At 63.4% G+C, this 85,117-nt stretch carries 81 protein-coding genes (1 of these 81 running past the window's edge); 48 read left to right on the forward strand and 33 right to left on the reverse strand.

The window, feature by feature from the left end; translation table 11 throughout:
• The 5 genes from FJ527_RS03135 to FJ527_RS03155 form a co-directional block, all read left to right on the forward strand.
• Positions 1-334, forward strand: partial view of an ABC transporter ATP-binding protein gene (locus FJ527_RS03135; protein ID WP_015314265.1) — the 3' portion only. Its footprint begins 482 nt before the window's first position; the window shows 334 of its 816 coding nt (coding positions 483-816); its start codon lies off the left edge, out of view; its stop codon occupies positions 332-334.
• Between the two features lie 55 nt (positions 335-389).
• Complete coding sequence (locus FJ527_RS03140; RefSeq protein ID WP_140614991.1) at positions 390-1,187, forward strand: transporter substrate-binding domain-containing protein; 798 nt, start codon at positions 390-392, stop codon at positions 1,185-1,187.
• A gap of 204 nt (positions 1,188-1,391) precedes the next feature.
• Entirely contained in the window at positions 1,392-2,057 is a 666-nt protein-coding gene (locus tag FJ527_RS03145) for an ABC transporter permease (protein WP_041163582.1), read from the forward strand.
• Positions 2,057-2,866: an ABC transporter permease gene (locus FJ527_RS03150; protein ID WP_015314268.1), complete on the forward strand. Its 810-nt coding sequence runs from the start codon at positions 2,057-2,059 to the stop codon at positions 2,864-2,866. Before FJ527_RS03145 ends, FJ527_RS03150 begins: the two co-directional genes overlap by 1 nt.
• A gap of 107 nt (positions 2,867-2,973) precedes the next feature.
• The gene (locus tag FJ527_RS03155; RefSeq protein WP_140821639.1) at positions 2,974-3,975 is read left to right on the forward strand and encodes an Ldh family oxidoreductase; all 1,002 of its coding nucleotides are present in this window, start codon (positions 2,974-2,976) and stop codon (positions 3,973-3,975) included.
• 25 nt (positions 3,976-4,000) lie between these two features.
• Here FJ527_RS03155 and FJ527_RS03160 read toward each other — a convergent pair whose 3' ends face one another.
• Positions 4,001-4,222 (reverse strand): hypothetical protein, encoded by a 222-nt coding sequence (locus tag FJ527_RS03160; RefSeq protein ID WP_140821641.1) that lies wholly within the window; start codon positions 4,220-4,222, stop codon positions 4,001-4,003.
• On the opposite strand from FJ527_RS03160, the gene FJ527_RS03165 reads away from it, so the two are divergent.
• Positions 4,221-4,502 (forward strand): hypothetical protein, encoded by a 282-nt coding sequence (locus tag FJ527_RS03165; RefSeq protein WP_140821643.1) that lies wholly within the window; start codon positions 4,221-4,223, stop codon positions 4,500-4,502. The two genes, FJ527_RS03160 and FJ527_RS03165, sit on opposite strands and share 2 nt — an antisense overlap.
• Before the next feature lie 268 nt (positions 4,503-4,770).
• Positions 4,771-5,748, forward strand: coding sequence for a complex I NDUFA9 subunit family protein (locus tag FJ527_RS03170; RefSeq protein WP_140791552.1), 978 nt, complete (start codon positions 4,771-4,773; stop codon positions 5,746-5,748).
• A gap of 13 nt (positions 5,749-5,761) precedes the next feature.
• On the opposite strand, the gene FJ527_RS03175 is transcribed toward FJ527_RS03170, so the two are convergent.
• Entirely contained in the window at positions 5,762-7,135 is a 1,374-nt protein-coding gene (locus FJ527_RS03175) for a cytochrome P450 (RefSeq protein ID WP_140660055.1), read from the reverse strand.
• A gap of 211 nt (positions 7,136-7,346) precedes the next feature.
• Between FJ527_RS03175 and FJ527_RS03180 the strand changes: the two genes are divergently transcribed.
• From FJ527_RS03180 to FJ527_RS03190, 4 genes are all read left to right on the forward strand, one after another.
• Positions 7,347-7,916, forward strand: a complete 570-nt coding sequence (locus FJ527_RS03180; protein WP_140821645.1) for an NADPH-dependent FMN reductase — start codon at positions 7,347-7,349, stop codon at positions 7,914-7,916.
• A gap of 158 nt (positions 7,917-8,074) precedes the next feature.
• Positions 8,075-8,266, forward strand: a complete 192-nt coding sequence (locus FJ527_RS29240; RefSeq protein ID WP_181166271.1) for a hypothetical protein — start codon at positions 8,075-8,077, stop codon at positions 8,264-8,266.
• 145 nt (positions 8,267-8,411) lie between these two features.
• Complete coding sequence (gyrB, locus tag FJ527_RS03185) at positions 8,412-10,883, forward strand: DNA topoisomerase (ATP-hydrolyzing) subunit B (protein ID WP_140615003.1); 2,472 nt, start codon at positions 8,412-8,414, stop codon at positions 10,881-10,883.
• Positions 10,884-11,099: 216 nt separating this feature from the next.
• Positions 11,100-12,017: a membrane protein gene (locus tag FJ527_RS03190; protein WP_015314275.1), complete on the forward strand. Its 918-nt coding sequence runs from the start codon at positions 11,100-11,102 to the stop codon at positions 12,015-12,017.
• 74 nt (positions 12,018-12,091) lie between these two features.
• Here the strand turns inward: FJ527_RS03190 and FJ527_RS03195 are convergent, their stop codons facing one another.
• The 10 genes from FJ527_RS03195 to FJ527_RS03240 all read right to left on the reverse strand — a co-directional run bounded on the left by FJ527_RS03195 (position 12,092) and on the right by FJ527_RS03240 (position 24,406).
• Complete coding sequence (locus FJ527_RS03195; protein ID WP_015314276.1) at positions 12,092-13,489, reverse strand: NAD(P)(+) transhydrogenase (Re/Si-specific) subunit beta; 1,398 nt, start codon at positions 13,487-13,489, stop codon at positions 12,092-12,094.
• A 1-nt stretch (position 13,490) separates the two neighbouring features.
• Positions 13,491-13,919 carry a proton-translocating transhydrogenase family protein gene (locus FJ527_RS03200; protein WP_172220550.1) on the reverse strand — a complete coding sequence of 143 codons (429 nt, stop codon included), beginning with the start codon at positions 13,917-13,919 and terminating at the stop codon, positions 13,491-13,493.
• Positions 13,916-15,190 (reverse strand): Re/Si-specific NAD(P)(+) transhydrogenase subunit alpha, encoded by a 1,275-nt coding sequence (locus FJ527_RS03205; RefSeq protein WP_140660058.1) that lies wholly within the window; start codon positions 15,188-15,190, stop codon positions 13,916-13,918. Before FJ527_RS03205 ends, FJ527_RS03200 begins: the two co-directional genes overlap by 4 nt.
• 87 nt (positions 15,191-15,277) lie before the next feature.
• Positions 15,278-15,502 (reverse strand): aa3-type cytochrome c oxidase subunit IV, encoded by a 225-nt coding sequence (locus FJ527_RS03210; RefSeq protein WP_015314279.1) that lies wholly within the window; start codon positions 15,500-15,502, stop codon positions 15,278-15,280.
• A 161-nt stretch (positions 15,503-15,663) separates the two neighbouring features.
• Positions 15,664-15,813 (reverse strand): DUF3096 domain-containing protein, encoded by a 150-nt coding sequence (locus FJ527_RS03215; protein WP_015314280.1) that lies wholly within the window; start codon positions 15,811-15,813, stop codon positions 15,664-15,666.
• Positions 15,814-15,956: 143 nt separating this feature from the next.
• The gene (locus FJ527_RS03220) at positions 15,957-16,718 is read right to left on the reverse strand and encodes an acyl-homoserine-lactone synthase (RefSeq protein ID WP_140660059.1); all 762 of its coding nucleotides are present in this window, start codon (positions 16,716-16,718) and stop codon (positions 15,957-15,959) included.
• Between the two features lie 396 nt (positions 16,719-17,114).
• On the reverse strand, positions 17,115-19,430 hold the full coding sequence (locus FJ527_RS03225) for an EAL domain-containing protein (protein ID WP_015314282.1): 2,316 nt from the start codon (positions 19,428-19,430) through the stop codon (positions 17,115-17,117).
• Between the two features lie 138 nt (positions 19,431-19,568).
• The gene (locus FJ527_RS03230) at positions 19,569-23,054 is read right to left on the reverse strand and encodes an indolepyruvate ferredoxin oxidoreductase family protein (protein WP_140821646.1); all 3,486 of its coding nucleotides are present in this window, start codon (positions 23,052-23,054) and stop codon (positions 19,569-19,571) included.
• A gap of 217 nt (positions 23,055-23,271) precedes the next feature.
• Entirely contained in the window at positions 23,272-23,805 is a 534-nt protein-coding gene (locus FJ527_RS03235; protein WP_224682979.1) for a hypothetical protein, read from the reverse strand.
• Positions 23,798-24,406, reverse strand: a complete 609-nt coding sequence (locus tag FJ527_RS03240; RefSeq protein ID WP_140821648.1) for a CGNR zinc finger domain-containing protein — start codon at positions 24,404-24,406, stop codon at positions 23,798-23,800. The genes FJ527_RS03235 and FJ527_RS03240 overlap by 8 nt, the downstream gene beginning before the upstream one ends.
• A gap of 138 nt (positions 24,407-24,544) precedes the next feature.
• Between FJ527_RS03240 and FJ527_RS03245 the strand changes: the two genes are divergently transcribed.
• From FJ527_RS03245 to FJ527_RS03260, 4 genes are all read left to right on the forward strand, one after another.
• On the forward strand, positions 24,545-25,450 hold the full coding sequence (locus FJ527_RS03245; RefSeq protein WP_140821744.1) for a branched-chain amino acid ABC transporter permease: 906 nt from the start codon (positions 24,545-24,547) through the stop codon (positions 25,448-25,450).
• Between the two features lie 180 nt (positions 25,451-25,630).
• On the forward strand, positions 25,631-26,215 hold the full coding sequence (locus FJ527_RS03250) for a TRAP transporter small permease subunit (RefSeq protein WP_140821650.1): 585 nt from the start codon (positions 25,631-25,633) through the stop codon (positions 26,213-26,215).
• Positions 26,215-28,002, forward strand: a complete 1,788-nt coding sequence (locus FJ527_RS03255; RefSeq protein ID WP_140821746.1) for a TRAP transporter large permease subunit — start codon at positions 26,215-26,217, stop codon at positions 28,000-28,002. Before FJ527_RS03250 ends, FJ527_RS03255 begins: the two co-directional genes overlap by 1 nt.
• 13 nt (positions 28,003-28,015) lie before the next feature.
• A complete protein-coding gene (locus tag FJ527_RS03260) occupies positions 28,016-29,044 on the forward strand; it encodes a zinc-dependent alcohol dehydrogenase family protein (protein WP_140660063.1) in 1,029 nt (342 codons plus the stop codon).
• 104 nt (positions 29,045-29,148) lie between these two features.
• Here FJ527_RS03260 and FJ527_RS03265 read toward each other — a convergent pair whose 3' ends face one another.
• Positions 29,149-30,258, reverse strand: coding sequence for a TRAP transporter substrate-binding protein (locus FJ527_RS03265; RefSeq protein WP_027142806.1), 1,110 nt, complete (start codon positions 30,256-30,258; stop codon positions 29,149-29,151).
• 262 nt (positions 30,259-30,520) lie between these two features.
• On the opposite strand from FJ527_RS03265, the gene FJ527_RS03270 reads away from it, so the two are divergent.
• Positions 30,521-31,294 (forward strand): gamma-glutamyl-gamma-aminobutyrate hydrolase family protein, encoded by a 774-nt coding sequence (locus FJ527_RS03270; RefSeq protein ID WP_041163249.1) that lies wholly within the window; start codon positions 30,521-30,523, stop codon positions 31,292-31,294.
• Here the strand turns inward: FJ527_RS03270 and FJ527_RS03275 are convergent, their stop codons facing one another.
• The 5 genes from FJ527_RS03275 to FJ527_RS03295 form a co-directional block, all read right to left on the reverse strand.
• Positions 31,295-31,681, reverse strand: coding sequence for a hypothetical protein (locus tag FJ527_RS03275; protein ID WP_140821652.1), 387 nt, complete (start codon positions 31,679-31,681; stop codon positions 31,295-31,297).
• 91 nt (positions 31,682-31,772) lie between these two features.
• Positions 31,773-32,756 carry a 2-hydroxyacid dehydrogenase gene (locus FJ527_RS03280; RefSeq protein ID WP_140821654.1) on the reverse strand — a complete coding sequence of 328 codons (984 nt, stop codon included), beginning with the start codon at positions 32,754-32,756 and terminating at the stop codon, positions 31,773-31,775.
• On the reverse strand, positions 32,753-33,775 hold the full coding sequence (locus FJ527_RS03285) for a LacI family DNA-binding transcriptional regulator (RefSeq protein ID WP_140788605.1): 1,023 nt from the start codon (positions 33,773-33,775) through the stop codon (positions 32,753-32,755). The genes FJ527_RS03280 and FJ527_RS03285 overlap by 4 nt, the downstream gene beginning before the upstream one ends.
• 65 nt (positions 33,776-33,840) lie before the next feature.
• Complete coding sequence (locus FJ527_RS03290) at positions 33,841-34,725, reverse strand: DMT family transporter (protein ID WP_041163585.1); 885 nt, start codon at positions 34,723-34,725, stop codon at positions 33,841-33,843.
• A gap of 194 nt (positions 34,726-34,919) precedes the next feature.
• Positions 34,920-35,327 carry a DUF2000 family protein gene (locus tag FJ527_RS03295; protein WP_140821656.1) on the reverse strand — a complete coding sequence of 136 codons (408 nt, stop codon included), beginning with the start codon at positions 35,325-35,327 and terminating at the stop codon, positions 34,920-34,922.
• A 53-nt stretch (positions 35,328-35,380) separates the two neighbouring features.
• Here FJ527_RS03295 and FJ527_RS03300 point away from each other — a divergent pair, with 53 nt between their 5' ends.
• A complete protein-coding gene (locus FJ527_RS03300) occupies positions 35,381-36,250 on the forward strand; it encodes an AraC family transcriptional regulator (RefSeq protein WP_140821658.1) in 870 nt (289 codons plus the stop codon).
• Positions 36,251-36,262: 12 nt separating this feature from the next.
• Here FJ527_RS03300 and FJ527_RS03305 read toward each other — a convergent pair whose 3' ends face one another.
• Both FJ527_RS03305 and FJ527_RS03310 read right to left on the reverse strand, forming a co-directional pair.
• Complete coding sequence (locus tag FJ527_RS03305) at positions 36,263-36,733, reverse strand: MarR family transcriptional regulator (protein WP_015314298.1); 471 nt, start codon at positions 36,731-36,733, stop codon at positions 36,263-36,265.
• Between the two features lie 2 nt (positions 36,734-36,735).
• On the reverse strand, positions 36,736-37,020 hold the full coding sequence (locus FJ527_RS03310) for a hypothetical protein (RefSeq protein ID WP_140615028.1): 285 nt from the start codon (positions 37,018-37,020) through the stop codon (positions 36,736-36,738).
• Between the two features lie 135 nt (positions 37,021-37,155).
• Between FJ527_RS03310 and FJ527_RS03315 the strand changes: the two genes are divergently transcribed.
• The 4 genes from FJ527_RS03315 (at position 37,156) to FJ527_RS03330 (ending at position 40,150) form a co-directional block, all read left to right on the forward strand.
• On the forward strand, positions 37,156-38,193 hold the full coding sequence (locus FJ527_RS03315; protein WP_140615030.1) for a GTP-binding protein: 1,038 nt from the start codon (positions 37,156-37,158) through the stop codon (positions 38,191-38,193).
• Between the two features lie 78 nt (positions 38,194-38,271).
• Positions 38,272-38,550 carry a DUF1778 domain-containing protein gene (locus FJ527_RS03320; protein ID WP_023772395.1) on the forward strand — a complete coding sequence of 93 codons (279 nt, stop codon included), beginning with the start codon at positions 38,272-38,274 and terminating at the stop codon, positions 38,548-38,550.
• Entirely contained in the window at positions 38,547-39,074 is a 528-nt protein-coding gene (locus FJ527_RS03325; RefSeq protein ID WP_140821660.1) for a GNAT family N-acetyltransferase, read from the forward strand. Before FJ527_RS03320 ends, FJ527_RS03325 begins: the two co-directional genes overlap by 4 nt.
• Positions 39,075-39,175: 101 nt before the next feature.
• Positions 39,176-40,150, forward strand: a complete 975-nt coding sequence (locus tag FJ527_RS03330; protein WP_015314302.1) for a WD40 repeat domain-containing protein — start codon at positions 39,176-39,178, stop codon at positions 40,148-40,150.
• 13 nt (positions 40,151-40,163) lie between these two features.
• Here FJ527_RS03330 and FJ527_RS03335 read toward each other — a convergent pair whose 3' ends face one another.
• A complete protein-coding gene (locus tag FJ527_RS03335; RefSeq protein WP_140821662.1) occupies positions 40,164-40,616 on the reverse strand; it encodes a hypothetical protein in 453 nt (150 codons plus the stop codon).
• A 156-nt stretch (positions 40,617-40,772) separates the two neighbouring features.
• Between FJ527_RS03335 and FJ527_RS03340 the strand changes: the two genes are divergently transcribed.
• The 4 genes from FJ527_RS03340 to FJ527_RS03355 all read left to right on the forward strand — a co-directional run bounded on the left by FJ527_RS03340 (position 40,773) and on the right by FJ527_RS03355 (position 46,362).
• On the forward strand, positions 40,773-42,152 hold the full coding sequence (locus tag FJ527_RS03340) for an aspartate aminotransferase family protein (protein ID WP_140821664.1): 1,380 nt from the start codon (positions 40,773-40,775) through the stop codon (positions 42,150-42,152).
• 32 nt (positions 42,153-42,184) lie between these two features.
• Positions 42,185-43,570, forward strand: coding sequence for a glutamine synthetase family protein (locus FJ527_RS03345; RefSeq protein WP_140821666.1), 1,386 nt, complete (start codon positions 42,185-42,187; stop codon positions 43,568-43,570).
• 84 nt (positions 43,571-43,654) lie between these two features.
• Positions 43,655-44,890, forward strand: coding sequence for a putative DNA modification/repair radical SAM protein (locus tag FJ527_RS03350; protein ID WP_140821668.1), 1,236 nt, complete (start codon positions 43,655-43,657; stop codon positions 44,888-44,890).
• Between the two features lie 2 nt (positions 44,891-44,892).
• The gene (locus tag FJ527_RS03355) at positions 44,893-46,362 is read left to right on the forward strand and encodes a UdgX family uracil-DNA binding protein (protein WP_140821748.1); all 1,470 of its coding nucleotides are present in this window, start codon (positions 44,893-44,895) and stop codon (positions 46,360-46,362) included.
• Positions 46,363-46,371: 9 nt separating this feature from the next.
• Here the strand turns inward: FJ527_RS03355 and FJ527_RS03360 are convergent, their stop codons facing one another.
• From FJ527_RS03360 to FJ527_RS03380, 4 genes are all read right to left on the reverse strand, one after another.
• Positions 46,372-47,637 (reverse strand): glycerate kinase, encoded by a 1,266-nt coding sequence (locus FJ527_RS03360; protein WP_140821670.1) that lies wholly within the window; start codon positions 47,635-47,637, stop codon positions 46,372-46,374.
• Positions 47,638-47,812: 175 nt separating this feature from the next.
• Complete coding sequence (locus tag FJ527_RS03370; protein WP_140821674.1) at positions 47,813-48,319, reverse strand: heme-degrading domain-containing protein; 507 nt, start codon at positions 48,317-48,319, stop codon at positions 47,813-47,815.
• Positions 48,320-48,395: 76 nt separating this feature from the next.
• Positions 48,396-49,709: a guanine deaminase gene (guaD, locus tag FJ527_RS03375; protein ID WP_140821676.1), complete on the reverse strand. Its 1,314-nt coding sequence runs from the start codon at positions 49,707-49,709 to the stop codon at positions 48,396-48,398.
• A 2-nt stretch (positions 49,710-49,711) separates the two neighbouring features.
• Entirely contained in the window at positions 49,712-50,929 is a 1,218-nt protein-coding gene (locus FJ527_RS03380) for a urate hydroxylase PuuD (protein ID WP_140821678.1), read from the reverse strand.
• Between the two features lie 132 nt (positions 50,930-51,061).
• On the opposite strand from FJ527_RS03380, the gene FJ527_RS03385 reads away from it, so the two are divergent.
• The gene (locus FJ527_RS03385; RefSeq protein WP_140615052.1) at positions 51,062-51,982 is read left to right on the forward strand and encodes a LysR family transcriptional regulator; all 921 of its coding nucleotides are present in this window, start codon (positions 51,062-51,064) and stop codon (positions 51,980-51,982) included.
• A 448-nt stretch (positions 51,983-52,430) separates the two neighbouring features.
• Here FJ527_RS03385 and xdhC read toward each other — a convergent pair whose 3' ends face one another.
• The 4 genes from xdhC to uraH all read right to left on the reverse strand — a co-directional run bounded on the left by xdhC (position 52,431) and on the right by uraH (position 57,721).
• Entirely contained in the window at positions 52,431-53,435 is a 1,005-nt protein-coding gene (gene xdhC / locus FJ527_RS03395; protein WP_140660077.1) for a xanthine dehydrogenase accessory protein XdhC, read from the reverse strand.
• Positions 53,436-53,498: 63 nt separating this feature from the next.
• Positions 53,499-55,862 carry a xanthine dehydrogenase molybdopterin binding subunit gene (gene xdhB / locus FJ527_RS03400; protein ID WP_015314316.1) on the reverse strand — a complete coding sequence of 788 codons (2,364 nt, stop codon included), beginning with the start codon at positions 55,860-55,862 and terminating at the stop codon, positions 53,499-53,501.
• A complete protein-coding gene (gene xdhA, locus FJ527_RS03405; protein ID WP_140821680.1) occupies positions 55,862-57,343 on the reverse strand; it encodes a xanthine dehydrogenase small subunit in 1,482 nt (493 codons plus the stop codon). Before xdhA ends, xdhB begins: the two co-directional genes overlap by 1 nt.
• A gap of 3 nt (positions 57,344-57,346) precedes the next feature.
• A complete protein-coding gene (gene uraH, locus FJ527_RS03410; RefSeq protein ID WP_140821682.1) occupies positions 57,347-57,721 on the reverse strand; it encodes a hydroxyisourate hydrolase in 375 nt (124 codons plus the stop codon).
• Positions 57,722-57,925: 204 nt separating this feature from the next.
• Between uraH and puuE the strand changes: the two genes are divergently transcribed.
• The 16 genes from puuE to FJ527_RS03490 all read left to right on the forward strand — a co-directional run bounded on the left by puuE (position 57,926) and on the right by FJ527_RS03490 (position 74,940).
• Positions 57,926-59,344, forward strand: a complete 1,419-nt coding sequence (gene puuE / locus FJ527_RS03415; RefSeq protein ID WP_140821684.1) for an allantoinase PuuE — start codon at positions 57,926-57,928, stop codon at positions 59,342-59,344.
• A gap of 10 nt (positions 59,345-59,354) precedes the next feature.
• Positions 59,355-60,218, forward strand: coding sequence for a bifunctional allantoicase/(S)-ureidoglycine aminohydrolase (locus tag FJ527_RS03420; protein WP_140723429.1), 864 nt, complete (start codon positions 59,355-59,357; stop codon positions 60,216-60,218).
• Positions 60,215-60,718, forward strand: a complete 504-nt coding sequence (locus FJ527_RS03425) for an ureidoglycolate lyase (RefSeq protein WP_140723432.1) — start codon at positions 60,215-60,217, stop codon at positions 60,716-60,718. Before FJ527_RS03420 ends, FJ527_RS03425 begins: the two co-directional genes overlap by 4 nt.
• Positions 60,718-61,311, forward strand: a complete 594-nt coding sequence (locus FJ527_RS03430; protein ID WP_140821687.1) for a nucleoside deaminase — start codon at positions 60,718-60,720, stop codon at positions 61,309-61,311. Before FJ527_RS03425 ends, FJ527_RS03430 begins: the two co-directional genes overlap by 1 nt.
• A 129-nt stretch (positions 61,312-61,440) precedes the next feature.
• Entirely contained in the window at positions 61,441-61,617 is a 177-nt protein-coding gene (locus FJ527_RS29545) for a type II toxin-antitoxin system MqsR family toxin (protein WP_246677679.1), read from the forward strand.
• Positions 61,618-61,738: 121 nt separating this feature from the next.
• Positions 61,739-62,095 (forward strand): type II toxin-antitoxin system MqsA family antitoxin, encoded by a 357-nt coding sequence (locus FJ527_RS03440; RefSeq protein ID WP_246677675.1) that lies wholly within the window; start codon positions 61,739-61,741, stop codon positions 62,093-62,095.
• Between the two features lie 79 nt (positions 62,096-62,174).
• Positions 62,175-64,160 carry a CocE/NonD family hydrolase gene (locus FJ527_RS03445; protein WP_140821689.1) on the forward strand — a complete coding sequence of 662 codons (1,986 nt, stop codon included), beginning with the start codon at positions 62,175-62,177 and terminating at the stop codon, positions 64,158-64,160.
• 154 nt (positions 64,161-64,314) lie between these two features.
• Positions 64,315-65,901: an ABC transporter substrate-binding protein gene (locus FJ527_RS03450; RefSeq protein WP_015314325.1), complete on the forward strand. Its 1,587-nt coding sequence runs from the start codon at positions 64,315-64,317 to the stop codon at positions 65,899-65,901.
• Positions 65,902-65,917: 16 nt separating this feature from the next.
• Positions 65,918-66,877, forward strand: a complete 960-nt coding sequence (locus FJ527_RS03455) for an ABC transporter permease (protein WP_015314326.1) — start codon at positions 65,918-65,920, stop codon at positions 66,875-66,877.
• 10 nt (positions 66,878-66,887) lie between these two features.
• Positions 66,888-67,712, forward strand: coding sequence for an ABC transporter permease (locus FJ527_RS03460; protein ID WP_140821691.1), 825 nt, complete (start codon positions 66,888-66,890; stop codon positions 67,710-67,712).
• Positions 67,709-69,367, forward strand: coding sequence for an ABC transporter ATP-binding protein (locus tag FJ527_RS03465; protein ID WP_140615074.1), 1,659 nt, complete (start codon positions 67,709-67,711; stop codon positions 69,365-69,367). The genes FJ527_RS03460 and FJ527_RS03465 overlap by 4 nt, the downstream gene beginning before the upstream one ends.
• Positions 69,368-69,589: 222 nt before the next feature.
• Positions 69,590-71,176: an ABC transporter substrate-binding protein gene (locus FJ527_RS03470; protein ID WP_140821693.1), complete on the forward strand. Its 1,587-nt coding sequence runs from the start codon at positions 69,590-69,592 to the stop codon at positions 71,174-71,176.
• An 83-nt stretch (positions 71,177-71,259) separates the two neighbouring features.
• Positions 71,260-72,099: an alkaline phosphatase family protein gene (locus tag FJ527_RS03475; RefSeq protein ID WP_140615078.1), complete on the forward strand. Its 840-nt coding sequence runs from the start codon at positions 71,260-71,262 to the stop codon at positions 72,097-72,099.
• Positions 72,100-72,279: 180 nt separating this feature from the next.
• A complete protein-coding gene (locus FJ527_RS03480; protein ID WP_023772366.1) occupies positions 72,280-72,846 on the forward strand; it encodes a sigma-70 family RNA polymerase sigma factor in 567 nt (188 codons plus the stop codon).
• Positions 72,843-73,511 (forward strand): anti-sigma factor, encoded by a 669-nt coding sequence (locus FJ527_RS03485; protein ID WP_140821695.1) that lies wholly within the window; start codon positions 72,843-72,845, stop codon positions 73,509-73,511. The genes FJ527_RS03480 and FJ527_RS03485 overlap by 4 nt, the downstream gene beginning before the upstream one ends.
• Positions 73,501-74,940, forward strand: coding sequence for a S8 family serine peptidase (locus tag FJ527_RS03490; RefSeq protein ID WP_140821697.1), 1,440 nt, complete (start codon positions 73,501-73,503; stop codon positions 74,938-74,940). Before FJ527_RS03485 ends, FJ527_RS03490 begins: the two co-directional genes overlap by 11 nt.
• Here the strand turns inward: FJ527_RS03490 and FJ527_RS03495 are convergent.
• Positions 74,912-75,445, reverse strand: coding sequence for a hypothetical protein (locus tag FJ527_RS03495; protein ID WP_140660089.1), 534 nt, complete (start codon positions 75,443-75,445; stop codon positions 74,912-74,914). The two genes, FJ527_RS03490 and FJ527_RS03495, sit on opposite strands and share 29 nt — an antisense overlap.
• Before the next feature lie 99 nt (positions 75,446-75,544).
• Here FJ527_RS03495 and FJ527_RS03500 point away from each other — a divergent pair, with 99 nt between their 5' ends.
• Positions 75,545-76,453 (forward strand): LysR family transcriptional regulator, encoded by a 909-nt coding sequence (locus FJ527_RS03500; RefSeq protein ID WP_140821699.1) that lies wholly within the window; start codon positions 75,545-75,547, stop codon positions 76,451-76,453.
• A gap of 58 nt (positions 76,454-76,511) precedes the next feature.
• On the opposite strand, the gene FJ527_RS03505 is transcribed toward FJ527_RS03500, so the two are convergent.
• Positions 76,512-77,534: a substrate-binding domain-containing protein gene (locus tag FJ527_RS03505; RefSeq protein ID WP_140821701.1), complete on the reverse strand. Its 1,023-nt coding sequence runs from the start codon at positions 77,532-77,534 to the stop codon at positions 76,512-76,514.
• A 364-nt stretch (positions 77,535-77,898) separates the two neighbouring features.
• Here FJ527_RS03505 and FJ527_RS03510 point away from each other — a divergent pair, with 364 nt between their 5' ends.
• The 5 genes from FJ527_RS03510 to ugpC all read left to right on the forward strand — a co-directional run bounded on the left by FJ527_RS03510 (position 77,899) and on the right by ugpC (position 84,408).
• Positions 77,899-79,254 (forward strand): ABC transporter substrate-binding protein, encoded by a 1,356-nt coding sequence (locus FJ527_RS03510; RefSeq protein WP_015314336.1) that lies wholly within the window; start codon positions 77,899-77,901, stop codon positions 79,252-79,254.
• 173 nt (positions 79,255-79,427) lie between these two features.
• Positions 79,428-80,441 carry a sugar ABC transporter permease gene (locus FJ527_RS03515; protein ID WP_015314337.1) on the forward strand — a complete coding sequence of 338 codons (1,014 nt, stop codon included), beginning with the start codon at positions 79,428-79,430 and terminating at the stop codon, positions 80,439-80,441.
• Between the two features lies 1 nt (position 80,442).
• Positions 80,443-81,597 (forward strand): carbohydrate ABC transporter permease, encoded by a 1,155-nt coding sequence (locus FJ527_RS03520; RefSeq protein ID WP_015314338.1) that lies wholly within the window; start codon positions 80,443-80,445, stop codon positions 81,595-81,597.
• Positions 81,598-81,601: 4 nt separating this feature from the next.
• On the forward strand, positions 81,602-83,266 hold the full coding sequence (locus FJ527_RS03525) for an alpha-glucosidase (protein ID WP_015314339.1): 1,665 nt from the start codon (positions 81,602-81,604) through the stop codon (positions 83,264-83,266).
• Positions 83,267-83,295: 29 nt separating this feature from the next.
• Positions 83,296-84,408 (forward strand): sn-glycerol-3-phosphate ABC transporter ATP-binding protein UgpC, encoded by a 1,113-nt coding sequence (gene ugpC, locus FJ527_RS03530; protein ID WP_015314340.1) that lies wholly within the window; start codon positions 83,296-83,298, stop codon positions 84,406-84,408.
• Positions 84,409-84,481: 73 nt separating this feature from the next.
• On the opposite strand, the gene FJ527_RS03535 is transcribed toward ugpC, so the two are convergent.
• Together FJ527_RS03535 and FJ527_RS03540 are read right to left on the reverse strand one after the other, a co-directional pair.
• Positions 84,482-84,730, reverse strand: a complete 249-nt coding sequence (locus tag FJ527_RS03535; protein ID WP_015314341.1) for a DUF680 domain-containing protein — start codon at positions 84,728-84,730, stop codon at positions 84,482-84,484.
• Between the two features lie 70 nt (positions 84,731-84,800).
• Positions 84,801-85,007 carry a DUF680 domain-containing protein gene (locus tag FJ527_RS03540; protein WP_015314342.1) on the reverse strand — a complete coding sequence of 69 codons (207 nt, stop codon included), beginning with the start codon at positions 85,005-85,007 and terminating at the stop codon, positions 84,801-84,803.
• Between the last annotated feature and the right edge of the window lie 110 nt (positions 85,008-85,117).

The raw sequence follows: 85,117 nt of genomic DNA on the forward strand, positions 1-85,117 counted from the left end.
CGACGTCTATCCGGCCTATCTCTCCGGCGGCCAGCAGCAGCGCGCCGCGATCGCTCGCGCCTTGGCCATCAATCCGCGCGTCATGCTGTTCGACGAACCGACCTCGGCGCTCGATCCCGAACTGGTCGGCGAAGTGCTGAAGGTGATTGGCGATCTGGCCCGTGAAGGCCGCACCATGGTGCTGGTCACCCACGAAATGAAATTCGCCCGCGAGGTCGCGACCCACGTCGTCTACCTCTACAACGGGTTGGTCGAGGAGGAAGGCCCGCCGGAGCAGATCTTCGGCGCGCCCAAGTCCGAAAGGCTAAAGCAGTTCATCCGCAACATCGGCTAGGGACAGGCCGGGACGGAAGAAAACCGGGAACCAACAACAAACTGGGAGTTCTGAAATGAAGACTGTTCTGAAGACATTCGCCGCGGCGCTGCTGCTCGGCGTCGCCGCCATGGGCGTGGCCAAGGCCGATCCGGTCAAGATCGGCGTCGCCGCCGAACCCTACGCGCCCTTCACCTCGCCCGATGCTTCGGGCAAATGGGTCGGCTGGGAGATCGACTTCATCGACGCCGTGTGCGCCGAAGAGAAGCTCGACTGCGTCATCACCCCTGTCGCCTGGGACGGCATCATCCCGGCACTGACCACCAAGAAGATCGACCTCATCGTCTCGTCGATGTCGATCACCGACGAACGCAAGAAGACCATCGACTTCTCCGACAAATACTACAACACCCCGACCGCCATCATCGGCCCCAAGGACCAGAAGTTCGGCGCCACGCCCGACGATCTCAAGGGCAAGGTCCTCGGCGTCCAGGTGTCGACGGTGCATGCCGTCTACGCCAAGAAGCATTTCGGCCCCACCGCATCCGAGATCAAGGAATACCAGACGCAGGACGAAGCCAACAACGACCTCGCCGCGGGCCGCCTCGACGCGGTGCAGGCCGATTCCATCGCGCTCAAGGAGTTCCTCAAGACCGACCAGGGCAAGGCCTGCTGCGATCTCAAGGGCATGGTGGCCCCTGACGACGAGGTGCTCGGACCGGGCGTCGGCGCCGGCGTGCGCAAGGAAGACACCGCCCTGAAAGAGAAGATCAACGCCGGCATCAAGGCGATCCGCGCCAACGGCAAATATGACGAGATCTCGAAGAAATATTTCGATTTCGACATTTACGGCGGCGCCACGCAGTCGAACTGAGACCCTCGCATCGGCTGGAGGACAGGGCGCTGACGCCCTCGTCCTCCAGCCGGCCTGTCCACGCATGCTTGCCGCCGGCTGCTGGTGCCGGCGGACAGAGCCAGCAATCCGGGGGCGAAGCTGATCGAATCCTTTCTTCCGGCCTCCGCGGCCGGCATCGTCGAACTGCTCTCGCCGGCTCCCGTCGGCTGGGGCGGGACGCTCTTGCTCGGGCTCCTGCATTCGCTAGAGATCGCCGTCGGCGCGACCATCGTCGGCCTGCTGATTGGAACCTGCGGTGCCTATGGCAAGCTTTACGGCGGACCCGTGGTGCGCGACCTGTTCGCGGTCTACACCACCGTGGTGCGCGCCGTGCCGGAACTGGTGCTGATCCTGCTGCTCTACTATGCCGGCACCGACCTGATAAACCAGGTGCTGACGGCGATGGGTTACCAGCGTGTCGACATCAGCGGGCTGGTGGCCGGCATCGCCGTGCTCGGCTTCGTCCAGGGCGCCTATTCGACGGAAGTCATCCGCGGCGCGATCCTCGCTATCCCGCAGGGCCAGATCGAAGCCGCCCGCGCCTTCGGCATGTCTCCCGGCCTTCTGTTGCGGCGCATCACGCTGCCGGCGATGCTGCCTTTCGCCATTCCGGGCCTCGCCAATCTGTGGTTGATCGCCACCAAGGACACCGCGCTGCTGGCCGTCGTCGGCTTCTTCGAACTGACACTGGCGACACGACAGGCGGCGGGCGTCACCAAGGCATATCTGGTTTTCTTCCTCGCCGCCGGCGTGCTCTATCTCTGCGTGACACTGGTTTCGAACCTCCTGCTTGGCCGCGCGGAGAAATGGGCGCGGCGCGGCATGCCTTCGATCAAGGAGGCACGCTGATGACCAGCGAAACGGTCATCATCGACACGGCGGCGCGCGCATCGCTCTGGCTGCAGCCGCATCGCATCGTGCTGATCCTGATCGCGCTGGGGCTGGTGGCGTCAGCCGCCTTCTTTATGCGCTGGGACTGGCTGCCGCAATATTGGGAAATGGGCCTGATGGGGATCTGGCGTGCCCTGTGGATCCTGGCCGTCACCTGTACGCTCGGCTTCATGATCGCCGTGCCCGTGGGGCTGGCGCAGGCGGCCGGCTCGATCTGGGTCGCGGCACCCGCGAAAGTCTTCTGCACCATCATCCGCGGCACGCCGCTGCTTCTGCAGCTATGGCTGCTCTATTACGGGCTGGGCTCGCTTTTCCCGCAATATCCATGGATCCGCGAATCCTGGATGTGGCCCTATCTCAGGCAGGCCTGGCCGTACGGCGTGCTGGCGCTGACCTTGTCCTTCGCCGGCTACGAGGGCGAAGTGATGCGCGGCGCCTTTGCCGGCGTGCCCAAGGGGCAGCTGGAAGCCGCCCGCGCCTTCGGCATGAGCCGCTGGAAGATCTTCCGCCGCATCTGGCTGCCGCAAGCCTTCTACCGGGCGCTGCCGACGCTGACCGGCGAGACCGTGCTGCAGCTGAAATCGACGCCGCTGGTGGCAACCATCAGCGTGATCGACATCTTCGCCGTCTCGTCCAAGGTGCGGCAGGACACCTATCTCACCTATGAGCCCTTGCTGCTCCTGGCGTTGATCTATATGGCGATCACCGGCATTCTGGTCTTCGCCTTCAGCCGGATCGAGGCACGAATCCCGGTCAAGATCGGCTAGGTTCAAGTGAGTGGTGGGTAGGGATTGGTAAGTAGGAAGTGGCTGCCGCGCACTCCACAACTCACCACTCACCAACCCCTACTCACTACTCACTAAGGGCAATCGCCATGCAACTCAGTCTCGACCAGGCAAAAGGGCTGTGCCGGATGGCGGCACTTGGCGCCGGCGCCAACGAGGAAGCAGCGCAATCGCTCACCGCCTCGATCATCGCGGCCGAGGCAGAGGGACTTGCAGCCGTCGGGCTCACACATTTCATCGACTACCTCGAAGCGCTCGAGGCCGGACGCATCGACGGCAATGCCGATCCTGTGATCACCCGGCCGGCGCTGGCCGTCTATCTCTCGGACGCACGCGGCGGGCTGGCGCATACCGGCTTCGACCGCACCATCGACGACCTCGCCAAGGCGGCAAGACTGTTCGGCGTCGCCATCTTCTCGCAGAAGAACGCCTACACCTGCGGGGCGCTCGGCTACTTCACCGGCCGGCTGGCCGCGCAGGGGCTGGTGTCCTTCGCCGCAACCAACGGTCCGGCCGTCCTGGCCGGCTCAGGCTCGGTCAAGCCGGTCTTTTGCACCAACCCGATGTCTTTCGCCGCCCCCGCCGCCGACGGCGCGCCGCTGGTCATCGACCAGTCGTCGAGCGCCACCGCCTTTGTCAACATCCGCAAGGCCGCCGAGGACGGCAAGAAGATTCCCGAAGGCTGGGCGCTGGACGCCAGCGGCAACCCGACCACCGATCCGGCGGCGGCCATGAAGGGCGCCATGCTCGCCTTCGGCGGCCAGCGCGGCGCCAACATCGCGCTGATGGTCGAAGTGCTGGCGGCCGGCCTGTCGGGCGCCAACTGGTCACTCGACGCGCCATGGTTCAGCGGCGGCCCGGACAGCCCCGGGACCGGCCTGTTCGTGCTTGCCGTCGAGCCCAAGCTGCTCGACCCGGGTTTCGAGCAGCGCATGAAAGACCAGCTTGACCGGCTGCGGCGGCGCTTCGGCGTTCATGTGCCAGGCCGCGCCCGCGTCGAAGCGGCCGAAAAGGCGCAGGCGCGCGGCATCACCGCGCCCAAGGCAGTGATCCAGCGCATCTCCGAATTCGCCGAACGCTACTCGGCCTGATTTCTTCTCCTTTCTTTGCAGACGATTACTTGGCCGCCCCCGCCTGACGCGCGGTTGTGCGCGTTTTTTTTCGCGCGCGTCCTGAACCTTTTTGAGCGCCCGGGCGACCAACGTTTGTCCAGGGCAAGGTGAGCTTGCCCGATCCAGACCGGGGAACAGCAAAATCAAAATCGAAAGTCTGCTTCGCGTGAAAGGCATCGCCCTTCGCGTCCCGGAAACCCAACCTCAAATCAAAGGAAATCATCATGACCAACACCAAGACCACCATGCTGACCGCCGTCCTCCTGCTCGGTTCCTTCATGGGCGCCACGCAGGCTGCCAATTTGAAGGCCGCACCGGTCAAGCCGGCCAACCCGGGCGTCATTACCGCGCCGGGTGGCGGCGCCACCGAGGACCACTACTGCAAGAACGGCCATGCGAAATTCGCCAACTGCAGCGCCGATTTCGTCGCCGCCTGCAAGAAGGTTGGTGGCACCATGTCGGATGTTCAGGGCTGGGGTGGGCGTACTTGCTTCAGGCCCTCCTGATACCGTCTCAGGTCAGGCCGCTCGTCGGCCCCTGACACCTCATGGATGTCATCCGGGAAACCCCGCTTCGGCGGGGTTTCCTGCGTCTGTCGCTCGCAGGGCCAAGACATGATTGATGCGCTTGTCGCAGGAATACCGGGCCTTGCTTTTTCTTGGAATCGCGCGAAAAACAAGAATGACGCGACGACGCGTCACCCTTTGCCTTTGGCGCAAAACGGACTATGAAACGGCTCAGCCAAGCCATCTGGAACGCGCGCCGGAGCCCGCCATGACCGAAATCCTGCAGACCCCAAAGCTCGTCGTCGTCTTTGGCGGATCAGGCTTTGTCGGCCGTCATGTCGTGCGGGCGCTAGCCAAGCGCGGCTATCGCATCAGGGTCGCCTGCCGGCGGCCCGACCTTGCCGGCCATTTGCAGCCGCTCGGCAATGTCGGCCAGATCCAGCCGGTGCAGGCCAATGTGCGCGTGCGCTGGTCGGTCGACCGCGCCGTGCAAGGTGCCGACCATGTCGTCAATCTCGTCGCCATCCTGCATGAGAGCGGCCGGCAGAAATTCTCCGCCGTGCACGAATTCGGTGCTCGCGCCATCGCCGAGGCGGCGCGCTCCGTCGGCGCCGGGCTCACCCATATTTCGGCGCTCGGCGCCGATCCGGATTCCGAATCGGATTATGCGCGCACCAAGGCGCTCGGTGAAAAGGCCGTGCTGGAGACGATCGCCGATGCCGTGATCTTGCGGCCGTCGATCAATTTCGGGCCGGAGGACAGCTTCTTCAACCGGTTCGCGAATATGGCGCGTTATTCGCCGGTGCTGCCGCTGATCGGCGGCGGCCAGACCAAGTTCCAGCCGGTCTATGTCGGTGACGTGGCGGAGGCTGTCGCGCGTTCGGTCGACGGCAAGATCGATGGCGGCCAGGTTTACGAGCTCGGCGGCCCCAACGTGCTCACCTTCAAGGAGTGCATGCAGGAACTGCTCACGGTTATCGAGCGCAAGCGCCTGCTGGTGCCGGTGCCGTGGTGGATGGCAAACATCCAGGCCTCGATCCTCGGCCTGTTGCCCAATCCGCTGCTGACCAAGGACCAGGTGATGCAGTTGCGCGAGCACAACATCGTTTCGGACGAAGCTGCCAAGGCCAACCGGACACTGGCGGGGCTCGGCATCCAGCCGCAATCGATCGCGACGATCCTGCCGAGCTATCTCTGGCGCTTCCGCGCCGCCGGCCAGTTCCAGCAGCGTAAGCCCGCGGTATAGGAAGCGTCGGCCCTCAGCGAGGGCGAGGCGTGACCCGCATCGGCAGACCGCCTTGCGGCTGCGTGGTCAATTTCTGCACCGGCCAGGGTTTTGTTTCAGCGGTCGCGTCGAAGCGGAAGCGTGACAAGAGGATGGCGAGCGCGATGATCGCCTCCTGCATGGCGAAGCTGGCGCCGATGCAGACGCGCGGGCCGGCGCCGAAGGGCAGATATTGGAAGCGGTCGATCTTTTCACGGTTTCCCGGATGGAAGCGTTCGGGCAGGAAGGCGTCGGGCCGGTCCCACAGCTTCCTGTGGCGATGAACCACCCATGGCATCACCAGCACGGCGGCGTGCTTGGGGATATAAAGATCCTTCCACATTTCCGGTACGATCGGCTCGCGATTGATCGATGGCGCCGGCGGGTAGAGCCGAAGCGCCTCGTCGAAGGCTGCGCGTGTCAGCGGCATGGCGTCGAGCCACTTCGCCGGATCGGGCTCGCGCGCCAGCACCCGGTCGATCTCCTGTTCGACCCGGTCGCGCTCCCAGGGCGATTCGGCCAGGCAATAGAGCGTCCAGCCGAGCGCGCGCGCCGTGGTCTCGTGGCCGGCGCCGATGAAGGTGATGATGTTGTCCTCGACTTCCGGGCGCGTCAGTCCGTCGGGGCCTTCGGCCTTGAGCAGCAGCGTCAGGAAATCCTGCGGCACGGCATCGGGGTCGCGCCTGAACTTCTCTTCGCGCATCTTGACCGTGTCGGTCACGATCTTGCGGAAATAGGCCATGGTCTTGCGGCCGCGGATACGGGTCAGCCGCGGCAGCCAGTCGGGCGCGCGCAGCAGGTCGAGCGGATCCACGCGGCCCATGGTTTCGAACAGGCGGTCGATCTCGTTGGCGAAACTGCCGGGCTCGCCCGCGATCTCGCCGGAAAACAGCGTCTCGGCCAGGATGTCATAGGTGAGCAGCGTCATGTCATGGGCGATATCGGACGTGCCGCCGGCCTCGTAACGGGTGACGAACTCCAGCGTCCGTTTCAGCATCGGCTGGGCGAAGCCGAAAATGTGGCGTGGCGTGAACACCGGCGCCATTGCCTTGCGCGACCGCTTCCACACCTCGCCCTCGGCCGTCAGCAGGCCGTCGCGCAGGATCGGCCTCAGTATCTTCTGGCGCACCGTCGCCATCTTGTAGTTCTTGGCGTTGTCGACCAGCACATGGCGGATCAGGCCCGGATCATTGGCGATGACCAGCGGCCCACCAGCGCCCTTGGCAGAAATCCAGGGTTCGTTGTAGGTCGGCTCGCCCCAGAGTTCGAGCGGGTTGCGATAGACGATGCGGATCATTTCCAGCGTCGAAGGCGGCGACGTGCGCGGCTTCGGGGCGGGAGGAACGAATGGGGCGGGCTGCGTGTCCATGAAGTGCTCCGCTGTCCCCATCAATGTAGTGGCTGCCACCTCCGGCGTCCATGTCACCGAACGGCAACCGGACCGATGACGGCGGGAACGCCAGGGCGGACGGTCTGTTCATCCGATCGTGACCGTTCCTTCAGGGATCCAACCTTGCCTGCTGGAACGCTCTGCCGTAGTGGCAGTCACCAACAGATACTGCCTGACAAAGGAGCCTGCCTTGAAGCACCAGTTGAACATCATCATCGGCAGCACGCGGCCCGGCCGCGCTGGCCCGGTTTTCGCCGAATGGCTGGAGACGTTCGTACGCGAACACGGAAAATTCGAGCCAGTGCTGACCGACATAGCCGCGTTCAACCTGCCGGCCCTGGATGAACCGCATCATCCAAGGCTCGGCAATTATCAGAACGACCACACCAAGGCCTGGTCGAAGGCGATGGATGCCGCTGACGCCTTCGTGTTCGTGGCGCCGGAATACAATTACTTCGCCGCACCCGCGATCATCAACGCGATCGACTATCTCGCCCGCGAATGGAAATACAAGCCCGCTGCGATCTTCAGCTATGGCGGTGTCTCCGGCGGCCTGCGCGCGGCGCAGGCGCTGAAGCCGCTGCTGACCTCGGTCGGGATCATGCCTATCCCGGAAGGTGTCGCGCTGCCGCTGTACCAGAAACTGCTCGACGAGAACGGCGCCTTCGATGCCAGCGAGCAAGTGCGGAGCGGGACCAAGACCATGCTGGACGAACTGTTGCGCTGGAGCGAGGCGTTGAAACCGATGCGCGCCGCCTGAGAGAGCCGCCTCAGCGCGGCTTGCTTGCGCCATAAAGAGGTGGAATGGTCGGCAAACGACTGAGCCGGGGGCGGTTCGACTGCGTTTGCTGTTTGCCATGCTGCTGATGCTTGCGACCACCGCTATCGCGGCGGCCGAGCGGCACGTGGCCATTGGTCATGGCCAATGACGACTACCGGCTGGTCCGGCCGCTTGCCAACCCCGCCCAAGGCGGCGAAGCGATGGAAGCGGCGCTGAGGAAACTTGGTTTCGCTGGAGCTCGACCAGACGGGCCGGCTGGCGCCCAGGGACAAATCCAGGTCAAATATTTGCGCGGCCTCCTGGCTAAATTCAACGCCCGAAAAAAATAGCCGGCTGCCGGCTCGGCATTCGCGCCGGAAATGCCTGCAAACCTTGGAAAAACCGCCTTTAGCGCCTATATCTACCCCATATCAGAAGCGCGATTCGGGGCCGATTTTTCGCGCTGTAAAAGCGGCATCTAGACAACAGGTTTTTATGAGCGACCAGACCGAGAACACAAACGGCGCTGAAGCCGAATACGGCGCCGATTCCATCAAGGTTTTGAAGGGGTTGGACGCCGTCCGCAAGCGGCCGGGCATGTATATCGGCGATACCGATGACGGCTCGGGCCTGCATCACATGGTCTACGAAGTGGTCGACAACGCCATCGACGAGGCGCTGGCCGGCCATGCCGACCTGGTTTCGGTGACGCTCAATCCCGACGGTTCGGTGACGGTTATCGACAATGGCCGTGGCATTCCAACCGACATTCACCCCAGCGAAGGCATTTCGGCGGCCGAAGTGATCATGACGCAGCTGCATGCCGGCGGAAAGTTTGACCAGAACTCCTACAAGGTGTCTGGCGGTCTGCATGGCGTCGGCGTCTCGGTGGTCAACGCGCTGTCGGCCTGGCTGAAGCTCAAGATCCGCCGCAACGGCCAGGTCTTCGAGATGAGCTTTACCCACGGCAATGCCGATGCGCCGCTGAAGGCGATCGGCAGCTACGAGCAGGACAAGCGCCCAGGCACCAATGAGGGCCGCAGCGGCACCGAGGTCACCTTCTTTCCGTCGTCCGAGACCTTTACCATGGTCGAATTCGATTTCGGCACGCTGGAGCACCGGCTGCGCGAACTCGCCTTCCTGAACTCCGGCGTGCGCATCGTTCTGACAGACGCCCGTCATGCCGACGTCGTGAAGCATGAACTGCACTATGATGGCGGCCTGGAAGAGTTCGTCAAATATCTCGACCGGGTCAAGAAACCGCTGATCGGAAAGCCCATCTCCATCAGGGCCGAGCGTGACGGCATCACCGTGGAAGTGGCGATGTGGTGGAACGACAGTTACCACGAGAATGTGCTGGCCTTCACCAATAACATCCCGCAGCGCGATGGCGGCACCCATCTGGCCGGTTTTCGCGGCGCACTGACCCGCCAGATCACCGGCTATGGCGAATCTTCGGGGCTGACCAAGAAGGAAAAGGTCTCGCTGATCGGCGACGATTGCCGCGAGGGCCTGACGGCGGTGCTGTCGGTCAAGGTTCCCGATCCGAAATTCTCGTCGCAGACCAAGGACAAGCTGGTCTCGTCGGAGGTTCGTCCCGTGGTCGAGGGACTGGTCAACGAAGCGCTCGGCACGTGGCTCGAAGAGCATCCGACCGAGGGCAAGGTGGTCGTCGACAAGGTGATCCAGGCCGCGGCGGCGCGTGAAGCGGCGCGCAAGGCTCGCGACATCACCCGCAAGACCTCGCTGGGCGTCACCTCGCTGCCCGGCAAGCTGGCCGATTGCCAGGAACGCGATCCGGCGAAGTCCGAAATCTTCATCGTCGAGGGTGACTCGGCCGGCGGCTCCGCGAAGGGCGGCCGTTCGCGCCAAAACCAGGCAATCCTTCCCCTGCGCGGCAAGATCCTCAATGTCGAGCGGGCCCGCTTCGACCGCATGCTCTCTTCCGACATGATCGGCACGCTGATCACCGCGCTCGGCACCTCGATCGGCAAGGACGAATTCAACGCCGACAAGCTGCGCTACCACAAGATCATCCTGATGACCGACGCGGACGTCGACGGCGCCCATATCAGGACCTTGCTGCTCACTTTCTTCTTCCGGCAGATGCCCGAGCTGATCGAGCGCGGCCACCTCTACATCGCCCAGCCGCCGCTCTACAAGGTGACGCGCGGCAAGAGCTCGCAATACATCAAGAATGAGAGCGCCTTCGAAGAATTCCTGATCGATTCGGGGTTGGAGGAAGCGTCCCTTACGCTCGGCTCAGGGGAAGTGCGGACCGGACAGGATCTGCACGGCGCCGTCGCCGATGCGCTTGCCGTGCGCCAGCTCATCAACGGCTTGCACACGCGCTATAACCGCGACGTCGTCGAGCAGGCGGCGATCGCCGGCGGGCTCAATCCCGAAATCTTCGCCGATCTTGGCCGCGCCAACGCGATGGCGGAGCGGATCGCGCAACGCCTTGACATCATTGCCGAGGATACCGAGCGCGGCTGGACCGGCCGCATGTCGACCTCGAACGAGGGCATCGGCGGCTATGTCTTCGAACGCACCGTGCGCAGCGTCAAGGAATACGCCCATCTCGACATGGCGTTGATCAATTCCGCCGACGCACGCCAGCTCGATCGCTACGCGCAGCGCCTCAGCGAAGTCTACGGGGCGCCGCCGGTGCTGCGCCGCAAGGAGGTGTCCGAAACAGTCTCGGGACCGCTGGCGCTGCTCAACGCGGTCTTTGCGACCGGCCGCAAGGGGCTGACCATGCAGCGCTACAAGGGTCTCGGCGAAATGAATGCCGAGCAGCTCTGGGAAACCACGCTTGACCCGAACGTGCGTTCGCTGCTGCAGGTCAAGGTCAACGATGCGACCGATGCCGACAGCCTGTTCTCGCGGCTGATGGGTGACGAGGTGGAGCCTCGGCGCGAGTTCATCCAGGACAACGCACTGTCGGTCGCCAACCTGGATATTTGAGGTTTCGCACAGCCTTTTTGACAGATTGGCATAGCTCGTGCCCGCGCCAATAATGAGGATGCGCCGGAACAGAAGGCCTTCGAAGACATTGTGACAGTGTCCATCACAATTTCTTGCAGGAGGCTTTTCATGGGACGCGGCATTCTACTCTGGTTGCTCGGCATTCCGATTCCGATCATCATCCTCATCATGCTGTTCGTACGGTAGGGGGCGTCGATGCAGTCCACCCTATCGGCTGTCGACGTATCCGCTTCCACGGAATCGTCCTCCACCGCCGTCAGCTGGGGACCGATCATCGCCGGCGCTTTCGCGGCCTCGACGTTGACGTTCATCCTTATGTTGCTCGGCTCAGGCCTTGGGCTCAGCATGGTTTCACCATGGTCGGGCTCTGGCGCGTCGATCACCACCTTCGCGGTTTCCACCGCCGTCTGGCTGGTGATCGTGCAGTGGCTGTCCGCCGGTGTAGGCGGCTACCTTGCTGGCCGGTTGCGGACCAAATGGGTCGGCATCCACACCGACGAAGTCTATTTCCGTGACACCGCGCACGGCTTTCTCGCCTGGGCGCTGGCCACCTTGCTGGTCGCCGGCGTGCTTGGCTCGGCACTTTCCGCCGCGATTGGTTCAGGTGTACAGGCCGCGTCCACCGTGGCCTCGGGAGCTGCCATGGGTGCGTCGGCCGGGGCCTCGGCGAATGCCAGCGGTGCATCGACCGACAATGCGACCTCCTATCTGGTGGATTCCCTGTTCCGCCCGGCCGATCCGGCCAAGCTGGCCACCGCCAATCCTGCCGACGAAGCCGCCGCGGCCGGGCAGGCCTCGCGGATCCTGATCGCCGGTGCCGTCGCCGGCGAGGTCTCGGCGGAAGACAAGACCTATCTTGCGCAATTGGTCGCCGCGCGCACCGGCCTTTCCGAGGCTGATGCCAAGACGCGTGTCGATACGGTGCTGGCGAAGGCGCAGGACGCAAAGGTCAAGGCGAAGCAGGCGGCCGACACGGCAAGGAAAGCAAGCGCCACTTTCGCGCTTCTCGGCGCCTTGTCGCTGGTCATCGGCGCCTTCATCGCCAGTGCGGCCGCAGCGCTCGGCGGCAGGCAGCGCGATGAAGAGGAAGCGGTGTTCCTGACCAACGGCTGAAGGCAGCATCACGCCAAAATTAAAGAGCCCGGCATCGACCGGGCTCTTTCTATTCGACGATCAAGACCGACCGGTCAGTGATCCATCGCCTTGACGATTTCCTCGGTCATCTTCTTGGCGTCGCCGAGCAGCATCATGGTGCCGTCCTTGTAGAACAGCGTGTTGTCGATGCCGGCATAGCCGGACCCGAGCGAGCGCTTGACGAACAGGCAGGTGCGGGCCTTGTCGACGTCGAGGATCGGCATGCCGTAGATGGGCGACGACTTGTCGTCGCGCGCGGACGGGTTGGTGACGTCGTTGGCGCCGATGACGTAGGCGACGTCGGCCTGGGCAAACTCCGAGTTGATGTCCTCGAGCTCGAACACTTCGTCGTACGGCACGTTGGCTTCGGCGAGCAGCACATTCATGTGACCGGGCATGCGGCCGGCGACGGGGTGGATGGCGTATTTGACGTCGACGCCATTGGCCTTGAGCTTGTCGGCCATTTCACGCAGGGCATGCTGCGCCTGTGCGACCGCCATGCCGTAGCCGGGCACGATGATGACCTTCTGCGCGTTCATCATCAGGTAGGCGGCATCGTCGGCCGAACCCTGCTTGACGGTGCGCTCGATGCCGTCATCGGCCGCAGCGGCGGTCTCGCCGCCGAAGCCGCCGAGGATGACCGAGATGAAGCTTCGGTTCATGCCCTTGCACATGATGTAGGACAGGATCGCGCCCGACGAGCCGACCAGCGCGCCGGTGATGATCAGCGCCAGGTTGCCGAGCGTGAAGCCAAGGGCGGCGGCCGCCCAGCCGGAATAGGAATTCAGCATCGACACGACCACCGGCATGTCGGCGCCACCGATCGGGATGATCAGGAGCACGCCGAGCACCAGCGAGGCGGCAACGATCAGCCAGAACACCAGTTTCGATTCCGTGGTGACCAGCAGCACGATCAGCACGATCAGGGCCACGCCAAGGGCAGCGTTGATGACGTGACGGCCGCCGATCATGATCGGCTTGCCCGACATGCGGCCGTCGAGCTTCAGGAAGGCAATGACTGAGCCGGTGAAGGTGATGGCACCGATGGCGACGCCAAGGCTCATCTCGACCAGCGCCTGGGCATGGATGTCGCCATCCGTGCCGATGCCGAAGCTTTCCGGCGCATAGATGGCCGCGGCCGCCACCATGACGGCGGCAAGGCCGACGAGCGAGTGGAAGGCGGCGACCAGTTGCGGCATCGAGGTCATGGCGATGCGGCGCGCGGTGACGGCGCCGACGCCACCGCCAATGGCGAGGCCAAGCACGATCAGGCCGAAGCGACCGGCGGACGGGGTTGCCAGCGCCAGCGTGGTGGCAATGGCGATGCCCATGCCGATCATGCCGTAGAGATTGCCCTGCCGGCTGGTGGTCGGATGCGAGAGGCCGCGCAACGCCATGATGAACAGGACGCCGGATACCAGATAGAGGAAGGAGGCGAGATTGACGGTCACGTCACTTGTCCTTCTTCTTGTACATGGCCAGCATGCGCTGGGTGACGAGAAAGCCGCCGAAGATGTTGACCGAGACCAGCATCAGCGCGACGAAACCGAAGCCGGCGGCGACGCCGGAGGCCGCGATGCCGACGGCGAGCAGCGCACCGACGACGATGACGGACGAGATGGCGTTGGTGACGGCCATCAGCGGCGTGTGCAGTGCCGGGGTCACCGACCAGACGACGTAATAGCCGACGAAGATCGCCAGGATGAAGATGGCGAAACGGAAGACGAAGGGATCGATGGCCCCGCCCGAGAGCGCATGCGCGGCATCACCGGCCGCGTCGGCACCGCCTGGGGCATTGGCCAGGTTCTGCACCGCGAGCCGAACGGCAGCGCTTGCCTGGTCGAGCTGATCCAGGGCTTTCTGCAAGGTCTGGTCCATCACGCGGTCCCTTTCGGCTTCGGCGAGGGTGACTTGGATGCGGCGGGCTTCCCGGGCGCGGCCTTCCTGGGCGCGGCCGTGGCATCGGCGACCATGGTCGTGGCCGGGATCGCGGCCGGCTCGACATAAGGCTGCTGGTCGGCCTTGGCGAAGGCCGGATGAACGACCTTGCCGCCGTCGGTCAGCATGGTTGCCTTGACCAGATCGTCGTCGCGATTGATGGCAAGCGTCTTGGTCGTCTTGTCGACGAGCGTCTCGACGAAGGCGAACAGGTTCCTGGCATAAAGCAGCGAGGCGGATGCCGCGATGCGACCTGGCACGTTGAGATGACCGACGATCTTCACATTGTTGACCGTGGTGACGATCTTGCCGGCCTCGGCGCCCTCGACATTGCCGCCACGCTCGACGGCGAGGTCGATGATCACCGAGCCCGGCTTCATCGAGGCGACCATCGCCGCCGACACCAGCTTCGGCGCAGGCCGGCCGGGGATCAGCGCCGTGGTGATGACGATGTCCTGCTTGGCGATGTGTTCGGCGGTCAGCGCCGCCTGCTTGGCCTGGTACTCCTTCGACATTTCCTTGGCGTAGCCGCCGGCCGTCTCGGCGGCCTTGAACTCCTCGTCCTCGACTGCGAGGAACTTCGCGCCGAGCGAGGCGACTTGTTCCTTGGCGGCGGGCCGAACGTCGGTGGCGGTGACGACGGCACCGAGACGGCGCGCGGTGGCGATCGCCTGCAGGCCGGCAACGCCGACGCCCATGATGAAGACCTTGGCCGCCGGCACCGTGCCAGCCGCCGTCATCATCATCGGCAGCGCCCGGTCGTATTCGGCGGCTCCGTCGATCACCGCCTGGTAGCCGGCAAGATTGGCCTGGCTGGACAGGACGTCCATCGATTGCGCGCGGGTGATGCGCGGCATGAACTCCATCGAGAAGGCGGTGACGCCGGCTTTGGCCAAGGCCGCGACAGCCGCATCGTTGCCGTAGGGATCCATGATGGCGATCACCGCGGCGCCGGATTTGTAACTCTTCAGCTCGGCATCCGTTGGCCGGCGAACCTTCAGCACGACATCGGCATTGGCGACATCCGAGGCCTTGCCGATGACAGCACCCGTCTTGGCAAACTCTTCGTCGGGGATACGCGAGCGGGTGCCGGCTCCGGCTTCGACGATCACGTCGAAACCCAGGGCCGTCAGCCGCTTCACCGTATCGGGCGAAGCCGCGACACGCGGCTCGTTCGCGTCGAGCTCACGAGGGATGAAAACCGTCTGTCCCACCGCATGATCCTTTCGGCCGGAACCTGTCTGCGCGAAGTGTCGACCGGGATATCCGGCGACGTCAACCGCAAGAGCGTTTTGGAAGGTCTATCGCAGAATGAAGGCGCCGACTGCCAGAATAAGCACGAACAGGATCAGCGCAGAGAAGAAGCCGCCCGCGAAGAAGCCGAAAGCCATCGCCAGGAGAAGCGCGCCGCAGAAGAGCGAGCCATATTTGGCCAGCGCCAGGAAGCCCGCATAGGTGCGGTCATGCTCGGCATAGTCCATCTTCGCGCCCAGTTCTACAGGACCGCTCGGCGTGTGCTCAGCCATAGGAATACCCCTTCGAAGACATCTTTCAGGCACATACCGAAAAGCTGGGCGCAGGGCAATGGCGCTATTGCCGCATCGCAGCCGACAACTCCCTCAAGGGAAAATTGAAACTGGCGGCCGATGCCCGCGGGATGGCTTTTGCGCGAGCCCTGCCCAGCGTCTCAGCCAGCAAGGTGAGGAAAAAGCCCGAGCAGCCCAACGACAATCAGATAGAGCGCGACGATGTAGTTCAGGAGCCGCGGCATGATCAGGATCAGCACGCCGGCGATCAGCGAGATAAGCGGTGTGAGCGCGAGCGAGTGGATGGTCATGACCGTATTCCTTCCCACGAACAATGCGACAGGAGCCCGGGGCGAAATGCCCGTTGGGCAGGATCGCGGCGATCCTCGATGGCGATGCCGCTCCCTATAACGGCGAAGCCGCGGGAAGGTTCAGATGCAAGGACGACGCCCGTTCAGGCAGCATCGCGGTAGTATTTCGCCGTCGGCACTATGGACAGCGGCGTCAGCCGGTTGATGGCCGGATTGGCGAACATCATCCGCTGTTCCACGGCTGTCGACTTAAAGAACGGGAACCGTTCGAGTGTCTGGCGCAAGTTTTCGCCGCACGGGATTTCGAACAGAGCGATCGGCGCAAGGACTCCCGGGAACACCTTGCCCTCTGTCCTCTGAACGGCATGAAAGATACGAGCATAGTAAGCGGAGTGCTCGATCTTGACCGGCGTTAGCACTGCGGTAAGCCCAAAGTAAGAAGCGGCCACCATGCCAAGCCTGAGCGTGAGAAAAGGCAGAACTCCGGGCGCGGGCGCACTGTCGGCATCGGTTGCGAAACGAGTCCCGTCGATGAACGTCTCTCCGCGGGCAAGCCGCTCGGCCAATATTTCCGGATAGGCATCGACGGACGGCGAATGAGGATGCTCTCTGGAAATGTAGTGAAGCCGTAACGTGCTGACCAGGTGTCCATCGAAATAGACGCCGAACCGATAGGAATTCGGCAGATTGTCCCAGCGATCCTCGAACATCCCGCTGGCGATCGGGCCGCACATGCCCGATTGCAGGTAGGATTGATAGCGAAGGCGGTAGATCGCCTCCAGATCCTCGCCTCCAGTGATGAGACGGTAGTCGACATGCTCCAGCAATTGCATGATCGACTGGTTCAGCGCCGACCCAGCATTGGAGCTGGCGCCGGCCCGCGCATCGTTTCTCGCAGCATCCATTCTCAAGTCCTCGTATCCGCCTTTGAACAGGCTATTCGAGTTGAAATGAGACACAAGCCGAAAATTGGATCCCGTTGGTTTACCACTTGTTAACCTTAACAGCCGGAGGTCCTTGGCTGCGGAGTGGTTGCTGAAGGGGCAGCTTGGATGTTCTAGTCCAAGGCTTCATTCTCATGAAGGGCGCGCTGCAGACTCGGGCGCGAAAAGCACTGGAGCGTTCCGCTTCGACAGATGCGTCGATCCGGTCAAACCTTTTCGCTTCTTCAAAATCGGCCAAAACTACTGCGCGTCTTGGTTGGATTTGTTCGCCGCCGATAAAAATATTCTGGTTCGCACCAACCGCACGACCCAAGCACGCGCTTTATCAACTTCGATTGGCAGAATTTGCGACGAAAGCTAGCCGACTGTGCGCTTGGCGGCGAGACGCAGATCCGCGGCAAACGGCCAGGTGACGTTCGACATCGTTTCGATGCCCGACGCGCTGAGCGCCGCGCCGAACAGGAAGCCTTGGACAAGATCCGGCTTCACCGAATGCATGAGGACCTTAAGCTGCTCGAATGTTTCCACGCCTTCGATGGTGACGGTGAGCCCCAGGACACGAGTCAGGTCGACGACGCCTTTCAACAGCTCGAGCGAGCGCGGATTGTGGGTGACGTCCATCACGAACGACCGGTCGATCTTGATCTTGTCGAGCGGAAGCTTGTGGAGATAGCTCAGGCTTGAATAGCCGGTGCCGAAATCGTCGAGAGCGATGCGGACGCCAAGCTGCTTCAGTTCCTCGATATACTGGCGGGTCAGGGATTTGTCGTCGAGCAGCGCGGTTTCCGTGACTTCGATCTCCAGGCGGCTAGCATCGAGGCCGGAGTTAGCCAACGCATCGCGCACCTTTTGGATGACGTCGCGGCTGCGGAAATCCCTCGCCGAGAGATTGACCGAGACGCTGGTCTGGTCAGGCCATTTGGCGCATTCAGTGCAAGCTGCATGCAGCACAAAGGTGCTGATCTCGGAAATGATGCCCATCTCCTCGGCCAGGGGAATGAAGATGCCAGGCGAAATCGGTCCGAGATCGGGATGGTCCCAGCGGCAGAGCGCCTCGCAGCTGGCGATGCGCATGGTGTTCATCGCCACGATGGGCTGGTAGACGACCCGCAGTTCCCTGCCTTCCACGGCGCTGCGCAGATCCGCCTTCATCAGCTGGCGATTGCGGAATGCGGCATCCATCGCCGCCTCGAACAGCCGCCACCCGTTCTTGCCAAGTTCCTTGGCCTTGTAGAGCGCCAGGTCGGCCTTGACGATCATGGCGTCGACATCGGTTCCGCCGACCTTGGACAGCACCGCGCCGGCGCTGGCCTGGATCCGCAACCCGTGGCCCGCCACGTCGACCTCTCCCTGCAACTCGGCGAAAATCTGGTCGAGCAGGCTCTCCAGATGGCTTTCGTCATCGATGCGGTCGAAGAAAAGCATGAACTCGTCGCCACCGAAGCGGCTGACGGTAAGGCCTTGCCCGGCGATGGCCGCCAGCCGGTCGGCCACGGCGTAGATCAGCCCGTCGCCGACGGGATGGCCGAGCGTGTCGTTGACGCTCTTGAAATCGTCGAGGTCGATCACGGCGAGGCCGCACAGGCGATCGCGGTCGCCGGAGGCCATCAGCTCGCCGACCAGTTCATGGAAGTAGGCGCGGTTGGGGAGGCCGGTGAGATTGTCGTAGCGCGCCATGAAGCGGATCTTTTCCTCCGCTTCGACGCGCGCCGTGACATCCTCGAAGGTGATCACGCCGAGTTCCTGGCTGCCTTCGCGCGCGGAGAATTCGTAATGCTGGCCGTTGGCGAGCGAAACAAGAACCTTGCGGTCCCTGCCCTCGCGCAGCGCGCGCGTCAGCTGCGCCTCGACGTAGCGGCAGTCCTTCGGCGCCAGCATGCCGCCGGCGACGCCGCGCATCAGAAGCCCGTGGATGGAACGCCCGAGCAGCGCGTCGGCCGATTTCAGCGACATCAGGTGGGCGGCCTCGGCATTGGCGACCGCGACGCGCCCATCAGGGCCGAGCATGACCAGGCCGTGCGACATGGTGTTGAGCGCGCGGTCGAACTTGCGCGTTATGCTTTTCGCCTGCTTGTGGCCGATGACCGCCGAAAACAGCACATTGCGAACATGGTCGGCGCTGTTGATGGTAATGAACGTCATCGGGAAGATCATCAGACCGAGGACGACGGACGGGGCATCCAGACGCAGCAGGAGCGCTAGCGCCGCCGGACCGATGAAGGTTACAGAAAAAATCCGCACCATGCGCGGAGACCCGTAATTACGGGCGACAACCGTGACCAAGGTCGCCAGGGTCAGCGACATTGCCGCCAGTTCGGCGAATGGGTCGGGATACACATAGATCGACACGAAGCAAAGCGCACCCAATCCGAGGCCCTGCAAGCAGCCCTTGAGGATGTAACTGCGCTCCAATCGGTGTGCGTGTTCGACGTCGGCAATCACGCCGCCCGTCTTCAGGAAGCTGCGAATACCGAAATAACGCAGAAGGCTGATCGGCAGTAGAATAAAAGAAAAGGCCAGAAACAACGGATTTTGCGTGCGCAGATAAATCATGAATCCGAGGATCCAGTAGCACGCGCCACCGATCACCAACATGTGCGCGTTGTCGAACAACGACCGCACAAATTGGATATAGACATCCGCGGGGATGCTTTCGGTCTTTGTTTTGCCCATATGATCGGCCCAACGCTAAGCCTTGTCATGCCACAACCGCCTTAAGAAAGGCTTAGACAGAGGGCTTAAGCTACAGCTTCGGCCGACCCGCCTCGGCAAGAGGAACCTTGCAGCAGGCTTCAGGCATGGGTGGAGAAATCACTCAGCGGCACTGAGAACCGGTACCGGCATGATTTGGGTCAGTCGCTGGAGCAGTCTGGAGCGCTCGCCCGCCGCCTTTTCGGCGCTTGCCTGCCGGACATGGCCATAGCCGCGGATCAGCGCCGGGACCGAGACCAGGGCTACCGCGGCCTCGATCTTGCCCGGCGCCAGCGAGCTGGCCACGAGCTGTAGATCGGCCTCGTACTGCGCCAGCAATTGCCGCTCCATGCGCCGCTCGGCGGTGTAGCCGAACAGGTCGAAGGCCGTGCCGCGCAGGCCCTTCATCGCGGCCAGCAGGCGAAAGCCTTTCATCATCCAAGGGCCGAAGCTCGATTTCCTAGGTTTGCCGTCATTGCCGCGACGTCCCATGATCGGCGGGGCGAGATGGAATTCAAGTTTCTCGTAGCTCTGGAACTGCTTGCCAAGCGCGGCGGCGAAGGAGCCGTCGGTATAAAGCCGCGCAACCTCGTATTCGTCCTTGATCGCCATCAGCTTGAACAGGCTTTTGGCGGCGGCTTCGGTCACGGCGGTCGAACCCGGCACGGCCTTCGTTTCTGACCCTCGCAGCGTCGATATCCTGTCGGCGTAGCGCTTAGCGTAAGCAGCGTTCTGATAGGCCGTGAGGAAGGCGGCACGGCGGGCGATGATATCGTCGAGTGTCTCGGCGGCCGGAGCAGCCTTCCCGGCGATCGTCGGGCCGGGCTGGGCGATGAGGCCGCGCACGAAATCCGGCTGATGCGCGGCGCGGCGGCCCCAGCGGAAAGCAGCGATGTTCATCGCCACCGCTTCACCATTCAATTCGATGGCCTTTTCGACGGCTTCGGCCGAGAGCGGCAGACCGCCGTACTGGAAGGCAAAGCCGAGCATGAACATGTTGGCGCCCAGCGAATTGCCGAACAGGGCTGTGGCGGTGCGGGTGGCGTCGAAGAAATGCGCCTTGTCGTCACCGGCCGCTGAGCGGATCGCCTTCTTCAGGCGCTCGATCGGCAGCGAGAAATCGGCCGATCGAGCAAATTCGCCCGGCATGATCTCGGCGGTGTTGGCGAGGAAGATCGTATGCCCCTCGCGCACCGCCGTCAGCACTTTCTTGGCGCCCGACACGACGAGATCGCAGCCGAGCACGAGGTCGGCCTTTCCCGCCGAAACGCGAATGGCATTGATGTCCTCCGGCGTGCGGGCGATGCGGACATGGGTGAACACCGAGCCACCCTTCTGGGCGAGGCCGGCCATGTCGATCATGCCGCAGCCCTTGTCCTCCAGATGCGCCGCCATGCCGAGCACGGCGCCGACGGTGACGACGCCGGTGCCGCCGACGCCATCGATGATCGCCGCCCAGCCCTCGACGCCGAGCGGGAATTCGGCTGGCATGGGCACGCCTTCAAGCGGGTCGGTCCCGCCGGCCAGGCCCTCGGCCTTGCGGATCTTGGCACCGTGCACGGTGACGAAGGACGGGCAGAAGCCGTTGACGCAGGAGAAATCCTTGTTGCAGCTCGACTGGTCGATCTTGCGCTTGCGGCCGAATTCGCTCTCGACCGGCTGGATCGAGACGCAGTTCGATTGCACGCCGCAATCGCCGCAGCCTTCGCAGACCAGTTCGTTGATAAATACCCGCTTGTCGGGATCGGGAAAGGTGCCGCGCTTGCGACGACGGCGCTTTTCGGCGGCGCAGGTCTGGTCGTAGAGCAGGATCGATACGCCCTTGACGTCGCGCAGCTCGCGCTGGACGAGGTCGAGGTCGTCGCGGTGGTGGATAGTGGCGCCGGCCGGGAATTCGGCCTTCCCCGCATATTTGTCGGGTTCGTCGGTGACGATGGCGATGCGGTCGACGCCCTCTGCCCGCACCTGCCTGGCAATCATGTCCACCGTCAGCCCGCCCTCATGCGGCTGGCCCCCAGTCATGGCGACGGCGTCGTTGTAGAGGATCTTGTAGGTGATGTTGGCCTCGCTCGAGAGGGCGAAGCGGATCGCCAGCGTGCCGGAATGGTTGTAGGTGCCGTCGCCGAGATTCTGGAAGATGTGGTCGCGCCTGGAGAACGGCGCCTGGCCGACCCATTGCGCCCCCTCGCCGCCCATGGCGGTAAAGCCAACGGTGTTGCGATCCATCCACAGCGCCATGAAGTGACAGCCGATGCCGGCGGCGGCGATCGAGCCGTCAGGCACCTTGGTCGAGGAATTGTGCGGACAGCCCGAACAGAAGAAGGGTGTGCGCGAGCCGATGTCGGTGGCATCGGCCAGCATCGCCTGGAACTGGCGTAGCTTGGCTACCCTGGCCGAAATCTCTTCGGATGGGCCGATGGTCTTGAGGATTCTTTCGCCGAGCGCAATGGCGATCTCGTTGGGGTCGAGCGCCCCCTTGGCCGGAAACAGCCAGTCGCCGCGCTCGTCCTTCTTGCCGACGATGGCCGGCTGCGAGGCCGTGCCATAAAGGCTTTCGCGCAGTTGCACCTCGATCAGCGAGCGTTTCTCCTCGACGACGACGATGGTGTCGAGACCGCGCGCGAAGTCGGCGATGTGCTGCAGGTCGAGCGGCCAGGGGCAGCCGACCTTGAACAGCCGCACGCCGATGCGGTTGGCGGCCGCCTCGTCGATGCCGATATCCTCCAGCGCCTGGCGGACATCGAGATAGCTCTTGCCCAGCGTGATGATGCCGAGTTTCGGATTGTGGCCGCCCGAATAGACGATCCTGTTCAGCCCATTGGCATGGATGAAGGCGGAGGCAGCGGCACGCTTGTGCTCATGCAGCCGTTCTTCCTGGCCGAGCATGTCGATCTCGTGGCGGATGTTGAGGCCGCCCGGCGGCATGTCGAAATCCGGGACGACGATGTTCAACCGTTGGAGCGAGGCATCGACCGAAGCCGTCGATTCGATGTTGTCCTTGACGCATTTGATCGCCGCCCAGGTGCCGGCGAAGCGCGACATGGCAAAGCCGTACAGGCCGTAGTCGATGATCTCCTGGACACCGGCCGGGTTGAGGATCGGCACCATGGTGTCGACGAAGAGGAATTCCGTGGCGTGCGCATTGGTCGAGGATTCGGCCATGTGGTCGTCACCCATGAGCGCAAGGACGCCGCCATGTCTGGACGAGCCGGCGAGATTGGCGTGGCGGAACACGTCGCCCGAACGATCGACGCCCGGCCCCTTGCCGTACCAGACCGAAAAAACGCCATCATGGCTGCCCTCGCCCAGCAGTTCCGTCTGCTGCGAGCCCCAGCAGGCGGTGGCGGCCAACTCTTCGTTGAGGCCGGGCTGGAAAACGATGTCGGCCCCGGCGAGCTGCTTTTTCGCCTTCCACAGCTGCATGTCGAGGCCACCGAGCGGCGACCCGCGATAGCCAGAGACGAAGCCTGCCGTGTTCAGGCCGGCGCGGCGGTCGCGCTCGCGCTGCATCAGGAGCATGCGAATGACCGCCTGCGCGCCGGACAGGAAGATGCGCTCCTTTCCAAGATCGAACTTGTCGTCGAGCGCGACATCATGCAGCGTCATCAGGCATTTCCTCTGCGAAGGCCGCGCGGGGCAGCAGCCAACGTCGGGATCGGATGACGCATCCTTTCTCCCCTTGCAAGGCAGGTCAAACAAAATCGAAAGGACCGGCCAACGCGCGACAAGCAGTTCGGCGGGCGCTGGATCACGTATGAAACGGTGCGCCGACAGCGCGATGGCATACGAAAATTCCAGCCGAAATCGATGCCGTCGGAAGGTGTCAGCCGGCTTTCGAGCAGTCCGGCTTCGGCTCGCCCGGCAGCTTGCCGTCGGGATGACCGACGAGGTCGGGATTGGCCGTGTAGAGCTGGTCGATGACCAGCGGCCGATCGGGCAGGATGGACTGGTCTTCCGTCGACATCAGCGTGGTGTCGATCTCCTGCAGGACCGCGCCATCGGCGCCCTTGATGCTGATGGCGATGGCATAGGGCTTGTTCCTGACAACGCAGGTCAGCGCCGGGCTTTCCAGGCTCACCTTGTCGAGCTTCGGCCAGATCTTCTGCTCGACCACGAAGGGATCGCCACCGGCGGGGTTCTGGAAACTGGCAACCGCCACCTGACCCTCGCCCATCGGCCGCAAGGGTCTCAGCGTCACGACATAGGTCGCCCTGGCGAGGCGGTAGTTGAAGACGAATATCTTGCCGGAAACTTCAAACAGCTTGCCTTCACCGCCGGTATCCCGGCAAGCGCCAAGCGTCATCGCCGCGATCAGCGCCGCGCCAGCAACCGTCGAGCGGGAAAGAATTCTAGGCATTCCTGACCTCATTGGCCGCCATGCGGCGGCGATAGTGACGGCTTGCCTTCTGCCTGTTGCCGCACACCGCCATGTCGCACCAAAGGCGGCTGGAATTGCGGCTTCTGTCGACGAACAGCCAGGTGCAATTGGGACAGATCCTGAGCCTCGCGACGGTGTCGTCACGCAGCAGGGAAAGCGCCGAAACCGCCAGTGCCGCCTCGAAGGCGATCGGCGTCGCCGGATCGCCGAACGGCCGTCCCTGCGCCCCGATCTCGGTCCCGCCGGCGGCCAGGCCGTCGGCGCAGGACCGCAGGAATTCGGGCAGATCGGCGGTGGCGACCGCGCCTTTCGACACAGCGCCTCGAAACAGCCTATCGGTCGTCTCGCGGATCGACAGCACGACAGGCGCGATTGCCGCCGGCGAGGACACCGCCAGCCGCCTGCCGCCAAGCTCGGCGGCGCGAAAGCCGCTAGCCGCGTCGGCGAAGCGGGCGATTTCGGCCGGATCGTCGAAGCGGTCGAATGTGCGCTCCGGATCGCCGCGCAGCACGACGGTGTTCGCCGTGTCGAGCGCGAGCAGGCCGCCGGTGAAGCGGTGAGGAGTCCAGGCAACTGTCATTTCCGGAAATCTAACCGATAAATCGCGTTTGACAAGTTAGATTCGACGATGCAACCTCGGCGCAGGGTATCGCCGCCTTTGTCCGCTCCGCGCTTGTCCTATTCCCTTTTGGGCGGGATGCTTCTGGTGTTGTCGAGCATGCTTTACTTCTTCCAGCAGGTGCTGAACGGGCTGCATTCGGGCGCGCTCTATGCGTTGCTCGCCTTCGGCTACGTGCTGACCAACGGCATTCTGCACCGCACCAACCTTGCCTATGGGGCGCTGTTTGCCTTTTGCGGCCAGGCGATGATCCTGAGCGTCGCCTTCGGCTACCAAGTGCTGTGGCTGACGCTGCTGGCTTCGGTGCTGTTCGGCGTCCTCGCGGCGTTCCTCTATGCGGCGCTCATCAGCCATGTCCTGTCGCGCAGCGTCTTCGAGCCGTTGGCCGACCGCTCGCCCAACGCCATCGTGGTGACGACGCTCGGCATCCTGCTCGTCCTGTCGGAAGCAAGCCGCATCGCCGCCGACACGCATGATCTGTGGCTGCCGCCGATGCTGGCCGAGCCCATCGTTTTCGCCGAAGCCGCCGGGTTCAAGGCGACGCTGACGCTGATCCAGGTGCTCGACTGCGCCGTGGTCGTGGCGGCGGTCGCCCTCGCCACCTGGGTATTTGCCCGCTCAAGCTTCGGCCGGTGCTGGCGCGCCGTCTCCGACGACCCCAGGGCCGCCGCGCTGTGCGGCGTCGACGTGCGCGGCGTGTTCCGGCGTGCCGTGCTGTTCGGCGGCTTCTGCGCCGCGCTGGCCGGGATCATGGCCAGCCTCTACTATGGCAATGTCAGCTTCGGTTCCGGCCTTGTCTACGGCCTGAAGATCCTGTTCGTGACGGCGGTCGGCGGTTATCTCTCGCCGCCAAAGGCGGCGCTGGGCGCGGCCGCTTTCGGCATGGCCGAATCACTGTGGGCCGGCTATTTCCCGGTCGAATGGCGCGACGCCTGGATGTATCTGTTCCTGGTTGCCATGCTGATCCTGATCGGCGCCGGTCGCGACACCGGCAAGGTCGTCTGATCCCGCCAGACTTTGGTTGCATGACGTTTCGTCAGGGCGCGGTTTTCCACCGTGCCGGGAGCGCCGATGGCCTGCATCCGTCCTCCCCTTGTTGACCAACCGGACCACGCACTGCATACGGTTGGGCCAGGCGGCGCGACGAAAGGGGCGATCGCGCGTCACCGCATCAGGGAGGAATGCATGGCAGGGCTTCTCGCTCTATCCAGAACGATCGATCGTATAAACGAGTTCATCGGCAAATCGGTATCCTGGCTGATCCTGCTGGCGATCCTGGTGAGTGCGGCCAACGCGGTCATCCGCAAGGTGTTCGACACCTCGTCCAACGCCTGGCTGGAGCTGCAATGGTACCTGTTCGGCGCCGCCTTCATGCTGGCCGCCGCCTACACGCTGAAACAGAACGAGCATATCCGCATCGACATCGTCTACGGCCTGTTTTCACGCCGCGTGCAGCACTGGATCGACCTCTTCGGCCATGTGTTTTTTCTGATGCCGTTCGTGACGCTGATGGTGTTCTATTTCGTGCCCTACGTGTCGCTGTCGTTTCACAGCGGCGAGATGTCGACCAACGCCGGCGGCCTGATCGTGTGGCCGGCCAAGGCGATCCTGCTGGTCGGCTTTTTCCTGCTCGCGCTGCAGGGCATTTCCGAGATCATCAAGAAGATCGCCATCATGCGCGGCGTCATTGAGGATCCCAACCCATTCATTTCCGTGCACGAACAGGCTGAACTCGAAGCCAAGGCGCTCGCCGAAGAGGTGCGTTCGTGATGGAGTTCATCGCCCAGAACATGGCGCCGATCATGTTCGCCTCGCTGATCCTGTTCATGCTGATCGGCTATCCCGTCGCCTTTTCGCTCGCCGCCAACGGCTTGATGTTCTTCTTCATCGGCGTGCTTCTGACGCCCTATTCGGGCGGCGCGATCAATCTCGCCTGGCCGCTGCTCTATGCGCTGCCGGACAATTTCTACGGCAGCCGGGTGATGTCGAACGACACGCTGCTGGCGATCCCGTTCTTCACCTTCATGGGCATCGTGCTCGAACGATCGGGCATGGCCGAAGACCTGCTCGACACGATCGGCCAGTTGTTCGGACCCGTCCGAGGCGGCCTCGCCTACGCGGTGATCTTCGTCGGCGCACTGCTGGCGGCGACCACAGGCGTGGTGGCGGCGTCCGTCATCGCCATGGGACTGATCTCGCTGCCGATCATGCTGCGCTATGGTTATGACCGCCGGGTGGCATCCGGCGTCATCGCGGCGTCGGGCACGCTCGCCCAGATCATTCCGCCGTCGCTGGTGCTGATCGTTCTCGCCGACCAGCTCGGCCGCTCTGTCGGCGACATGTATGCCGGCGCCCTGATCCCCGGCCTGGTGCTGACCGGCCTATACACGCTCTACATCGTGATCATGTCGATCGTCCGGCCAAAGTCGATGCCTGCCCTGCCGCTTGAGGCGCGGACGCTCGGCCATGGCGTGGTGTCGTTGCTGATCGCGTTGATAGCGGCCATTGCGATCGCCTATGCGGCCTACCGTTACCTGGTGCCCGCTCATGGCGACAACGCCGATATTCTCGGCGCGACGGTCGGCGTCATCTTCATCTACATCGTCGCGATCCTCGACCGCAGCCTGAACATCAACATGATGTCGCGGCTGGCGCAGCAGGTCGTGATCGTGCTGATCCCGCCGCTGGCGCTGATCTTCCTGGTGCTGGGCACCATCTTCCTCGGCATCGCCACCCCAACCGAGGGCGGCGCGATGGGCGCGGTCGGTGCGCTGGCGATGGCGGCAATGAAGGGCCGGCTGTCGATGGACGTGATCAAGCAGGCGCTGGCCTCGACGACGCGGCTGTCGTCCTTCGTGCTGTTCATCCTGATCGGCGCGCGGGTGTTCTCGCTGACCTTCTACGGCGTCAACGGCCAGATCTGGGTCGAGCATCTCTTGACCTCGCTGCCGGGCGGCGAAGTCGGCTTCCTGATCGGCGTCAACATGCTCGTCTTCTTCCTCGCCTTCTTCCTCGATTTCTTCGAACTGGCCTTCATCATCGTGCCGCTGCTGGCGCCGGCGGCCGACAAGCTCGGCATCGACCTGATCTGGTTCGGCGTGCTCCTGGGCGTCAACATGCAGACCAGCTTCATGCATCCACCATTCGGCTTCGCGCTGTTCTACCTGCGCTCGGTCGCTGCCCGCGTGCCCTATCTCGATCGCCTGACCGGCAAGCAGATCGCGCCGGTGACAACGGGCCAGATCTATTGGGGCGCGGTGCCATTCGTCTGCATCCAGGTGATCATGATCGGCCTGACCCTCGCCTTCCCGCAAATGGTGATGCGCTACAAGGGCACGGCCGTCGATTCCGGCACGATCGACTACACGGTGCCCGGGGTGCCCAGCCTGTCGCCGCTCGGCGCGCCGGACGGTGGCGGCGCGCCTGCCAATGGCGGCGCCGCACCGACGGCGCCCAGCACGCCCGATCTGTCGCAGCCCCCGAATTTCGGCGATGCGCCGCCGGCCAAGCCGGCTGCACCCGCGCCGGACCTGTCGCAACCGCCGAGCTTCAATTGATGGAAACGATGCCATGAAAGCCGTGCGGTTGGAGGCAGTGGGCAGCATCTCGTTGCGCGAGATCGCCAAACCGGTCCCGGGCCCGGACGACCTCCTGGTGCGGATCGAAGCCTGCGGTGTCTGCGGCACCGACCGGCATCTTTTCCACGGCGAGTTCCCCTGCAGGCCGCCAGTGACACCCGGGCACGAATTCTCCGGCATCGTCGAGGCAATCGGCACCGCCGTCTCCGGCTTTGCCGTCGGCGACCGCGTCACCGGCGACCCCAACATCGCCTGCGGGCGCTGCGGCCATTGCCATGCCGGCCGCGTCAATTTGTGCGGCAATCTCACCGCCATCGGCATCCACCGCGACGGCGGCTTTGCCGACTATGTGGTGATTCCGCAGAAACAGGCCTTTGTCCTTCCCGCCAATCTGAAGCCAACTCATGGTGCTTTCTGCGAGCCGCTCGGCTGCTGCCTGCACGGCGTCGACCTTGCCGAGATCAAGCCAGGCAGCTCGGTGGTCGTGCTCGGCGGCGGCGTCATCGGCCTGCTTACCGTGCAACTGGCGCGGCTGGCCGGGGCCACCACCATCATCCTGTCGACACGGCAAGCCTCGCGGCGCGCTCTTGCCAGCGAATTCGGTGCGACGGCGACGGTCGATCCCGCCGCCACCGATGTGATCGAGGCCATCGCCGGTCCGGCCGGACTGATGCCCGGTGGCGCCGACGTGGTGTTCGAATGCGCCGGTGTGCGCGAGACCGTCGAGCAGTCGATGAGGCTGGCAAGGGCGGGCGGCACCGTCGTTATCGTCGGCGTGACGCCGCAAGGCATGAAGGTGGAATTCGAGCCCTTCGACCTGTTGTTCCGCGAACTCAAGGTAGTGGGCTCATTCCTCAATCCCTACACGCATAGCCGCGCCGCCGAGCTTATCGCGTCGGGCGTGATCGAGATCGATCGGTTGATCTCCAGGCAAGTCACGCTCGAAGAGGCGCCAGGGGTGATCGCCAACCCGCCGGCTCCTGGTGAAGTGAAGGTGCTGGTGGTGCCAGGTATGGGCTGAGGTTCAGGCTTCGCGGCATTTGGCAATTGCCGTCGCCGTCGAGCAAAGAAAAGCCCCGGGGAACAAAAATGCCCCGAGGCTTTCGAAAAGCAAAGTACGATCGCCTACAGCTTGCCGTTGCGCTGCTGGACCATCATGAAGGTGTCGTAATTGTATTCGGCCACCTGCGCCCAGAGATAGTGCTCCTTGCGGAAGCCCTTGATCGATTCCCAGATCTTCTTGAACGGCGCGTTCGAGGCTTCCATTTCGGCGTAGACCTCGTTGGCCTTCTCGAAGCAGGCGGCCATGATCTCCTGGCTGAATGGGCGCAGTTTGGCGCCGCCGGCCACCAGCCGCTTCACCGCCGGAGGGTTCACATAGTCGTATTTCTGCAGCATGTTGGCGTCCGCGGCCTGGGCGCACGTCCGCAGCAGCGACTTGTAGGTCGGCGAAAGCTCGTCGTATTTCGCCTTGTTGAACATCAGGTGGACGGTCGGGCCGCCTTCCCACCAGCCGGGATAGTAATAATAGGGCGCGACCTTGTAGAAGCCGAGCTTCTCGTCGTCATAGGGGCCGACCCATTCGGCGGCGTCGATGGTGCCTTTTTCCAGCGCCGGGTAGATGTCGCCGCCGGCGATCTGCTGCGGCACCACGCCGAGCTTCTGCACCACTTTGCCGGCAAAGCCGCCAATGCGCATCTTGAGGCCGGAGAGGTCGGCGACGGTGTTGATCTCCTTGCGGAACCAGCCGCCCATCTGCACGCCGGTGTTGCCGCCCGGCAGGCCGAACAGACCTTGCGTGGCGAGAAACTCATTGAACAGATCGATGCCGCCGCCATGGTAGTGCCATGCATTCATGCCGCGCGCGTTGAGCGAAAAGGGCACCGCCGCACCCAGCGCCCATGTCGGGTCCTTGCCCCAGTAATAATATGCCACCGTGTGGCAGGCCTCGACCGTGCCGGCCGTGGTGGCGTCGGCGGCCTGCAGGCCGGGAACAAGCTCGCCCGCGGCAAAGACCTGGATCTGGAAATTGCCGTCGGTGGCTTCCGACAGCATCTTGGAGAACACTTCGGCCCCGCCATAGATGGTGTCGAGCGACTTCGGGAAGGACGACGCCAATCGCCATGTCACCTTGGGGTTGGACTGGGCGATTGCCGGTGCGGCGAGCGTGGCCGCCGCTGCGGCTGCGCCGACGCCGGTGACGCCGGCCTTGCGGATAAATGAACGACGATCCATGCAGTTCCTCCCTTTTGGACCAACAAACCGACGTTCGGGAAATCCTCGGCTCCCGCATCGGTTCGCTCGAAACAATACACGGGCAAGGAGTCGAGTCCAGCACGCCGGCCGGATTTGATGCGAAGCCATGCGACCCTGCAACTATAGTCTAACAGGCGGTTTCGTGGCCCATGCGACACGCTGAGACTTGGCTGGAAAAATGGCCGGGGATCGCTTATTTTAAAGGCAGGATATCCCTTGCCAGATGGAAGACAGACCCAAAATGCAGCAGCCGCTCGTCGCCATATCGACCGACGTCCGTCAGTTCGACAACTACACCTGGCATGCCGCCCCCCAACAATATCTGGAAGCAGCAATCGTAGGTGCCGGCGTTTTCCCACTGCTCGTGCCATCGTTCGGCGACCGGCTGGACTTCGACGAACTTCTGTCGTCGGTCGACGGCGTCATGCTGACGGGCTCGAAATCCAACGTCGACCCCTCGCTCTATGGCGGCGATGCCAGCGAAGCGAACGGCCCTTATGACACCGCGCGCGACGCTACGACGCTGCCGCTGATCCGCAAGGCGATCGAGCGCGGCGTGCCGCTGCTTGCCATCTGCCGCGGCATCCAGGAATTGAACGTGGCGCTCGGCGGCACACTGGGGACCGAGATCCAGGAGCGCGAGGGGTCGCTGGACCACCGTGCGGCGGTGAGCGACAAACAGGATGAGCGCTTCGCCATTCACCAGACCATTTCGATCAAGCCAGGCAGTTGCCTGGCAGGCGTGTTCGGCGCCGGCGACATCAAGGTCAATTCCTTGCATCGCCAGGCGATTGACCGACTGGGATCGAAGCTCGAGATCGAGGCTGTCGCCACCGACGGCACGGTCGAAGCGGTTTCAGTCAAGGGTGCCCGCGCCTTCGCCGTCGGCGTCCAGTGGCATCCCGAATACTGGGTCAAGTCGGACAGCAATTCCGCCAAGATTTTTCGCGCTTTCGGCGATGCGGTGCGCCTGCATGCCGCCGCGAAAGCCGGCGCGCGGGCGGCGGCGGAGTAGTCAGTTTCCAGGTTTCAGCCCACCGTCTGATGCCAGCGACAGCAACGGCAGGGCCGGCGCGTAGGATTCGTAGCCATCGCCATCAGCCACGGCAAAGGTGACGATCGGATCGATGCCGTTGGCGCTGAAGGCAACGGTTCCGTCGTTTTGCTCGCGCCAGAATTTAGCCCGCTCGAGGCCCGGCAGGAGCCCTCGGCAATTCGGCGCCACCGTCAGCAGCGACAGGCCATCCGAGACCGAGGCGCCGCGCGTGACCGCGCATGCGCCTTCGTCGCCATTGGCAATCAGTCTGTAGGCATTGGAAGGCGTGGCCTCATTGGCAATGCTTTCCCCGCTGCCGTCATGAAACAGCTGAACGCCGCCAAACAGCGCGGCTGCACCGATCAATGCGAAAAGCGTTTTCCCTCATCCAGCACACAGGATGAAGAATGATTTCAAAGGGTTAAGCGGACGTTAATAAGTGTGGCAGTGCCACCGCTCAAGGGCGAGCCTTCACATGCGCCGTCTCGGGCACTGGTGTCAGCGGCCTGCGGTCGCTGAACCACGACACCAGATTGTCGACGCACAGATCGGCCATGGCGCGGCGTGTATGCTCCGAGGCCGAGCCGACATGCGGCAACAGAGAGGCGTTTGGTAAGTCGAGCAACGCTTTGGGGACATTCGGCTCGTCGGCGAAGACATCGAGCCCGGCCGCGGCGATGGTGCCGTCGGCGAGAGCGGCCGCAAGGGCCGCCTCGTCGACGGTACTGCCGCGGCCGATGTTGACGAAGACGCCGTTCGCGCCGAGCGCCGACAGGATCGCGGCATTGACCGCTTTCTGTGTCGAAGCACCGCCGGGCGCCACCGAAATCAGCGTGTCGACTTCCTCGGCCAAGCCCTTCAGCGTGTCATGGTATTGGTAGGACAGGCCTTCGACCCGGCGCCGGTTGTGATAGGCGATCGGCAGGCCGAAGGCCTCCAGCCGCCGTGCAATGGCCTGTCCGATGCGGCCCATGCCGAAAATACCGACGCGGCGCGCGCGCAAGGTCAGCCGGCTCAGCGGATAGTTGCCCTTCTTCGCCCAGCTGCCGTCACGCAGCCAGGTTTCGGCACGCGGCAGATCGCGCACCGTGTTGATCAGCAGCCCGATCGCGGTGTCGGCGACCTCTTCGGTCAGCACGTCGGGCGTGTTGGTGACCATGATGTTCTTCGCCGCCGCATGGCCGACATCGACCGAATCGTAGCCGACGCCGAACGAGGCTATGAGTTCGAGCTTCGGCAACGCATCGATCATCGCCGCACTGATGCCGGCAAAGGATGCGATGCCACGCACCGCGCGGCGCATCTCGTCGGTGACCAGCGCGGGATCGGCGCGCTCGATGCCGATGCGATTGAACGTCCGGTCGATACGCGCGACGGCGTGGTCGCTGAAATCGGCCGGCACCAGAATGGCAACGGCTCCCAATTGTTCGGCCTTGGTCATGCACGCTCCACCGGCTTGCCGGTCGACTGGCGCACATGCAGTTCCGGCTTGATCAATTCCTGCGAGGGCCGCACCGTCTGCCCGTTGAGCTTGTCGAGCAGCGCACTGGCGGCGCGGCGGCCGACCTCGCGCTGGCCGTTCCAGACGGTGGTCAGCGCCGGCGTGGCTATCGCCGCCTCTTCGAGGTCATCATAGCCGGTGACGGAGATGTCGACGCCCGGCACAAGGCCGGCACGCGCAATGCCGTTCATCAGGCCGATGGCGACGAGGTCGTTCCAGCAGCAGGCCGCGGTCGGCCTGTCCTTCAGCGCCAGAAACTGCCCGGCGGCCTCGAAACCGGCCTGCTTGGTGCGCGGGCCTGATATGCGCCAGGACGGCCTGACGTCGAGTCCGGCTGCCTCCATGGCGTTCACATAGCCTTGGTAGCGATCGCGGCCGGTCGAGGTCTGGTCGGTGCCGCCGATCATGGCGATGCGCTTGTGGCCGAGCGAGATCAGATGGTTGGTGGCGAGGCCCGTGCCATAGGCATCGTCGCCGCGAAACACCGGTACGTCGGCGCCCTCGACGGTGCGTGCGATCAGCACCGCCGGCAGCCCATTCTCCTCGGCCATGACGATATCGGACGCCGGCGTGCCGATAGCCGGCGACATGATGACGCCATCGGCGCCGAGCTGCAGCAATGTATCGATGAAGGTGCGCTGTTTTTCGAGCTGATCGTAGTGATTGGACAGGATGAAGGTCTGCCGGCTGCGGTCGAGCTCACTCTCGATCGAGCGCAGAATCTCGGCGAAGAACGGGTTCATGATGTCGTGGACGACGACACCGACAATGCCCGAGCGCGAGGTGCGCAGGCTGGCGGCGCGGCGGTTGTAGATATAGCCGATGGCGCGCGCATGTTCCTTGATGCGGTCGCGCGTCGAGCCGGCAACCAGCGGGCTGTCGCGCAGTGCCAAGGATACGGTGGCCGTGGACACGCCGAGCGCATCCGCGATCGTCGACAGCTTGATCTTCTGTGCCAGCCTTTCGCTCCCCGTCTTTTTTTAAACTGTTTAAGGGCGGCCTTATGCCATCGATCCGGGCCAAATCAAAGTTTTTTTGCCAGCGCCTCGGCCTCGACATCCGAGGCCGCACGGCTGCGCAGCCTGAGCCGATGTTCGCGATGGACGATGTAGAGGCCGCTGGCGACGATGATGGCGGCGCCGACCAGCGTCCAGCGGTCGGGGAACTGCTTGAAGACAAGCCAGCCCGAAATGATCATCCACACCATTTGCGAATAGGGATATGGCGCGAGCGCTGTGGTCGTCGCCAGCCGATAGGCCTGGACCAGCAACCAGTGGCCGACACCGCCGAACACGCCAAGCATGAGCAGCACGGACCAGTGCCAGCCATCATGCGGCAGGGAAAATGAAAACGGCAGCAAGGGCAGCAGCAGGACCGTCGGCGCCAACGCCGAGAACAAGATCAGGCTCTCCGGAGTCTCGGTCGCCGACATGCGGCGCGTCATGATGACATAGAAGCAGTTCGACAGCATCGAGCCGAGCGCGAAGAGATGTCCGATGCCGAAAACGCCGACACCGGGCCGCGTGATGATCAGGACCCCGGCGAAAGCGGCCAGGATAGCCAGCCAGCGCCGCCATCCGGCCCATTCGCCGAGCAGCGGCCCGGCAAGGGCGGTGATCACCATCGGCCCGAAGAAATAGATCGAGGTCGTCTCGGCCAGTTGCAGGGAGCGCAGCGCCAGGACATTGAACATGGTCGAGCCGAACAGGAACGCGCCGCGCATCACATGCGCCGGCAGGTTGACCGGCCGAAATCGCCTCGGTTCGCGCCAGCCACGCAGCAGCGCTCCAACCAGCACGACATGCACGGCAAAGCGGACCCAGGCGACGATCAGGACGGAGACGCCGGCCAGGACGAGATATTTGCTGCTGGTGTCGAGGAAGGTGAAGAAGACATAGGTGGTCAGCATGCACAGGATCGCCACCGGCGGCGTCGCGCTTTCGACATGTCTTTGGGAAGGATTCACGTGCAGGCCGGGGAAAAGCTGGGCTGGAACCCCACCTTTGCGGGAATTGCGGCTTGCCGGCAAGCCAATTGTCGCCCGCAGCCGCGCCTAAGCTCGCTGGTACAACAACAGTCGGCGTCAGGCTTAGCCTTCGGGCGCTACGCGTGCATGCGGGCGCTCTTGGTTATCTTGTCGACCACCTTCTTCTCGGCACGCAGCGCTATGCCGACCACCTTGGCATCTTCGGGCGCGAACTCGGCAAAGACGGCGCGGTTGGCGGCATCGAAGCCGGTCGAGAACATCTCCTCGACATAGAGCGAGGTGGTGACGCCGCGTTCCAGCGCACGCCGATGGATCGCACTCATCGTTGCCTGGTCGGCCGAGAGCACGATGACCGGCTGGATCGACAGGGGATTGTAGAGATTGCCGGCGCGGTCGCGATAGGGCTCGCCGATGATGTCGGGGAATTGCGCGACAATGCCGCTGGTCAGGAAGGCGGTGACGTTGAGTTTCTGCCAGACGGCCAGGTCTTGCCGCAGTACGATTGCAAATTTCGTATCGAACATGAGAAAACAAGCCATTCAAGGTTAGGCCCCGTGTAGCGAGGCTGAAGGAGACGATGTCGTTCGATCTAGACCGTCAGGCCTTCGAGGGTCTTGGACGTTTGTGCGCCGATGCCGCTGAAAACTGCATCATCTCCGCTCGCGACCCCGCGGGGATGGAGCGCATCGAGGCGCGGTTTCACGGCAGCGCCTTCGATCCGCATCGCCACGACACCTACGCGATCGGGGTGACGCTGCGCGGCGTGCAGACCTTCCGCTATCGCGGCGCGGCACGGCTGAGCCTGCCCGGCCAGGTCATCGTGCTGCATCCGGACGAGTTGCACGATGGCGGCGCCGGCACGGAAGAAGGCCTGCGCTACAGGATGCTCTATCTTGAGCCGTCACTGATGCTCGACTGTCTCGGCGGCACGGCGCTGCCCTTCGTCAGGGACGGCGTGGTGACGGACGAGGCCTTCTGCGCGACCCTGCTGTCGGCGCTCGGGCCGTTGGAGCAGGAACTCGACGAGCTGTTCGTCGACGACTTCCTGGCGCGACTGATGCAAAGTCTGAACCGGCATGCCGGCAAGCCGGCAAAGCCAATAGCCGGGGCGGCGTGGCGGGCGGCGACACTGGCGGGTGAGTATCTCACGGAAAACCTCGACCGGCCCGTGCGTTCGGGTGAGTTGGAAGCCGTCACGGGACTCGACCGCTATGCCCTGTCGAGACATTTCCGCGCGGCCTTCTCGACCAGCCCGCATCGTTTCCTGGTAATGCGCCGGCTTCAGCGCGCGCGCAGGATGATCGCCGCCGGCGTGCCCTTGGCACAGATCGCGATCGAGGCCGGCTTCAGCGACCAGAGCCACTTCAACAGGCAATTCAAGAAAGCGTTCGGCATGACGCCGGGCCGTTGGTCGTCCTTGATCCACGGAAATACCGCGGCAGCCTGACGGCCGGAGAGATCAGTCATCCGACTCGGCGTCATCGTCGATCAGCACCAGTTCCTCGTTGGAGAGGTTGGCCTCGATGCGGGCGAGCAGCTTGAACAGCGCCTTCTGGTCCTTCTTGTCGAGGCCCTTAAGCGCCTGCTTTTCGGTCTTCTTCACCGATTTCTCAATGGCGCGGATGGTTTCACGGCCGGTATCGGTGAGGAAGATATGGGCCTGGCGGGCATCGGAGTCCGACGCGCGTTTCTCCAGAAAACCCTGTGCCTGCAGCCGGTTGATGGTCTTGGTGATGGTCGGTGGACGCACGCCGAGACGACCGGCGAGATTGCCCGGCGTCTGGCCGTCCTCACGGTCCAGCGCCAGCATGATCTGGTCCTGGCCGGCGTAAAAGCCATGCGCCAGGAGCCGCGCGGCCAACGCGGTCCTTGCCAGCCTTGCCGCAGAATGCAGCCGGCTCATCGTTGCAGTCTTGTCCGCCTTGGCCATGGTCATCCCTCTTCGGCCGTACCGGTGCGCACAGCATAGACGCAGCCGGCCGGTTGGCAATCGACGATCGAAAAAGATTCCGGCATCCGAAACAGCTTTGCCGGCAAGCATTCGCGGTGTCCGCCGTGGTGATGCCAGATGTTTATTTCAGTTAGATGACAAACGAGTTTCGGGTGAAGGGAATTCGGAGCGACCACTGCGTGAATGCGATCCGACGACCGGACAGCCCTGGCAAGAGGCCCGTTGATCATTCCGTCGCCGGGGACGGCGGCCGCTTCCGCGGCCATGATGCCGGGACAATCCCGGTCGGCAGCTTTGGCCCATGGTTTGCCCCGTGCAAAAGCCCGGCGCACATCCTATATGGAACCGACAATCCCTTTTCGCGGCCTGAATTTCAGGGCCTAGTCATTTCGAGGCAAGCCATGAGCGAAGCGCAGACACAGATCCCCGTAACCGTCCTCACCGGCTATCTCGGCGCCGGCAAGACGACGCTGCTCAACCGCATCCTGTCGGAAAACCACGGCAGGCGCTACGCCGTCATCGTCAACGAATTCGGCGAGATCGGCATCGACAACGACCTGATCGTGGAATCAGACGAGGAGATCTACGAGATGAACAATGGCTGCGTCTGCTGCACGGTGCGCGGCGACCTGATCCGTGTCGTCGAGGGCCTGATGCGGCGGCCCGGCCGCTTCGACGCCATCGTCGTCGAGACCACGGGTCTCGCCGATCCTGTGCCGGTGGCGCAGACCTTCTTCATGGACGACGACGTGCGCTCCAAGACCAAGCTCGATGCCGTGGTGGCCCTGGTCGACGCCAAGCACCTGCCGCTCAGGCTCAAGGATTCCAAGGAAGCCGAGGACCAGATCGCCTTCGCCGACGTCGTCGTGCTCAACAAGACCGACCTCGTCACCCCGGAAGAACTCGCCAAGGTCGAGGCGACGATCCGCGCCATCAACCCGGCCGCCAAAATTCACCGCACGACGCGCGCCGGCGTCGCCCTGTCGGAAGTGCTCGACCGTGGCGCCTTCGACCTGTCCAGGGCGCTGGAGAACGATCCGCATTTCCTCGAAGCGCATGATGAACACGATCACCACGATCATGATCACCACGACCACGATGGGCACGACCACCACCATCACGCTCATCCGTCCGACATCCATGATGTGACGGTGCAGTCGGTGTCACTGCGCGGCGGCGAGATGGACCCGAAGAAATTCTTCCCGTGGATCGAGAAGGTCACCCAGATGGAAGGCCCCAACATCCTGCGGCTGAAAGGCATCATCGCGCTCAAGGGCGATGACGAGCGCTATGTCATCCAAGGCGTGCACATGATCATCGAGGGCGACCACCAGCGCGCCTGGAAGGACGGCGAAAAGCACGAAAGCCGGCTGGTGTTCATCGGCCGCGAACTCGACGCTGAACGGCTGAAGAAGAGCTTTGACGCCTGCCAGGCCTAGGTTCAGCCACACGATTCAAAGCTTGAATTGTGCGATACGTACACATATCATGTGTACGTATCGCGATGAGGAATGACCATGCCTAGACCTGCGGACAACAAGACCGAGCGCTACCAAATCCGCATTCCCCCTGCGGAGAAGGCGATGATCGCGCGCGCCGCTGCGCTCTCGCACAAAGACATGGCAGACTTCATCCTCGATAAGATCGTGCCTGCGGCGCAGGCGGTGATTGATGCGGCTGAAGTGACGAAGGTGTCCGACCGCGACTTTAAGCGCATCCTGGACCTGCTGGAACACCCGCCAAAACCCAACGCCAGGCTCAAGGCGGCGATTGCGGCCTTGCCGGACACTTTGTGACTCTTCCGTCCTGGCACGAGGAGCCAATAGCAAAACGCCACGATCGAACGTCCTTCGATTGTGGCGACCTGCAGATGAACGAATTTCTGCAGCGGTTCGCGCGACAGAGTCATGATCAGAATGCGGCCAAGACCTTCTGCGCGATCGGCGATACAGCTTCGGAACGTGTACTCGGTTTTTATACGATCGCGCCGTCCGCCGTCGCTCATGAAGTCGTTCCCGCAGCCCTGACGAGAGGCTTGGCACGACACGAAGTTTCCGGCTTCAAGCTTGGCCGTCTTGCCGCCGATCGCACCGTCGCCGGGCAAGGCCTCGGAGGTCAGTTGCTTGCCGCGGCGGCATTGCGCTGCCTGCGGCTTGCGGGAGAAGGGGGCGGCATTCTGCTCATCATCGACGCCAAGAGCGAGCGGGCGGCAAAGTGGTATGCAAGCTACGGCGCCGAGCGTCTCACAGGATCGGATTTGACTCTGGTGATGCCGTTGGCAGCATTCGCTGCGGATCTACGAGCCAAGGGGCTGCTTTGACGCCTGCCCCTTCATCACTTGCCAATCCCGATGGTTGTCGGAACCGCAAACGTCGAGTAAGCCGCCTCTACAATTCTAATCCAGTCGAACAAAGATAACCCATGCCCACAGTTGCCCCGCTTGATCTCGAAGGCCATTGCGTCGCCGCCGTCTTCCTCGGCGACGTGCCGCATTTCGCGCTGGCCGATGGTGCTGTCCATCGGCTCGACAATGGCCACAAGACGGTGCAGGCCAATGACGGGCTGCTTGCCGCCTTCCATGACGCGGCCAACGACCGGCTGATCACCGGCGGCGAGGACGGCAAGGTTTTTGCCGTGAAAGCCGGCGGCGAGACCCAGGAGGTGGCGAACGCGGGAAAAAAATGGATCACCAGCGTTGCCGCCGGGCCGCAAGGAGCCATCGCCTATGCCACGGGCAAGACCGCCTTCGTGCGCTTCGCCGATGGCAAGACCCGGGAATTTGCCCATCCGCGCTCGGTCGAGGGGCTGGCCTTCTCGCCCAAGGGCATGCGCTTCGGCGTCGCCCGCTACAATGGCGCGACGCTGCATTTCCCCGCCGCCGAGGGCAAGCCGGTGGAACTGGAATGGGCGGGCGCGCACACCGGCATCACCTTCTCGCCGGACGGCGCCTTTCTGGTCACCACCATGCAGGAAAACGCCCTGCATGGCTGGAAGCTGGCCGACGGCAAGCACATGCGCATGAGCGGCTATCCCGGCAAGGTCAAGAGCCTGTCATGGAGCGTGAAAGGCAAGTGGCTGGCCAGTTCCGGCGCGCCGGCGGCGATCGTCTGGCCGTTTTCGGGCAAGGACGGCCCGATGGGTAAGGCGCCGCTGGAGCTCGGCACGCGCGGCAATGCCATGGTGACGGCGGTCGCCTGCCATCCGAGCCAGGACGTCGTCGCAGTCGGTTACGACGACGGCATGGTAATGGCCGTGCGCTTTTCCGACGCCAAGGAAGTGCTTTTGCGGCGACCGGGCAAGGGCGCCATCACCACGATGATGTGGGACAGGGAAGAACGCCGCGTCGCCTTCGGCAGCGCCGCCGGCGACTGTGGCGTCATCGACATCACGGCCTAGCCGGGATGGCCGATCACTCGGCCCCGCAGGAGACCTTGCCGGTCAGATCGACGGGCTTGCCGTCGCTTTCCTTGTCGGCCGTGCCGTCATACACCGCGAGCTTGTAGCCTCCATCATAGACGCCCTCGTCGCTGGCCCTGGTCAGGATCGTCAATTCGACCGAACTGTAGACCTTGGCGACCTCCTGCTCGTGGTAGATGTTCAGCCGCAGTTCCTTGTCGTCGAGCCAATACTGGGTGAGGTTCGCATCCTCTAACACCGTCTTGCGCAATGGATCACCCGTGGGCCTTGCCTTGATTTCGAGGTCGCCGCGGAAATTGAAAGTCGGGCCGCCCATGCCCGTGGTGACGCCGGCATCAACCTGGAATTTGACCTGTGGATCATCGACGGTGCACCAGATACCGCCGGTCGCGAACGCCGTACCGGCCGACAGGAAGAGCATCGTCACGCAGATGATCGTCCGCATTCTTTCCCCGCTCCTCGTTGCCGACAGCATTGGCGCCGACTTCGCAAGCGGGGTCAAGCGCCGCCGCTGGCGGCTGCGCCAATGCAGAACGGACGCACGGCCAATTGCCGTTGCGGAGGTGGATTGGGTAAGTAGGAATGAGCCAGAGGGATTTTCATGCACGGCAGCGACAGTTCAAAGACCATCGGCGGGATCAGCCGCGACCGCATCGCGCAATTGCGCGAGACGGAAGGGGCAGCCTTTCGCGAGGCGCGGCCGAGATCACAAACCAAGGTCGGCAACGGCCTGCCCGGCTTCTTCGGCGGCGTGCCGATGCACTGGATGAACGATTGGCCGACACCGTTTCCGATCCTGGTCGACAGCGCCCGAGGCGCCACGATCACCGACATGGACGGCAACAAGCTCGACGATTTCTGCCTCGGCGACACCGGTTCGATGTTTGGCCACTCGCCTCCGCCGGTGGCGCGCGCCATTCGCCGCCAGGCCGGGCGCGGCCTGACCTATATGCTGCCTTCCGAGGATGCGCTGGCCATCGGGCCGCTGCTGCAGCAGCGCTTCGGCCTGCCGTTCTGGCAGGTCGCGACCACGGCGACCGACGCCAATCGCTTTGCGCTGCGCGTCGCCCGCGCCGTCACCTCCAGGGAGAAGATCCTGGTCTTCAACGGCTGCTATCACGGCTCGGTGGACGAGACGATGGTGCGGCTGATCGACGGCAAGCCCGTCAACCGGCCGGGACTGGCGGGCGAATTCCGCGACCTGACCCGCACGGCCAAGGTCATCGAATTCAACGATGTCGCCGCTCTCGAGGCCGCATTGAAGGACAGGGACGTTGCCTGCGTCATCGCCGAGCCGGTGCTGACCAATTCCTGCATGGTACTTGCCGACCCTGGCTACCATGATGCGCTGCGAAAATTGACGCGTGAAGCCGGCACCCTGCTCTTGATCGACGAGACGCATACGATCTCGACCGGTCCCGGTGGTTACACAAGTAAATACGGGCTGGAGCCCGACTTGTTCGTGCTGGGCAAGCCGATTGCCGGCGGCGTTCCGGCGAGCGTCTGGGGCATGAGCGAGGAGGTCGCCTCGCACTATGCCGACTATAACAGAACGAAAGAGCCGGGATATTCCGGCATGGGCACGACGCTGTCGGCCAACCCGCTGCAGTTCGCCGCCATGCGCGCCACGCTCGAGGAGGTGATGACGCAAGAGAATTACGACCACATGGATCATTTGGCGCGGCGGCTCGATGCCGGGCTGAACGGCGTGATCGATCGTTACAATCTGCCCTGGCATGTCTCCCGCGTCGGGGCACGCGTCGAGTTCATCTGCGCGCCCGGCCCGCTGCGCAACGGTGCCGAGGCGGACGTTGCGCATGCGCCGGAACTGGAGGCTGCCATCCATGTCGCGCTGGTCAATCGCGGCGTGCTGATCGCACCGTTCCACAACATGATGCTGATCTCGCCGGCAACGTCAGGCACCCAGGTCAACCGGCTGATCGCCGCGTTCGGCGCGGTTGCGGCAAAGCTTGCGGCGTGAGACAAGCGCCCAAGCCAAACTTGAGTGCGATCATGACCTCACCTTCGGGCTCGACGCCCACCGAGGCGCAAGCCTTCCTCGACGCCCATCCCGAGATCGAGGCCTTCGATATCGTGCTGACCGACGCCAATGGTGTGGGGCGCGGCAAGATCGTGCGCAAGCATGAGCTGAAAAGCATTTTCGAGGGCGGCCGGCATATGCCGATCTCCATTCTCGGCCTCGACATCACCGGCGAGGATGTGCACGAAACCGGGCTGATCTGGGACAGCGGCGACGGCGATCTGAGGGCCTGGCCGATTCCGGGCACGCTGGTGCCGCTTTACGGCACGAAGCCACCGCGCGGCCAACTGCTGATGGCGATGTATCATCTCGACGGCCAGCCAATGTCGTCGGATCCGCGGCTGGCGCTTGCCCGGCAGGTCGGCATATTGGCGGCCAAGGGACTCTATCCCGCCGGTGCCTTCGAGCTCGAGTTTTTTCTGCTGGCCAATGAGCGCGACGCCGACGGCAAGGTGCAGCCGGCGCGCGCGGTGCTCGATGGCCGCGTCTCGGGCAAGACCGAAGTTTATTCAGTCGACCATCTGCACGGTATGGAGCCGTTGTTCTCCGACATCTACGCCGCCGCCAAGGCGCAAGGCATTCCGGCCGAGACGGTGATTTCCGAATATGCGCCCGGCCAGTACGAACTGACGCTGAATTACCGCAAGGACGTGATACGGGCAGCCGACGACCTGGTCATGCTGAAGCGGCTGGTGCGGGCGCAGGCGCGCCGCCATGGTGTTACCGCCTGCTTCATGGCCAAGCCGATCGAGAAATATGCCGGCTCCGGTATGCATTTCCATGTCTCGCTGCAGGACAAGGGCGGCCGAAACGTCTTTGCGGAAGCCGCCGGCGAGAGCTGGTCGCTGCCGCTGCTGCGTGGCCTCGGCGGGCTGATCCAGACCATGGCGGAATCAATGCTGGTGTTTGCGCCGCATGCCAATTCCTGGCGGCGCTTCGTCTCGCAATCCTATGCGCCGGTGGCGCCGAGCTGGGGCGTCAACAACCGCTCGGTGGCGTTGCGCGTGCCAGCCGGCGATGCGAAGAACCGGCGCATCGAGCATCGTCCATCAGGCGTCGACGCCAATCCGTATCTGATTGCCGCGACGGTGCTTGCCGGCATCGTCAAAGGCCTCGACGAAGGGCTTGATCCCGGCCCCGAAACGACCGGCAATGGCTATGAAGCTGCCGTCACCCGCACGACGATGCCGGCCGATTGGCGGGCCGCCATCGAAGCGGCCAAGGCGTCCAGCTTCCTGAAGGGCGCGCTCGGCGAGGACCTGCACCGCACCTTTGTGGCGATCAAGCAGTCCGAGTACCTGCGCGTGGCGCGCACAGTGAGCGAGCTGGACTATCATCTCTATCTGCACGAAGTCTGATGCGGGAGACCGGCGGCGATCACTTTTTCGCCGGCATCATCAAATGAGATGGCGCATTGGCCTACTAGAACATATCATGAACAAATGAGCGCACTCCCTGTTCGTGAGAAACTGGCAATCCTGTCCGACGCCGCCAAATACGACGCCTCCTGCGCCTCATCGGGCGCGGCGAAAAAGGACTCTTTGAAATCCGGCGGCATCGGCTCCACCGAAGGCATGGGCATCTGCCATTCCTACGCGCCGGACGGCCGCTGCATCTCGCTGTTGAAAATCCTGCTGACCAATTTCTGCATCTACGACTGCAGCTATTGCATCAACCGCTCGTCCTCGAATGTCCGGCGCGCCCGCTTCGGCATCGACGAGGTGGTGAAGCTGACCATGGATTTCTACCGGCGCAATTATATCGAAGGGCTTTTCCTGTCCTCGGGCGTCATCCGTTCGCCTGACGAGACCATGGGCGAGATGGTCGAGGTGGCGCGGCGGCTGCGGCTGGATGAAAAATTCTCCGGCTATATCCATCTCAAAACCATCCCCGAGAGTTCGGCGGAACTGATCGAAAAAGCCGGGCTCTATGCCGACCGCCTGTCGATCAATGTCGAATTGCCCACCGACGAGGGCGTGAAGAAGCTGGCGCCGGAAAAGAGGCCGGAGACAATCCGGCTTTCCATGGCCAATTTGCGTCGGAAGATGGAGGAAAAAGCCGAGCCGACATTGCGGACCAAAAAGCGCGAACGCTTCGCCCCGGGTGGCCAGTCGACGCAGATGATCATTGGCGCGGACAAGACCTCCGACGACGGCATCCTGCACGCCAGCGCCCGGCTTTATGGCAGCTACCATTTGCGGCGCGTCTATTATTCGGCCTTCAGTCCTATCCCCGATTCCTCGTCATCGCTGCCGCTGCGGAAGCCGCCGCTGATGCGCGAACACCGGCTCTACCAAGCCGACTGGCTGATGCGCTTCTACGGATTTTCGCAGCCTGAAATCCTGGCCGGCAGCAGCGATGGCATGCTCGATCTCGCCATCGATCCGAAACTTGCCTGGGCGCTGCGCAACCGGGGACGGTTCCCCGTCGACGTCAACCGCGCCGACCGCGAAGCGCTGCTGCGCGTGCCTGGCCTGGGAACTAAGGTTGTCGCGAAAATCCTCGAAACCCGCCGCTACCGGCGACTGCGGCTCGAGGATGTCGGCCGGCTCTGCCATTCGATCGCCAAGCTCAGGCCCTTCATCATCGCCGAAGGCTGGTCGCCAGGCGCGCTCACAGACAAGCCCGGACTGCGCGGCAAGATCGTGCAATCCTGCGAACAACTGGCGCTGTTTTGACGATGCGGCCGGCCGAGCTCGACCTCACCCGCCACACCGTTTGGCTTGAAAGCCAGACCGATTTCACAGGCTGGCGCGACGCGGCTCGGCGGCTGGCGTTGAATGAGGTCAGACCCGAGGACATCAGCTGGCATGTCGTAGCCGGTCTCGACCGGCCGCCAAGCGACTTGCCTGACGTGCCGCAGGGCGCTGAGCTCATTGTGCCACGCGATTTCATCGGCCAAGCCGAGACCGCCTTCTGCCATTCCGATCCCGGACGTTTCGCCTTTCTCTACAGGCTGCTGCGGCGGCTGCGCACCGAGCCCAAATTGCTGGCGATCGCATCGGATCCCTACACCAAACGGCTTGAAGCCATGGAAAAATCGGTGCGGCGCGACAGCCACAAGATGCACGCCTTCGTCCGCTTCCGGAAGATCGGCGACGGCGAGGATGAACGCTATGTCGCCTGGTTCGAACCCGACCATTTCATCGTCGAGCGCAATGCGGATTTCTTCGTCAGGCGTTTTACCGGCATGCGCTGGACGATCCTGACGCCTTACGCGTCCGCCGATTGGGATGGCGAGAGGCTGGCGATCGGGCCGGGCGCGGCCAAGGGCGATGCGCCAGACAAGGACGATACCGAGACGCTGTGGAGGACTTATTTCGAGAACATCTTCAATCCGGCACGCCTCAAGGTGAAGGCCATGCAAAAGGAGATGCCGAAGAAATATTGGCGGAACCTTCCCGAGGCCTCGCTCATTCCTGACTTGATCGCAGGAGCGGACGAGGCCGCCAGGGATATGATTGCGAAGATGCCGACAACGCCCGCGCCGCACCACGCCAAGGTGCAGGCGAGGCACTGGCCTAAGCATGAGCCTACCGAAGCGCCTGAGGACGATGCCGCGCACACGGTTTCCGAATTGCGCGAGGCCGCCAAGGGATGCCGCCGCTGTCCGCTTTGGCGCGATGCGACGCAGACCGTATTCGGCGAAGGGCCTGACAACGCCAAGGTGATTTTCGTCGGCGAACAGCCGGGCGACCAGGAAGACCTCGCCGGCCAGCCGTTCGTCGGCCCGGCGGGCAAGGTTTTCGATGCCATATTGGACGATGCCGGGGTCGACCGGCTGAAGGTCTACGTCACCAACGCGGTCAAGCACTTCAAATTCGAACCGCGCGGAAAACGCCGCATCCACTCCAAGCCGAATGTCGGCGAGGTTCAAGCCTGCCGCTGGTGGCTAGACCACGAGTTTGACCTGATCAAGCCGAATCTCGCCGTGGCGCTCGGTGCCACGGCGGCGCTATCCCTGCTTGGCAAGGCGGTCCCGGTGACCAAGATGCGGGGCCAGGTGATCGAACGCGTGGATGGTTTGCGTGTCTTCCTCACCATCCATCCGTCCTTCATCCTGCGCATTCGGGATCACGCCGACAAAGAAGCCGAACGCGAGCGGTTTTTGCAGGATATGAAGCAGGTGAAGAAGCTGATGGCAGCTTGATCTGCCGGTTTAGCGAACGAGAATTGCCCTGAGATCGTTCACGTTCGTGCCGGTCGGGCCGGGCACGAAGAGATCGCCAACGGCATTGAAGGCCGTCCAGGCATTGTTTCCGGCCAGCATCGCCTTGGCATCCACACCCGCCGCGCGCATGCGCGAAACGGTCGAGCCGTCGGCGAAGGCGCCGGCATTGTCTTCCGAGCCGTCGATGCCGTCGGTATCTGCGGCAAGAGCGTGAATGCCTTGCATGCCGTTGATGCCGATGGCGAAGGCAAGCAGGAATTCCGAGTTGCGGCCACCCTTGCCTTTGGCCCGCAACGTCACGGTGGTCTCCCCGCCCGACAGGATCAGAACCGGCTTTTGGAAGGGCCGGTTGCGCGTTGCCACTTCGCGGGCGATTGCCGCGTGGACGCCGCCGACCTCGCGTGCTTCGCCTTCGATGGCATCGGAGAGGATGACGGCTTCGATGCCTTGCCGCCTCGCTTCCACCGCTGCCGCTTCCAGCGACACGCCGGCCGATGCGATCAGATGCACCTCGTTGCGCGCAAAGCGCTGATCGCCGGGATCTGGTGCGTCGGCCGCCGGCGACTGGAGATGCGCCATCACCGCGTCCGGTAGTTTCATGCCATAGGCTGATATCGAAGCCAGGGCATTCTCACGGCTGCCGACATCGGGAACGGTTGGGCCGGACGCGACAAGGGCCGGATTGTCGCCGGGGATGTCGGAAACCACCAGCGACACCACCTTGGCCGGCCAGGCCGCGGCAGCCAGCCGGCCGCCTTTGATGGTGGAGAGGTGTTTGCGGATGGTATTCATCGCCGCGATCGGCGCGCCGGAGGCAAGCAGCGCCTCGTTGACGGCGATCTCGTCGGCCAGCGTCAGGCCGGCGGCCGGAGACGGCAGCAGCGCCGAACCGCCGCCGGAAATCAGCGCCACGACCAGATCGTCCGCTGTCAGCCCTCGCACCTTCTCCAGCAGGCGCCGCGAGGCCTCGAGCCCGGCGGCGTCCGGCACCGGGTGTGCGGCCTCGATAATCTCGATGCGTTCGCATTTGGCGCCATAGCCGTAGCGGGTGACGACCAGGCCCTCGATCGTCCCCTCCCAGACCTTCTCGAAGGCCGCCGCCATCTGCGCCGAGCCCTTGCCGGCACCGATGACGATGGTGCGGCCCTTCGGCTTTGCCGGCAAATGATCGCGAATGGTCTTTTCCGGATCGGCGGCCGAGACGGCGGCGTCGAAGATGGAGATGAGGAAGGATTTGGGATCGAGCACGGTCATCTTTGGCTGCCATCGGCGATTTGCGAATAGCCGCAAGGCTGGCCCCGCCCCTCATCCGCCTGCCGGCACCTTCTCCCCGTATAGTGACGGGGAGAAGGGAAGCGCTCCAGCGTTGGTACGCCCCTCTCCCCGTCTCTATACGGGGAGAGGGTGAGGGTGAGGGGCAGCGCTGACGTCACGATTTTTCTTCCGGCGGCAGAGCAAGCTTGCCTGCATCGATGCCCAGATGATCGCACAGCGCATCGACCACCACGCCATGATCCTGGCGCTCAGGCAGGCCAGAGACCGCGATCACGCCGATAACACCGACGCCCTTGACCGCAACCGGAAAGCCGCCGCCGGCCAACACATAGTCAGCAATATCGAGCCCCTCGCCGATCTTGAAGGTGCGGTCGGGGCGCTGCTGCTCCAGCACCAGCCGGTAAGTGCTTCTGAGATAGCGCTTCACGACATTGATTTTGCGCCGTGCCCAGTCGGGATTGGAAGCGTTCGAGCCCGGCATCGCGGCATAGAACAGCGGCCGGTCGAAGGTCCTGATGTCGACGATGATGGGCAAGTCTTCCCGGAGCGCCCGGTCGCGGATGGCCGAACCGATCTCGAAGGCGACAGCCTCGTCGAAGGCCGTGAAGACAAGCGTCTCTTCCTGTCTCTTGATCAGAGCGATGTCGTCAGCAACGGCCATGTCGTTCCCCTGTCAACTTCGCCGCACGCTTTGACCGATGGCTGCCGCCGGGTCAAGCGGGGAACACGCCGCAGCGCTAAATTGCGATGTCGCTCTTGGCAGGCCGCCCCGCGACATAGACCTCGCGCACCGCGCGGTCGTCTCCCAGCGTCTGCAGCAGGAACAGTTCCTGCGCCAGCGTCTCGACCGTTTCCATCCTGAGCCGCATCGCCGGCGTCGCCCTGGCATCGAGCACGACGATATCGGCGTCGGTGCCATCCTCCAGCGTGCCGATCCTGTCCGCCACCGACAGCGCCTCGGCGTTGCCACGCGTGATCTGCCAGAATGACTGGAACGGGTTGAGCTTCTCACCATTGAGCGCGATCACCTTGTAGCCCTCGTCCATGGTACGCAGCATCGAATAGTTGGTGCCGCCGCCGACATCGGTGGCGGTCGCGATGCGCAATGGCTTGTCGCGGCAGCGAAAGCGCTGATAGTCGAACAGGCCGGAGCCGAGGAACAGGTTGGAGGTTGGGCAGAATACCGCCACCGAACCGCTGTCCGACAGCGCGTCCGCCTCACGCTCCGACAAATGAATGCAATGACCGAACAGGCTCTTTTTGCCAAGCAGCCCGTAATGTTCGTACACATCGGTGTAGTCGCGCGACCAGGGGTAGAGCTGTTGCGTGAAGGCGATCTCGGCGTGGTTTTCCGACAGATGCGTCTGCATGTGCAGGTCGGGATGTTCGCGGCACAGCGCGCCGGCCATCTCCATCTGCTCCGGTGAGGAGGTGATGGCAAAGCGTGGCGTGATGGCATAAAGCTGGCGGCCCTTGCCGTGCCACTCGGCGATCAGCGCCTTGGTGTCGTCATAGCCGGATTGCGGCGTGTCGAGTACGCCTTCGGGCGCATTGCGGTCCATCATCACCTTGCCGGCGATGTTGAGCATGTCGCGCGCGTGCGACTCGGCGAAGAAGGCTTCCGCCGACGCCCTATGCACCGAACAGTAAGCGGCGACCGTCGTCGTGCCATGGCGCACCGTCTCATCAAGGAACAGGCGCGCGATGCGGCGGCCATGCTGCGCGTTGGCGAATTTTGTTTCCTCTGGAAAGGTGTAGGTGTTCAGCCAGTCGAGCAGTTCGGCGCCATAGGAAGCGATGATCTGCATCTGCGGGAAATGCACATGGGCATCGATGAAGCCCGGCAGCAACAGATGCGGCCGGTGATCGATCTTTTTTGTCCCCTCGCCCGCCTGTTTCTCGACATCGGCGTAGGCGCCCGATGCAACGATCCTGCCGTCGCTTATCAGCAGGCCGCCATCTTCTTCGTAGCGCCAGGCGGAGTGGTCGTCGATGGCTTGCGGCCAGCGCACGAAGGACAGCGTGCGGCCGCGCAGAAGTGTCGAGGTCATGCTTATTTCCCCGCGCCTTCGAACCAGGCGACCAGCAGCGCCCGCTCCTTGTCGGTGATCTCTGTGACATTGGCGGGCGGCATGGCGTGGCTGCGGCCTGCCTGCAGGTAAATCTCGCGGGCATGATCGGCAATGCCCGCGTCCGTATCCAGCATCACCCCCTTGGGCGCGTGGTAGATGCCCTCGTAGACCGGCTCCGCGGCATGGCACATCGAGCAGCGGCCAAGCACGGTGTCGCGCACCGCCGGGAAATGCGCCGAAGCGATATAGACTTGCGCCGAGGCGGAAACCTTGGGTTCACCGGTCAGCACCTTCGGCACGGTCGACAGCCAGATGATGATGAGGAACAGGACAAGGGCGCCCAGCCAGGTCCAGTGCGGGTTGCCGGCACGTTTGTGCACGCTGTTGAAATAGTGGCGGATCAAGACACCGATGATGAACACCAGCGAGGCGATGACCCAGTTGAACTGCGTCCCGAACGCCAGCGGATAGTGGTTCGACAGCATCAGGAACAGCACGGGCAGCGTCAGATAGTTGTTATGGAGCGAACGCTGCTTGGCGATCTTGCCGTACTTCGGATCCGGCTTGCGTCCTGCGATGAGGTCGGCGACGACGATCTTCTGGTTCGGAATGATGACCATGAAGACATTGGCCGACATGATCGTCGCGGTGATGGCGCCAAGATGCAGGAAGGCGGCGCGGCCGGTGAACAGATGCGTCAGTCCCCAGGCGATGAACACCAGCACGCAATAGAGAACCAGCATCAGGCCGGTGTCGCTTTTGCCGAGCGGCGAGCGGCACAGGAGATCATAGACCACCCAGCCGACGCCGATCGTCGCCATCGACAGCAGGATGCCTATTGGCACCGACATCGGCAGCACATTGGGATCGATCAGGAACAGGTCCGCTCCGGCGTAATAAACCACGCACAGCATGGCGAAACCGGACAGCCAGGTGGCGTAGGATTCCCACTTGAACCAGGTCAGATGCTCGGGCATCTCGGCCGGCGCCACCAGATATTTATGGATGTGGTAGAAGCCACCGCCATGCACCTGCCATTCCTCGCCGAAGGCGCCGACGGGCATGCCTGGTCGCTGGCGCAGGCCCAGATCGAGCGCGACGAAATAGAAGGACGAGCCGATCCAGGCGATGCCGGTGACGACGTGCAGCCAGCGCACGGCGAAGCTCAGCCAGTCCCAGAAAATCGCGAAATCCATCATTGAAGTCGTCCCTGCCGATGACGCGACTTTACGGTGTGGCGCGTAAACGGAAAGAGGCGAGGTGTGCGATGACTTTCAAAAAAAATTGGAAAATACTAGGTTGATCCCTGCAAACCGGCGAAGGTGCTCCGCATGGCCTATCTCGACAACATCGCCGTCTTCGTCCGCGTCGTCGAGCTCGGCAATCTGTCGGCGGCCGGGCGCGACATGCGCATTTCGCCGGCGGTCGCCTCGAACCGTATCAAGGAACTGGAGAAGCATCTCGGCGTCCGGCTGTTCAACCGCACGACACGGCAGTTGATGCCGACCGAGCACGGCACCGTGTTCTACTCGGGCGCGAAGCAGGTTCTGGAGGCGATCACTGAAGCGGAGGCGGCCGTCTCGGCACTGTCCGGCCAGCCGCGCGGCACCATCAAGGTGACGGCGCCGCTTGGGCTCGGCCGGCGGCTGGTGGCCTCGGGCATTCCCGATTTTCACGACAAATACCCTGATATCGAGGTGCGGCTCAGGCTCTCGGACCACAATGTCGACATCATGAAAGAGGGCATCGATGTCGCCTTCCGGCTCGGCATCATCGAGGACTCCAGCCTTCGGATGCGCGGCATCATGGAATGCGAACGTGTGTTGGTCGCCGCACCCAAATATCTTGAGGCACGCGGCGAGCCCATGGATCCGCAGGAATTGATCGGCAGGAGACATGACTGCCTGATGCTGCGCTATTCCGGCGCACGCGAATATGTCTGGACCTTGCAAACGCCGGCCGGCCAGCAAAAATTCGAAGTGCACGGGCCCTACGACACCGATGACGGCGACGTGCTGACCGGTTGGGCTCTGTCGGGACGCGGTATCATCAACAAGCCGCGCTTCGAGGTCGAGCCGTTCATCCGCGACCGGCGGCTGAAGGTCATTCTCGCCAGCACCCCGCCTACGCCGGTGCAATTCGCCGCCGTATATCCGCACAAGAAGCTGCAGGATCCCAAGGTGCGCCTGCTGCTCGACTTCATGGCGGAGCGCTGCCAGCGGCTGATCAAGGACATCCTGGCCGGGCGGTAGAACAGGCCGGCAAGTGACCGCCGGCTGCTTCCATTCGCCGGGCTTGTCCTGCTGCAGGACGAACTTAGTTTCGTCCTGCGCGGTTTTGACCGGGCAATCCGCACCTTGGTCGAGGTACGAGCAAAGCCGATGGGTCATCGTTGCCGATTCCGAGGCGCCTCGACCTCGCGCATCAGCCTATAATCTGGCGCGTCGCTTCGCGTCCCCTCAACGTCATCAGCCACGGCCGTGCCGGCTGGAACGCATCGCTGACCCTACCCGCGCGAGGCCACCAACTTCAGCAGGCCCGAAGGATTTTCGGACACGGTTTTCGACGCTGCGCGGAGGAATTCACAGGCATCGTGCAGGGCCTGTGGCAGGACGCGGATGCTCTACTGTTCGACAAGAGCGGCGGTCACGCTGCCTGAACATCTCGGCTTGAAACGGCCGGCTTAGCGGCGGCGCAAGTCTAACTCGCCATCACCCTGTCATGGGGACGGTCGGAACTTGAGGCCGCCCCGTGCACGACTAGAGCCGTCATGATCTCGGCGGCCGCCAGTGCGGCGATCACCTGCGGGCGCTTGTCCTTGACGGCGTCGCCACCGATCGGCGAGACGAGCCGGCCAAATTCAGCCTCCGTGCCGTCCGCCGATTTCAGGAACCAGTTTCTGAATGTCGCCTTCTTGGTCTTCGAACCGATCATGCCGACATAGGCAGCGTCGCCGCGTCTCAGCGCCTCTGCGACGATCAGGAAATCGAGCGCGTGGTCATGGGTGAGGATGGCGAAGGCGGTGCCGGCCGGGGCGGCGCGAACCTCGGCTTCCGGCATCGGCGTCAGCCGCGTCTCGACGGTTTCCGGCATGCCTTCCAGCGCCTCGGCCCGCGTCTCGATGACGACACCGTGCACGGGAAGAAGCGCTACCGTAGACGCGAGCGCCTGGCCGACATGGCCGCCGCCGAAGATGTAGACGTGCGGCAGATGGGCTTCCTCGGCTTCCGCCGCCGCAACCAGTTCGGCGGCCAGCGCTGCATCGACCAGCCGGATCAGCACCTCGACGCGCCCGCCACAGCACTGGCCGATCTCCGGCCCAAGCGGCACATCGAGCGTGGCGCAGATTTCGTCGACTTCGATGCGGGTTCCCCTCCCCCTCGAGGGGAGGGTGGCGGCGAAGCCGCCGGGTGGGGTCGTTGCGGCAGTGCTCGACCCCCTTGCGGTGCCTCCTGCGAGGACCCCCTCTGGCCGCTTCGCGGCCATCTCCCCCTCGAGGGGGGAGATGAGCATCTGCCTGGCTCTGTCGATCGCCATGTATTCGAGCTGACCACCGCCGATCGTGCCAAAGATCGCCGCAGGCGAAACAAGCATGAAAGCGCCCTTCTCACGCGGCGTCGAGCCCTTGGTACCGGCCACTTCGACCAGGGCAAGTCGCGCGGCGCTGCCGAGAAAGGTTTTCAAGCTTTGCACGTTCGAGTTCATGGTTCACGGTTCCCGAATGCAAAATATAGGCTTTTTCGGCTGGGATTGCACGTTTGCCGGCCTTCAGGCGCCAGCCTTGACCTCTTTCTTCAACCGCTCGATCGCCATCAGCACGCGTTCGGGGGTCGCCGGCGCGTCGAGGCGCGGGCAGATCTTGTGGTCGGCGACGCTGGCCACGGCATCCGACAGCGCATGCAGCACTGCCATGCCATGCGGCAGCGGTGGCTCGCCGACCGCCTTGGAGCGATGGATGGTCGGCTCATAGGCCTGCGACCAGTCGGTCAGCGCGACGTTGAAGATCTTCGGCCGGTCCGAGGCCAGCGGGATCTTGTAAGTCGAGGGCGCATGGGTGCGCAGCCGGCCCTTGTCGTCCCACCACAGTTCCTCGGTGGTCAGCCAGCCCATGCCCTGGATGAAGCCGCCCTCGACCTGGCCGAGGTCGATGGCCCGATTCAGCGAACGGCCACAGTCGTGCAGGATATCGGCGCGCTCGACGACATACTCGCCGGTCAGCGTGTCGACCGACACTTCGGCGCAGGCCGCGCCATAGGCATAGTAGTAGAAGGCGTGGCCCTGGCCCTTGCCGCGGTCCCAGTGAATCTTCGGCGTCTTGTAGAAGCCGGCGGCCGAGAGCTGCACACGCGCGATGTAGGCCTGCTTGACCAAATCGTTGAAGCTGACTTCCTGGTTGCCGACGCGCACCCGGTTGGGCAGGAACACCACCTGGTCGACAGGTATCTGATATCTCTCGGCGGCGAAGTCGGTCAGCCGCTGGCGGATCTGGCGCGCCGCGTTCTGCGCCGCCATGCCGTTGAGGTCGGCGCCCGAGGACGCCGCCGTCGGCGCGGTGTTGGGCACCTTGGCGGTTGTGGTGGCGGTGATCTTCACGCGGTCGAGGTCGATCTGGAACTCCTCGGCCACGACCTGCGCCACCTTGAGGTGCAGGCCCTGCCCCATTTCGGTGCCGCCATGGTTCATGTGCACCGAACCATCGGCATAGACATGGACCAGCGCCCCGGCCTGGTTGGACTCGGTCTTGGTGAAGGAGATGCCAAACTTGACCGGCGTCAGCGCCAGGCCGCGCTTGACGAAGCGGCTGTTGGCGTTGAACGCGGAAATCTCGCGGCGGCGGCGCGCATAGCTGGCGCTCTCTTCCAGTTCCGCCACGATGCGCTGGATGATGCAGTCCTCGACCTTCTGGTGATAGGGCGTGACGCAGCGCGCGCCGATCGCCTCCATCGAGTCATAGAAATTCAGCTTGCGGATTTCGAGCGAATCCTTGCCGACCGCGAAGGCGACCTCGTCGATGACCCGCTCGGCGCCGATCATGCCTTGCGGGCCGCCGAAGCCGCGGAAGGCGGTGTTGGAGACGGTGTTGGTGTAGAGCGGCGCCGACTTGGCCAACACCGCGGGATAGAAATACGCGTTGTCGCAGTGGAACAGCGCGCGGTCGCCGACCGGGCCGGACAGGTCGGCGGAAAAGCCGCAGCGCAAGGCATAGGTGAAATCGACGCCGAGGATGTTGCCCTCGTCGTCGAAGCCGACCTCGTAGTCGATGGCGAAATCGTGCCGCTTGCCGGTGGCGGTCATGTCCTCGTCGCGGTCGAGCCGGACCTTGACCGCCCGCTTCAGCTTCTTGGCGGCGATGGCGGCGATCGCGGCGCACTGGTTGGCCTGCGTTTCCTTGCCGCCGAAGCCGCCGCCCATGCGGCGCACCTCCACCGTCACCGCGTTGCTCGGCACGCCGAGCGTGTGGGCGACCAGATGCTGCGTCTCGCTCGGCCCTTGCGTCGAACAGTAGACGGTCACCTCGTCGTCCTCGCCGGGGATGGCGAGCGACACCTGGCCTTCGAGATAGAAATGGTCCTGGCCGCCAAGCCACATGCGGTTCTTGATGCGGCGGGGGGCTGCCTGGATTGCGGCGGCCGCATCGCCACGCTTCAGGATCAGCGGCGTCGTGACCTGCTTGTCCCTGGTCGGATCAAGGTCCCATATGTCGATGAGGGCAGGGAGCTCGTCATACTCGATCCCAGCCAGGCGCACGGCGCGACGCGCCGCCTCGCGCGTCTCGGCAATGACCGCGAAGATCGGTTGCCCGAAGAACTGCACCTTGCCTTCCGCCAGCACCGGATCGTCATGCATGTTGCTGGGCGAGACATCGTTCTCGCCCGGCACGTCGGCATAGGTCAGCACGTCGACGACGCCAGGGGCCGCGCGCACCGCCGAGAGATCGACGCTCTTCAGAACGCCATGGGCCACCTTGGACAGGCCAAGACCGACATGCAGCGTGCCGGCCGGCTCCGGCATGTCGTCGATATAGACGGCGCCGCCGCTGACATGCTTGTGGGCGGAATCGTGCCGCTGGTCGGTGGCGACGCCGCCGACGATCTTCTCGGCCTTGAGGTTTGATGGTGCGTGCTTGTTCATCAGGCCGCCTCGCTGCGTGATACCTGGAACGGCGCCTTGGTGCCGGTGGTTTCCACGTAAAAGCGCAACAGAAGGTTCTTCGCCGCCAAAGCTCGGTATTCGGCGGTTGCGCGCATATCGGTCAGCGGGGTGAAATCGCTGGCATAGCAGGCCATAGCCGCTTCCACCGTCACTTCGGTCCAGGCCTTGCCGAGCAGCGCCTTTTCGACAGAGGATGCCCGCTTCGGCGTTGCCGCCATGCCGCCATAGGCGATGCGGATATCGGCTACCGTGCCGTCCTTGGCCAAGGCCAGATAAAAGGCGCCAAGGGTCGCGCTGATGTCCTCGTCGCGGCGTTTGGTGACCTTGTAGACGGCGAACTTTGTCCCCTTTACCGGCACCGGCACATGCACGGCCTCGACGAACTCGCCTGGCTGGCGGTCCTGCTTGCCATAGGCGATGAAGAAATCCTGCAACGGGATCGTGCGCCGTGTCTTGCCCCTGCGCAATGTCAGCCGTGCACCGAGCGCGATGAACGGTGGCGGCGTGTCACCTATCGGCGAGCCGTTGGCGACGTTGCCACCGATCGTGCCCATGTTGCGGACCTGTTCGCCGCCGATGCGGTCGAACAACGGCCCCAATGCCGGGATGCGTTTCGACAGCGTCGAAAAGGCTTCGGTGTAGGTGACGCCGGCGCCAATCGATATGACACCATTGTCTTCCGTGACGGTGCAAAGCCCCGGCAGATTGCCGATGAAGATCGCCGGCGAGATGTCGCGCATCTGCTTGGTCACCCACAGACCAACGTCGGTCGAACCGGCTACGACGGTGGCGGTCGGCTCTTTTTCGAAAACAGCCGCGAAATCGTCGGCATCGGCCGGCACAACCAGCCGCGTCCGGCCGGCGCCGATCTCGACCCTGGCGCCATCGTGCAACGCCTGCAGCCGTGTGGTGACGTCCCGGCGCTCCGCCGCCAAGGGGTCCTTCGCCACCTTGCCGTAGCTCGATATGGCGTGCGCGGCGCGCATGATCGCCTCATAGCCGGTGCAGCGGCAGAGATTGCCTTGCAAAGCTTTTTCGATGGCGGCGTCCGAAGGGTCCGGTGACTTCATCCACAAGCCGTAGAGCGACATGACGAAACCCGGCGTGCAGAAGCCGCATTGCGAGCCATGTAAATCAACCATAGCCTGCTGGACCGGATGCAACTGGCCAGCTTCGCCGCGCAGGTGCTCGACCGTCACGACATGGGTGCCGTCGAGCGAGCCCAGAAAGCGAATGCAGGCATTGACGCTTTCATAGACCAGTCCGGTGGCCGAAAGTCTGCCGATCAGCACCGTGCAGGCGCCGCAATCGCCCTCGGCGCAGCCTTCCTTGGTGCCGCGTAGCGAACGGTCGAGCCGCAGCCAGTCGAGCAGGGTCGCGTCAGGCGCCACGGATGACAGCGCGACATCCCTGCCATTCAGAATGAAGCGGATTTCGCTGCGGATATTGACCTTGGCCATGCCTCAGCTCCCCCTGTAGGTGGAATAGCCGTATGGCGAGATCAGCAATGGTACATGATAGTGCAGCGCCTGCGCCATGCCGAAGCGGATCGGCACGCTATCGAGGAAGGCCGGCTCGGGCAGCTTCGTTCCTTGGCCGCGCAGATAGTCGCCGGCCGCGAACACCAGTTCGTATTCGCCGGTGCGGAAGTCGGCACCGGCCAGCAGCGGCGCATCGCAGCGGCCATCGGCATTGGTGACGACCGTCTTCAGAAGCGTGCGGGCCAAACCCTCGATACGGTAGAGCGCGATGGACAATCCCGCCGCCGGGCTGCCGGTCGCGGTATCCAGGACATGGGTCGTCAGACGCCCGCCATCGGCTTTCGATGTCTCTGCCATTGGCCGCCTCCCATTTTCCAATACGAACAAATTGGCCGGTACAATCAAGCACTACTGATGAATTGTGCGCCAATTAAAGGCGATGCATAAGTCCCGGTCGAGCGGAGTGCGACAAAAACACTTTCAAAAATTTTGAGGGGAATGCGAGAAGCACCCTTTCGATATCCTGATCATACTTCCGGTGATGCCGGGCGCGGAGGGACGATGCGTTACACCAGGGACATGCGTGGCTACGGAGCCAATCCGCCGGATCCGAAATGGCCTGGCGGCGCGCATGTCGCCGTGCAGTTCGTCGTCAACTACGAAGAGGGCGGCGAGAACTGCGTGCTCCACGGCGACAAGGCTTCTGAAGCCTTCCTGTCCGAGATCGTCGGCGCGGCGCCCTGGGTGGGCCAGCGCCACTGGAACATGGAATCGATCTACGAGTATGGGGCGCGGGCCGGCTTCTGGCGGCTGCTGCGCCTGTTCAGCGAAGAGCAAGTGCCTGTCACCTGCTATGGCGTCGCCACGGCGCTCGCGCGCTCGCCCGACCAGGTCACGGCGATGCAGGAAGCCGGCTGGGAAATCGCCTCGCACGGGTTGAGGTGGATCGACTACCGCGACCACGACGCCGAGGACGAGCGCCGCGACCTCGAAGCGGCGATCAAGCTGCACTACGAGGTGACCGGCCAGCGCCCGACCGGCTGGTATACGGGCCGCACATCTATCAACACGGTGCGGCTGGTGGCAGAGGAAGGCGGCTTCGACTACGTCTCGGACACCTATGACGACGAACTGCCCTACTGGTTCGAGCATGAGGACGGCACGCAGCTCATCATTCCCTATACGCTCGACGCCAACGACATGCGCTTTGCCACACCGCAAGGCTTCAACTCGGGCGACCAGTTCTTTGCGTATTTGAAGGACAGTTTCGATACGCTCTATGCCGAGGGCAAGGCCGGCCGGCCGCGCATGATGAACATCGGCCTGCATTGCCGCCTGGTCGGGCGGCCGGGCCGGGTGGCGGCGCTGAAACGCTTCGTCGATTATGTCAAAGCGCACGACAAGGTCTGGCTGGCGCGGCGCATCGACATCGCCAAGCACTGGCAGGAAAACCACCCCTATCAGCCGGCCGCCCTGCGCCCGTCGAAGATGGAATTCGAGACGTTCGTTCACAGCTTCGGCGGCGTTTTCGAACATTCGCCCTGGATCGCCGAGCGGGCCTACGAGCTGGAGCTCGGCCCGGCGCACGACACGGCGGGCGGCCTCCACAATGCGCTTTGCCGCATCTTCCGTTCCGCCAGCGAGACCGAACGGCTCGGCGTGCTCAACGCCCATCCCGACCTGGCCGGCAAGCTGGCCAAGGCCAGGCGACTGACGGCGGAATCGACCAGGGAACAGGCTTCCGCCGGTCTCGACGCGCTGACAGACAAGGAACGCGAACTGTTCTCCAAGCTCAACGCCGCCTACGTCACCACCTTCGGCTTTCCCTTCATCATCGCGGTGAAAGGCAAGACAAAGGAGGAAATCCTCGCCGAATTCGAAGCCCGCATCGGCAACGGCCGTGGCGTCGAATTCGAAACCGCCTGCAAACAGGTCGAGCGCATCGCGCTGCTGCGCCTCAAGGACATGCTTCCACAATAGGTTTGAACCCATGGATACGATCAGGATGCCCGAGCGAACCTATTATGCCCCAAAGGGCGGCCATTCCGGCCAGAGCGAACTTCTGACCGGCCGCGCCGTCTTTACCGAGGCCTATGCGGTCATCCCCAAGGGCGTGATGCAGGACATCGTCACCAGCGCCCTGCCGTTCTGGGACAAGACGCGTGTCTGGATCCTGTCGCGGCCGCTGTCCGGCTTCGCCGAGACGTTTTCGCAATACATCGTCGAGGTCGCGCCAGGCGGCGGCAGCGAGCGGCCGGAGCCCGATGCCGGCGCCGAAGGCGCCCTGTTCGTGGTCGAGGGCGAACTGACGGTTCTGCTCGACGGCATGAAACATGTGTTGCGCCCCGGCGGTTTTGCCTTCCTGCCGCCGGCCAGCGGCTGGACAGTCCGCAACGAAGGCAAGGCGGCTGTCCGCTTCCACTGGATACGCAAGGCTTATGAAGTCGTCGATGGCCTCGAGATTCCCGAGGCCTTCTTCACCAACGAACAGGAGATCGCGCCGACGCCGATGCCCGGCACCGAGGGCCGCTGGGCAACGACGCGGTTCGTCGATCCCGCCGATCTGCGCCATGACATGCACATGACCATCGTCACGCTCGAGCCCGGCGCGGTCATTCCCTTCGCCGAGACGCATGTCATGGAACACGGGCTCTATGTGCTCGAAGGCAAGGCTGTCTATCGGCTCAACCAGGACTGGGTCGAGGTCGAGGCCGGCGACTATATGTGGCTGCGCGCCTTCTGCCCGCAGGCCTGCTATGCCGGCGGCCCCGGCAAATTCCGCTATCTGCTCTACAAGGACGTCAACCGGCACGCCAAGCTCGGCGGGGCCGGCATCGCGAAGCGGACGTCATGAGCCGCATTGTCGCGCGGCCGCTGACCCGTGAGGCCTTTGCCGAATTCGGCGATGTCATCGACATGGGCGGCGACAACCACTATCCGATCAATGGCGGCAAGGCCGAGCGCTACCATGACCTCGCCACCGCGCAAGCCACGGGGCCGAATGCGCGCGTGCTGATCTCGATGGTGCGCGGCACGCCCTATGACATGCCGCTGAAGCTGACCATGGTGGAGCGCCACCCCTTGGGCAGCCAGGCTTTCATACCGCTGTCGCCGCGTCCGTTCCTGGTCGTCGTCTGCCCTGACGGCAAGGACGGGCCTGGCGAGCCGCATGCCTTCGTCACCGCACCGGGGCAAGGCATCAACTATTTCCGCAATCTCTGGCACGGCGTGCTGACGCCGCTCGGAGAGCCTCAGGACTTTTTGATCGTCGACCGTGGCGGCGACGGCTCCAACCTCGAGGAATTCCATTTCTCGCACGCCTACGAAATCCACCTCCCCGACGAGAGCTTGTGATGACCGACATCTCGCTGATCGACCGCCTGCTCGACGTCATCGAGCACGACATCGTGCCGAAGACGGCAGAAGGCGTCGCCCACGGCAACAAGCTGTTCGGCGCGGCGATCCTGCGCAAGGACAACCATTCGCTGGTACTGGCCGAGACCAACAACGAGATGGAAAACCCGCTCTGGCATGGCGAGGTGCATTGCCTGAAGCGCTTTTACGAGATGCCCAGGGCCGAGCGCGTCGACACCAAGGACGCCATCTTTCTCGCCACACACGAGCCCTGCTCGCTCTGCCTGTCGGCGATCACCTGGGCCGGCTTTGACAACTTCTACTATTTGTTCAGCCACAAGGATTCGCGTGACAGTTTTGCCATCCCGCATGATCTCAAAATTCTGAAAGAAGTCTTCACCCTCGACCCCGGCGGCTACAATGCCGAGAACGCCTATTGGAAAAGTTTTTCGATCCGCAGGTTGGTGCGGGCGCTGGCCGGGGCCGAACGCCAGCGGCTGGAGGAGCGGATCGGGAAAATCTCGGCGCGCTACGACGAATTGTCGGGCGACTACCAGGCGAGCAAGGCTGAGAACGACATTCCGCTGAACTGAGCTTCCGTCTCAACAATCGCCGCTTGTGTTACCCCCTTTATGGGGGCATACTGGATTATGGATAAACGCTGACCCACTTACGATCTTGATGCAATCAAGACGACATTTGGGTCTGTCGACACGCTGGCGATCACAACGTCCGCACTGCGGGATGCTGTTGGGCTGGGCTTCGATCGCGCCGGTTTGATCGAGGTGATCGACAGCATGAGGCGGAAGATGTTTGTGAAGTCGATGACGACTTTCGCGGATCATCGAGTGTCGCAGGATGTCTATCGCGTGCCAGCGCGTGACATCCTTCTCATGTGAAATTCCAGGCGGATGTCGTGACCGAATTCACGATCATGTCATTCAAGGAGAAATGACCATGGCGACAAGGGAGAGCAGTGAAACGAATAGGATGGTCTCCCCCGAAACCGGAGAAACGTTGATGCGCGGAGTCCGTCCATTCACCGTGACCTATAAGGGCGAGAGCATGATCGTCGACCTGCCCGGCTACTATCCTCCATCGGATGGCGAGGGTGTGCATGTCGGCGACGACATGGCCGCCGTTGATGCCGGGTTGCGCGCGCTCAAGGAGAAGATCGACGGCGTGCCGGCCCCGTCAACCATCCGCCGCATGCGCACGAAGCTCAAGCTGTCGCAGCGCGAGGCCGGATCCTTGTTCAAGGTCGGCGAGAACGCCTTCGACAAGTATGAAAGAGGCTTGATCGAACCGAGTGGCCCGACCATTCAATTGATGACATTGCTGGAGAAACATCCCGAACTGCTCGACGAATTGCGGTAGCGGCACAGGTCGCATATTTCGCTGCTCCAGTCGCGAATGGCGATTGAAAGTTCTCGTGCCGCGGAGCGTTATGCCTGCCATGAAAATCATCACCGAATTTCCCCGCAAGGTCGTCGAATTTCCCGATATGGGCATCGTCATGCCCGATGGCTGCCGGCTGTCGGCTCGGGTGTGGATGCCGGAGGATGCGGACGACGATCCGGTGCCTGCCATCCTCGAGCACCTGCCCTACCGCAAGCGCGACGGCACGATCTTTCGCGATCAGCTTACCCATCCCTATTTCGCCGGCCACGGCTACGCCTCGATCCGCGTCGACATGCGCGGCAATGGCGATTCCGAAGGGCTGATGGACGACGAATATTCCGAGCAGGAACTGCAGGACGCCTGCGATGTCATCGCCTGGGCGGCGGCCCAGCCCTGGTGCAACGGCAATGTCGGCATGATGGGTATTTCCTGGGGCGGCTTCAACTGCCTGCAGGTGGCGGCCAAACAGCCGCCGGCGCTCAAGGCGGTGATCAGCCTGTGCTCGACCGTCGACCGCTATGCCGACGACATCCACTACAAGGGCGGCTGCCTTTTGAACGAAAATTTCGGCTGGGCCTCGACCATGCTGTCCTATTCGTCGCGGCCGCCGGATCCGCTGATTGCCGGCGACAACAGATGGCGCGACCTCTGGATGACCCGGCTGGAGAACCTGGCCTTCATGGCGCCGCTGTGGCTCAGCCACCAGCATCGCGACGCCTATTGGAAGCGCGGTTCGATTTGCGAGGATTTTTCGGCCGTCAAGGCGGCTGTGCTGTCGATCGGCGGCTGGCACGACGGCTACCGCAACACGATCTCGCACCTCGTCAGCAACATCGAGGCACCGGTCAAGGGCATCGTCGGACCGTGGATCCACAAATACCCGCACTATGCCGGCCCCAAGCCAGCCATCGGCTTCCTCCAGGAAGCGCTGCGCTGGTGGGACCGCTGGCTGAAGGGCGCCGAGACCGGCGTCGAGGCCGATCCCGACTACCGCGCCTATGTGATGGACAGCGTGCGTCCCGCGCGCTGGCATCCGGAGCGGCCCGGCCGCTGGATAGCCGAGCAGGAGTGGCCATCGTCCAACATAACGATTGAAGCGCTCGAGCTCATGGCTCCGGGTGCAGGGCCTTCAACCGTCGCTTCGCCGCAAACCTGTGGGCTTGCCGGCGGCGAATACTTTCCGTTCACCTTCGGACCGGAACTGCCGGGCGATCAGCGTCCTGATGATGGGCTGTCGGCCTGTTTCGACCAGCCTGAGCTCACCAAGCCGATCGAGATCGTCGGCGCGCCGGAGCTTGAGGTCCAGCTTGCCTCGGATCGGCCCCAGGCCAACATCGCTGTCCGGCTCTGCGACGTGCATCCCGACGGCGCCTCGGAACTGATCTCCTATGGCGTGCTCAATCTGACGCACCGCAGCTCGCATGAATTCCCCGAGGCGCTGGTCCCCGGGGAGACGGTTTCGGTCCGTGTCGTGCTCGATCAATGCGCCTACCGTGTGCCGGCCGGCCATCGTCTGCGCGTCGCCGTTTCGACCGCCTACTGGCCCGCTATCTGGCCCTCGCCCGAGCCGGTACGACTGACCGTGTCGGCGGCCACGCTATCGGTGCCGTTGCGCCTGCTGGCAACAGGCGACGAAGCCGTTTTCGCCGAGCCGGAAGGTGCTACGCCGTGGGCGACCGAGACGGTTCGGCCCGCCAATTCCGAACGCCATGTCGACCGCGACGAAAAGACCGGGATTGTCACGCTGTCGATAACGGACGACTTCGGCGAAGTGCGCGATCTCGACCACGGACTGGTCAACGGCAGCATTGCCCGCGAAACCTGGACCATCCAACCTGACGATCCCCTGTCAGCCTCGGGAAAAACACACTGGACGCAGACCCTGTCGCGAAATGGATGGTCGGTCCGTACCGAGACATGGGCGCAGATGCGGTCGGACACGCAAAACTTCATCGTCAGCGCCCGAATCGAAGCCTATGAGGGCGAAAAACTCGTCTTCGAGCGCGATTTCGACGAAAAGGTCCCGCGTGCGCTTGTTTGAGCGTTGAAATCATTGATCCAAATGCGACGTGCGATTTACGCCACGGCATGTCGCATTCGGTCTTGCTTACCGCTTTCCCTTGCGGTCATTATTCCCTTTAACAAGAAGCAAGAAAATCGACCGCAGAGTCGAACCAACAGAGTGAGGAACTCAAATGTCAAATGAACTGGAATTCCTTAGCCGGCGCGTTGCGTCCGGCAAACTGAGCCGTCGTGATTTTCTCGGCCGGGCGGCAGCGCTCGGCATCGCCGCACCCTTCGCCAACGCACTGCTTTCGAGCGCGGCGCGTGCAGCGGGTCCGGTCAAGGGCGGTACTCTGAAGGCCGGCCTGGTCGGCGGTGAATCCACCAACAGCCTCGACCCGGCGCTGATGATGACGCAGGTGCCGTTCGCCTTCGGCAAGTGCTGGGGCGAAATGATCGTCGAGCTGTCGCCGGAAGGCAAGCTCGAGAACCGCATCGCTGAAGACATCGGCTCGTCCAAGGACGCCAAAACCTGGACGCTGAAGATCCGCGACGGCGTCGAATTCCACAACGGCAAGACCGTGACCGCGGAGGACGTGGCCGCCACGCTGGAGCGCCATTCGGACGAGAAGTCGAAATCCGGCGCGCTCGGCTACATGAAGGGCATCGACACCATCAAGGCCAGCGGCAAGGAAGTGGTGCTGACGCTGAAGGAGGCCAATGCCGACCTTCCCTATTTGCTCAGCGACTATCACCTGATCGTTCAGCCCAATGGCGGCAAGGACAAGCCAGATGCCGGCATCTCGGCAGGGCCATACGTGGTTAAGACCAACGAGCCTGGCGTGCGCCATGGCGGCGAGCGCTTCGCCAATTACTGGCAGGGCGACAAGATGGGCCATGCCGACCAGATCGAGGTCATCGTCATCAATGACGCGACCGCCCGCACGGCAGCGCTGCAGGGCGGCCAGGTCAACATGATCAACCGCGTCGAGCCGAAGATCGTCGACCTGATCAAGCGCGTGCCGGGCGTGACCATCCGCAACCACGCCGGTCCCGGCCACTACGTGTTCATCATGCATTGCAACACGGCGCCGTTCGACAACAACGACCTCAGGATGGCGCTGAAGCTGGCGATCGACCGCGAGGAGATGCTGACCAAGGTGCTGCGCGGCTACGGCTCGCTCGGCAACGACTTCCCGATCAACGCGTCCTATCCGCTGTTCAGTGAGATCGAGCAGCGCAAGTACGATCCCGACAAGGCCAAGTTCCACTACAAGAAATCAGGCCATGACGGCACCGTGCTGCTCAGGACCTCGGATGTGGCTTTCCCCGGCGCCGTCGATGCGTCCCAGCTGTTCCAGCAGAGCGCGGCCAAGGCCGGCATCAAGATCGAGCTCAAGCGAGAGCCCGGCGACGGCTACTGGAACGAGGTCTGGAACAAGCAGCCCTTCTGCGCCTCCTATTGGGGCGGCCGCTCGACGCAGGACCAGATGTACTCGACCGCCTACCTGTCGACGGCAGACTGGAACGACACGCGTTTCAAGCGCCCGGACTTCGACAAGATGGTGCTGGCGGCGCGCGCCGAACTCGACGAGGCCAAGCGCAAGCAGATGTACCATGACATGGCTGTCATGGTCCGCGACGACGGCGGCCTGATCCTGCCGATGTTCAACCAGTTCATCGACGCCACCGGCGCCAAGGTCGATGGCTGGGTGGATGATCCGCACCAGGAACTGATGAACGGCTACGCCCTGGCGAAGTGCTGGCTGCAGGCCTGAGTCCGGCTTTGCAGAGATGTCTTCACCCATCCTGAAACTCATTGCCCAGCGCATTGCGCTGGGCATCCTCCTTCTGTTGGCCATCTCGGTCCTGATCTTCGCCGGCACGCAGATTCTGCCAGGCGATGTCGCGCAAGCCATTCTGGGACAATCCGCGACGCCGGAATCGCTCGCCAATCTGCGTGAGCAGCTCGGGCTGAACGACCCGGCCTATGTCAGGTATTTCCACTGGCTCGGCGGCGTCTTGACCGGCGACCTCGGCACGGCGATGTCGAGCGGGCAGGATATCGCAACCTCGATCAAGTCGCGCCTGTGGAACACACTGTTCCTCGCCTTCTGGGCGGCGATCGTGGCCGTACCGCTGGCCATCATCCTGGGCCTGATCGCGGTGCGCTACCGCAATGGCTGGGTCGACAAGCTGATCTCCGGGCTGGCACTGGCCTCGACCTCCTTCCCCGAATTCTTCATCGGCTATGTGCTGGTCTATTTCTTCGCCGTGAAGTGGCAGATCTTTCCCGGCATCTCGACTGTCTACGAAGGCATGCCCTTCGGTGAGCGGATGCAGGCGATCGCGCTGCCGGCGACGGCGCTGACGCTGGTGGTGCTCGCCCACATGATGCGCATGACGCGAGCGGCGATCCTCAATGTCATGCAGTCGGCCTATGTCGAGACGGCGGAACTGAAAGGCCTGTCGGCGTTCAACGTCATCCGCAAGCACGCCTTCCCCAATGCCATCGCGCCGATCATCAACGTCGTCATGCTCAACCTCGCCTATCTCATCGTCGGCGTCGTCGTGGTCGAGGTGATTTTCGTCTATCCCGGCATGGGGCAATATCTCGTCGATCACGTCACCAAGCGTGACGTGCCGGTGGTACAGGCCGTCGGCCTGATCTTCGCCGCCGTCTACATCAGTCTCAACATCATCGCGGACATAGCGGCGATCGTCGCCAATCCGCGTCTCCGCCATCCGAAATAGGGGGGCTGATATGCTCGATATCAAACGCATCCCCGTCCCCGCGCTGATCGGCATTGTCCTGACGGCACTGTTCGTGCTGGCGGCGATCTTCGCGCCCTGGATCTCACCGCATGACAATGCCGAAATTGTCGGCGATGTCTGGGAGCCGATATCGGCGGCGCATTGGCTGGGCACCGACAATCTCGGCCGCGATTTGCTGTCCCGGATGATCTATGGCGCCCGCATCACCTTGTTTATCGCCGTGCTGGCCACCGCGCTGTCGTTCTCGCTCGGCGCCATACTTGGCTTTTCGGCGGCCGTGTTCGGCGGCTGGTTCGATACGATCCTGTCGCGCCTCGTCGATCTCCTGATGTCGATCCCGACACTGATCATGGGCCTGGTGGTGCTCTCAGTGCTGCCAACCAACCTGGTGACGCTGATCCTGGTGATGGGCATTCTCGACTCGACGCGCGTCTATCGCCTGTCGCGCGCGGTCGCCGTCGACATCAACGTCATGGACTATGTCGAGGCCGCCAAGCTGCGCGGCGAAGGCAGCGCCTGGATCATTTTCCGCGAAATCCTGCCCAATGCGCTGTCGCCGCTGATCTCCGAGCTCGGCCTGCGCTTCATCTATGCGGTGCTGTTCCTGTCGACGTTGTCCTTTCTCGGCCTCGGCGTGCAGCCGCCGGACGCCGACTGGGGCGGCATGGTGAAGGAGAACAAGGACGGGATCGTGTTCGGCATAGGCGCCGCGCTCATTCCCGCGGCCGCGATCGCAGCACTGGCGATCTCGGTCAATCTTGTGGCCGACTGGGTGCTGAACCGCACGACAAGCCTGAAGGGAGGACGCGGATGACGGCCGACGTGAAGGCAAAGTCCACCCCTCTGCTCGATATCCGCAATTTGCGCATCGAGGCGACGGTCTATCCGCCAGGTGAGGCGCCGAAGAATATCGTGCTCGTGCACGACGTCTCGCTGACGCTGGAGAAGGGCAAGGTGCTCGGCCTGATCGGCGAATCCGGAGCCGGCAAGTCGACCATCGGCCTGTCGTCCATGGGCTATGGCCGTGGCGGCGTGCGCATCACCGGTGGCGAGGTGCTGCTCAACGGCCGCGACATCCTCAAGGGCGGCAAGGAAGGCTTCCGCAAGCTGCGCGGCCGCGAGGTCTGCTATGTCGCGCAGTCGGCGGCCGCCGCTTTCAACCCGGCGCACAGGCTGATGGACCAGGTGGTGGAAGCCACGCTGCTGCACGGGACGGCGACACGGGCGGAGGCCGAGAAACGCGCGATCGCGTTGTTCAAGAAGCTCAGCCTGCCTAACCCGGAAGCCATCGGCGAACGCTTTCCGCACCAGGTGTCAGGCGGCCAGCTGCAGCGTGTGATGACGGCGATGGCGCTGTGCTCGGAGCCTGACCTGATCGTCTTCGATGAACCGACGACGGCGCTCGACGTGACAACCCAGATCGACGTGCTGGCGGCGATCAAGGATGCCATCCGCGACACCCATGTGGCGGCGCTCTATATCACGCACGATTTGGCCGTCGTTGCCCAGGTCTCGGACGAGATCATGGTGCTGCGCCATGGCCGGCTGGTCGAATGGGGCGGCACCCGCCAGATCATCAAGGAACCGCGCCAGGAATACACCAACGCCCTGGTTTCGGTGCACGAGATCGAACATGCCGAGCAGAACCCCGGCACCACGCCGTTCCTGTCGGTCAAGAACGTCACCGCTGCCTATGGCGGCGGCCAGGTCAAGGTGCTGAAGAACGTCTCGGTCGATATCTACCCCGGCCAGACATTGGCCGTGGTTGGCGAATCCGGCTCCGGAAAATCGACGCTGGCGCGCGCCATAACCGGACTTTTGCCACCCGAGCAGGGCACCGTCACGTTCGACGGACGCCCGTTGGCCAACCGGCTTGCCGACCGGCCGAAGGAGGATTTGCGCCAGCTGCAGATGATCTATCAGATGGCCGACGTGGCGATGAACCCGCGCCAGACCGTCGGCACCATCATCGGCCGGCCGCTCGAATTCTATTTCGGCATGCGCGGCAAACAGCGCGATGCCCGCGTCGCCGAACTGCTCGACAAGATCGAAATGGGCAAGGGCTTTGTCGACCGTTACCCGGCCGAGCTTTCCGGCGGCCAGAAACAGCGTGTTTGCATCGCCCGCTCGCTCGCGGCAAAACCCAAGCTGATCATTTGCGACGAGGTGACCTCGGCGCTTGACCCCTTGGTGGCGCACGGCATCCTGAAGCTTCTGCTTGAACTGCAGAAGGAGGAGAACGTCGCCTATCTGTTCATCACCCACGATCTGGCGACGGTGAAGTCGATCGCCGATTCGATCGCTGTGATGTATCGCGGCGAGGTGGTGCGCTATGGTTCGAAGAGCAAGGTGCTGACGCCCCCCTTCGATGACTACACCGACCTTCTCTTGTCATCGGTCCCGGAGATGGAGATCGGCTGGCTGGAAAAGGCGATCAAGGGGCGGCGCATGGCCAGCGCCGGGAACTAGCGCAGTTCACGGTTTCACGGGAACGGTGAACTGCTCTATCTCTTTGTTTTTATGCAATTCCGGATGGAAAAACCGTTCACACTTTTCCTGGAATTGCTCTAGGCACCCAGCGATCCGCCAACCAGGGGGGATGGCGGCCGTCATCCGCATGCAACACTAGGGCGCCACACGTCCTTTGGACGGGCGCCACTGGTGCGGCGTTGTTTCAACAAGGGGTAGGACATGAAGACTGAACTCGATCATCTCGCCGATCTCGCTGGCCAGGGCCGGATATCGCGTCGCGACTTTCTTGGCCGCACCGCGGCGCTCGGCGTGTCCGCCGCGCTGGCAACGACGCTGGCCGGGAGGGCCTTCGCGCAGAGCCCGGTCAAGGGCGGCATCATCAAGGCCGGCCTGCAGGGCGGTGAATCGACCAACAGCCTCGACCCTGCCCTGAACCTCAGCCAGGTCACCTACAGTTTCAGCAAGCAGTGGGGCGAGTATCTTGCCCGGTTAACCCCAGACAACAAGCTGGTAAACCTGATCGCCGAAGACATCGGCGCTTCCAAGGACGCCAAGACGTGGACGATCAAGGTCCGTGACGGCATTGAATTCCACAATGGCAAGACGGTAAACGCCGAAGACGTTGCCGCCACCATCGAGCGCCATGCCGACGAGAAGTCGAAGTCGGGCGCGCTCGGTATCCTCAAGAACATCAAGGGCGTCAAGGCGAGCGGCAAGGAAGTGATCGTCACGCTCGGCGATGCAGACGCCGACTTCCCCTATCTGATGGCCGACTACCATCTCGTCATCCAGCCGAATGGCGGCAAGGACAACCCGAATGCCGGCATCAGCGCCGGTCCCTACAAGGTCACCGTCAACCAGCCGGGCGTACGCCATGGCGGCGAACGCTTTGCCAACTACTGGCAGGGCGACAAGGCCGGCCATGCCGACCAGGTCGAGATCGTCGTCATCAACGACGCGACGGCGCGTCTCGCTGCCCTCCAGGGCGGTCAGGTCCACATGATCAACCGCGTCGAGCCGAAGGTTGTCGATCTGGTCAAGCGCATTGCCGGCGTAAGTATCGAGAACGTGTCTGGCAAGGGCTACTACCCGTTCAACATGTTCTGCGACACCGCACCCTTCGACAGCAACGATCTGCGTATGGCGCTCAAGCTCGCCATGGACCGCGAGGAAATGCTGGAGAAGATCCTGCGCGGCTACGGCTCGGTGGGCAACGACTTCCCGATCAACGAAGCCTACCCGCTGTTTACCGCCATCGAGCAGCGCAAATTCGATCCGGAAAAAGCCGCCGCCCTCTACAAGAAGTCGGGCCATAGCGGCTCGGTCCTGCTGCGTACCTCCGATGTCGCCTTCCCCGGCGCCGTCGACGCCGCCCAGCTCTATCAGCAGAGTGCGGCCAAAGCCGGGATCAAGATCGAGATCAAGCGCGAGCCCGGCGATGGCTACTGGTCCGAGGTGTGGAACAAGAAGCCCTTCTCGCTCTCCTATTGGGGCGGCCGCGCCACGCAGGACCAGATGTATTCCACCGGTTACGTCTCGACAGCCGACTGGAACGACACGCGCTTCAGGCGGCCGGGATTCGACAAGATGCTGTTCACCGCGCGCGGCGAGCTCGACCAGGACAAGCGCAAGGCGATCTACCACGACATGGCGGTCATGATGCGCGACGAAGGCGGATTGATCGTGCCCTTCTTCAACCAGTTCATCGACGCGGCCGCCACCAACAAGATCAGCGGATGGGTCAAGAACCCGATCGGCGAAATGATGGATGGGTACGCGCTGGGAGAATGCTGGCTGAACGCCTGACATCTGTCTCATATTGAAAAGCGCCGCGTGTCCGAACGACACGCGGCGCGCTCGTTTCAACAGACAAACGCGTGGAGCAACCGGTGGCGATCCAATCCAAGCTTCTGCTGATCATCCTCGATGGCGTTCCCTACCGCAACTGGCGCCGGCTGATGGGCAATCTCGAGGGTTGGGTGCAATCGGGCGAGGCGCGGGTGTGGAAGATGCGCTCGGTGCTGCCGTCGACCTCGGCCTGCTGCTATGCCTCGATCCACACCGGCGTTTCGCCGCAGGTGCACGGGATCCTGTCCAACGAAAACCGGTTTCGCGTCGGACAGCCCGATATCTTCTCGGAAGTCAGCAAGGCCGGCGGCAGGACCGGCGCGGTTACCCATTCCTACTGGTCTGAATTCTTCCGTTCCTATCCCTTCGACCTCGTCGAGGACATGGAATATGACGAGCCCGGCGGACCGATCACGCATGGCCGCTTCCACACCATGACCGGCTATAATCTCAAGAACCAGATGACGCCGAGCGATGTCGACCTGTTCGCGACGCTGACCATGCTCACCCGGCGCCACGGCATTGACTACGGCATCCTGCACACCTGCACGCTGGACTCGATGGGCCATCGCTTCGGTCACGACTGCCACGAGATGGACCATGCCTGCTACGCCATGGACGGCATGCTGGCGGCCTTCCTGCCGGGCTGGATCGAAGCCGGCTATGAGGTCATGGTCACCGCCGACCATGGCCAGACCGACCGCGGTCACCATGGCGGCCATGACGACGAGATGCAGGATTTCGCACTGTATTATTTCGGACAAGGCAAAGGGCCGGAAGCCGACACGCTGCTCGACCAGTTGCAACTGGCGCCAACGGTGTTGAGCCGGCTGGGCGTGCCGGTGCCGGCGACGATGAAGGCGAAGGCTTTTCTCACCTGATCGGGCGGCTGGCGCCTCCCGCATCCGCCTGCCGGCACCTTCTCCCCCTAAACGGCGCGAAGGGGTGCTCTGGCAACCGCCCCGCTCTTCGGTTAGCCTCCCAAAATTCCTTGGCGGAGGATGAACCTTTTTGGACCGATCGGCGACAGAGCAAACAGGAGCCAGGCGGCTCGACCGGCCATGACAGCGGCGACGGAGACCGATCGCGCGCTTGTCGACCGGGTCGCGAAGGGCGACCGGGCCGCCGTGCGGCTCCTGTTCATGCGTCACCACGCGCGGGTCTACCGCTTCGTGGCGCGCCAGACGGGATCGGAAATGATGGCTGACGATATCGCCAACGAGGTGTTTCTCGAACTGTGGCGCCAGGCGCCGGGTTTCGAAGGGCGCTCCGAAGTCTCGACATGGCTGCTCGGCATCGCCCGCTTCAAGGCGCTGTCGCTGCTGCGCAAGAAGAAGGAAGACTGGATCGACGACGAGGCCGCCGCCGCGGTGCCCGACAGCGCCGACACGCCCGAGGTCGTCACCATGAAGGAGGATAAGGCCGCCGCCTTGCGCCGCCTGATTGACGCCCTGCCCGAGGAGCACCGCACGGTGATCGACCTCGCCTATTATCAGGGCCAGTCGGTGACCGAGATCGCCGAGGTGCTCGACATTCCGGTCGCGACCGTCAAGACCCGTATGTTCTACGCCCGCAAGAAACTCGGCGAAGCCCTGAAGGCCGCCGGTTACGACAGGGGGTGGCCATGAGCGCCGCTGAAAAGATGTCGCGCCGCGACGAAATGGAAACGCTGCTGCCGTTCTACCTGAACGGTTCGCTGGAAGGTTCGGATCTGGAAGCCGTCGAGGAATGGCTGGCCAACGATCCCTCGGCACTTGCCGCACTTGGCGAGGCGGAAGCCGAGTTCTCCGGCACGGCGGCGGCCAATGAGGCGATCCGCCCGCCGGCCGATGCGCTCAGCCGCTTCGCCAAGGCGCTGGACGCGGAGGCCGGGCCTGCACGCAGGCCGGCAGGATCGTCCTGGCTGGCGCAGGCCTGGGCCCGTTTCATGGCGGTGCCGGTCGGCGTCGCCTGGGCGGCGGCCGCGGTTCTGCTGGCCTTGATCGCGGTGCAGTCCCTGGTGCAGCCCGGCGGCAAGGGCGGCAATTTCGAAATCGCCGGCGCACAAGACGATCTGGCCAAATTGCCGTTTGCGCTGGTCAAGTTCAAGCCGGACGCCAGGATGGCCGACATTGCCGTCTTCCTCGACGCCAACAAGCTCAAGATCATCGGCGGACCGACCGCCGATGGCATCTTCAGGCTCGCCATTCCGGCGACGACAGCCGCCGACTACGAGAAGGCGCGCAGCCTTATTGCCGCCCAGCCTTTCGCCGAGACTGTGATCGAGGGAAGGAAACCTGTTGATGGCGGCTGAGGCGGTCATCCGATTTGCGGCTGTCCTTGCGGCGGCGATGACAATCGCCGCCGTGCCTGTGTCGGCGCAGACCAACGACGGCAATCCCGAGCGGGCCAAAATCGATTGCAGCAACGAGGCCAATGCAATGGCGGCCGACTGCGTCAAGGACGGCGGCGCCACCAAAGGCGGGTCGAGTGCGGCCCAGGCCAGCGCCGTTTTTCTGCCCGCCTTGATCGTCGACCTTTTCCCCAATCCGGCCGCCCCTCCTGCACCGGTGCCGGCACCACGGCCGGAGCCCGCGACTTCCCCCGGGGGCAACCAGGCCGGCCCGCCAGCCAGTGGACCGATCGTCTCGCCGACCGATCTTATCGCCGTCCAATCGCGGCGCGCCGTGACCGGGGACTTCGTGCCGGACGAGGTGCTGGTGACGGTCGATGGCGATGCCGGCGCCGTGCAGCAGATTGCCGCTTCCTTCGGCCTAGAAGTGCGCTCGCAGCGCCAGTCCAGGCTGCTTGGCGCCACTTTGGTGCGTTTCGGCATTCCCGATGGCCGGCCTGTCGGCGTGGTGCTGGCGCAGCTAGCCGCCGACGGCCGCACGCGGCGCCGCGAGCCCAACCACATCTACTCGCTGCAGCAGGCGGCCGGCATCGTCAACTATGCCTTCGACCGCATCGCGCTCGACGCCAAACAGGCCAGCGGCGAGAACGTGCGCGTCGCCGTCATCGATACCGGCATCGACGACAGCAATCCGGCGCTTGCCGGCGTCATCGCCGCGCAGTTCGACGCCATGCCCGACGTGCCGATCGAAAAGCGCGACCACGGCACTTCGATCGACGGTCTGATTGCCGGCGTCGGCCCGCTGGAAGGCATGGCGCCGGGCGCCAGGATCTACCATGCGCGCGCCTTCGAGGGCGGCAAGTCGACCATGGACGTCATCCTGTCGGCGCTCGACTGGGCGGCGGACCAGAATGTCAGCATCATCAATATGAGCTTCGTCGGACCGAAAAACGACCTGCTCGGCACTGCCTGCCGCAATGCACGGGCGCTTGGCATGGTGCTGGTGGCGGCGGCCGGCAATAACGGGCCGAAGGCGCCCTATGGCTATCCGGCCGCCTTTGACGGCGTCATCGCCGTGACCGCCACCGACGCCAAGGACGGGCTCATGCCGCAGGCCAATCGCGGCGCCTATGTGTTCATCTCGGCGCCGGGCGTCGACATGGTGGCGCCGAGCGGCGCCGGCTCGGATGTCGTCACGGGCACCTCGTTTGCCGCGGCAATCGTCAGCGGCGCCATCGCCAACCTCATCCATGCCACGCCCGACCGCTCGGCCGACGACATCGAGAAGGCGCTTGCGGCGACCGCGAAGGATCTCGGGCTTAAGGGGCGCGACAATGATTTCGGCTACGGCCTGCTGGACATCAAGGCTGCAGGGACGGCGAAGGAATAGCCAACGACGGCTCAGGCCGCGCTTTGCCGGGACGAAGCAGGAACCAGAACGCGGCGATGTGCGTGATCATCAGCAGCGGCACGTAGACGATGGGAATCGCATAGGTGGCTCCCAACTGCTCCGCATGCTCGGGAAGGTCGGTCTGGATGGCGTGGTAATAGTCGACGACAAGGTCGGCCATTCCGACAACATTGAAGGCGACGACGAATGCCCAGAAGAGCAGGCGAACTCTGACCGTCAGCAATGCCAGCATGGCCAGCACCCCGGTGGCGAAGTCGCCATAGGCGGCGAACATGGCGAAGCCGGCAGGCAGATTGGGGCCGACCACGCCCGGAAGCAGGAACACGAGACCGAAGAAGCGGAAACTGTGCAGCGTGGCAATGGCGCGTTGCGCCGCCATGCGATCCATCGAGTCCAGCCATGGCAGGCCATATGCACCGAAGCAAAGCAGCCATGCGACATAGCCCAGGACGAGTTGGATCTGGAACAGCATCGGCGTTGACATCGGTTTCCTCGCAACAGGTGGTCATGCGGTCCCGCGCACTTCGACCGTTAGCTAAGACTGCTTTCATAGTTCGGCCATCCGCTGTAATCAGAACAGCCTATGAAGCAGAGATACACAATCCGGCACGGTGCGTTGGACGGGGTCGAGGTGTTCCTGGCCGTCGCGCGGCATCGTAACTTCCGCCGTGCCGCGGCCGAACTGACGGTAACGCCGTCCGCGGTAAGCCAGGCGGTGCGCGCGCTGGAAGCCCGCATCGGTGCGGCCCTGTTTGCCCGCACGACCCGAAGCGTCGGCCTGACCGAGGCTGGCCAGCGGTTCCTCGACCGCGCCGGACCTGCCTTCGAGGAGATCATGGCCGCAGGCGAGGTCGCCCGCGATGTCGGCCAGCGGCCGACCGGGCTTTTGCGACTGTCCGTGCCCCGCGCGGTCGTGCCGCTGATCCTGGAGCCTATGATCGCGTCGTTCTGCCGGGCCTATCCCGAGATCGAACTGGAGATCGCCGCCAGCGACGAGATGGTCGATCTCGCCGCTGGCGGATTCGATGCCGGCATCCGGCTGGGCCAGCTCATAGCGCCCGACATGATCGCGGTGCGGCTGACGCCGCCCTTCTCCTTCGTGGTCGTCGGCAGCCCGGACTATCTCGAGCGCCACGGCCAGCCAGAACAGATCACCGATCTGCGCCACCACGCCTGCCTGCGACTGCGCCGCGCGAACGGCGCCGTCGCACCCTGGTCCTTCGCCGACGGCAGCGGGGCGATCGAGGCGGTCGTCTCGGGCCCGCTGATCGCGCATGACTATCCAACCTTGCTGGGGGCCGCGATCCAAGGCGTCGGCCTGGCGCAGACGCCTCGGCCTGTCGCCGACGGCGCAATAGAACAGGGGAAACTCAAACCGGTGCTGGAGGACTTTGCCGGCGCGACCCCGGGCGTCTTCCTCTATCATCCAGGCAAGCGTCAGGTCCTGCCGAAGCTGCGCGCCTTCATCGATCATCTTAAATCCGCGGGCTGAGACAACGGGCAGAGGCAGCGCAGAAGTCGTTCCAGCAATTGACCCCGCTGGCGAGTGGTCAGGCCGGCGCGCCGGCGACCGATCCCCTGACCACCAGGTCGACCGGCCAGACCTCGCCGCGCGCGCCCTCCTCCAGTCCCGATATCCGCGCCGCCAGCCGCTCGGCGATGCGTGCGCCGGCCAGCCGGATCGACGAGCGCGTCGTGGACAGCGGCACGGAAAAATTCTCCGGCTTCAGCCAGGGAAAAACGTCGTCATGGGCAATCAGCGAGACGTCGCCGGGAATGCTGAGGCCAAGGTCGCGCACCGCGCGCACGACGCCGAGCGCCATGATCAAACTGGAACAGGCGATTGCCGTCGGCGCGTCGTCCTGTTCGAGCAGGCGCCGGGCGGCGCGATAGCCGTTCTCCTCGGTCATGACGAGCGAGCAGACATGGCGATCGTCCAATGCCAGGCCACTCGCGGCCAGCGCCCGGCGCAGGCCGCGCTCGCGGTGGATGGCAAAGGTCTCGCGGTCGTCGCCGTTGATCAGCGCCAGCCGGCGGTGGCCAAGCTGGACGAGCAGCCGCGCGGCTTCGTGGAAGGCGCCTTCATTGTCGATGTCGAGAAAGGGATAGTCGAAATTCAGGCCCTCGCTGCGGCCATGGACGATGAAAGGAATGCCGAGCGTGTTGACCAGCGCCACGCGCCGGTCCTGCGGCCTCGGCGAAGAGATGTAGACGGCATCGACCTGCCGGTTGGCGACGATGCGGCGGTAGGTCGTTTCCTGGTCATCGGCATCGGTCGGTGACAGGACAAGGTCGAGCTCGTGCGAGCGGGCATAGTCGCCAAGACCGGACAGGAATTCGACGAAATGGGGATCGATGTCGACGGCTGCACCCGTCGGCAGGACATAGCCGATCATTCCGGACTTACCCGTGGCCAGCCGGCGCGCACTCGGATTGGGGCGATAGCCGTGGCGCTTGGCTGCGTCCATGACACGCCTGCGGGTTTCCTCGTTGACTTCGGGATAGCCGTTCAGCGCCCGGCTTACCGTGGTCTGGGAAAGCGCCAGCATATGCGCGAGTTGCTTGAGGTTCACGAGAGGCCTCCCTGCCTCAAAGCGCTTTTAAATTGAATCGACCCAAACGCCACAAGGGCGTGGCCAACTCCAAATGGACCATAAGCGTGCCGGGGCCCGGTTTGAAACGAAAATTGCTGCTGCAGTGCCGAAAAAGCATGTTGCGGTGCAAATTTTTGGACCCTGGCAGACGGCGACTAAATCGATTAGTTCCTGCTCCCCCTTGACACCCGCCCGATTCAGTGGCGAGATCAACAAAGCCAAAGCGCTTTGGAAGACTGTTCGAAAGGTTGCGGTTCCCTTGCGACTGAGTCACAGTCCTGCGGCGTCGGCGGGCGGAATGGAGGTTCCGTCCGGTGTGTATGACCCACTGGGAGGAATACCGATGAAGAAAATGCTTTTGCTGGGTGTTGCGTCTGCCGCATTCGCCCTGAGCGCGCCCGCGCATGCCGAACTGAAGTTCAAGCCGGGCGAGGACAAGCGCTTCAACTGGGCGAATTACGAGGACCTCAAGAAAGTCGACCTCAAGGGCGAGACCCTGACCATCTTCGGACCGTGGCGTGGCGAGGACGAGACGCTTGTCCGGTCGGTACTTGATTATTTCTCCGAAGCCACCGGCGCAGAGGTCAAATATTCCTCGTCCGAGAACTACGAGCAGCAGATCGTCATCGACACCCAGGCCGGCAGCCCGCCCAACATCGCCGTCCTGCCGCAGCCGGGCCTCATCCAGGACCTCGCTTCCAAGGGCGTGCTGACCCCGCTCGGCGACGACGTCGCAGCCTGGGTCAAGGAGAATTACGCCGCCGGCGACTCCTGGGCCAAGCTCGGAACTTACAACGGCAAGGACGGCAAGCCAGGCTTCTATGCCTTTCCCTACAAGATCGACGTGAAGGGGCTGGTCTGGTACTCGCCCGACAATTTCGAGGAAGCCGGCTACAAGGTGCCGAAGACGCAGGAAGAACTTGCCGAACTCGAGAAGAAGATCATCGCCGATGGCGGCAAGCCGTGGTGCATCGGGCTTGGTTCGGGCGGCGCGACGGGCTGGCCGGCGACCGACTGGGTCGAGGACATCATGCTGCGCACGCAGACTCCCGAAGTCTACGACAAGTGGGTGAAGAACGAGATTCCGTTCAACGACCCGGCCGTGGTCAACGCCATCGACATCTTCGGCAAGATCGCCACCGACGACAAGATGGTCGACGGCGGCGCCAAGGCGGTCGCGGCGACCGACTTCCGCGACAGCCCGAAGGGCCTCTTTACCGTACCGCCGAAGTGCTACATGCACCATCAGGCATCGTTCATCCCCTCCTTCTTCCCGGAGGGCGTGAAGCTTGGCCAGGATGCGGACTTCTTCCCCTACCCGCCCTACGCCGCCAAGCCGGAACTCGGGACGCCGCTGGAAGTCGCCGGAACGCTGGTGATGATCACCAAGGATTCCAAGGCATCGCGCGAATTCATCAAGTTCCTGCAGATGCCGCTCGCGCATGAATTGTGGATGGCACAGAAGAGCTTCGTCACACCCTTCAAGGGGGCCAACAAGGACGCCTATGGCAGCGATGCGCTGAAGAAGCAGGGCGAGATCCTGGTCGGCGCCACGACGGTGCGCTTCGACGGCTCCGACCTGATGCCCGGCAAGGTCGGCGCCGGCTCGTTCTGGACTGGCATGATCGACCTGGTCGGCGGCAAGTCCGCCCAGGACGTCGCCACCGACATCCAGAAGAGCTGGGACGCCATCAAATAGGCCGCTCCGGCGCGACCTGATCTTTCCTCATCTTGCTGCTGGATCCGGGCTACGGCCCGGATCCGACCGGCGGGGCACGCCGGAAGCTTCGCGTTTCGATTGTTCCGAATAACTGAAAGTCGGCGCATTGGTCGCCAGCATCGCTGGCCGGTCACGCGCAGGGAGAGGGACCCATGGCGGCTCAGATTTTCTCGGCAATATTCGTCATCATCATCGGCGTCGGCGGCTGCGTCGCCTATTTCTGGGGCGCCAACAAACTGCTTGACCTGATCTTCCCCGCGCGCGGGGTGTCCGGAACGGCCGCCGTCAACAATCTGCGCCGGCAGGGATTGGTGCGGCCCTGGTTGTTCGTGGGTCCGGCGCTGATCATCCTGACCATCTACCTGGTCTATCCGGTGATCGCGACGCTGTGGCTGTCCTTCTTCGATCGCGGCGGCACGAGTTTCGTGGGATTCGCCAACTATGAATGGGCGCTGCGCGATCCGGATCTGCGAAACGCCATCCGCAACAACATATTGTGGCTGGCGGTGGTGCCGGCGGCCTGCACCTTCCTCGGCCTGATCATCGCCGTGCTCACCGACAAAATATGGTGGGGAACGATCGCCAAGAGCCTGATCTTCCTGCCGCTGGCCATCTCCTTCGTCGGCGCCAGCGTGATCTGGAAGTTCATCTACGAGTATCGTGGCCAGGGCCAGATCCAGATCGGCCTGCTCAACGCCATCATCCAGTATTTCGGCGGCCAGCCGCAGGTCTGGATATCGCTGCCGTTCTGGAACAACTTCTTCCTGATGGTCATCCTGATCTGGATCCAGACCGGCTTCGCCATGGTCATCCTGTCCTCGGCGCTGCGCGGCATCCCCGAAGAAACACTGGAAGCCGCGGTCATAGACGGCGCCAATCCGTTCCAGATCTTCTGGAAGATCATGGTGCCACAGATCTGGGGCACCATCGCGGTGGTATGGACCACCATCACCATCCTGGTGCTGAAAGTGTTCGACATCGTCCTGACCATGACCAACGGTCAATGGAACAGCCAGGTGCTGGCCAATCTGATGTTCGACTGGATGTTCCGCGGCGGCGGCGATTTCGGCCGCGGCGCGACCATAGCCATCATCATCATGATTGCCGTCATTCCGATCATGGTCTGGAACATCCGCCAGGCCAACAAAGAGACGGGAGGGCACTGAGATGGCCGTCGCGACCGGAAATTCCTTCGCCAGCCGTTTCGGCGTCCATATCGCAGTGCTCGTCTTCGTGGTGATCTGGACCATCCCGACGCTCGGCATCCTCGTCTCGTCGCTGCGCGACAAGGACCAGATCATCGCCTCGGGTTGGTGGAATTCCTTCGCCAGTTCCAGCCAGACGGAAGCCGGGCGACTGCCGGCCGCCTCCACACAGGTAGAAAAGGACGGCAAGTTCGTTCTCCAGGGCAACATCTTCGGCGACGGGGCCAAGCGCGCGATAAGCGCCTTCGGCGTCAAGGCGGCGGCACCGACGCAGTATCCTGCCGGCACATCAGCCGATCTCGGTGACGGCGTGACCCTCCAGATCAACGCCGACGGCAGCTTCGTCATGGCCTCGCCAAAGGCGTTCGAGGGCGACAGGGGCCAGCGCGTCTACTACGCTTCGTCGGCGCCGCCGAAATTCACCACCGACAATTATCAGACCGTGCTGTTTTCCGAAGGCATCGGCCGCTCCTTCATGAATTCGCTAACGGTCACCATCCCGGCGACCGTCATCCCGATCCTGATCGCGGCCTTTGCGGCTTACGCACTGGCCTGGATGCGCTTTCCAGGCCGCGCGCTCCTGATCGCCGTCGTCATCGGCTTGCTGGTGGTGCCGCTGCAGATGTCGCTCATTCCACTGCTGAAGCTCTACAATGGCGTCGGCACGTTCTTCGGCGTGCCGTCCAAGACCTACCTCGGCATCTGGCTGGCGCATACCGGCTTCGGACTGCCCTTCGCCATCTACCTCTTGCGAAGCTATATTGCCGGCCTGCCGCGCGAGATCATGGAATCGGCGCGCATCGACGGCGCCAGCGATTTCGAGATCTTCGTCAAGATCGTGCTGCCGCTGTCCTTCCCGGTGCTTGCCTCCTTCGCCATCTTCCAATTCCTGTGGGTATGGAACGATCTCCTGGTGGCAATGGTTTTCCTCGGAACGGCGCCCGATCAGATCGTGCTGACGGCCAAGCTCAATGCTCTGCTTGGCTCGCGTGGCGGTAACTGGGAGATCCTGACGACATCGGCCTTCATCACCATCATCGTGCCGCTGATCGTCTTCTTCTCGCTGCAGCGTTATTTCGTCCGCGGGCTGCTGGCCGGCTCGGTGAAAGGAGGTTGAGACCATGCAATCGGCTTTGAAGGCGACTTCGAAACCAGACCCCGCCATCGACCGCGACTGGTGGCGGGGCGCGGTGATCTACCAGATCTATCCGCGCAGCTATCAGGATTCCAATGGCGACGGCATCGGCGACCTCAAGGGCATCATCGGCAGGCTGCCCTACATTGCCGCCCTTGGCGCGGACGCCATCTGGATCTCGCCTTTCTTCAAATCGCCAATGAAGGATTTCGGCTATGACGTCTCGGATTATTGTGACGTCGACCCGATGTTCGGTACGCTGGCGGATTTCGATGCGCTGACGGCGGAGGCGCACCGACTGGGCCTCAAGGTGATGATCGACGAGGTGCTGTCGCATACCGCCGACATCCACCCCTGGTTCAAGGAAAGCCGCTCGAGCCGCACCAATCCCAAGGCCGACTGGTATGTCTGGGCGGATGCGAGACCCGATGGCACGCCGCCCAACAACTGGCTGTCGATCTTTGGCGGCTCGGCCTGGCAATGGGACACCAGCCGCCAGCAATACTACCTGCACAATTTCCTGGCCGAGCAGCCCGACCTCAATTTCCACAACCGCGAAGTCCAGGACGCGCTGCTCGACGTCACCCGCTTCTGGCTGGAACGCGGCGTCGACGGCTTTCGCCTCGACACCATCAATTTTTACTTCCACAGCCAGGGGCTGGAAAACAACCCGCCGCTGCCGCCGGAACAGCGCAACGACCAGACGGCGCCGGCGGTCAATCCCTACAACTACCAGGACCATATCTACGACAAAAGCCGACCGGAAAACCTCGCCTTCCTCGAGCGCTTCCGCGCGCTGCTCGACGAGTACACGGCGACCGCAGCGGTCGGCGAAGTCGGCGATTCGCAACGCGGGCTGGACGTGGTCGCCGCCTATACCGCCGGCGGCAAGCGCGTGCACATGTGCTATTCCTTCGACTTCCTGGCGCCGGAAAAGATCAGTGCCGCCAAGGTCCGCTCGGTGCTGGAAGCTTTTGGCCGGGTGGCCAGCGATGGCTGGTCGTGCTGGGCGTTTTCAAACCATGACGTGATGCGACCGGCCTCGCGCTGGGCCGCCGACGAGGCGGACCCGTCGGCCTATCTCAAGGTCATCTCGGCATTGCTGATGTCGCTGCGCGGTTCGGTCTGCATCTACCAGGGCGAAGAACTCGGCCTCGGCGAGGCCGACCTGCGGTTCGAGGATCTGCAGGATCCCTACGGCATCCGTTTCTGGCCTGAATTCAAGGGCCGCGACGGCTGCCGCACGCCCATGGTGTGGGATGGCAATGCAAGGAATGGCGGCTTCTCCCAGGCAAAACCCTGGTTGCCGGTACCGGCCGAGCATCTGCCGCAGGCGGTCAACGTGCAGCAAGGCGACGAAACCTCCCTGCTTGAGCATTACCGGCGCTTTCTTTCTTTCCGCCGCGCCCATCCGGCGCTGGCCAAGGGGGACATCGCCTTCATCGAAAGCCAGGGCGACACCGTCGCCTTCACCCGCCGGTCGGGCAATGAGGAGATCGTCTGCGTCTTCAATCTGGGCGCAAGGCCGGCGAAGGTTGACCTCGGCAACCGAACCCTGCAACCTTTGCCGGGACACGGGTTCTCCGGGCAGGCGAGCACCGGGTCGGTCGAGCTCGGCGGCTATGGCGCCTGGTTCGGACGCATAGGCTGAAACATCCGAGGAATCACTGGAGGAAACCAATGGCCGATGTCAATTTGAGACAAGTGAAGAAGTCCTATGGCAATCTTAACATTCTCCACGGCATCGACCTCGACATCAAATCGGGCGAGTTCATAGTCTTCGTCGGCCCGTCGGGCTGCGGCAAGTCGACCTTGCTGCGCTCGATCGCCGGGCTCGAGGAAATCACGTCGGGTGAACTCAAGATCGACGGCCACGTGGTCAACGACGTGCCACCCTCGAAGCGCGGCATCGCCATGGTGTTCCAGTCCTATGCCCTCTACCCGCACATGACCGTCTACGACAACATGGCCTTCTCGATGAAGATCGGTGGGGAAAGCAAGGCCGAGATCGACAAAAGGGTTCGGCAAGCCGCCGAGATCCTGCAGCTGACCAAATATCTCGACCGTCTGCCCAAGGCGATGTCGGGCGGCCAGCGGCAGCGCGTCGCCATCGGCCGCGCCATCGTGCGCAATCCGAAGGTGTTCCTGTTCGACGAACCGCTGTCGAACCTTGACGCCGCATTGCGCGTCGCGACGCGCATCGAGATCGCCAAGCTCAAGGAATCGATGCCCAACACGACCATGATCTACGTCACGCACGACCAGGTCGAGGCGATGACACTGGCCGACCGCATCGTCGTGCTGAAGGACGGGCACATCGAGCAGGTCGGCACGCCCATGGAACTCTACAAGAACCCCGGCAACCTCTTCGTCGCCCAGTTCATCGGCTCGCCGGCCATGAACATCCTGCCGGCGACGGTCGACAAGACGGGCAATCCGACCATCGTCAGCCATGTCGGCGGCCGCAAGGCGACGGTGCCGATCGCGACACCTGCTTCGGCAAAGGGAGCGGCGGTCAGCTTCGGCGTACGGCCGGAAGATCTCGCGATCGCCAGCGGTGCGGATTATCTGTTCGAGGGGACCGTCGATTATCTCGAACAGCTTGGCGAGGTCCAGCTGGTCTATGTCGATATCGGCCGGGCCGACCTGCCGCTGGTGACCAAGCTGCCGGGCAATGTCGAGGTCAAGCGCGGCTCGACGCTGCGGCTGACCGCCAATGCCGGCGATCTCCATATCTTCGATGCGGATGGTCGCTCCTTTGCCCTCCACGAAGCGGAAGCAAAGGCGGCCTGAAGACGGCCGTCCGGTAATGAAAGAACAAGAGCGGCGGGCCTGGCCCGCCGCTCTTCTTGTCTGCACAGGCTGGTTAGTTGTTGCCGAAGAGATTGCGATCGGCACCCTGATGGGCCGGCTTCTGCACGTCGCCGGACGAGTTGAGCAGCTTGTAGACAGGCGAATCGCTGTTGCGGATCGCACCTGTATGCGACGTATCGACATTGACAGTCGACGAAGCAGTGGGCTGGTTGACGCCGTTGGAGCCATAATTGTCGCTGCCGGCGAAGGCGCTGCCGGAGACGGCCAGAACGGCGGCGGCGGCAATGAGGATCTTGTTCATTTTAGGTACTCCTGAATTTTGGAAGTCCCGCGGACCGGCGGGCCAGAGCCCACCGGCCGTGGGATGGCCGTTAATGGCCGAAGAGGTTGCGGTCGCTGCCCTGCTGGACAGGCGCCGAGGTGGCCGGAGCCGACTTGCCGATCGACGCGGTATTCGAATTGTCGGTCGAAGCGGCAGCAGCCTGATTGGCGCCGTTGGAGCCATAGTTGTCGCTGCCGGCGAAAGCGCTGCCAGAAAGGGCCAGAACGGCGGCGGCAGCAATAAGGATCTTGTTCATGTTAGGTACTCCTGAATTTTGGAAGTCCCGCTGCCGGCGGGCCAGAGCCCACCGGCCGTGGGATGGCCGTTAATGGCCGAAGAGGTTGCGGTCGCTGCCCTGCTGGACAG

This window comes from Mesorhizobium sp. B2-4-18, from assembly GCF_006441385.1.
Lineage (GTDB): Bacteria > Pseudomonadota > Alphaproteobacteria > Rhizobiales > Rhizobiaceae > Mesorhizobium > Mesorhizobium australicum.

Coding starts and splice junctions, on each gene's coding strand:
- FJ527_RS03140 (WP_140614991.1), top strand. CDS start 390: ATGAAGACTGTTCTGAAGACATTCGCCGCGGCGCTGCTGCTCGGCGTC.
- FJ527_RS03150 (WP_015314268.1), top strand. CDS start 2,057: ATGACCAGCGAAACGGTCATCATCGACACGGCGGCGCGCGCATCGCTC.
- FJ527_RS03155 (WP_140821639.1), top strand. CDS start 2,974: ATGCAACTCAGTCTCGACCAGGCAAAAGGGCTGTGCCGGATGGCGGCA.
- FJ527_RS03165 (WP_140821643.1), top strand. CDS start 4,221: ATGACCAACACCAAGACCACCATGCTGACCGCCGTCCTCCTGCTCGGT.
- FJ527_RS03160 (WP_140821641.1), bottom strand. CDS start 4,222: ATGATGATTTCCTTTGATTTGAGGTTGGGTTTCCGGGACGCGAAGGGC.
- FJ527_RS03170 (WP_140791552.1), top strand. CDS start 4,771: ATGACCGAAATCCTGCAGACCCCAAAGCTCGTCGTCGTCTTTGGCGGA.
- FJ527_RS03175 (WP_140660055.1), bottom strand. CDS start 7,135: ATGGACACGCAGCCCGCCCCATTCGTTCCTCCCGCCCCGAAGCCGCGC.
- FJ527_RS29240 (WP_181166271.1), top strand. CDS start 8,075: ATGGCCAATGACGACTACCGGCTGGTCCGGCCGCTTGCCAACCCCGCC.
- gyrB (WP_140615003.1), top strand. CDS start 8,412: ATGAGCGACCAGACCGAGAACACAAACGGCGCTGAAGCCGAATACGGC.
- FJ527_RS03190 (WP_015314275.1), top strand. CDS start 11,100: ATGCAGTCCACCCTATCGGCTGTCGACGTATCCGCTTCCACGGAATCG.
- FJ527_RS03210 (WP_015314279.1), bottom strand. CDS start 15,502: ATGGCTGAGCACACGCCGAGCGGTCCTGTAGAACTGGGCGCGAAGATG.
- FJ527_RS03215 (WP_015314280.1), bottom strand. CDS start 15,813: ATGACCATCCACTCGCTCGCGCTCACACCGCTTATCTCGCTGATCGCC.
- FJ527_RS03220 (WP_140660059.1), bottom strand. CDS start 16,718: ATGGATGCTGCGAGAAACGATGCGCGGGCCGGCGCCAGCTCCAATGCT.
- FJ527_RS03225 (WP_015314282.1), bottom strand. CDS start 19,430: ATGGGCAAAACAAAGACCGAAAGCATCCCCGCGGATGTCTATATCCAA.
- FJ527_RS03230 (WP_140821646.1), bottom strand. CDS start 23,054: ATGACGCTGCATGATGTCGCGCTCGACGACAAGTTCGATCTTGGAAAG.
- FJ527_RS03235 (WP_224682979.1), bottom strand. CDS start 23,805: ATGCCTAGAATTCTTTCCCGCTCGACGGTTGCTGGCGCGGCGCTGATC.
- FJ527_RS03240 (WP_140821648.1), bottom strand. CDS start 24,406: ATGACAGTTGCCTGGACTCCTCACCGCTTCACCGGCGGCCTGCTCGCG.
- FJ527_RS03245 (WP_140821744.1), top strand. CDS start 24,545: ATGCTTTACTTCTTCCAGCAGGTGCTGAACGGGCTGCATTCGGGCGCG.
- FJ527_RS03250 (WP_140821650.1), top strand. CDS start 25,631: ATGGCAGGGCTTCTCGCTCTATCCAGAACGATCGATCGTATAAACGAG.
- FJ527_RS03255 (WP_140821746.1), top strand. CDS start 26,215: ATGGAGTTCATCGCCCAGAACATGGCGCCGATCATGTTCGCCTCGCTG.
- FJ527_RS03260 (WP_140660063.1), top strand. CDS start 28,016: ATGAAAGCCGTGCGGTTGGAGGCAGTGGGCAGCATCTCGTTGCGCGAG.
- FJ527_RS03265 (WP_027142806.1), bottom strand. CDS start 30,258: ATGGATCGTCGTTCATTTATCCGCAAGGCCGGCGTCACCGGCGTCGGC.
- FJ527_RS03270 (WP_041163249.1), top strand. CDS start 30,521: ATGCAGCAGCCGCTCGTCGCCATATCGACCGACGTCCGTCAGTTCGAC.
- FJ527_RS03280 (WP_140821654.1), bottom strand. CDS start 32,756: ATGACCAAGGCCGAACAATTGGGAGCCGTTGCCATTCTGGTGCCGGCC.
- FJ527_RS03290 (WP_041163585.1), bottom strand. CDS start 34,725: ATGCTGACCACCTATGTCTTCTTCACCTTCCTCGACACCAGCAGCAAA.
- FJ527_RS03295 (WP_140821656.1), bottom strand. CDS start 35,327: ATGTTCGATACGAAATTTGCAATCGTACTGCGGCAAGACCTGGCCGTC.
- FJ527_RS03300 (WP_140821658.1), top strand. CDS start 35,381: ATGTCGTTCGATCTAGACCGTCAGGCCTTCGAGGGTCTTGGACGTTTG.
- FJ527_RS03305 (WP_015314298.1), bottom strand. CDS start 36,733: ATGGCCAAGGCGGACAAGACTGCAACGATGAGCCGGCTGCATTCTGCG.
- FJ527_RS03310 (WP_140615028.1), bottom strand. CDS start 37,020: ATGGCCGCGGAAGCGGCCGCCGTCCCCGGCGACGGAATGATCAACGGG.
- FJ527_RS03315 (WP_140615030.1), top strand. CDS start 37,156: ATGAGCGAAGCGCAGACACAGATCCCCGTAACCGTCCTCACCGGCTAT.
- FJ527_RS03320 (WP_023772395.1), top strand. CDS start 38,272: ATGCCTAGACCTGCGGACAACAAGACCGAGCGCTACCAAATCCGCATT.
- FJ527_RS03330 (WP_015314302.1), top strand. CDS start 39,176: ATGCCCACAGTTGCCCCGCTTGATCTCGAAGGCCATTGCGTCGCCGCC.
- FJ527_RS03335 (WP_140821662.1), bottom strand. CDS start 40,616: ATGCGGACGATCATCTGCGTGACGATGCTCTTCCTGTCGGCCGGTACG.
- FJ527_RS03340 (WP_140821664.1), top strand. CDS start 40,773: ATGCACGGCAGCGACAGTTCAAAGACCATCGGCGGGATCAGCCGCGAC.
- FJ527_RS03345 (WP_140821666.1), top strand. CDS start 42,185: ATGACCTCACCTTCGGGCTCGACGCCCACCGAGGCGCAAGCCTTCCTC.
- FJ527_RS03350 (WP_140821668.1), top strand. CDS start 43,655: ATGAGCGCACTCCCTGTTCGTGAGAAACTGGCAATCCTGTCCGACGCC.
- FJ527_RS03355 (WP_140821748.1), top strand. CDS start 44,893: ATGCGGCCGGCCGAGCTCGACCTCACCCGCCACACCGTTTGGCTTGAA.
- FJ527_RS03360 (WP_140821670.1), bottom strand. CDS start 47,637: ATGACCGTGCTCGATCCCAAATCCTTCCTCATCTCCATCTTCGACGCC.
- FJ527_RS03370 (WP_140821674.1), bottom strand. CDS start 48,319: ATGGCCGTTGCTGACGACATCGCTCTGATCAAGAGACAGGAAGAGACG.
- guaD (WP_140821676.1), bottom strand. CDS start 49,709: ATGACCTCGACACTTCTGCGCGGCCGCACGCTGTCCTTCGTGCGCTGG.
- FJ527_RS03380 (WP_140821678.1), bottom strand. CDS start 50,929: ATGATGGATTTCGCGATTTTCTGGGACTGGCTGAGCTTCGCCGTGCGC.
- FJ527_RS03385 (WP_140615052.1), top strand. CDS start 51,062: ATGGCCTATCTCGACAACATCGCCGTCTTCGTCCGCGTCGTCGAGCTC.
- xdhC (WP_140660077.1), bottom strand. CDS start 53,435: ATGAACTCGAACGTGCAAAGCTTGAAAACCTTTCTCGGCAGCGCCGCG.
- xdhB (WP_015314316.1), bottom strand. CDS start 55,862: ATGAACAAGCACGCACCATCAAACCTCAAGGCCGAGAAGATCGTCGGC.
- xdhA (WP_140821680.1), bottom strand. CDS start 57,343: ATGGCCAAGGTCAATATCCGCAGCGAAATCCGCTTCATTCTGAATGGC.
- uraH (WP_140821682.1), bottom strand. CDS start 57,721: ATGGCAGAGACATCGAAAGCCGATGGCGGGCGTCTGACGACCCATGTC.
- puuE (WP_140821684.1), top strand. CDS start 57,926: ATGCGTTACACCAGGGACATGCGTGGCTACGGAGCCAATCCGCCGGAT.
- FJ527_RS03420 (WP_140723429.1), top strand. CDS start 59,355: ATGGATACGATCAGGATGCCCGAGCGAACCTATTATGCCCCAAAGGGC.
- FJ527_RS03425 (WP_140723432.1), top strand. CDS start 60,215: ATGAGCCGCATTGTCGCGCGGCCGCTGACCCGTGAGGCCTTTGCCGAA.
- FJ527_RS03430 (WP_140821687.1), top strand. CDS start 60,718: ATGACCGACATCTCGCTGATCGACCGCCTGCTCGACGTCATCGAGCAC.
- FJ527_RS03440 (WP_246677675.1), top strand. CDS start 61,739: ATGCGCGGAGTCCGTCCATTCACCGTGACCTATAAGGGCGAGAGCATG.
- FJ527_RS03445 (WP_140821689.1), top strand. CDS start 62,175: ATGAAAATCATCACCGAATTTCCCCGCAAGGTCGTCGAATTTCCCGAT.
- FJ527_RS03450 (WP_015314325.1), top strand. CDS start 64,315: ATGTCAAATGAACTGGAATTCCTTAGCCGGCGCGTTGCGTCCGGCAAA.
- FJ527_RS03455 (WP_015314326.1), top strand. CDS start 65,918: ATGTCTTCACCCATCCTGAAACTCATTGCCCAGCGCATTGCGCTGGGC.
- FJ527_RS03460 (WP_140821691.1), top strand. CDS start 66,888: ATGCTCGATATCAAACGCATCCCCGTCCCCGCGCTGATCGGCATTGTC.
- FJ527_RS03465 (WP_140615074.1), top strand. CDS start 67,709: ATGACGGCCGACGTGAAGGCAAAGTCCACCCCTCTGCTCGATATCCGC.
- FJ527_RS03470 (WP_140821693.1), top strand. CDS start 69,590: ATGAAGACTGAACTCGATCATCTCGCCGATCTCGCTGGCCAGGGCCGG.
- FJ527_RS03480 (WP_023772366.1), top strand. CDS start 72,280: ATGACAGCGGCGACGGAGACCGATCGCGCGCTTGTCGACCGGGTCGCG.
- FJ527_RS03485 (WP_140821695.1), top strand. CDS start 72,843: ATGAGCGCCGCTGAAAAGATGTCGCGCCGCGACGAAATGGAAACGCTG.
- FJ527_RS03490 (WP_140821697.1), top strand. CDS start 73,501: ATGGCGGCTGAGGCGGTCATCCGATTTGCGGCTGTCCTTGCGGCGGCG.
- FJ527_RS03495 (WP_140660089.1), bottom strand. CDS start 75,445: ATGTCAACGCCGATGCTGTTCCAGATCCAACTCGTCCTGGGCTATGTC.
- FJ527_RS03500 (WP_140821699.1), top strand. CDS start 75,545: ATGAAGCAGAGATACACAATCCGGCACGGTGCGTTGGACGGGGTCGAG.
- FJ527_RS03510 (WP_015314336.1), top strand. CDS start 77,899: ATGAAGAAAATGCTTTTGCTGGGTGTTGCGTCTGCCGCATTCGCCCTG.
- FJ527_RS03515 (WP_015314337.1), top strand. CDS start 79,428: ATGGCGGCTCAGATTTTCTCGGCAATATTCGTCATCATCATCGGCGTC.
- FJ527_RS03520 (WP_015314338.1), top strand. CDS start 80,443: ATGGCCGTCGCGACCGGAAATTCCTTCGCCAGCCGTTTCGGCGTCCAT.
- FJ527_RS03525 (WP_015314339.1), top strand. CDS start 81,602: ATGCAATCGGCTTTGAAGGCGACTTCGAAACCAGACCCCGCCATCGAC.
- ugpC (WP_015314340.1), top strand. CDS start 83,296: ATGGCCGATGTCAATTTGAGACAAGTGAAGAAGTCCTATGGCAATCTT.
- FJ527_RS03535 (WP_015314341.1), bottom strand. CDS start 84,730: ATGAACAAGATCCTCATTGCCGCCGCCGCCGTTCTGGCCGTCTCCGGC.
- FJ527_RS03540 (WP_015314342.1), bottom strand. CDS start 85,007: ATGAACAAGATCCTTATTGCTGCCGCCGCCGTTCTGGCCCTTTCTGGC.